We start from the raw sequence: 91,198 nt of genomic DNA, 5'->3' as shown, positions 1-91,198 counted from the left end.
CGCGCGCTTTACGCCCAATAATTCCGGACAACGCTTGCCACCTACGTATTACCGCGGCTGCTGGCACGTAGTTAGCCGTGGCTTTCTGGTTAGGTACCGTCAAGGTACCGCCCTATTCGAACGGTACTTGTTCTTCCCTAACAACAGAGCTTTACGATCCGAAAACCTTCATCACTCACGCGGCGTTGCTCCGTCAGACTTTCGTCCATTGCGGAAGATTCCCTACTGCTGCCTCCCGTAGGAGTCTGGGCCGTGTCTCAGTCCCAGTGTGGCCGATCACCCTCTCAGGTCGGCTACGCATCGTTGCCTTGGTGAGCCGTTACCTCACCAACTAGCTAATGCGCCGCGGGTCCATCTGTAAGTGATAGCTAGAAGCCATCTTTCAACATTTCCTCATGCGAGGAAATGAGTTATCCGGTATTAGCCCCGGTTTCCCGGAGTTATCCCAGTCTTACAGGCAGGTTACCCACGTGTTACTCACCCGTCCGCCGCTGATATCAGGGAGCAAGCTCCCATCAATCCGCTCGACTTGCATGTATTAGGCACGCCGCCAGCGTTCGTCCTGAGCCAGGATCAAACTCTCCGATAAAAGTTTGAATAGCTCTTTAAAAATAAATCTAGAATTAACGTTGACGTATTGTCTTGTTTTGTTCAGTTTTCAAGGTTCAATGTGTAAGTGCTTCGTTTAAGCGACTTTATCATCTTATCAAGTTGCTTCCATATTGTCAACAACTTTTTTGTTTCTTTTTAAGTCGCCACTGACCGCTCGTTGCCGTCGTTCAGCAGCGACATTTACTAATATAACAAGGTTTCAGACTGAAGTCAACGGAAAAATAGTATTTCACTATAATTATTTTGTAGCACGGTAATAACGATGATACACCCCTTGCCCCTTGGTCTCTATGTCTATGATTTCAACAAACCCTTTTTCCGTTAAATATTCGATGAGCATACTTAGATCCACTGAGTAATGTCTGGCCTCTGAATGATTAAGAAGATCTTGGAACGTCCAGTGTTCTTTTTGACCAAGGATGTCTAATAGATGTTCAGTAGAAACCTTTGTTCTTGAGTGGATAAGAAACTCGCTTGCCAAGAAAAGCAGCTCCAGTCGTTTATCGATTTCTTCATCACTGGTAACCAACTCTTCATACAATTTATAAATCTCAGGCTCTATTTGCTTGACCTGGTTCCAAACGGTTACCTCTGGATGGAAACCATTTTCAATTACCGCAAGTCTCGCTAAATGGTGCAATGAATGGACAATGTGATTGTAAGCATCTAAATAATGTTTACTTTCAAAGAATTCTTTACCGTCCATATAACGGCGAATCAATTTGGCAAATTCCATCCCCATCTTGATCTTTCTTCCATAGAAAGGGAAATCCCTTAACTCTGTTTTAAGATTATGGATAAATTCATTGCGGTCAAACAGGACTTTTCCATTGAACAGCCAATCGATCACTTTACGGTTGGATCCAAGTAAAATCCACTCGTTCAGTTTGGCTTCTGTCACGATATGTAACGCTGCCTTTTGTTCTTTATAAGAATAGTGTTTGATGAATACAGGCTCTTCCGCTTCCTTCACAACCAGGAAGAGCACAATATCAAAGGTATCTGTCAACGGACTTGATTTCTTGCTTTGTTCTATTAAAAGCGCTCCTAAAGTATTGGGGTGACTTGTACGCTCCTGGTATATCGGTCGTAATATGTCTTCCATTTCATATTCCTCCACATCACTCATTGGTTGGTTACTATTTCGACATTAAAAGGGGATTTCCTTCTCAGAATATAGTCATTTTTCGACAAAACGGTTTCGTATCCCTCTTCTTACAACAAATATGGTATAGTATTTTTTTAGGAGGGACAAACAAATGGCTAAATATTCAAGTAAGATCAATAAAATCCGTACGTTTGCCTTAAGTTTAGTTTTCATCGGATTTATCATTATGTACATCGGTATATATTTTAGAGAACATCCATGGGTTATGACAACATTTATGCTGCTGGGTTTTCTGGGAATCATCGGAAGTACGGTTGTCTACTTTTGGATCGGGATGCTGTCCACCAAGGCCGTGCAGGTAACATGCCCCAATTGCGGAAAAGTCACCAAGGTCCTGGGGCGTGTAGATATGTGCATGTATTGTAACGAGCCTCTTACACTTGATCCGAATCTAGAGGGTGAAGAATTTGATGAGGACTATAATAAAAAGAAGAGATAAACTGCATGAGAAGAGACCTTCCTTTGAAGGTCTTTTTTTGAGGCAAAAATAAAAGAATGGTTCTAATTTAGAACCATTCTAACCTAATGTGTTTCCTTAACAGAACAATCAGTGCATGTTCCGTAGATTTCCATGCGGTGGTTGTTCACTTTGAACCCCGTTACATGGGAAGCAAGTTGCTCCACTTCATCGAGTCCCGGGTAATGAAAGTCAACGATTTTGCCGCAGCCATCGCAGATGACATGGTAATGATCGGTTGTCACAAAGTCAAAGCGACTGGAGGCATCACCATAAGTCAACTCTTTCACTAAGCCAACTTCACGGAATACGCGTAAATTATTATATACAGTAGCTACACTCATATTAGGGAATTTCCCTTCGAGTGCTTTATATATGTCATCGGCAGTTGGATGGGCCATTGAATCAATGAGATACTCTAATATCGCATGACGCTGAGGAGTGATACGGACTCCCGTTTCCTTCAATGTCGAAATTGCTTCTTTTAATTGTCCTTCTTCAGACATCGCCATGCACCTCTTTTCATAAGAATTATTATTTTATAATCTTTATAAATAGTGTACTAATCAACAGTCCCATTTGTCAATCTTTCTCCCTGTTACTCGTGGAGGTTTTTCTCCTTTTCCCCCAGCTGCTGGTTGATATAGCGGCCTGCAACGAAAAGGTAGTCAGAGAGTCGATTCAGATACGATAGAACCAATGGATTCATCGCTTCATCAATTCCAACTGCTTCTCTTTCGGCCCTTCTCACGATTGTTCTTGCAGTATGAAGGGAGGCACCTCCGGGGTGACCGCCTGGGAGAATGAAATTGCTAAGTGGAGCAAGTGTTCCTTCCAGAAAATCGATTTGCTCTTCCAATTCATTAATATGCGAATTTTCAAGTTTCCACTTTACCTCTTTCCCTGCAGGAGTCGCAAGTTCCGCACCCACATGAAAGAGAATGGTCTGCACTTTATGAAAGAACTCCTCAAATTGTTCTTTTCCTTCAAAATATTCAGCTTTAATGTAGCTTAGACCTAAACCAATCATCGAATTCGCTTCATCACATGTTCCATACGCTTCTACTCGCTGATCTTTTTTTGAAACGCGCGTTCCGTATACTAAGGATGTGGTTCCTTTATCTCCCGTTTTCGTGTAGATTTTCATACTAGTATCCCCTCTCTGTATCAATCAAGTTAATATAGTTATCCATATTATTACTATATGTAAATAAATTCTTTTTAAAGATTTCTAATGCTCTTGGCATGTATTTTTTTGTAATGCTTGATAAGTGAGGTGTCACGGTGATGCTTGCCGCCTTCCAAAACGGATGATTTTCAGGTAATGGCTCCTGATCAAATACATCCAGGTACATATGACGGATCAAATTCTTTTCCTGCACTTCAAGAAGGACAGATTCTTCCACGAGGTCACCGCGGCCAATATTGATGAATACGGCCGAATCTTTCATTTGCTCAAAATGATCCACCTCCAGAATTCCTTTGGTTTCACTTGTGCTTGGTAAAACGGATACAATGTAATCAGCTTTCGGCAGCTGATCCCTGAAAGTTTGCAACGTGAACATGTCGTCAAAATGATCTCCTGTTAATCCAGTAGAATTCACACCGCTTACGTTCATATGAAATGCCTTTGCCAAACGGGCGATTTCTCCTCCGATGGCCCCGGCTCCAAGAATAAGAAGTGACGATTCACAAAGTTCAGACGTGGGTAACCTTCTACTCCACACGGCATCTTTCTCCTGTTCCCAAACCGCTTGAAGCTGTTTCGCATGCTGAAGCATCAACCCAATCGTAAACTCCGCCATCGGAATTTTATGGATCCCCCTGGCATTGGTTACTAGGATCCCCCTTTTTTTGATGGCTTCAAATGGCATTTTTTCCAAGCCCGCTGAAGTGACCATGATCCATTTGCATTGCTTACTTCTTTCAATGTGATCGTCTGTTAAATCTTCCCCCATCGTGACAATCACTTCTGCATTTGGAAGTTCATCTTCCGCTTCTTTAATTTTTTTATAAAAAAGAAACTCAACCTCAGGAAAGTTGTTCTTCAAATCTGTGATGAATTCTTCCTTCGGTTGAAATGTAACGATGATTTTCATGTAGCTGCCTCCCATCCCTATTGCCCATTATTTTACCATATAGAAGTGGAATAGCCCTAGTTATTTAGCATCCGTAAGGGCACAAAAAAAGAGGATCGACCTGGTCGATCCTTCTACACGGATGAGACTGACTTATTTGAGGAGGTTGCCCTACTCTTACTATATGTCCTTACCGCTTTTGTGAATGGACAAAAGCCACAGGCCCGTGAAAATAGGCTTTAAATTAGGCTAATGAAAGATTCTCTTGAATATATTGAAGAGCTTCCTCAACGTGGCCTTTCACTTTCACTTTTCTCCATTCCTTCGTAAGGTTTCCTTCTTTATCGATGATGAAAGTGGAACGCTCGATTCCCATGTATTCTTTTCCGAAGTTTTTCTTTAATTTCCATACTCCGTATTCCTCTGCGACTTTATGATCTTCATCTACAAGAAGGAGGAAAGGAAGTCCATGCTTGTCTACAAATTTTTCATGTTTATCGACGGGATCCGGACTAACACCAAGTATAACGGCATCAAGATCTTCAAAGTTCTCATACTGATCCCTGAAATCGCATGCTTCTGTCGTACATCCTGGTGTCATGTCCTTTGGATAAAAATAAAGGACCACGTTTTTCCCTTGATAATCGGAAAGCTTTACTTTTTCTCCATTGCTTGCAAGTAATTCAAACTCGGGTGCTTTTTGACCAACTGTCATACATATCCCCTCCTATTGGAAATAATTCTGACTTTAGCGTACCCAATAGGAGAAAAAAACTCAAACCATATGCTACTTGTTTTCATAGTTCAGGAAAGATTTCACAACAAAGGCTGCAGGGATCGTATATCCAAGCCACGACTCAACAAGAGCGATACCTCTCCCGATCCCCACAGGAGTCACATCCCCATAGCCTACAGAGAAAAGGGTGATGCCGCTGAAATACATCGTTGTGAAAAAATGATCGAGGAAGTCTCCCGATATAGGGCGCCCCCCTTCAACAAGAATCGGAATCCCCTCAAGCTCCAGGAGTGCGAATAACAAACCGAATCCAATCATAATCGTGATGTAGCTCATCCCTAAAAAGAGAAAATGATGAAGGGATACATGGTGCTCTTTCCATCTTGATGGGTAAAATAATGCCCTGAGGCTCATGACCATACAGAACAGAATAAAAAATCCAATGATATAAAGCATGTACATACCCTCTTTTTTCTGCTTGTCTTAGTATATGTACGCTTATCTTCCTTGAAAAATTCTAGTTACCTGCTCCTCTGTACCGTTTCACACCTTCATTCCATAATACAATAGAGAAAATGAAAAATCCGATTCCGACAAATGGTGTGAGAAAAGAATACGGGTACCATTCAGTCTTTTCAAGAAAAAAGGCAGAAGGGTATACACCAACGAACGCAAAGGGTAGGATCCAGGTTAGTACAAATCGTATCACGTTATTGTAAATATCGACCGGATATCTCCCATAGTTCCCGATATTGTACATCATCGGCATAATGGACGTTTTTGCATCAGACCAGAAGGCAATACTTGCAAGAGCAATGAAGATGCCTGCATACACCAGTGCCCCTCCGAAGACAAAGATGATGAAAAGGACGGGCTCATACCATTCAAACGTGATATCAAGCCTGCCACCTGCGTAGAACATGACTCCCATTCCTGTCACCACTCCAAAAAGGGACTCCAGTTCCATCCGTTCTAATATCACCTGAAACAAGCTGTGGATCGGTCTTGTCAGTATCCGGTCGAATTCCCCCTTCACCACATACCGGTCGTTAAAATCCCATATATTGAAGAAGGAGCTGAATAACGCAAATGGAACCAGGAAAAATCCGTAGATAAAAATAATTTCATCCCTCGTCCATCCACTCAAAAGCTGGGTGTGGCCGAAGACAACGAGGATGAATATGAGATTAACAGCTTGAAATAGTAAATCAGACAAAATCTCCACGATCAGGTCGGCTCGATATTGAAGTCTGATCTTCATGTATTGGGCGACGTATTGAAAAAACATCTTCACATAAAACATCGGTCACCCTCCTTGAATGATCATTTGTTTTTTCGCCATGACCCACAGCACTTTGATCGGTATAAGAAGAAGTAATGACCAAAGGCCCTGCATTAGAATCGCTTGGAAGGATTCAGAAATCGAAAAGCCGTTGGTGAAAATCATGCTCGGGACATAACTGATACTCTGAAACGGCAGGTACTCCATCACATTTTGCGCCCACAGGGGGAAAAAGTGAATAGGGAGCAATAATCCTGAGAACAAATCAATGACAACCCGTTTTGCACGGATGAGACCATCGTTATTAAACAAGAAAAAGGTCGTGATGCCCGTCAGCAGATTGATTTGTGTATTGATGATGAAACTGAAAAGGATCGAAACCGCAAACAAGCCTACTGTGTCAAAACCTGTACCGATTTGAAGCGGGAAGATCAAGCTAACGATGATCATCCCCGGAAAAGAGAAAAACACCAATCGGAATATCCCCTCACCAAGTCCCTGCATCGTCTTCATACCAAGATAGTTATACGGCCTGATGAATTCAACGGCAACTTTCCCTTCCTTAATTTCCTGCGCAATTTCACGATCGATATTATTAAAGTAAAATGCCCTGGCCATCCATGATACAGCTACATATGTAGTCATTTGAATGATCGATAATCCTTCAATATCTTGTTTTCCCCCGTAAATGGCCTGCCATAGGAAATAGTAAGCACCGATATTGATACTGTAAATCAAGATTCCACTGTAGTAATTCGTTCGATAGGCAAGCATCATAAGAAATCGGATGCGAATCATTTCAATATACTTAGCCATAATACATCACCCTGCACCCGGGCAGACGATCGAAAGGATTCACAGCTTCTATTCCACTACTCATCTTGTCACCGCCCCTTTTTCATAGATGTTTCGGATGATCTCCTCAGTGGTCGTTTCTTCTATTTTCATGTCTTTCACTTTGAAATTCGCCACAACATTCGTGATGAGCTGTGAGATGACTTCATCATCAGCCTCCGTTACGGCAGCATAGCCTTGCTTCTTTTCATCAAAAGTCCAGGAGATAGGTTGGTTCTTAGTCAGTTCGGATAAAGCGGACAATGATAGTTCATCGAGGAACTGAAAGACGACTTCTTTCTGATCTCCCCAGTTTTCTTTCAGTTGCCTCAGCTCACCATCGTAAATGATTTTCCCTTCATCTAACATCACGACCCGTTCACATAAGGCTTCTATATCCGATAAATCATGGGTCGTAAGTAAAATGGTTGTATTGTACTTCTCATTGATTTCCTTTAAAAACTGACGGATCTTCAATTTCACCAAAACATCTAACCCGATCGTAGGTTCATCCAGAAACAGCAGAGGCGGATTATGAACCAGTGCGGCGGCGAGTTCACACCTCATTCGCTGTCCCAGGGATAGTTTACGGACAGGTTTGTCGAGAAGCGGTGCGATATCCAGCGTATCAATCACATGATCCATATGCTCCTTGTATTGTTGATCCGATACTTTATACACCTTTTTTAGCAGCTGAAAGGATTCTTGAACCGCTATATCCCACCAAAGCTGTGAACGCTGACCGAATACGACCCCGATTGTCTGGACAAATCTTTCCCGATCCCTATGAGGGTTCATCCCGTTGACGGTTAATTCCCCCCCAGTCGGAGTCAAGATACCCGTCAGCATTTTGATAGTGGTGGACTTCCCTGCTCCATTTTCACCAATGTAGCCAACCATTTCCCCTTGCTTCACATGGAATGAAATATCATTCACCGCAGGAACGACTTTATAATTACGCGTAAACAAATCCCTGAAGGCACCCTTCAGTCCAGAACGACTGGAAAAAGCCTTGAATTCCTTACGCAGATGATTCACTTCAATCGCATTCATCTTGCGCCCTCCTAGATCCAATAAAATAGGTTTCTCTTTTACAAACAAGGAATAGTGTACCACAGAGAGCTGTGTCTCTTTGAACAGTCTGCTTGAAAATTAGGATACCCAATTGATTCCGTATTTGCTAAAGTGGAAAAGGCCGTACTACAATAGAAGAGTACAATTGGGAAAAATACGCTTTAACAAGGAGGAAAACATGAAATTCACTGAATCAGAAACTTTACATACAGAAGCACTGGAACATATAGTCGGAGGCGTGAACAGCCCATCCCGCTCATATAAAGCGGTAGGTGGCGGCTCACCTGTTGCCATGGAAAGAGGGCAAGGCGCATACTTCTGGGATGTGGATGGAAACAAATATATCGACTATCTGGCAGCATACGGTCCGATCATTACCGGCCATGCTCACCCGCATATTACAGCAGCAATCACCAAAGCAGCAGAAAACGGGGTCCTTTATGGTACACCTACCCGTCACGAAGTGAAATTCGCCAAAATGATTAAAGAAGCCATGCCATACATGGACAAGGTACGCTTTGTCAACTCGGGTACTGAAGCCGTGATGACCACAATCCGTGTGGCGAGAGCATATACGGGTAAAGACAAAGTCATCAAATTTGCAGGCTGTTACCACGGACACTCGGATCTGGTGCTCGTTGCAGCAGGCTCCGGCCCCTCAACCCTTGGAACGCCGGATTCTGCGGGTGTTCCAAAAAGCATCGCACAGGAAGTCATCACCGTTCCGTTCAATGACATCGAACCATTCAAGGAAGCGATGGAGAAATGGGGAGATCAAATCGCGGCGGTCCTTGTAGAACCGATCGTTGGAAACTTCGGGATCGTGGAACCGAAGGAGGGTTTCCTCCAGCAGGTGAACGACATCGCCCACGCATCAAATTCCCTTGTTATTTATGATGAAGTCATCACGGCATTTCGCTTCATGTATGGCGGGGCGCAGGACATGTTAAAGGTGAAGCCGGACTTGACGGCCCTTGGAAAAATCATCGGCGGCGGACTTCCAATCGGGGCTTACGGCGGAAAGAAAGAAATCATGGAACAGGTCGCACCGTTAGGACCTGCCTACCAGGCAGGAACGATGGCCGGGAACCCTGCCTCCATCCTTTCTGGCATTGCCTGCCTTGAAGTGCTGAAAGAAGAAGGTATATACGAGAAATTAGATCAACTTGGAGAAATGCTCGAGAAAGGGATTCTGGCTGCGGCTGAAAAGCATAGCACACCGATATCCATCAACAGATTGAAAGGTGCCCTCACCCTCTACTTCACGACAGAAAAAGTAGAAAATTATGAGCAGGCGGAAGCTACAAATGGAGAGATGTTTGCAAAGTTCTTCAAGCTTATGCTCAACCAGGGAATCAATCTTGCCCCTTCAAAATATGAGGCCTGGTTCCTGACGACTGCTCATACTGAACAGGATATCCAAGAAACTCTCGAAGCCGTCGATCGTGCATTTGCACAACTATAATAGAAAGATATAGACGAAAAGACTGCTCACCCTGGTTTTCTTCCATGGGGAGCAGTCTTTTTTTCATCGACGAGGCAGAATAATTTTTCATCTTATCACATAACTATGAATTCTGTGGATATCGGTTGTTTATTTCTCTCTCTTAATAGGTACACATTTTGTAAAAACTTATTTAATTTTGCCTATTGATATTACTTGTAAGTACATGTATAGTACAGTATTGTTTATAAATACGTTACACAAGAAAGGATTCTAATTCCATGAAACTTGGTGCTCGCATCCTCAAAACGGGAATTGCGATTGTATTAGCTTTACTTGTATCCCAGCTCCTTGGCATACCTTCTCCGGTGTTTGCGGGAATTGCAGCGGTCTTTGCCGTCCAGCCCACCATTTATCGTTCTTACCTATCCATTATTGAACAAATTCAAGGAAATCTGATCGGTGCAGGAATTGCAGTCATATTTGTTTTATTATTCGGAAGTAATCCATTGATCGTTGGATTGGCTGCTGTTATCGCCATTGCTATCATTCTAAAATTAAAGTTGCAGAACACGATCGGTCTCGCACTGGTAACGATGATTGCAATCATGGAAGTGACGGATCAGGATTTCATCCAATTTGCTTTCATCCGCTTCTCAACCATCATGATTGGAGTCTTCTCATCGTTTCTTGTGAACCTGGTCTTCCTTCCGCCAAAATATGAAACAAAGCTTTATCATAAAATATCTGATTCAACAGAGGAAATCCTGAAGTGGATCAGGTTAAGCATGAGACATGCAACGGAATTCCACCTTTTGAAAAAAGACCTGGAACGCATTAAAGAAAAGTTGATAAAGGTCGATCAACTGTACCTTCTTTACAAAGAGGAACGGGATTATTTTAAGAAAAATTCAATTGTAAAAAGTCGTAAGCTCGTCATTTTCAGACAGATGATCTCTTCAACCAATCGGAGCTTTGAAATATTGAAGCGTTTAAATCGATATGAAAACGAAATCTTTCAATTGCCCGACGAATTACGTGGCGTTATCAAAAACCAGCTTGATTGTTTACTGACCTATCATGAACAGCTCCTGTTGAAGTTCCTTGGAAAAATGCATCCCCATGCGGAATCAGAAGCTCAGCAGGATGTATGCCTTCACCGTAAAGAGCTTATGAAGATCATGCTTGAGGAGGTCAATCACCACACAAAGGACGACAACATTCACAATTTCCATCTGCTTCATATTTTCTCTGCTATCTTTGAATACGACGAACATTTGGAACACCTGGAAAAGCTTATTACAAGCTTCCAGTCGTATCATAAAGAAGATAATGAAGTGATGATCGGGGAAGAAGAAGAATAAATAGAAAAACGGAGCAAGGGATGATATCCCGGCTCCGTTTTTTGTTTAGTTTTTCATTTTAGGATCAAGAGCATCCCTTAGCCCGTCACCCATAAGGTTAAATCCTAATACAGTCAGCATGATTGCAAGTCCCGGGAAAATCATCGTCCATGGGGCCTGAAGCATATACTGTCTTGCATCGGATAACATTTTTCCCCATTCGGGTTCAGGAGCCTGAGCTCCAAGTCCAAGGAAGCCAAGTGCTGCTGCTTCAATGATGGCAGTCGCAATGGCCAGAGTTCCCTGAACAATAATTGGAGCCATACTATTTGGCAGCACATGACTGAAGAGAATTCGAACGTCGCTCATCCCGATGGCTTTTGCAGCCATGACATACTCTTCCTGCTTTACACTCAGCACCCTTGATCGGATGAGTCGTCCGAAATTCGGGATATTTATGATAGCGATGGCAATCAGAGCGTTTCGGAGCGATGGTCCAAGAGCTGCTACAACAGCAATCGCTAACAGAATACTAGGAAATGCAAGCATGATGTCAAAAACACGGGAGATGATCGTATCGACCCATCTGCCGTAATAACCCGCTACGATTCCCAGCAAACTTCCGATCACGGACGAACCAATGACGGCGAAGAAGCCGACCCATAAGGAGATGCGCGCTCCATGGATGATTCTTGATAAAATATCCCGGCCGAAGTCATCTGTTCCTAACCAATGCTCAGAGGACGGAGCCTGCAGCCTTTTGGATAAGTCCTGATCATTGATTCCCTGCGGTGCGATGAGTGGTGCTGCAATGGCCAGGATGACAAAGAAAAGGACGATACAAAAGCCGACTAAAGCAATTTTATTTTTTGTGAAGCTTTTCCATGCTTCCTTCCAGGGAGAGACGGTTTGTTCTTCCATAGAAGGATGAAGCTCCTTTTGCGGTTCTGCTAATTCTGCCATGAGAGTTCACCTCTTTCTTCTATTGATGTTAGTTGTATTTAATACGAGGATCCACAGCAGCATACAATAAGTCGACAATTAAGTTAATCGTGACAAAAATCGTAGCTACAACTAAAATCCCGGATTGAACGACTGGATAATCCCTGTAACTGATCGCTTCATAAATATAGCGACCGATTCCCGGCCAGCCAAAGATGGTCTCAGTTAAGATCGCTCCCCCGAGGAGGAGACCCATCTGCAATCCAATGACGGTTAAGACCGGAATGATGGCATTTTTCAAAGAGTGCTTGTACACAACCCAGAACATTTTCAGACCTTTCGCACGAGCTGTACGAATATAATCCGAACGCATAACCTCTAACATACTCGAACGCGTCATACGGGCTATGATCGCCATTGGGATGGTCGCCAATGCGATCCCCGGCAGGATGATGTGTTTCAGAACATCACCAAGCTGATCAAATCGCCCTTGCAAAAGTGTATCGAGAATATAGAAATTGGTGATGGAATCAACAGGGTTTCGAATATTCTCTCTTCCTGTTGTAGGAAGAATGTCAAGCAGAATACCAAATGACCATTGCTCCATCAGCCCTAACCAGAAGATTGGTACGGAAACACCGATAAGTGCCAGGATCATGGCTGTATAATCGAACCATGAATTTTGGAACCAGGCACTGATGATTCCTGCATTCACACCAATGACAACGGCAATGATGATGGCCACGATCGCAAGCTCTGCTGTAGCTGCCAGGTATGGCCAGATTTCAGTTGAAACTTCGGTCTTCGTTCTAAGGGAACTGCCTAAATCCCCTGTCAATATTCCTTTAAGATAATCAATATATTGTATGTACCAGGCATTATCGAGCCCGAGCTGATCCCGTAACGCAGCAACTGCTTCTTTCGTTGCCTGCTGCCCAAGGATGACCTGGGCTGGATCTCCTGGAATGGCACGGATGATCGAAAAAACGATAAGTGTCATTCCGAGTAAAACTGGAATGAGCTGCAGTAATCGACGAATGGTGTATTGGAACATCATGTTCACCTCTCTGAGTGGAGATTCTGATTTCTTGTGATTTTGATAAATTAAGAAACATGCTTATTTGGTTTTAGTATTCTTCGTTATCTGCTTGAAAGTGCTTGTCGGGACTGTTCATCGGCTCCGCTTTTCTTCTTGTCCAACTTCAGGGCTTAGAAGCTCGAGGTCATTTCTAAGCAATCAGCTGAGGGCAAAGGGCGCCCTCTTCTGATTGAACAGAAATGCTTGTCGCCTCTGGGCAAGCCGCTTCCGCTTTTCTTTCTGTCCAGCTGCAGCGGCTAGAGGCTCGAGGTCATTTCTTTTCAATCAGCTGAGGGCAAAGGGCGCCCTCTTCTGATTGAACAGAAATGCTTGTCGCCTCTGGGCAAGCCGCTTCCGCTTTTCTATGTACAAAGGGGAGAAATCGTAGATGTCTCCCCTTTGGTTTGTTTCTTATTACTCCATGTCCACTGCGCCTAACCAGTCGGAACCGGTTGGATGCGGTTTGAAGTTTTTAAGAGCTGCGCTTCCTGCAAGTAATGGTGTAGAGTGAGCAAGTGGTACCCACGGAGCATCTTCATGGATGATTTCCTGGGCTTTCTTGTACAGCTCTTCACGTTTTGCAGGATCTACTTCTGTTTGAGCATCAATTAAGAGTTTGTGTACTTCATCGTTACTGTAGTAAGAGTAGTTGTTGCTTCCGATATTGTCTTCATCAAGAAGAACATACAGGAAGTTATCTGCGTCTCCATTGTCCCCTGTCCAGCCGAGTAAGAATGCGTCAGCTTCTCCGTTTTTCGCCTTTTCAAGATAAGTCGCCCACTCGTAAGATACGATTTTGGCTTTTATTCCTACTTCAGCCAGATCCGCTTGAATCGCTTCTGCTACCTTTTGGCCATCCGGCATATATGGACGTGGTACAGGCATAGCCCATAGTTCCATTTCAAAACCGTCTTTATGACCCGCTTCCGCAAGAAGCTCCTTCGCTTTTTCAGGGTTGTATTCATAAGGCTCAATGTCTTCATTGTATCCACCGATTACTGGAGGCATCGGATTTTTCGCCATTTCTGCTTTTCCTTCGAAGAAAGCGTCAATGATCTCCTGCTTGTTGATTGCATAATTGATCGCCTGACGTACTTTAGGATCATTGAAAGGCTCGCGAGTAGATGTTAAACCCAGGTATCCGACGTTCATGGATGGACGTTCGAATAATTGCAGGTTGTTATCTCCTTCTACTTTACTTGCATCACTTGGATTCACACCATCAGCAAGATCGATTTCACCGGAAATCAGCGCATTCAGTCGAGCTGAGTTCTCAGGAATTGATTTAAATACGACTTGATCTAATTTCGGTAAATCTTTGTTCCAGTAGTCTTCATTTTTCTCAATGACGATTTTGTCATTACGCTTCCACTCAACAAATTTGAAAGGACCAGTCCCCGCATCTGTCGGTGTTTCAGATAGCTTGTCTCCCAGTTCATCAATTGCTTTAGGACTGACGATTGCAAAGGGGCTCATGGCAACATTCTTTAAGAATGGTGCTTGAGGACGTTTTAATACGAACTCCACTGTCATGTCGTCAGCAGCTTTCACTTCTTTAATGACATGACCTTCATCACCTTTGAAACCGCCAAACATAGAACCGTAATATGGGAATTGATCTGCATTACCGTTCATCCAGCGATCAAAGTTTTTCACAACGGCATCTGCGTTGAAATCAGTGCCGTCCTGGAATTTCACTCCGTCACGCAGCATGAATGTATACGTTAAACCATCATCGGATACTTTCCATTCTTCTGCTAATCCCGGATTTACTTCTGTATCCTGCTCTCCGAATTTAACAAGCGTTTCGAAGATGTTTTTCGTTACTTTAAATGATTCTCCATCAGTGACTGTTCCTGGATCAAGCCCTACAGAGTCCCCTCCGCGACCAAAGATCAATACTTTAGGATCTCCCTTATCTCCGCTGTCACCGCCATCGCCTGAAGAACTTTCATTTCCTCCACATCCGTATAGTACAGATGATACGAGTAGGATGAGCAGCATTAAAATTGACCAGCCTTTTTTCCTCAACTAAATCCCCTCCTGAATAATGTTTATATACTTATGAGACTTGTCTTCTAGTAAAGATGACAAGCTACATAATGCCCTGGTTGGTGTTCCTTGAATTCCGGCACTTTCTGTTTACAAACCTCAGTCGCGTGTGGACATCTGGTATGAAATGTACAGCCGCTTGGTGGATTCGATGGACTAGGGATGTCCCCCTGTAAGAGAATGGTCTCCCTTTTGAAATCCGGATCCGGTACCGGAACCGCTGATAGGAGTGCCTGGGTGTATGGATGAAGCGGCTTTTCATAGAGATTCTCACTATTGCTGAGCTCTACCATTTTCCCGAGATACATCACGCCTACACGGTCACTTATATGTCTGACTACACCCAGATCATGCGCGATGAAGATGTAAGTGAGTCCAAACTCTTTTTGTAAATCCTGCATTAAATTCAGTACCTGGGACTGAATGGATACGTCAAGGGCCGATACGGGTTCGTCGGCTATGATAAGCTTCGGCTTCGTCATAAGAGCCCTTGCAATCCCGATCCGCTGCCTTTGCCCACCACTGAATTGATGGGGATAGCGTTTGGCATGGTAGCTGCTTAAGCCAACGATATTGAGAAGTTCATGAACTCTCTCTTTTCTCTCCTTAGCAGAACCCATTCCATGAACCTTCAGTGGTTCTTCGAGAATCTTTTCTACCGTATGTCTTGGATTCAAGGATGCAAAGGGATCCTGAAAGACCATCTGCATTTCCCTGCGTATCTTCCTCATTTCCGAGTTTGATAGACTTGTAAGCTCCCGATCCTCAAATGTAACTCTTCCTTCGGATGGATCGATAAGTCTCATGAGCATCCGGCCCGTCGTCGACTTTCCACAACCACTTTCCCCTACGATACCAAGGGTTTCTCCTTTATTTACGGTAAAGGAAACTCCGTCCACCGCCTTTACAGCACTGACTGGTCGTCCAAGGATTCCCCCCGTAATCGGGAAATGCTTCTTAAGATTCTCAACCTTTAGCAACGGTTCCGTCATAAACTCCCTCCTCCACTTCATCGAACAGGAAGCATCGTGTGCAATGTCCTTGTGATGTTTCATATAATTCCGGTGTTTCTACTAAACAGCGATCAAAGGCAGAATCACAACGTGCTGCAAAACGGCAACCGGTCTTAATGGAGCCCGGTTTCGGAACGTTACCCTGAATCGAGTGAAGTCGCTGCTGCTTGATGCGCATATCGGGTACAGACTGTATCAATCCTTTTGTGTAAGGATGCTGAGGGTTCTTGAAAATTTCTTCTACGGTCCCCTCTTCCACCACCTTGCCTGAGTACATCACGACCACCCGTTCACATGTTTCAGCGACTACCCCTAAATCATGTGTGATCAGGAGGACGGCTGTGTTCAATTCCTTATTTAATCGCTTCATCAATTTTAAAATTTGAGCCTGGATGGTCACGTCCAGTGCCGTTGTCGGCTCATCTGCAATTAACACTCGGGGATCGCACACCATCGCCATGGCGATCATGACCCTTTGTCTCATCCCACCGGATAATTGATGAGGGTATTCCTTGATCAATTCTTCCGATCTCGGCAAACCTACCATATTCATGATGTCCACGGCTTTATCCCTTGCTTGCTTCTTTCCTACTTTCGTATGTATGCGTATTGCTTCGGTTAATTGATCACCTATGGTAAAAACAGGGTTTAACGATGTCATCGGTTCCTGGAAGATCATCGCTATATCATTGCCCCGGATATCTCTCATTCTTTTTTCAGTTGCCAGAGTCAGATCTTCATCTCTATAAAGAATCTTTCCTCCAACTATTTTCCCGGGGGGTTTTGGTACGAGACCCATGATGGATAAGGATGTAACACTTTTTCCACATCCACTTTCTCCAACGACCCCGAGCACCTCCCCTTCATTCACGTGAAAACTGACTCCATCGACTGCAGGAACTTCTCCATCATCAGTAAAAAAGGAGGTCCTTAAATCTTCCACTTTTAGTAAAGGACGCTGTTCGCTCATTCAAATCCTCCTCTTCGGAACTATCTCTCTTTTCTTAATAGTGCATATTTTCTAAATTTTAATATGATTCTTATTATACAAGATGTTACAAATGTTGCAATCCATTTTCAGAATTTTTCTACACAAAGTCGATATTCCTAATTCAATTCAATATATGTCCAATTAACCTGTTCATTCCTTCCAAATAAAGTTATTTAGCCCTACTTTATTCATCACACGCCTGAAATAAGTTTGATATATTTTATTACAAGACAAAAAAAGTCATGACTTTTATCACAGCATTCGTGATTGTCATGACTTTCAGTATTATTGGTCAAGCTGTTGTACCTGGAAGAGTTTGTAGTAGTGGCCTTGTTTCGCCATCAGCTCTTCATGTGTTCCCATTTCAACCACTTCTCCGTGCTCCATGTGAATGATTCGATCAGCATGAGTGATCGTTGATAGACGATGGGCCACGATGAAGGTCGTACGTTCTTTTGCCAGGATCTCAAGGGATTCCTGAATGAGGTGTTCACTTTCTAAATCAAGGGCAGATGTTGCTTCATCCAGTATGAGTATCGGCGGATTCTTCAGGAATACCCTAGCAATCGCCACCCTTTGCTTCTGGCCTCCGGATAGCTTCACTCCACGTTCCCCTACACGGGTATCGTAGCCTTGTGGTAATTTCATAATGAAATCGTGGGCATTCGCAGCCTTCGCTGCTTCCATGACCTCTTCATCTGTAGCTTCCGGATTACCGAACTTAATATTCATTTTGACGGATTCACTAAAGAGAATATTGTCCTGAAGGACCATCCCGATATTGTCCCGTAAGGATCTGACTTGAAATCTTCTGATATCCGTGCCGTCTAAACGGATTTCACCTTCTGTTACATCATAGAAACGGGGGATAAGACTGACGAAGGAGGATTTCCCTCCACCGCTCATCCCGACTAACGCGACGGTTTCTCCTGTTTTAATATCCAGATTGAGGTTGTGAAGGACCCTCTCTTCATCTGATTCATATTGGAAAGAAACACCTTTAAACTGAATATCCCCGCGCACATCCTTACACTGAATCGCTCCAGGTTCATCATCAATATCATATTTTTCATCCATGAACTCAAACACACGGTCCATAGAAGCAATCGATTGGGTCAAGGTTGTAGATGAGTTCACCAGTCGTCTGAGGGGACCATATAGTCGGTCGATATACGCGATAAAGGCAGCCATTGTTCCAATCGTGAGATCTCCACCGATGACTTGCAGCCCCGCATAGCCAATAATGATCAGGGGAGAAATATCCGTGATTGTATTTACGACCGCGAACGCTTTTGCATTCCAGCTGGTTTGCCTTAAAGCTTTCGTTAAGAAATTATTATTCTGATCCTGGAATTGCTTTTGTTCATAATCTTCAACAGCGAAGCTTTTGATGACAGCCATCCCCTGTACCCGTTCGTGCAGATGGCTTTGCACTTCTGCAAGTGCCTGGGAACGGTCTCTCGTCAAGCCCCTTAGCCTGCCGAAGAAATAGCGGACAGAGAAAGCATAAAATGGAAATGCAATGAGTGATACCAAGGTCAGTGATACATCCATCGTGAACATGATGGCAAGCGCAATCACGATTGTGGCCGCATCCAGCCATAGATTCATCAAGCCGGTGATAACGAAATTCTTCGTTTGCTCTACGTCATTAATGACTCTTGAAATGACTTCCCCCGCCCTTGTATTCGAATAATACTTAAAGCTGAGTCGCTGAATATGAGAGAATAAATAATCTCTCAAGTCATACAGGATCTTGTTTCCAGTCCACTGGGCAAAGTACTGTCGATAGTACTCTACCGGCGGCCTTACGAGCAAGAACAGGACGAGCATGATCCCCATGATCATGAGCAATTGGTTGGTCTTCTCATCTGCAGATAACCCTGGAGCCCCTACAATATCATCAATGACATATTTAATTAAAATGGGAATCAACAAGGGAATCGTAAATTTAATGATACCTATGATTAATGTACCTATGATTTGCCACCGGTAGGGTTTGACAAACTGAAGGTACCTTTTGATACTATCCAAATGATTACTCCTTTCTAAGGTGTATGCGATTATTTTGTCCCAACAAAAAGGGATGACCCTGTATGGAACGCAGCACTGTCCCTCCTCAAGTCCAAACACAGCCGGAAATGAGAAGGTTGCTCCTTACTGGGTCAGCCCTTTGAAACCTATACAATTTATAAAGCCCTGTTACCCCCTGTGGGTCAGATAACGCTCGTACCAAATATCAATAAAGTCCGGGGCAAACGGCCCTTTTCTTTGTCGGATCCAGCGTACAAGCTTGTCAACATTCCGCTTAAGGATGTGATCAATCACATCCGGGTAACCGTATAGTTTCCGATGAGCTTCATACTCATCTTCATCGAGTAGTGTATATGTCATATCAGGAAACACTTTTATATCCAAGTCGTAATCGATATACTTGATTGCCTCATGATCATATACAAAAGGTGAGCTTAAATTACAATAATAATAAATACCGTCCTCACGAATCATACAAATAATGTTGAACCATAGCTCAGAATGAAAATAGCAAATGGCCGGCTCCCGGGTCATCCACGTCCTTCCGTCTGACTCCGTCACCATTGTCCGGTCATTTCCGCCTATAATCTGATTCGTTGTTCCTTTAAGGACCGTCGTCTCATTCCATATGCGGTGAATGTTTCCATCATGCTTAAAGCTATGTATTTGTACAGATTTTCCTTCAGTGGGAACCGCCATCGTATCCCCTTCTTTCATTTCAAAATTACCTTTATATATGCTTGTCTATTTTATCATTATAACGTTTCCTCAGAAAATTTAAAACAAAAGGGCTATTCTTAAAGAAAATATCCTTTAAGAATGGCCCTTTTCAGTTGAAAAATGAGATTTTATATTGAATTTACTGCCTAGTGTGGCATTTCAAATGTTTCAAGCGATTTGTGAAGTGCCTTACAACATTATTTCATTTTACGATGTGACACTACTTTGTTCCTTCTGATAAGAAAGGATGACTTGATCTGTTTTCCTTTGGAAAATCTGTTGAATCTCCCTAAGCTCTTTTTTCTTTGAACGGATTTCCTTTTGAAGCGATTCAACCTTTGTCATTTCCTGAAGCTCAATCAATTCTCCCTCCAACTCCTGACAACGTTCTATCTCAGACTGAAGAAATAACAACTTATCCATTGTCTCTAATTGCTCTGTAACCAACTCATTAAAACGCTGCTGCATCACTTCAACCAACTCCTCTAAACAAGCTCTCCTAAAACATTCTCCCTTCTGATCACAAACCCTTTGACTATTTCTGTCATAATCGTGAAAGTTTTGTCGAGGTGTATTTTGAAAGCTGAGGTTCCGGTTCGAAAAAGACTATTCCAATATTTGTTAAATGACGCAATTCTCACCTAGAATGACGCAATAAAACAGAAAATGACGCAATTATTTTAAAAACGACGCAATCAACATCCAAAACGACGCAATCCCCTCACTCTAGTGCATCTTTACAAGGGTATTTTAGTCACTAGAAGGTACTAATAATCCCCTGAGCAAGCTTTCATAATCCTTAAATGAAGCAAAATGAAAAAGCACCCAACTGAATGGGTGCTTTCTCTGTCAAGAACAATGAAATTATTGTTGTTGACCGTATTTACCAGAAGCTTTCGCTTTGTTAGCTTCTGCTTGTTGGTTTTGTTTCTTCACTTGTTGTGCAGATGTTTCTGAAGCGAACTCAGTACCGAATTGTTGCTGTGCACCTGCAGATTGAGCGTTTTGTTGTTTCACGTGTTGAACACTTGTACCAGATTGAGTTTTGTTTGGTTGTTTTGCCATTGTAATCACCTCCACGCTTATTAAGATAACCAAGCGTGGATTTCTCTATTCTACAATTTTAAGGAAATACATTCCATTAAACAAGTAGGGAACGACCACCATCAACGATGATGGTTTGACCTCTGATCATGGAAGAATCGTCTGAAACGAGGAACATGACTGACTTTACAAGATCATCAATTTCCACCATGCGTCCCGCAGGTGTTTTACTGCGTGCATCTTCCAGAAGCTCTTCACGGTTAGGGAAATGCTTCAGTGCATCGGTATCGATTGCACCACCGGAAACGGCGTTTACAATAATGTCACGAGGTGCAAGTTCAACCGCAAGATAACGAGTCAATGCTTCCACGGCAGCCTTTGAAACACCCACTGTCGTGTAATTATCCAAATAACGGATGGATCCCAAAGAGCTGATGCTTACAATACGTCCACCGTTATCCATCAATTTAGCTGCTTCCTGTGCGCAGAATAATAATGCTTTACTGTTAATATTCATCGTCCAATCCCAATGAGATTCCTCAAGCTCCATGACTGGACGCAAGACACCGGAAGCCGCGTTGCTTACTAATACATCTAACCTGCCGAACTCTTCCTTGATCTGTTCAAACATGGATTTGATCTTATCGACGTCACCGACATTCGCACGGACTACAAATGCTTTACGGCCAAGCTTTTCTACTTGTTCAGCCGTCTCAAGGGCACCTTTTTTACTACGGGCATAGTTGACGACGATATCGTATCCTTTTTCTGCAAGCTGGATGGCGATTTCCCTTCCAAGACCGCGGCTGCTTCCTGTTACTAATGCTACTTTTTGACTCATGTTTCTTCATCCTTTCAATTTCATTTTCCAATTGGTCCAAAGTATAATGAGACCCCGAACATGCAAACTAATAAAAGCATCTCAGTTTAAATGGAGGAATGAGTAATGTATGTAGGCAGAGATATGACCGAGCTTTCAATGATTCCGAAAGATGAATGGAAGAAAAGCGAACTTGCATTCTTTCATCATTCACTACAACAAATAGTACCTTATTTGAATGCAGAAGGACAATCGATTCATCGGGAAATTGTCGAAGAAATTGAAAACCGTGGTGGATTGAAGCGTGGCGAAGCCGATTATACTCATGGTACCAAGATTAGTTACGACTGAAGTGATGATGAAAGGAGCAGCGTGTCCCGCTGCTCCTTTCTACTTCAGTAAAATCCCTTCTCCTGTTTCCTGCCAGATTTTTTGGTGTGAAACTGGGAAAGCATACTTCTCCATTTCTTCAATGGTAACAGCTATCAGACCGCTTCCCTCTATTGTGATACTGTCCACAGATCCAACATACACCTCTATATCCCAAACGATATGAGAAAATATATGCTGAATTTTTGTCACAACCCCAGCCTTTAATGCGCAATCCACATTGTATTCTTCTTCCATGAGATGAAGCAATTGCTTCCTTCCACTGCTTGTATTCCCCACTTCAAAATTAGGGAATTCCCACAAATTAGCAAGCAGACCTTTACTAGGGCGTTTGTGGATCACGACCCGATCATCTTCGGTGAACAAAACTGCAGCTCCCATATTAAGTTTACGGGCCGATTTTTTCTTCGATTTAATGGGAAGTTCAGTTTGTACACCTTCTTCAAAAGCCTGGCAGTGCTCACGTACAGGACAAAGCAGGCAGGAGGGTGATGTCGGTGTACAGATCAAGGCACCAAGTTCCATTAATGCCTGATTGAAAAAAGAAGGATTTTCCATTGAAATCAGGTTCCTTACTGCTTCTTCAAACACTTTTCTAGATGAAGGCTTTGCTATATCAAGCCATATGGATAGGATGCGTGAAAATACCCTCATCACATTTCCGTCCACAGCAGGCTCAGGTTTACTGTAAGCAATACTTAATATTGCCCCCGCGGTGTAGGGACCCACTCCTTTTAAAGAAGAAATTTCTTTCGGAGTATCCGGTACAATTCCCTCATACTTTTCGTTTACTTCTTTCACGGCAGTCTGCAGATTTCTGACTCTGGAATAATAGCCGAGGCCTTCCCATGCCTTCAGAACATCTTCTTCGTCTGCAGTAGCCAGAGCATCTATGGTAGGAAATTTCTCGATAAATCGGTTAAAATAAGGTATAACCGTGTCCACTCTCGTTTGTTGGAGCATGATCTCCGACACCCACACTTTGTATGGATCTTGATCCTTCCTCCACGGCAGATTGCGTTGTTCTCTTGAAAACCATGAAATTAAATCTTTTTGAAATTCCTCACGGTTAATGGTCTGTAGGTGTTTCAATGGTTCTTCTTTCAATTTTGTACCTCCAGGATGTTAAATGTTACATTGAATAGGGAATAAATAATTAAAGCTCTGTTTTTAGGCAAACAAGGTTTATATCTTGTAATCCACCACAAATACATTCGTCCAATAATCCGAATAATAAATGACGACGGGACATTCTCAAACGTTTTAACACATGAAAATGGGATTCGGTCGGGACCAGAAAGGATTCGATATAGCGGTTCGAATCGTCTTCAGCTTTTTCCCAATTGATATTGAAGGCACCATAATGTGGTAATGTCTCTCTGATATTGGTCATAATTTGCTTATATTGAGGCTTAAAATTCTGCTTTATTTCATATTCCATGTAAATGTGAACATTGTTTTTCATTGAAATAATCTCCTTTTAACCATATCATGTTTACCAATGATTAGTCATAAACAAACCTTAGAAATTCGAGCCAAGGGAGGACTACTTTTGGATACAGGCACTCATATCGTCATGGGCTTCGCTCTTGGGGGCTTAGCTACATTGGATCCCGTTGTTGCTGAAAGTGCTGCCACTTCTCAAAGTGTGTTAGTTGCAGCAGTTATCGGCTCTCAGATACCTGACATCGATACCGTATTGAAATTACGTAGTAATGCGGTTTATATTCGTCATCACCGTGGGATTACCCATAGTCTGCCTGCGGTTGTTCTCTGGCCGCTATTAATTGTCGCTTGTCTTTTTCCGTTTTTCCCCGGGGCAGATTTACTACACTTATGGATTTGGACATTTGTAGCCGTATTCCTCCATGTATTTGTCGACATTTTCAACGCATACGGGACACAGGCCATCAGGCCAATCTCGTCGAAATGGGTCGCTTTAGGAGTTATTAACACATTTGATACGATTATATTCGGTATACATGTAATTGGATTGCTTTTGTGGGGTCTTGGATTACCTCCAGGAAAAACCTTTTTGGTCATGTACATTGTGATATTTGCCTATTATGTATTGAGGTTTCAGGTTCAAAATGCCGTAAAAAATGCTGTGAAGCGACGAATACCGCAAGCGGAGAAAATCATCATCTCCCCGACGATCCGATTTTTCCAGTGGCGTCTGGCGATCGTGACGAAAGAGCATTATTATGTCGCTCGGGCATTTAGACGTTCGATTACCATTTTTGATAAATTCCAACGGGTGGAGATACCGGAAAATCCGGTCATCCATGCCGCCAGGAAAGATAAAAACCTGGCCGCCTTTCTCTCCTTTTCCCCGGTTTACCGTTGGGAACTGGATGAATATGATGATCATTATGAAGTACGCTTCATCGATCTCCGTTATCGAAATAATGGACACTACCCATTCGTCGCCCTGGTACAGCTGGATAAAGATCTCAACATTGTCAGCTCCTACACAGGGTGGGTCTTCAGCGAAGAAAAACTTCGCACAAAAGTCGACATCGACATATTAATCGATTAACGATAGTGAGGGACGGACCTTTGGAAGGTCCGTCCCTCATTTTTTAATGGAGCAAATCATTTTTATTTTCTTCAATCAGATGCTTGTATTTTGGATTTTGTGCAGCAAATTCATGAATTTGTTCACCATATGTATTGACCCATTGGCGAACGACTTTTTCGGTTACTACTTTTCCTTTGTAATCGTAACCCGCCTTCGCGTATGTTGCTTCAAAGTCCTCCCAGACAAGTTCGATCCAGGTTCTCGCTTTTTCATACGAAAGCTTATTATTTTTTTCAATTAACAATTGTGTTAATTCGTGGAATGTTGACTCCATTTTGTCTCCTCCTTTTCCATATATTTAGTCCGTGCTTTTATGATAATGTCGGTCATTTCACCCATACTATAGGTACGTGGTTAAGCTTAGTTGTGAGCCTTTGCTTCTTCACGGTATGAGTCAGTAAATTTCACCTTTTAGGAGGCACATTATGCGAAATAAATCGACAGGGTTCCCCAATATGAACAACAATAAATTCGAAGGTGAACCGAGAGCAAAAGCGGAATATGCATCTAAAAGGGCTAACGGCACCATCAATACCCATCCTCAAGAACGAATGAAATCTTCTGGACAAAGAAATCACGACTCACTTTAATACAGTGAAATTTGATTAGGGGGTAGTCACGATGGCAAACATGAAAAACAACTTCTACCGAAATAAGTACAACAGTCCATTTAACAAGGCATTCTACAACCCGAAGCATGCCCATTCACAGGCAAATGGACAAACCACACAAACTCAAGACTTAATCATTCTAGAGAACCAAACACGTAAGCGTTCCTAGACCTTCCGAGGTCCGTCCCTTTTGACGGACCTCTTCCTTATTTCTTTTCTCCGGCTAAAAGGGAGATAGGAAGGGCTTCTTCTTTTCCATCGCCACCCAAGCGATATCCCCAAGCGAATACTCCATTTAAGTAGTCCACTTTGAAATATGTACCCGGATCCCCTTCTATCGCGTAGATCCCACCAGGCTTATAGCTATCAGGATCCATTAAATATGACTGTGCCATAAGAGCTTTCCGCTCCAATACGGCAAACTCATTTACAATCCCCAGCTGTTCGGCTTTCCTGGCTTTCTCCTTTAACGAAGCAATCTCCTGCTTCAACTCATGCTTCGTCATCTCACTATATCTTCTCTCTTGTTCCATTCCTCATCACCTCTACTAATAGTAGTATAGAGAAAATGATACAATAAGAAAAGCGGAGGGGCTTTGCCCAGAGGCGACAAGCATAAGGCAAGTCCACCGGAAAGGCGCTCTTTGCCTTTTTGGTGGGCTTGCCTTATGACCTCGAGCCTCTAAGCCCCGCAGCTGGACAAAGAAAAGCGGAGACGACTGGTCAGGCCCGACAAGCACTTTTGGAGAATCCCAAAAGGCGCTCTTTGCCTTATGGGATTCTTCAAAAGTGACCTCGAGGGACTAGGAGTCGCAGCTGGACAAACAAAAGCGGAAGCGGCTGGTCAGCCCCGACAAGCATAAGACGGGATGGCCGGAAAGGCGCTCTTTGCCTTTTTGGCCATCACGGCTTATGACCTCGAGGGGCTAGCCGCTGGAGCTGGACAAACAAAAGCGAAAGCGGCTTGGTCAGACCCGACAAGCATAAGAAAGGATGGATTCAATATGAAAACAGCCATAATCACAGGCGGAGGCTCTGGCCTCGGGAAAGAATTAGGCAAACTTCTCAGCAAACAAGGCTTTCATATCTTCCTGCTTGGACGTACGGAAGACACGTTAAAAGAAGCAGCAGTTGAAATTGAAAATACAGGTGGCGAAGCATCCTTTACCACTTTGGACATACGTTCAAAGGATGACATTGAGCATCTTGGTGAACATTATCTCCACAACCGTAACATTCAACTACTCATACATAACGCAGGTGTCGGCCACTTTGGTCCGTTCAATGAGTCAAATGACGATGAATTAGTAAGCATGTTCGAAACAAATGCACTTGGGCCAATCCGGCTTACAAAGGTACTTCTGCCTAAACTGCAGCAGGACAGCACCATCATTAACATCATTTCTACGGCCGGTCTAAGAGGCAAGAAAAATGAATCACTGTACGTAGCAAGCAAGTTCGCTCTGAGAGGGTTTGGGGAAAGCCTCCAAAAAGAATTTGAAGACTCCAACCTTCGTATTGTTAACGCCTATATGGGTGGGATGAATACTCCATTCTGGGATAATAGTGACCATGTTAACGATCGTTCACGACTTCGTTCTCCCAGAGAAGTGGCGGAGATGATCGTATCTGAATATCAGAAAAAAGATGAAATCGTTATCGAATCAAAATAATAAACCTCAAAAGGCAGTCTTCGGTAAACGAAGACTGCCTTTTGATTTAAGGAGCAAACGGAAAAAACATAAAGGCCACAAAAAATAAAAGCATAGGAACTAAAAACAATGCAAACACATCTATGACCACTACAAAAGCAATCCAGACCCAACGGATGCCATCCTTTCGTTTTAGAAACTGCTGTATCATTCTGATATTGACAAGCACCATGAAGATTGCCGCTCCCAAAAGAAAAAAGGGAACGACCCATTTCCCCATAACCTCAGCATATCCCTGATTGTTCCACTCCTGCCTGTCTAATGAAAAGAAGTCCGTTTGCATTTTAATAATCAATTCACCGATGAGAAATAAAAGGGCAGTACCAATTACTATTCCACCAGCATAGAGCTTGAATTTTCTACTAGTTCTAATGATAAGTGGCAACGTAATAACAACGAACAAAAGAACAAATATCTCCACTGAATTCCCCCATTACACATTATCACTCTTCGTTTTCTTTTAATTCTTCCAATAACCTTTCGATGTCTTCAATGGAAAAACCTTTTCGATATAAGGTTTGTTTCATCTTCTGGATATACTCATATCCATCATGCTTTGCACTCAGCTTTCTATGAGCCTTTAAACCCTGGTGGTAAACGGCATCCCACCTCTCATCGTCATCCCTATCAGATTCAACGGTTTCCCATACGATTTTCATGACAGAACCCGGATACCCTTTCCTCACCAGGTTCTGTTCAATCTTTTGCTTGGCGATCATCTTTGAATCTTTACGATACTTATGAAGGAGCTTTTCTGTCAAAGCGACCGCTTTGTCTACCTGCTTTTCTTGTGTAAAAGCGGTAAGTGCCTCTTCTATATGAGAATCCCCTACACCCTTTCTTCTTAATTCGCCGCGAATCCAGGTCGGTCCCTTGTCAGCGGTATTCATTTGAGTACCGACAAACGCATGTGCGAATTCTAGATCATTGATGTATTTGATTTCATTCAATTTATGAATCACTTCCTGGATGACTCCATCCTCCGGGTCCCCTTCTTGTAAATGATCACGTATTTCCTTTTCCGTTCTCATCCGATAAGCTAAATACTGAATGGCTTTGTTGAAAGCTTTTTTTACATCATCTTCATATTGAAGCTCTGAAATTTCAAGTTCATCCACCTCTAGCCCTTTTCTGAGCTGAAACTTAGCAAGAACCGCTTCATCGACACTGAAGGAATATTTCCCATCTATAAATAAGTTATAACGCTCATCGTTCTTCACTTGCTTCGTTATTTTCGTAATCTTACCCATATTTTCCACCTCACCTTAATCCTAACACATTCAACATATGTTTTTTATTCTGAAGATAGGTAAAATAATAAGTATAACTGGAGGGGATGATGATGAAGATTGCCATAACAGGCGGAACAGGTTTTGTCGGTCAGGCACTGACAGAGGAACTGCTAGAACACCAGCATGAAGTAATAATCCTTACGCGAAATCCGGATAAATACGGGGCACGACAAGGTGTAACATATGTGAAATGGCTGTCAGATGGTGCAAGACCCGAAGCGAAGCTCGAAGGAATACACGCTGTTATTAATCTTGCAGGTGAATCCATCAATAGCGGACGCTGGACTGACGAACGTAAGAAACGCATCATCAATAGCCGGATCAACTCAACTGGGGAAGTCATCAATATCATAAAGGTACTGAAAGAGAAACCAACAACCCTAATCAACGCGAGTGCAATCGGCTATTACCCTTCTTCCAAAACAAATACGTATACGGAAGCATCTACGGAAATGGCCGATAATTTCTTAGGGGAAACCGTTCAAATATGGGAAAAGGAAGCGGAAAAAGCCAGCCAGTTAGGCATACGTGTAGCGTACTCCCGCTTCGGAATCATACTCGGCCAAGAAGAGGGCGCACTTCCCAAAATTGCACTCCCATATAAAATGTTTGTCGGGGGAACAGTTGGTTCAGGTGAACAATGGATGTCTTGGGTCCATATAAAAGATATTGCCAGAGCCGTGAAATTCATTGCAGAAACAGAAGGCATTTCAGGACCCGTGAATGTCACAGCCCCGTCACCCGTCACTATGAAAGAATTCGGGAAATCTCTCGGGGCCGTCCTTGGAAGACCGCACTGGATACCAGTCCCTTCACTCGCTTTAAAAGTAGCAATGGGTGAAATGAGTACCCTTGTGTTGGAAGGACAAAAAGTTTTACCGAGTGTGCTGTCTGAGCATGGATTTCAATTCGAATACCCTGAATTACGAAGTGCTTTGATCGACATCTATCATTAATTCACAGGTATGTCCCTCCCTTTTCAAGGCAAAAATAGAACTATTCTTAAATAGAAGGGATGTACATACGAATGGATAGTAAGAAAAAGAAAGACAAAACTAAGTCGGTTCTCTCAAGCGCTCAGGAAGTAACGTATTCAAGGGAGTTCAAAGCAGCCGACCGTGCAGGCGGCTTCAGTTCAAAATCCCATAGATAGTCAATTATTGCCGGACTAAAATTGCTTACTTTGAAGCAAGATAAAGGTACAGGTTCCAACCGGAATCTGTACCTTTACTTTTTAACCAAAAGGGGATGTTTATATTGGGAAGATCACGCGGCCATAGTAAAAGAGGAAATAAAAACAGTCTGCCACAAACACCCGCTCAGCTCAAATCTGATGGTGTTGACGAAGAGTTCTCAACAGAACTTGCCGACCAGGCTGACATGGAAGCACAAGCTCGTGCAAATGCTGCAAACCAACGCACAAGAGTGAAGAAAAACCAATAGTACAAACCCGTCAGTTAAAAAATAGGCCCTGAGGAATTCAGCTTTAGAAAAGCCCCTTGCTGTGGTAGCAAGGGGCTTTTACTTATCCCAATAATTTCATTTACACAACAATTTCATTTTTATGCTTCTTACCATGTTGAGTGATGATCTGCTTCACGTACGGAATCATCCAATGGTCAGCTCCCCAATAGTAAGCACCTCTTCCTGCAACAAGAAGGATGATGGCTACTGTGTAAAGGACAGGATTTGTGCTGACAGTTCCTGCCAATAAGAAATTCAGGTTCATAAAAGCACCTGCAAGGAGCGTCGGTATTGTCATGAAACCAACTATTAAGCCAGCTCCCACCAAAATTTCACCCCATGGTATCATTGCATTGAACAGTTCTACGTTCGGCAAAGCAAATCCTTTCAGAAATTCTGCGTACCAACCTTGTACAGCTGGATGATCACCTGTCGCTTTAACCAATGCCCCTTGCAAAAAGCCGCTTGCATCAAAACCATCGTTTATCTTATGCCACCCTGCCTCGAGCCACTGAGCGCCCAACCAAATTCTCAACACTGTCCAGATTACGCTCACCTTTTGATTTTCCCACCATCTCATGATGGATCAGCTCCTTTTAGATGTATATTTGTGAAACTTTTCACAAATAATGGTGTGTAAGGGACTTTGTGTGTAAGATATAGAACCGGGATGTTTGTGAAATGCTTCACATGTTCTTTACACTTATAATATACCTCTTCTCCACGCTTAATACAATAGGCTATCAAGCCGTTCACAAAGATGTCAAAATCGTTGTATTCTCGTTAAATAAGCTGCTGAGTGTAAAACGAAAATCAGCAGCTGAATTTTTCGTTCATTTCAACTGCTGATTTCAGGGGTATTTCTTTAAATGGCCACCCTTAACCTATCAGGTTCATTTATTAACTAATGATCCCTTTCCTCATGCTAAAATTTAAATACCGTACATCCCTCTGAGATATCCTTTTCCTTTTGTGATATTGCTAAAAACAGAAACTTTCTTATTTCTCACTCGTATTACATAATAGAGATAGATATCCGTTTACGGGGGATGAAACAATGAAGTCAGAAAACAAGCTGTGGAGAATGTGGAAAGTATTATCATTGGCCTTATCGATTGTCGTGAGGGTCTATTGGTACCGACTGCGTGGTAAGTCCCATTGGGAGAAGGAAAAGCTTTGGGAACAAATCGGAAAAGAATTCAAAGACACTCTTTTTGAATTAAATGGGGTGTTGATCAAGGTTGGACAACTATTAAGTATACGTGAGGATCTGCTTCCGAAAGGATTCATTAATCAAATTCAAGATTTAGTTGATCATGTTCCTCCTTCACCATGGGAGAAGATTGAAGCGGTTCTTGAACGGGAGTGGGATGGCTCCGTTTCTTCCAAGGTTAAAGACATTGATCATGAGGCCATCGCTTCCGCTTCCATTGGGGAAGTGTACAAAGCGACACTGCTGGATGGGACACAGTTGGCCATTAAGGTACAACGCCCGGAAATTCCTTCACTCGTTAAGACGGATTTCCGAACTTTGTCCATCATTATCTGGTTTGCCCGGCATTTCGCACCCATGCCAAAAGGGTTCATTGATTTTAAGATGCTATATAAGGAATTGAAGCAGGTCATTGAACAGGAGCTCGACTTTTCAAAGGAAATGAGCACAGCCATTTCATTTAAACAGCGGTTTGAAGATCATACTAATGTGAAAATCCCCGCTATGTACCCTGAACTCTGTACAGATAAAGTATTGGTCATGGAGTGGGTTGATGGTGTTCGACTGAATGACAGGGAAGCGTTAAATTTGTATGGACTGGACGGGCAGAAGCTGGCACAAGAATTATTCCGTCTCTTCCTCCCCCAGTGGCTTGAGCCGGGAATCTTCCATGCCGACCCGCATGCAGGAAATATCCTTCTTCAGCCGAATGGCACCTTCGTTCTTTTGGACTACGGTATGATCGGGGAAATTTCGAAAAGAGATTCTGCACATTTTCAAGATCTTCTAGAAGGAGTCCTTTTAAAGAATTTCCGAAAAGCATCGGAGGCTTTGGCTGAATTAGGGTTCCTGCTTCCAGACGCAAGTCCGAAAACGATTGAGCCTGTGTTGAAGGAATTTATCACTCTCGATATGGAGCAGTTCAAACAAATGGATCTGATTTCTGTAAAGAAAGAAATCAACGATATGGTGAAATCACTTCCCGTGCAGGTTCCGACCCGCTTTATCTTTTTGGGACGCTCATTTGCGACCATCGAAGGACTTGTCCATACCCTCAGTCCAGATGAAGAAACCCTAGATGCCGTAAAGCCCGCCTTTTTGGATTGGGTGAAGGATAGTAACACGAACAAATGGGAGCTTCTTATGAAATGGGTCAGCGCCCAACCACTCTTTCAGACCGTTCAAAAAGCACGACAACTGCTTGATATGCCAGAAAGATCACTTGAACAAAAGGATATTCATCAACAAAATGAGTTTCAATTTGAGATTTTCGAGACTCAAAAGAAACAGGCATTTACCATCCTGCTATTAGGGTGCGTTGGCGGGTTTACAGGACTCGGATTCAGCATGACGTTCATTTGGCAAGGAAGTGTTGGACTTGGGGTGTTTGGTTTATTCGTGTATTGGATTATTTCCACAAAACAAAAAAGCTGGTTGAAGAAATTGAAGAATGGCCAGCTGCTTTAATTGTAAAAAGGTAACCCATGAAAAGGTTACCTTTTTTATAGTAGAATTTAAATAGGAGGGATACTATGACAAATCGTAAAGAACCGTTTAATGATGTGACCGAACATATGTCAAAAATCGAAGGAGCACCCATGATTAAACCCGAAATGGGCAGTCTCCCATTGGGGATACGGATCATTGGTTATGTAATTATTGGATTCACGGCCCTAATGTTTTTATTTTCCATTGTTTTTGGCTTTTTTGATTGAAACTTCAATATATTCCCATCCCGATTCAACCTCATATTGATATTCCCCCAGATCAATGCGGTTTTCATCAATAAAATGAACCCCTTCCGCTTCCAAGAAAAGCCTTTGCGTCAACATCTGCTCCTCATCCCGAAAGCCGATTTCACCCCTACTGTTCAATACCCTGTACCACGGCAAACTGTACTTCTCACTCATGGAATGAAGAATCCGCACGACCTGCCTTGCCGCCCTTGGACTACCTGCTAGCCCAGCGATTTGACCGTACGTCATGACCTTTCCAGGAGGGATATGCTTTATGATCTTTACTGCTCGTTCGGTAAACGGCTTCATGGATGTTCACCTTCCCTTTTTCCTCTCAATTGTGTACTACCCCTATTGTAATACGAAGTCCCGAGCATAGGAATTAATACCTTCATCAAGTCGGGTTCCTAGAAGATTTGCTCCCGATATATTAAACTGTATATGAATGAATAGAAGGACGTGATAGGAAAATGGATATTAAACTGATTGCACTGGATATGGATGGGACTCTCGTCAACCATGAAGGAGAAGTATCACCGGAAAACGCTCAAGCCATTCAACGAGCAAAGGAAAAAGGGATTCATGTCGTGTTAAGTACCGGCCGCTCCCTTTTCACATGCCGGGACATCTCAGATGAGCTCGGCCGTTCATCTTATCTTATTACCGTGAATGGCGGGGAGATCTACGATCAAGAATACAATCTCGTAGACAGTCTCCCTCTGGATATTGACCTTGTGAAGCAGCTTTGGGCATTGAAGGAAGAACATGAAGTATACTTCTGGTCTTCCACTTCCCAAGGATTATTCAATAGCAAAAAACCTTTTGATCAGGACATCGAAACCTATAATTGGCTGAAGTTCGGCTTCGATATCCAGGATGATGAGGTCCGCAAAGTCATGATGGACGAACTGGTGAAGAATGAAGCATTTGAAATTACCAATTCATCACCGACCAACATCGAAATCAATCCTGCCGGGGTCAATAAAGCCGCTGCATTAGTGAAGGTGTGTAAATGGCTGGACCTGTCAATGAATCAAGTCATGGCAGTCGGGGACAGTATGAATGACATCGCCATGATCCGTGAAGCAGGTTTCGGTGTGGCCATGGGCAACGCTCAAGAAGCAGTAAAAGAAGCAGCTGATTGGGTAACAGGGATTAATACTGATCATGGAGTCGCTCAAGCAATCGATAAAGTTCTGAAGGAAATGAACTAAACAGTTGATAAGTGCCTGATTCGTTAGAGAATCAGGCACTTTCTCCATTATTGGGTCTATTCCTTTTCCGTTACGTCTATACTAAGGAAAAAATAAGGATTGTAACCCAATATGTATCTATTTCTAGTAATCGTAGTTTATTTACTTTTCGCAAAGTTCTTTATTGATTGGAAACGGTGGAAAGACTATTACCCAACCGTTCAATATTATATTATCTGCAACCTTTCCTATAACGTAATTTTTTATAATCATACATTATGGGAGTATAAAGCGGTGACAGTGGATTGGTTGAATCATACATTAATTGACCTTGTTTTCACCTTTTTCATCATTCCTGTCGTGATTATGATCTATCTTCGCTATTTTCCCTACCGGAAAAAGAAATTTCTTTATGTTTCGAGCTGGATTGCCTACTTTACGTTTCTGGAATACTTATTTCATAAAAAGGGGCTGTTTCTATACGAAAATGGCTGGAACTTAGGCTGGTCTGCCATATTTAATATCATCATGTTTTCCATTTTGGGGTTACATCATAAAAAACCGCTCCTTGCCCTGATCATATCTGTTCCCATCATTGGCATCCTGTTATTACTTTTCCATCCATCTTTCCATGATTTAAAGTGAGGGTGTTTCGATGACTTCTTTTTCTACACCAGTTTTTATTATTCTGGTTCTGGGCGTTTATATAATAATGGCCATTTATATCGCCTTTTTGAAGCGCAAAGAGTAGGAAAAGAAGCACCCAACAGGATGCTTCTTTTCCATTTATTTCACGATAATTTCATCATTTTCAACAGACACGATTAATTCCTTTACATCTTCTTCATCCAGGAGAATATCGGCGATCTTATCTTCCACTCTTTCCTGGATCACACGGCGTAATGGACGTGCACCAAATTCAGGATGGTATCCCAGTTCAACGAGCTTATGCTTTGCTTTTCCGTCGATTGTTACGCTAAACCCCTGTTCTTTCAGTTCTACCTGCAACTCATCCAGCATCAGGTCAAGAATTTGCAACAGCTCTTCTTTTTCAAGAGATTCGAATTCAATGATACTGTCAAAGCGATTCAGGAATTCCGGTTTAAAGTAAGCACCCAGTGATTGAAGAATATTCGTTTCTTTAATTGCATCTGTTCCGCCGGTGTCAAAACCGACCACGGCTTCTTTCTTGTCCGCCACTGCTGCATTACTTGTCATAATGATCACAGTCTCTTTGAAGCTGACCGTCCTACCCTGACTATCGGTAAGACGACCGTCTTCAAGGATTTGCAGGAACATATGCTGAACATCAGGATGAGCTTTTTCGATTTCATCCAAGAGTATGATGGAATATGGGTTTCTTCTCACTTTTTCCGTAAGTTGTCCGGAATCTTCATGCCCTACATAGCCAGGAGGGGAACCGATCAGTTTAGACACAGAGTGTTTTTCCATATACTCACTCATATCCAATCGAAGCATGGAATCTTTGGATCCAAACAACTCTTCTGCCAGTGTTTTCGTTAGTTCTGTTTTCCCTACTCCCGTTGGACCTACGAATAGGAATGTACCAATCGGACGATGTTTCGCCTTTAACCCTGCGCGGCTGCGTCGAATTGCTTTCGCCACTTTTTTTACTGCTTCTCCCTGGCCAATCACTTTATGAGAAAGGTTTTCTTCAAGTAACTTCATCCGCTTACGATCATCACTATGAAGCTTCCCAACCGGGATACCTGTTTTGCCTTCTATGATTGTCTGAATCAATTCTTTTTCTACGAGGGCTTTCGATTCAGAGGAATCCTGTCCGAGCATTTTCTCCAAGTCCGCTTCCTGATCCCGGAGTATCGCTGCCTGCTCATAGTCCTCTTCCTTAGTTGCCTGTTCTTTCTTCAATCGCACAGCATTCAATTTTTGATGGATGGAAGTGTTATCATTGCCTTCTGACAAAAGGTTCACTTTTGAACCTGCCTCATCCATCAGATCAATCGCTTTATCCGGCAGGAATCGGTCCTGGATATAACGGTGGGACAACTTCACACAAGCCTCGATGGCCCCCTCCGTATATTCCACCCCATGATAATCTTCATATCGATCTTTTAAGCCTATGAGGATTTCAACAGCTTCTTCCGGTGTAGGTTCATTGACCATCACCGGTTGAAAACGACGTTCAAGTGCCGCGTCTTTTTCAATTTGACGATACTCCTTAAGTGTGGTTGCCCCAATCACTTGAAGTTCACCACGGGCGAGGGCAGGTTTTAGTATATTCCCGGCATCCATGGAACCTTCTGCAGAACCGGCTCCCACTAATTGATGGATCTCATCAATGAACAACATTACGTTCTCACGCCGCTCTAACTCATTGATGATGCCTTTCAACCGCTCTTCGAATGATCCACGCACTCCTGTACCAGCTGTTAAAGACGCAACATCCAATACATATACTTCTTTATTTAATAATTTTGATGGCACATCGCCGGATACGATTTTCCGTGCCAGTCCTTCCGCAATGGCTGTTTTCCCTACACCGGGCTCACCAATCAGTACCGGATTGTTTTTATTGCGTCGATTTAAGATCTCAATGACCCGCTCCACTTCCTTTTCCCGTCCGATGACGGGGTCGATCAATCCTGCTTTGGCAGCTCCTGTGATATTTCGACCGAATTGATCAATCATGCCATTACCTGCATTTCCGTCCTTCGTTTCAGGAGAAGGCGGTTGATTGGGATGTTGTGTGCCTCCACTCATATTCATGCCTTTAAACAATTCATCAAATGGGAATCCTCCCTGTATACCAGAAGGCGTTTGCTGCTTTTGAAAGCAAGCTGAACACATCTTCAAACTGGACTTATGACCATTCACTTGCGTATACACTTCAACCGTTGCTTGATTATGTTGACATACTTGGCATTTCATTAAACATGACCTCCTATTGTCCTGTTATATATACTTTGGTTTGATATTTGCTATTTTATGAAGGTCAAATTTAACTTTGACTATGTTTGACTTTGACTTTATTTGACCTTATGAACATAGTATACTTTGACCTTTTTTGACTTTCAACATTTTTGCTTATGGGAATTTTTACTATAGGGGAGTTCATGATTCCCTGTTGATTGAAGAATATAGGAGGAATAGGAGGGACAAATCAAGCAATTGATTTATTGAATTCTTCAGACACAAATAAAAAAGCCGGCTTTACGCCAGCTTCCCTCTATTAATACAAGTGCTCCCAGTAATCATTGTAACAACCATGCTTCTTTTTATGGCATGTACATTTTTTAATCTCTTTTAATTCTTCCAGAATATCTTCTAATAGTTCTTTGATGTCATGATGATTGTCTTTTTTACAGCCATCATTCTTAGATTTATTCATACGCTGATTCACCACCTTCTCAACCATAGGCAATGCATTCATCATGTTTGCCATCGAACCTAAGTTTCCAAGTGAACCAAGTGCATCCAGGGATGTATTCCCTTGAGATTTTAATAGCTCCTTTAAGCGATCCTCATTTAATAAAGAACTTAATGCATCCTTTGCTGATTCCAGGTTTAGTTTACTCGCATCTTCTTTTGTGTATTGGTTGATTAAATCCATAAGTCCTTCTAGTGGATTATTTTTTTCACTCATTGATTTCCCCTCCATCTCTTCGCAAATGTCAATGTAATGGTATTCCTTGAAAACGAGATTCTACTCATCTTCAAGGAATGATCAATCTTTCAAGCACCTTTTAGCTAATAGCATCAACGGCAAGTAGAACCAGAATAGCAATTCCTACAATCAATGCTGCTAGAGGATTAATTGCAAGCAAAACTAGAAATGCTACAATTAATAGAACTAATAGCAAGCTAAAAAAATCAAAGTCGTCATGAGAATGACTGGCACCCATCCATAATCACCTCACTTATTCAGTACTTGTAAAGCACTTTACATGGTATCTTATGTACGTATTACTAGTTTCGAATGATACAATCGTCTATTTGCTAGTAAAAAGGGCTTTTTATCCCATAAAAAATGCTAGACCCGAATGAACGGGTCTAGCATTTTCTTCCTTAAAAGAACAATCCTTATTCTTATTACTTATACCAACTCACGATCCCAATGGCGATGTGCAGCGATGGCTGTTGCGAATTCCTGGGCAAATGACCTCATGTCTTTTCCCGTTACAATACCGGGACCGGTCACTCCTTCATCTTCCAGCCAATTGATCCCTTCATGTGTGGCACCTATCGGCTTAAAGTGAGAATATGCTTCTTTCACAAAATAGGCCGTATCTTGAGAGAACTTTCTGTCTGTATTCTTCCCACCAACAACATAAAGGCTGTCGAATAAGACCGATTCTCCTGTTAAGAATGTATGGTCAACTTCAAATTCTACACCGTCAACTCCTTTACGCATCCCAAGTTTGTCACTGATGATTTCTGGCTTGATGCCTTCTTCTTTAAGAGCAGAAAGAACACTGTTCACTTCTTCCCCCTTAAAGCCGTGTCCAATGATGACGCCCACTTTACGGGTGGCGGGTTCTTTAATTGTGTTTTCCTGACTTAGGGCTTTTGAGGATTTGGTTACCTTCGACCCTTTCCCCTCAGGTACTTCTATATTTATCGCTTCCGCAAATCCTTTCGCCAGGTCCATGCTGACGTGTGAAAACATCTCAACAACCTGCTTCTGCACCGATTTGCTCTTTACTTTCCCCAGTTCGAAGCTGAAAGCTTGAACGATATGCTCTTTCTCAGGCTCACTCATGCTATTCCAGAACATGGTCGCTTGTGAGAAATGATCTTTGAAACTTTCACTTCTTGCCCGTACCTTGCGCCCTTCCATTTTCTCCTGAAAATGAGTGTATCCCCCTTCTTCCTGGTTCGCAGGAGCAGGTGTATTGTGAGCAAGCGAGTTGTTATGATAGCTAACCTGCCCCTTATTGATTGTATGCCTGCTGTGTCCATCACGCTGATTATTATGGAATGGACACACCGGTCTATTTATCGGAAGTTCATGGAAGTTCGGACCTCCGAGACGAATCAATTGTGTATCTGTATATGAGAATAATCTGCCTTGTAATAACGGATCATTAGAGAAGTCAATTCCAGGCACTACGGACCCCGGGTGGAAAGCAGCTTGCTCCGTTTCGGCAAATACATTGTCCACATTCCGATTCAAGGTCATTTTCCCAACAATCTTCACCGGGACTTCTTCTTCCGGCCATAGTTTGGTTGGATCAAGAACATCAAAGTCAAAATTAAACTCATCCTCTTCTTTAATGAGCTGGATTCCCAACTCATACTCAGGAAATTCACCATTTTCTATGGATTCGTATAAGTCACGACGGTGGAAATCAGGGTCTTTCCCGTTGATCTTCTGGGCCTCATCCCAAACGAGGGAATGTGTGCCCAGTACCGGTTTCCAGTGGAATTTCACAAAATGGGCTTTACCCTCTTCATTCACCAGTCGGAATGTATGGACACCAAAGCCTTCCATCATACGGAAGCTGCGAGGAATCGCCCGATCGGACATGGCCCACATGACCATATGAGCCGACTCCTGATTGTTCGCTACAAAATCCCAGAACGTGTCGTGGGCTGAAGCGGCCTGAGGCATTTCATTATGTGGTTCAGGTTTAAGCGCATGAACAAGATCCGGGAATTTAATCGCATCCTGAATGAAGAAAACAGGGATATTGTTTCCCACAAGATCATAATTGCCTTCTTCCGTATAGAATTTCGTAGCAAATCCACGTGCATCACGTACCGTCTCACCTGAACCCTTTGATCCAGCTACAGTGGAGAAACGGACAAAAACGGGGGTCTTCTTTGATGTGTCCTGAAGAAATCCCGCCCTGGTATATTCTTTCATAGAGTCATAGAGTTCGAACTCCCCATGGGCCGCGAAACCGCGTGCATGGACAATCCGTTCAGGAATCCGTTCATGGTCGAAGTGAGTCATCTTCTCACGGAAGTGGAAATCCTCCATTAACGTAGGGCCACGCTCTCCCGCTTTCAACGAAAACTCATCCTCTGATACCTTCAACCCCTGATTGGTTGTAAGATGCTTCCCTTCGTCTTTCACTCTATATTGTTCAAGCTGTTCATCTTTGCTTTTCCCATTAACCTTCGTGCGACGATCGTCTCCCATTATTTCATCCCTCTCTATAGTTATTAATGTTTCTATGTAAAACATTCTGTTTCAATAGTACCCGTAATGGATTGTTCTAAACATTTATTGGAAAGTTTAAAGAGTGTCCATTTGAAGAATTCTTTAAAAACAACTTTACTGCGTAACATTGTTCTGTTAAACTGAACCTAAAGTAACGTAACAATGTTTTGTTACGAAAAAGGTGATCCCTGAATGGAAACAAATCTTATTTCAAAAAAAGAAGTATTGGAACTGAGCGGCATATCCTACGGGCAGCTTTACAGGTGGAAACGAAAGAATATTATACCCGAAAGCTGGTTTATCAAGAAATCCAGCTACACCGGTCAGGAAACATTCTTCCCCAGGGAAAAGATGCTTGCCCGCATCGATACGATCAAAGAGATGAAAGATGGATATTCCCTGGATGAGCTTTCGGATTTCTTTTCACCAAACCCCACCAAGATCGAATTCACAGACAAAGAATTATGCTCACTCAATATTCTTTCAGAACAGACCATAACTTTCTGTACATCGCTTTTTGCAATGAAAAACACTTATGAATTCCAGGATATCTTAAATATGGTGATTATCGAAAGGTCACACAGGTTAGAGATTCCTAAAGAAGCTAAGCAAACCCTGTTTCTTTTTCTTCATCAGAAGTTTACTCCATTGAAGGAGTCTTCCCTTGAACTTATCGGTATTCGAAAAGGGGAAGCGTATATATGGATGCTCCTGCCCCTCCCTTCAGAATTCAGGGTGGACCATATGGCTCAAGTCGCATTGAGATTCGATTTACAACAAATGTTGGAAGAATTGAAAATAACATTAACGAAAACAAAAGGGATCTGACATCCCTGAATTGGAGGAAAATAGGATGAATACAGTGGAAAAGAAAAAGTTGCATGACTTGAAGATAAGTGGATCCGGAACCTCAGGGGGAGGACAATTTGATGAAGTAAAAATCAGTGGAAGCGGAAAAATCGCAGGTGATATTGACTGCCGTGAGATGAAAATTTCTGGATCAGGTACAGTGGCGGGTGATGTAAAAGCAGGTGTCATCAAAACAAGCGGTTCTTCCACCATCGAAGGAGATACCAAAGCCGAAATAATTTCAACGAGTGGCAGTTCTAAGTACGACGGCTCCGTTATGGCGGCTGAAATGAACATAAGTGGATCCAGTAAAGTGAGCGGGGATCTTATCATTAAGAAATTCAAGGTAAGCGGTTCATGCAAGGTGGGTGGAAAGATTCAAGGCGGACAGATCAAAGCGAGCGGCTCTCTAAAGGTAGGGCAGGATTGCGAAGTCGAAACCTTCTCTTCTTCCGGCTCTGTTCACATTGATGGATTGCTCAATGCCGACAACGTTCAGATTGAAATCAACCATGAATCGTCCATTAAAGAAATTGGCGGCGAGAAAATATCAGTAACACACCATAACTCGAACAAACTGATTAAGCAAGTGGTCAACTTTTTCCTTCAAAAGGAAGATTATTTATATTCGGACTTAATCGAGGGTGACGAAATCTACCTTGAGAATACGAAAGCGAAACTCGTTCGCGGTAAAAATGTCGTGATTAGTGAGAACTGTGATATCGTTACGGTAGAATACTCCGACTCTATTGATGTACACAAGGACAGCCGTATCGGAAAAAAAGTAAAAATCTAATATTATGGTGACAGGGAGGGGTTCTGCCTTCCCTGTTTTTTTAACATTCCCCCACTCTGTTTACATCCCCTTAACTTCCACATAATCGAAATTTCATATTTTTATTCTGAATGTTCTGCTATATTAATAGGTATATAGTACATTCCTACGAATATTGGAGGACTTTATGAAACGTTTGACCGATCACCTGATAGTCATCTCTTTCGATTGTTTGTCTGCCTTGGATTATCCCATACTAAAAGGTCTTCCCCACTTCCAGGAATTACTTGCACATGGATCCTTTTGCAAAAAGGTTGAATCGATTTACCCTTCTGTCACCTATCCCTGTCATGCAACGATTGTCACCGGCAAGTACCCTAACCGCCATGGTGTTGTGAATAATACACTCCTTCAACCGGGATGGAAGTCCCCTGACTGGCACTGGTACCGGAAATCCATCAACGGGACGACCCTGTATGATGAAGCAAGAAGAGCCGGGATGACAACCGCTGCCCTGCTCTGGCCGGTGACAGCCAAAGCGGATATCGACTATAACATGCCGGAAATTTTCGCCAATCGTCCCTGGCATAATCAAATCCTTGTTTCTCTGTTGAACGGCAGTCCTCTTTATCAATTAAAAATGAATCGCCTTTTTGGCCATATGCGCAACGGCCTGGCTCAGCCTGAGCTTGATGATTTCGTCCTCGAGTCGACGGTTGAAACGATAAAAATGAAACCTGACTTACTTCTTGTGCACTTTACGGACCTTGATACCGAGCGGCATTACCACGGTTTTTCTTCTGACAAAGCACATGAGGCCCTACGCCGCCACGATGACCGGTTGGGAAGAATCATAAAAGCATTGAAGGAAAACGGCATATATGATAAATCGACAATTATCGCCCTAGGGGATCATAGTGCCCTCGATGAATCGATGGCTGTTCAACTTAATATCCTATTAAAGGAAAGAGGATTTATCACTGTAACCGGAGAGAAGGTCTCTAATTGGAAAGCGTATTGCAAAGGGTGTGATGGTTCTGCCTACGTGTATACAAAAGATCGGGAAACCACTCAAGAAATAAAGTTACTTTTGGAACGGGTACAACCTGACCCTTCCAATGGAATTGAAACAATCTTCACTGGGGAAGAAGCCGCCAAAATGGGAGCCGATGAACATTGTGCTTTTATGCTTGAGGCTCGTTTAGGTTTTTATTTTAAAGATGCACTGAACGGATCCTACATTCATACAATCACCCCGGAAGATGTGAAGGAAAAACGTTATACGTATGGCTCTCACGGCTATTCTCCAAAAAAAGACAACTACTCGACGATCCTTATGGCGGCCGGAAAAGGAATTCGTTCAAACATTGAGATTCCTTCTATGCGTCTCATTGATGAAGGACCAACTTTTGCGAAATTGCTCGGCCTCAGCTTAAAAGATATAGACGGAACACCGATTGAAGAATTATTGGATAATTAAAGAAGATTTTGTTTCCTTAGGGGGAAAAACAATGAAGCGATTTTCGAAAGAAGAAAGCAGCTGGATTTATTATGATTGGGCGAATTCTGCGTATTCCATCATCATTTCTACTGCCGTCTTTCCACTTTTTTATAAAGCTGCCGCTACAAATGCCGGGGTCAGTGCAGCTAATTCAACGGCCTATTTGGGTTATACCATTGCCATTGCGACCTTTATCCTCGCCATGATCGGTCCCATACTTGGTACCATCGCCGATTATGAGGGGTATAAGAAGAAGTTCTTTTCCTTCTTCTTTGCATTAGGGGTGACATTCACCGCCCTACTCGCTTTTGTCCCGAGTGATCAATGGCTGCTCTTATTGATCTTTTATACAGTGGCTGCCGTGGGGTCGGCCGGTTCGAACGTATTTTATGATGCTTTCTTGACCGACGTTACGACGGAAGACAGGATGAATCGTGTTTCGTCCCGGGGGTTCGGATTTGGATATATCGGAAGCACGATTCCGTTCATCATAAGCATCGCCATCATCATCTTGTCACAGAATGGGACACTGCCCTTCTCCGTCACCGTCGCAAGTAAGATCGCATTTGTAATCACGGCATTATGGTGGGGGATCTTCTCCATACCACTGTTAAAAAATGTACACCAGCGCTATTTTATCCAGCGTGAACCAAGCCCTGTTGCGAATAGCTTTAAACGGCTTGGTAAAACGATGAAAGAAATCAGGAAATACCGGGCATTATTTTTGTTTCTTCTCGCTTATTTCTTTTATATTGACGGAGTCGGAACCATTATTACTATGTCTACTGCCTACGGATCGGATCTTGGGATCACGGCCACGAACCTTTTGATCATTCTATTTGTAACTCAGGTAGTGGCTGGGCCATTTGCCATTCTATATGGAAGACTGGCAGAACGATTCACTGGGAAAAAGATGTTGTATGTGGGAATATCCGTGTATATCATCGTTTGTATTTACGCCTATTTCTTAGAAACAACCATGGACTTCTGGATTCTCGCCATGCTCGTTGCCTCATCTCAAGGAGGCATCCAGGCACTCAGCAGGGCCTATTTTGCTAAACTGATCCCGAAGAAAAATGCCAACGAATTTTTTGGCTTCTATAATATTTTTGGGAAATTCGCATCGATTCTCGGCCCTTTACTAGTGGCCGTCACTGCGCAAGTGACAGGGGAGTCCAATAGTGGGGTGTTCAGCCTTGTTATTCTCTTCATCATCGGTATTGTCATTCTCGCTTTCGTTCCCGAGCCAAAAGAAAATAAAATCGATAAGCCTGCGATTCTATAATAAGAAAGAAAAATCCGAACGAGTGATTTGATAAAAATCTAACTCGTTCGGATTTTAAATGGGAAAAGCGGAATAGGTTAGCCCCCGCAGGAGCGAAAGCGGGGCCACTGAAAAAGTTCAGAATTTTAGAGATAAAAAATGATGTTCTAAAATCCAGGCTCCAGATTCGCTTCTAAGCGAAGAAAAACTGGTAGAGAGAGCCTTGCAAAGAATCGGGCAGCGGTGTAACCCGTGATCTTATTGTTCGTCTTTAGAATGTATAGATTTAGTTATATCCCAGTCTCTTCCTTCTGCTTCAAGATGATTAAAAAGTATGCGCTGCATCTTTCGCACGTACAATGGCATTTTCCTTGATTTCCTGCGCTTTATCAGGCATTGCCGCATGCCCCTCCACAAATACACCATCAAAGGAAGGTACGCCAAAAAATTGCATGATAAGGTTTAAATAGCGATGCCCCATCTCCATGCCCTCAGCAGGTCCTTCAGAGTAAATACCGCCCCTGGCCTGGATATGGATCGCTTTCTTGTCCGTCAATAATCCGACCGGACCATGCTCCGTGTACTTGAACGACTTTCCTGCCACTGCAACAGAATCAATATATGCTTTCATGACAGGCGGAAATAAGAAATTCCAAAATGGTGTAACAAATACATACTTATCTGCTCCGATGAACTGGTCGGATAATTCATTCAGACGATTCACTTTGTTTTGCTCTTCCGAAGTAAGTTCCTCAAACCCTTTACCTGATTGAAGCTTCCCCCAGCCGCTGAAGACATCTGCATCTATATGGGGAATATGTTCCCGATATAAATCTAGGTGAATCACTTGATCGTCTGGGTTTACTTCCTTATACGTTTCCATGAATGCTTTCGCTACAGCCATGCTGTACGATTGAGTATCGTCATGGGGATGCGCTGTTATATATAATACTTTTGCCATTCATCATCCATCCTTTGCTTCATATTATTCACAATCGTATTTTGTGAAGATATGGATGTAATTATCCTCAATACCCAGATAAAAAAAAGAATGCCGACTGTTTAGGTCAACATTCCACCCGAGAAATTCCTTACTCTTCCTCACTCGGTACTTCAAAAGGATTTCCCCCAATATTTTTTCTCATTTCGTCTGTTAGTTCAAATGGAGTGTTTTCTTCTGTTTCACCTGCCATAAAATGGTGACTGCCATCAAAGTGAAATGGTTTAAATTCCAATGTCGACACCTCCGTCTTACTGTAGTATGACCATTCTGATCATACCTATTCAGTCCATTATGAGCATACAGGAAACAGACTTTGTGCCCAGTATCATATACTCATTATATATATTCTTCACTTTTGTAAGATATCCTTTTTCCCCCTCTATATTGATACTTTTTATTTTCTAGTACAACCACCTGCTCATGGGAGGCTGCAGCTACCTGCTTGGTTTCCTCTACGAGATGCTGAATGAGGCAATGGCATTGCTGCGCACCTTTAACAAGAAGAGGAACACCGATCCAATCCATTCTTAGCTCCCTGGAGAAGAAACCTCCCGCTGTCATTAAGGGCGGTACTGTGGGTGAAGTGTTGGAAATGATGATCTTCTCTCTTTGCCCGTATCTATTAAGCAGAATTTCACTTAAATCTGTTAAGGCAGGGACAACATACTTGGAATTCCTGCGCCCAATTGTATAAACCGGGTTATCTTCTTCATCCATTCCATGATAAAAAATGTGGCCCGTGTCCTTTTTTGTAAGTTGGTTAAAGAAAGGAACAGAAAGAATATCCTTCTTTGTTAAGTTCCCCCGCTTTAATAGATGTAAGTGATATGCAGCAGCCAGGGACGTCGTATGTGTCCCGCCGAAATCGTTATAAATATAAATCATTCGATCACCCTTTATAAAGTTCTGTTTCTTTAAGTATGAACTAAAATGGTCAGAGTGTATCCGTTCAGATACGATTCGACAAAAATCCTGCTTCCTTGAAAGGGAAAGCAGGATTTTTTGTTTACCTATCGTCATCTACATTTTATGATGTTGCTTTCCCTCCAGGAACCGTCTTTGTTTCCTTTTCACCACAAATTCTTCAAGTGTCCCTGAACCGCATACGACTCCAAGTACGATGAATACCAGTCCGATCAGATGATAAAACGTTACGGTTTCATTAAGAAACATGGCTGCACCAACAAGGGAGAAAAAGGTATTAAGGTTCAGGAAAATCGATGTTTCCGCAGCACCTAACTTCCCTATGGAGTGGTTATAGATCATATGTCCCACAGCGGTCGCCACTATAGCAGAGGCAAAGAATAGAACCCATATCGAAACCGAAGCATCACCTAATTGTTTAAGTCCCCCCGGTTCGGTGATCAGACTGATAACAAATAGAATAATGGAACCGAATACTAGCATATATCCTGTCAGTAAACGGGGATCCAATGTTTTTGCAGCACGGCTGATGACGATGAAACTAAGGGCTTGTGAGAAAATGGAGATGAAAATGAACAAATCCCCCATTTTCAAGCCACCCAATCCTTCCCCGCCTGACAATACAATGATTGACACTCCTATACTGCCCGAAAGAAAACCGATGATTTTAATCACCGTAGGCCGGTTTCGAAGGATGATCGTCGCCATTAAAGCTGTTAACAGCGGTCCCGTTCCAAGGATCAGTCCACCGTTTGTAGACGACGTTCCCGTTAACCCGACTGATAAAAAATAATGGTGACTGACCACGTTCAACAGGCCGCCGGTAATGATAAACAGGAATTCCTTCCTTGTAGGTTTTCTGATCTTACCCATAAAACCAAGGACAATAAAGACGGTGATTCCTGCAGTGAAAATTCGAAGTGATGTAATTGTAACAGGTGTAAATTCACTTACGAGGGTTTTCAGAGCAGGGACATTAAAGCCCCAAACCAACATGATTAAAACAAGAATCAAATACGTTTGCCACTTTTTCAATACTCCCGAAGCCTTCTTTCTATATCTGATATTTCATCCAATCATAGCATCCAATAACCTTCTCCGCTAGAAAAAGAAATTCACTTTTGTAACCAATGGGGGGGTTATAGGGCGGGACAAGAAACATCCACATGCTGTACAATCCCTGAGTATGCTATAGTAAAGGTCGAAAGGGGTTTTTCAAAAATGACAAATCAAGAACTGCCAGCGAAAACATGCACCATCGAGCGTTTGGTCACTAAAGCTGAAGATGTTGAAAAGGTGCTTCAAGGAACGAAAACAGCTACTCGCCGAAATGGAAGATATGCTGATATCGGCGAAATCATGGAGCTACAGGGAAAAAAATACATAGTGAACAACGTCTATTCACAATCACTTGGTGAGCTGACGGACGAGCATGCCTTGCAAGAAGGTTTTCAAACTGTGGAGGAATATAAACAAACCATCCTCTCCTACCATCCCGGAATGCCTTGGCATCCAGGGATGAAAGTATGGGTTCACGAATTCAGTTTAGTGACGGAATAGAGTTCTTCACATGGTGCATCTACTATACAAAACAGTGATCTATCTACATGTGATTAGTGTTGTCGCCTCCATCGGGCCATTCTTTATACTATTGCCGATGACTCAGAAGCTACGTACCGCTTCTGAGTCCATCCTGCCTTCATACCTGGACACGTTCCGCTTTTCCGTGCGACTTTCCAAGCATTCCGGACACGTCCTTGTTGGAACAGGAATCCTCCTTGTCCTTCTCGGACCATGGACATGGACGACGCCGTGGATCATTATGACCCTTGTCATCATGTTCTGCTCCCTTTTTTTTCTCGCACGTGCATTCTCGCCGACACTGCGGAAATTCGGAGAGGATGATGCAGACAGGGATAGGCTGGTTGGAAAGTTACATCGAACCGTTTGGATTTATCTCATTCTCCTCCTGGCGATGCTATGGTTTATGGTAGTAAAGCCGGGGATGTGGGTGTAAAGTACGTGAACCCGGTTGATGATTGTACCGGGTTCACGCTTTTTTTATGGATGTGAATGATTGAGTCATCTTCATTACAATGGTGATCGAACGATCCCCACCTTGTATTAAGCAACCGTTTGATAAACTTGTGCCAAATTAAGCACTGTTTGGATACCAAGATAACCTATTCATCTTCCTTCCTCCCTTTTGACTCCAATACCTTCATAAAATAGGCAGTCGGAAGTAACAGTCCGATTGCTGCTTCCAGCAACGCAAAGAACCTGAGATGTCCCGTTGGAATATAGTCCCCGTACCCGACTGACAGTATGGTCACTCCGCTATAATAAAGATAATTGAGGAATGAATGCTCCACCGGCTTTCCACTCGGCGAGCTTACCCGAAGCATCGGATTATCATACGACAGTGCAAAATAGAGTACAGCAAATGCAATCATGAGACTGAGAAGTACAAAGAACAACTTATAAAAGAGCGCTGTACTGAAGTAGCTGTATTTGAAATGCTTATCCTTAAAGAAATAGATTAGGTTTACCAAGATAAATAGAATAGCTCCTATTGTAACGATGGTTGCCAAAACGTTGTAGATCCTCCTCTGAAAATAGACTATGTTTCCTATACCACATTTTGTTTGTTTCAAACACTTCACTTCCTGATTTTCTTCTTCTCTTGTACAAACCCTCCAACTCTTTTATTCTAGTAATAATAGAATTTTCTAAAAAAGAAGGAACCCATGATGAAAAAGTTTTCACTTCAGTCAAAGATTATCGTCATTGTATTAGCACTTCTGTCCGTTTTGATATTATCCCTTTCAGTCATTTTTTTTCGAATGTTAACAGATACTCTGACAGACTTGAAAGGAAAGCAGGCACTTGCAGTGGCACAATCTGTCTCTAAGATGCCTGCTGTCACCGAAGCATTCAGTCAAAAACAACCGGAAGATATCATCCAACCTTTAGTAGAAGACATCCGTAAAGAAACCGGTGCCACTTTCATTGTAGTCGGCAACAAAGAGTCTGTCCGCTATTCCCATCCTTTGAGTGAACGGCTTGGAAAAAAGATGGTCGGTGGAGATAATGATAGGGCTTTGATGAAGGGGAAGTCCTATGTTTCTCATGCGACGGGATCTTTGGGTCCTTCTGTCAGAGGAAAGGTTCCGATCAGAAACGAGCAAAATGAAATCATCGGTGTCGTGTCAGTCGGATTTCTTGAGGATAGTATCCACGACATTGTCATTCCTTACCGTACAAAGGTGTTAACTCTCGTCGCCATCATCCTATTAATCGGAATCGTCGGATCCTTTTTCATTGGAAAAGGAATCAAGAAAGCAATCTTCGGGTTGGAGCCTAAGGAAATTGCCATGCAGTTCAAAGAAAAGCGCGCGATCATCGAATCGGTCCGGGAAGGGATCATCGCCATCGATCAGCATGGATTGATAACTGAAATTAACGCTAATGCCCACAGTATTCTGGCACTTCATCATCAATATTCAAATAGGGGCAGGCATATTTTAGATGTCATCCCTGATACGAAAATGGTGGATGTGCTGGAAACGAGAGAAAGTCAGCTTGACGATGAAATCTCATTGAATCATCATGACCTCATCGTCAATCGCCTTCCGATTTTAGAAGAAGGAACTATTGTAGGCGTAGTGGCCAGTTTTAGAAGAAAGGATGAAATCGATCAACTTACGAAGGAGTTATCACAAGTTCAAGAATATGCAGGTATACTAAGGTCTCAGACCCATGAGTATCGAAATAAATTGAATACGATTGCCGGTCTGATCCAGCTTCAGCATCATGAAGAAGCTTTGACTCTCATTCAGGAAGAGTCCTCAGGGTATGAGGACCTGATCCAATTTTTATTAAAAGCAGTCCCCGATCCGGTCCTGGCAGGTCTGATCATTGGAAAATATAATCGGTCTCATGAACTGAAGGTATCATTCTCGATACATCCTGACAGTTTAATCACCACATGGCTTACGGATATCCAAAGGGAAAAATTGATTACGATCATTGGAAATATTCTCGATAACGCCTTTGAAGAAGTATTATCCTATCCTCAACACAACAGGCATGTTCAATTATTCATGACGGATCTCGGAAATGATTTCATCTTTGAAATAGAGGACAGCGGCGGTGGAATTCAGCGTATAGAATCCATATTTGAAAAGGGGTATTCCACTAAAGCAGGGAAGGACCGGGGAATCGGCCTTCACCTTGTCCAGAAAAGCGTGGAGCATCTGCAAGGGTATTTGACAGTGGAAGAAAGTGAGCTTGGGGGAGCCCTATTTACAGTCAGTGTTCCAAAGCAGCATTAGGGGGGATTGATTTGCGTAAGTGGAATGTATTTATTATAGAAGATGACATCAAAACAGCTGAAATCAACAGTCAGTATATCGCTCAACTGGAACGATTTCAGGTGGGGGGGATCGCCACCACCATAACAGAAGCCAAAAAAGTGTTACCTGTCGTCAATCCGGACTTGATACTCCTTGATGTTTACTTCCCGGATGGAACCGGCAGTGAATTTCTATGGGAAATCAGAAAGGGTTACCGTAACACGGATGTCATTCTCGTTACGGCGGCGAAAGAGACCGAGCATATCGCCAATGCAATCCGCGGCGGTGCATTTGATTATATCCTAAAGCCGATCATCTTTAACCGATTTGAAGATACTCTCCTCAAATATCAGCAATACAAGGAGAGAATGAATGAGTCTCAAGTAGAGAATCAATATGAAGTAGATAATCTGTTTAACCGAAAGAAACGTACAGGAGGGGTCGAGACGTCCCCTGAGCCTCCGAAAGGAATCGATACGATTACATTGGATTCCATCATTAAGACCATTGATATCGGTGACAATCAGGGATATACGGCAGAAGAAATGGCTGGAGAGGTCGGGGTCACCAGGACAACGGCCAGACGTTATCTAGAGTACCTGGTCTCACAGAAGAAAATCAGGGTGGAGCTGACTTATGGTGGTGTCGGCAGACCACAACGGAGATATTTTTTTCAAGAATAGAGGAAAGCAGCGAGGCGTTGAACGCCTCACTGCTTTTCCATGCTCAGGCTTGTTTCTTTACCTTATCAAACTGTGCATTCTTCTCTTTCTTCCTTAGCCCCAATATAGATGGAAGGACAAGGGAGATGAATGATACGATCAATAATCCAATGGTAATGTTGCTCTGAAAGAACACACCATACGACCCGTTCGATATCGTCATCGCCTGCCTGAATGATTGCTCCATCATCCCTCCCAATATAAACGCAAGAATAAAGGGCGGTGCTGGGAATTTAAACATCTTCAAAACATATCCCAATACACCGAATCCAACCAGAAGGTATAAATGAAATGCGTTAAAGCTTACTGCGTAAACCCCGATCATGCAGAAGACAATAATCAATGCAATCAACAACTGCTTTGGGATATAGAGGATTTTTGCCAAAATGGGAATTAGGGGCAGGTTGAGAACTAAAAGAAATAGATTCCCTATATACATGCTGGCAATCACACCCCAGAAAACGTCAGGATGATCCTGAAGCATCAATGGCCCCGGCTGTACCCCTACTACCAATAAGGCTCCAAGAAGAACTGCTGTCGTCCCTGAGCCGGGTATCCCCAATGTCAACAAAGGTACGAATGCGCCGCTTGTTGCAGCGTTATTCGAGGTCTCAGGTGCAGCTAACCCTTTAATATTCCCTTTTCCGAATGAAGAGGGATCTTTCGATAATCGCTTCTCTGAAATATAGGATAGGAAAGAGGCAATCGTGGCACCAGCCCCGGGAAGAACCCCCAGAATAAAGCCAAGGACGGAGTGACGACTGATCGGACCAGCCATTTCCTTTAATTCGTGTTTTTCAAGCTTTAAACTACCAACTGCTTCCTTTCCTTTCAACGTATTTTCATTCCGAGAAATAATCAGCTGACATACTTCGGATAGAGCAAATAAACCCAGTGCGATAATGAGAAAATCGATTCCTTCTAGTAAACCGGGATTTCCGAATGTGAACCGCTGCGTACCTGTTTGCTGGTCGATCCCTACTGTCGCGACCATCAATCCAATCGTCGCTGAAATCAGTGCTTTATTTGTCGATCCCTCAGATAAACTGGATATTGCCGTAAGGCCGAGAAGCATGAGGGCGAAATACTCCGTAGGACCGAATGTGATGGCAAGCTTCGCCATATAAGGCGCCACAAGCATGAGAGCAACGACGCTGATTGTCCCCCCTGCAAAGGAGGAGATAGCGGCAATAGCAAGGGCTTTCCCTGCCTTCCCCTGCTTCGCCATGGGATACCCGTCAAACGCTGTGGCTACCGTACCGGAAATCCCTGGAGCATTTAGTAGTATCGAAGAAGTGGAACCGCCAAATACGGCACCATAATATACCCCTGCCATCAGGATCAACGCGGAAGCCGGGGACATCCCGTAACTGAGTGGAATCATGATCGCTATAGCGCTGATGGGACCAAGTCCCGGAAGCATACCAATGATGGTTCCGGCCAGTACACCGATAAAGGCGAAGAACAGGTTTTCCGGCGTGAAAGCTACTTGAAACCCATATAAGATACTTTCAATCATGCTGGTCACCTCCTAAAAGGGTAGAATCCCCTGTGGTAATGTTATATTGAGAAGATAGTTAAATGAGTAATACATGACTCCTGAAAAAAGAAAGGCCACCAGAACAGTCGTCACTTTCTTTTTGAATCCCAATACGAACGGGATCACGAGCAAAAACAAAATAGTAGATAGTAAAAACCCCACCGATTCTAATAGAAAAATATAAACAAGCAGGGATGCAAGCACGGAAAACAAAATGACGACATCTTCTTTTTTTACATAACGTCTCTTTTTATCTTCGTCCGTATCATCTTTCGCCTGTAAAAACAGGACAATGGCTAAAATGATCAGCAGGTATCCAAGCCCCTTAGGAAGAACGTCGCTGTCGATGATCGCATATGGGAATGCAGGAAGCCGGTAGCTAAGAGCTAGATAGACCCCGGCAAACACTAGTAGTATAAGTGAGATGATTCGATCTGGTTTGGTTCTCATATGATTCACTCCTTATCAAGAAAGGGGGAACAGAAAATCCTGCTCCCGGTTCTCTATTTTTTCAAACCGATTTCCTCCATCAGTTCCTCGATTTCTTCGTATTCCTCATCCAGGAATTGACCGAACTCTTCTGAAGACATATAGTTGTCCGTCCAGCCGAATTTATCACGCATTTCCTTCCATTGATCTGTTTCGATCATTTCCTTGAACGCTTTTTCATAATAAAGAACGGCTTCGGGATCCATATCCTTAGGGCCTAAGAACCCACGCCATACAACGAATTCATCATCAATCCCCTGTTCTTTTAACGTAGGGAACTCCGATACGGTATCTCCCTCCAACCGCTCCGGAGCGGTAATTGCGAGAACCTTCACCTTACCGGCCCTGGCTTGTTCGGATGCTTCTGCAAGACCTGTGGAGTAGACATCCACCTTCCCTCCAAGGAGCATGCTCATACCGGATCCGTCCTGAGCGGAAACATATTTCAGTTTTTTCACATCCACACCTGCTGCTTTTACTGCTTTAACGAACTGCATATGATCCATGCTTCCCGGTGAAGAGACCCCGACTATCGAAACAGATGTCGGATCCTTTTTCAACGCATCCACGAGATCATTCATCGTATCATACGGGGAATCAGCATCTACGACAAACGCAGCATAGTCGGCGATCACCCCTGCTATCGGTGTAAAATCCTTGTGGGAAAGGGTCGATTGCCCATTGAGGGGCACGAAGAATATCGGTGGTGAGGTGACAAACATGGTATGATTGTCCCCTTCTTTCCCATTGATATAGGACCAGCCAACAGAGCCTCCTCCTCCCGGCTTATTGACGACCGCCATGCGCTGATCAATGATTTTCTGTTCTTCCATTACCTTTGATACCGTCCTTGCCGTAGTGTCCCAGCCTCCTCCTGCACCAGCCGGAGCCACAACTTCAATCGGCTTCGACGGAGTCCATTCCCCATCACTTTCAGAGTTGCTGGCCGAGTCCGAACTTCCACATGCAGTAGTTACGACTAATAAACTTGATAAAATAAGAGCCATAATACCTTGTTTCTTCATCTTGATTTCCCCCTTCAATCATTTCTGATAACGCTTTCATTATAGGAAATTCAAAAAGGAATGAGAATAAATCGATAATAAACTCCAAAAGAATCCTTTTGGCTATTTTGTTTATAAAGTTCACGGTATGTCCGTATTCCCCTTCTACAAACTCCACATATGATGTAACCACTCCTCTATTTTATGAAAGGTGGGAATGACATTGGATCTACCACACAATATGTATAGACCTGCTCACGGCGGTGGAGGGCATGCAAGTTGGGGAAATGGACACGGTCACGCGGCTTGGGGACACGGAACAAACTGGAACCAGGGAGGAAATGGGAATCACGGAGGGAACTGGAGTCATGGCTGGGGATACCCCGGTTTTGCTGCCGGGACAGTGACAGGCTTAGCCGTCGGAGCGGCTGCAGCACCCGGCCCCTACCCGGTACCAGTGCCGGCATATCCCTATCCCTACCCCTATCCCTATCCCTACCCTTATTCCTATCCACCTTATGCGCCATATTAATGAAATCGGAAAATCCCCGCCTCTTAAATGGAGGCGGGGATTTCCTTTTGCTTTTTTAATAAAACAACGGGAAATTTCTATCTATTTCACGTTTCCTCTATTAACCATGAATTTCCTCCCTTGGGAGCGAGATAACCAATCATTTAAAATGATAGAAGTATTTCTATCAAAAAAATGTGGTATACTAGATTAGTTAGTATTTTATTCATAGATTCATATACACAAGGAGGAAGCAAAATGGACTTCTTATTTTCACTTGGACTTGCCATTTCCACCGGTGCAATCATTGCCCTTTTAAAAATTGTAGCCATCGATATCATTCTATCTGGAGATAATGCGATTGTCATTGCCATGGCAACGAGAAGATTGCCGAAAGACCTTCAAAACAAAGCGATTTTTTGGGGAACGGCTGGTGCCGTCATCCTGCGTGTTTTCTTTGCTGCCATCATCGTTTACTTACTTCAGATTCCTTATGTACATCTTATAGGAGGCGTTCTGTTACTATGGATTGCCTATCAGGTACTCGTTGAAAATGAAGAGGAAGCCAATATCAAATCACATACCGGACTTAGACAAGCCATCACGACCATCATCATTGCCGATGCCGCAATGAGTCTTGATAACGTCGTTGCTGTCGCAGGTGCTGCACATGGACATATCGGCATGATCGCCCTTGGCGTATTCATTTCGATCCCGATTATGATTTTCGGCTCGAAAGCCATTGTGAAAATCCTTGAAAGATTCCGCTGGATTGCTTACCTTGGAGCAGGGATCCTTGCCTACACTGCAGGTGAAATGATCGTTTCAGATGAAAAGTTCTTAGACCTGATCAATATTGAACATGGTGTCATTACTACAATTATTACAATTGTTCTGACGGCCGCTATTCTTCTTGGTGGTTTCCTTTCAAATAAGCGTTCTCAATCACATCATAAAAATGTTGAACAATATAATGCATAACCATGATAGATGCTTACTTCAGTAGGCATCTTTTTGTTTTGGGAAAGTGCTTTTTGGAGAGACTAAATGGCAGTTAATTAAGAAGGAGGACGTGTGTATTGGATTTCTTCATGAGTCAGGAATCACTAACTGCCGTCGAATGGATCTTCCGTGCTGCTTTAGGTTTCATTTTTTTACTTCTCATAGCCAAATTAATGGGACAACGGTCCATTTCTCAGCTACGATTCCTTGATTTTGTTATGGCACTTTTAATAGGGAATATAATGGCTCACCCCTTGTCCGACGAAGGGTTAGGAATGAAAGGGTCTATGCTCACTATGGGTACATTGGTTTTCCTCTATCTAGTGGGGGTTTACCTCAGTCTGCATTCAACTTTCATACGAAAGGTACTCGACCCTTCCCCTATCTCAATCATAAATAATGGAGAAATCTTATATAAAAATCTCAAGAAAGCAAGAATTCCCTTAGAAAGTCTGTTATCTGAATTAAGGAAACAGCAGATCGAAGAAGTTCATAAAGTTGCGATAGCTCTGTGGGAGCCGGGAGGAGAGATTTCATTTTTTCTCAAGCCACAGTATCAACCTGTTACGCATCAGGAGCTCTCACTCCCATTTAAACCATTTGACCTCCCCGCCCCTGTTATTGAAGATGGCCGAATCAATCTTTCAGAATTACAGAAGCTGAACCAAAACGAATTCTGGCTGCATGAACAGTTGAAAAAATCTTATAATGTAACAGTACATGAGGTCTTGCTGGCAACGATGGATAAGCAAGCTCAAATAAGAATCTATTTGTATAAATGAAACTCCCTCCACAATCGGAGGGAGTTTTCACATTATGATTTCATCATCTGTTTAACCAATTCCTTATTCCTTTTCTTGAATACATCGTTATGGGAAGATACCATGGCGAATTCATTTGCTTCGGGCTGAATGAATTGCTTCGCTTTGTTAACCGCGTTCGCAGCATCCTGGAAAGCCCCGGCAATCAGATTCACTTTTCCTTCATGTTTCAAGATATCTCCTGCCGCATAAAGCCCTGGGATTGATGATTCGCTCGTTGTCGTACCTGCTATATAATACTGATCGATCATGTCGATATTTAAGGAGCTATTCTTAAGTAAGGATGTATCTATTTCATATCCATGATTGATGATTACTTCATCAATTGACAAATAGGATACTTCATTAGTCTGGTGATTCGTCAACTCTACCTTTTCGATGGAATCATGATCTGCACCTGCAATCAACTTGGAAATGGACGTGTTCAGCAGGCAAGTGGCCGAGCTGTTCATTAACTGGTTACATTGTGCTTCGTGTCCTTTTAGGGCGTCCTTTCGATAGGCAACGTACACCTTCTTGGCTACGGCTTCTAATTCATTTGCCCAGTCAATCGCAGAGTTTCCTCCTCCTGAAATAATGACCGTCTTCCCTTTAAATCTTTTTAATGATTTCACAGTGTAATTTAAATTGGAAACTTCAAATCGTTCTGCACCCTCGATGTCAAGCTTTTGAGGATTAATAATTCCACTTCCCACTGCAACGATAACCGTTTTTGAATAATGCTTTTCACCCGAAGTCCCCTCCAGAGTAAATATTCCTTCTTCATTGCATGTGATTGATTCAACTTTTTCATTTAGAACGACAGTGGGATCGAATGTTAATCCTTGTTGAACGAGTTGTTGGATGAGTGTTGCCCCTGGCACCGGAGTAAGCCCTCCTACATCCCAGATCATCTTCTCGGGATAAACATGTATTTTCCCCCCTAGGGTTGGCTGAAATTCAATAATCTTCGTTTTCATTTCCCTAAGACCGCTATAAAATGCTGAGTAAAGGCCAGCCGGCCCCCCGCCAATGATTGTTACATCGAATAATTCTTTCTCCATATCCGTTCACTCCCCGGTAACCAAATATAATTGATTATCATTCTCAATTACATCCTACATCTTTTTTTCCCCCATGACAATACAAATTTCTATTGACATTAGGAAAAAAGGATTATAGTATGGAAATTGTTCGAGACTGATAATCATTATCATCATATTATTCACTTACTATACTAAATTTGGAGGTCATATTATGGTACGCCTCTACACGAATGATTTAAATATTGGCTATGGAGAACGGTTAATTGTAAAGGATCTCAGTGTCGTGATTCCAGATAAAAAAATCACAACGATTATCGGATCCAATGGATGTGGAAAGTCCACTTTACTGAAAGCGATTACCCGGATCATTTCTCATCAATCCGGTAACGTGGTGTTAGACGGTCAAAATATTTCTAAAGGCGATACGAAGGAATTGGCTAAAAAGATGGCGATTCTCCCCCAAACACCTGAAAGCGCAAGCGGATTGACGGTTGGTGAATTGGTATCTTACGGACGTTTCCCCCACCAAAAAGGAATGGGACGTCTGACGAAAAAAGACTTTGACGTGATTAATTGGGCCCTTGAAGTGACAGGGACTCTAGAATTTAAGTACAGAGAAGTCGATGCCTTATCAGGTGGTCAGCGTCAACGTGTCTGGATAGCGATGGCTCTTGCCCAGGAAACGGACATCATCTTCCTCGATGAACCTACTACTTATTTAGACATGGCTCACCAGCTCGAAGTACTTGAACTGTTGCAAAAGCTGAACCTGGAACAAGAACGTACCATTGTGATGGTTCTGCACGATTTAAACCAGGCAGCCCGGTTTGCGGATTATATCGTAGCCTTAAAAGAAGGTGAAATTGTTAAATCCGGAAGTTGCGAAGAAGTCATCACTCACGACGTATTGAAGAAGGTATTCCAAATTGATGCCGAAATTGGAAGAGATCCTCGAACAAATAAGCCAATGTGTATCACATATAATTTACTCAAAGGAGAAGATCAACATGAAAAAATGGCTCATCCCATTTACTCTGCTATTGGTGTTACTGGTTAGCGCCTGCAGCAATGGTTCAACAAAAGAAGAAGGTTCAGAAACAAAAGAAAAGGATAGTAAATCAGATACCATCACCTACCAATCGGAAAATGGTCCCGTTGAAGTACCCAGAGACCCACAGCGTGTAGTCGTTCTATCCTCATTTGCCGGAAATGTAATGGCTTTGGATGTAAATCTGGTGGGTGTTGATTCCTGGTCCAAACTGAATCCACAATGGGATAAAGAGCTTGAAGGCGTAGAAGAAGTAACAGATGAAAGTCTTGAAAAGATCATCGAACTTAACCCTGATTTAATCATCGGTTTATCCAATATTAAAAATGTGGATAAATTAAATGAAATCGCTCCAACCGTTACATACACATATGGAAAAGTTGATTACTTAACACAACACATCGAAATCGGGAAACTGTTAAACAAGGAAGAAGAAGCTCAAAAATGGGTGGATGATTTCAAGAAACGTGCACAAGCTGCCGGTGATGATATCAAAGCAAAAATCGGTGAAGATACGACCGTTTCGGTAATTGAAAGCTTTAATAAACAATTATACGTATACGGTAACAACTGGGGGCGCGGGACTGAAATCCTTTATCAGGAAATGGATTTAAAAATGCCTGATAAAGTAAAAGAACAAGCCTTGGAACCTGGATATTTTGCCCTTTCCACTGAAGTGATGCCCGAGTTTGCAGGAGATTATCTGATCTTAAGTAAAGATCCTAAAGCAGATAACTCCTTTATGGAAACCGAAACATACAAAAACATCCCTGCAGTGAAGAACAATCAAGTATTTGAAGTGAATATGATGGAATTTTACTTTAATGATCCACTTACACTGGATTACCAGTTGGACTTCTTCAAAGAGAAATTTCTAGGCAACTAATTCTTAAAGGGGAATTCTTATGATAAGAATTCCCCTTTTCTATACTCTAAAAAGAAAAGATGATTGATGATGAAAACTCAAAATCAACGACTTCCATTTATTTATACATTGATTGGAGCAACCCTCCTATTTGTGGCTGTCTTTCTGGTATCTGTTATATATGGAGCTGCTGAGACAACAGTGAGGGATGTCTGGAATGCCCTGACTTTCTCCGCTGTAGGTGACAAGATCAATATTCTTCAAGAAATTCGATTTCCCCGGGAGGTTGCCGCCATCGTAGTTGGGGCATCTCTCGCCGTGTCAGGTGCCATCATGCAAGGAATGACCCGGAATCCCCTGGCTGATCCCGGTTTACTCGGTCTCACAGCTGGTGCGAATGCTGCCTTGGCAATCGCCCTCGCATTCATCCCCTCTATCAGCTATTACGGGATCATGATTGCCTGCTTTCTAGGTTCTGCTGCCGGTGCCCTTATGGTATTTGGTATCAGTTCCTTGAAAAGAGGCGGTTTTTCTCCTTTTAGAATTGTGCTGGCAGGAGCTGCTGTATCTGCCTTTTTATTTGCAATTGCAGAAGGCATCGGCTTATTTTTCAAGCTTTCTAAAGATGTCTCCATGTGGACAGCAGGTGGAATGATCGGAACAACCTGGTCTCAGCTGCAAGTGATCGTTCCGTTCATTATGATTGGTATATTAGTATCCTTACTATTATCCAGACAGCTGACGATCTTGAGTTTAAATGAGGAAGTGGCGGTAGGTTTGGGACAACGAACGGCGTTTGTCAAAAGTATTCTTTTCATCGTGATTGTCCTGCTCGCAGGTGCAGCCGTTGCACTTGTTGGGAATATGGTGTTCATTGGCCTGATGATTCCTCATATGGTCCGGGCAGTTGTGGGGACAGATTACCGATTCATCATTCCCATCTCCTCCCTGTTTGGAGCTTCATTCATGCTTCTCGCCGATACACTTGGACGCACGATCAACGCCCCATACGAAACACCTGTGGCAGCGATCGTCGCGATGCTGGGACTGCCCTTCTTCCTGTTCATCGTACATAAAGGAGGGAAAGGCTTCTCATGATACATCCAGATTTGATAAAAAAACAACGATGGCTTCTTATAGCTTTATTCATACTAATGGGGGCAACAGCCTTTATCAGCATTGGAATGGGTTATTCTTCTGTATCATACAGCAGGCTCATCCCCACTCTATTGGGTGATGGATCATTCAAAGAAGAGTTCATCCTCTTTTCAATACGCTTACCGAGAATCATCATCACAATTCTGGCAGGAATGGCCCTTGCCTTGTCCGGTTCGATTCTGCAGGGGATGACACGGAATGACCTTGCTGACCCTGGAATCATTGGTATCAACTCTGGAGCAGGTGTAGCGATTGCCGTCTTCTTTTTATTCTTCCCCATCGATGCGGGGTCATTTGCATATATGCTGCCGATTGTCGCTTTCGCGGGGGCTCTTCTTACAGCCTGCTTGATCTACTTATTTTCGTATAGTAAGCGATATGGGATCCAGCCAGTCCGGTTGGTCTTAGTGGGAGTAGGATTCTCCATGGCCTTGTCAGGCCTCATGATCATTCTGATTTCCAGTGCAGAAAGGGCAAAGGTTGACTTCATCGCCAAATGGCTGGCAGGGAACATATGGGGTGCAGATTGGCCGTTTATTTGGGCTATTCTCCCTTGGCTTGTCATTCTCATTCCGTTTGCACTCTATAAATCTCAGATGCTTAACTTACTGGGATTGAGTGAACCTGTTTCAATAGGAGTAGGAATTTCGATTAACCGTGAGCGATTCATGATGCTGATTGTTGCTGTTGCCTTAGCCGCCTCTGCCGTTTCAGTCACAGGCGGAATCGCCTTTATCGGCTTAATGGCTCCCCACATGGCGAAAGCACTGGTAGGACCGCGCAATCAACTGTTCATACCAATCGCCATATTACTGGGAGGATGGCTTCTGCTCCTTGCAGATACCATCGGCCGAAACATCCTTGAACCCGACGGAATCCCCGCCGGTATCATGATCGCCATCATCGGCGCCCCCTACTTTATGTACCTGTTGCTGAAGAAGTAGATTTGAGGGACGGACCTCATTTTTCACCAAAGAATGTTGTATTGATGGTATTTATGAGTCAAATTAGTAGGTCCGTCCCTCAAAAAGGGAAGACAAAAAGGGCTGATCCTCGCTTGAATGTGAGGGTCAGCCCTTTTTTGTTAGGTATGTGTGGTAATCAATTGATCGAGTTTTTCTCAGAGTCCCACATGGAGTTCGGCCTTTCATAATTCTATTATTAGTCACAACCGCTAGGCTTCTGAAGGTTTTATAGGGGCTTCTACATTTCTCATTCGATCACCATGGTCTATATTCTTAGGATACTTCGACTTTTTTGAACAAAGGGAGTCTCATCGTTTTCTCTACTTCTGCCATGTTCATGCCGCCCTGGCAAACTTAAATCTCCCTTCAAGGTATAGCAGATTCAATATCCATATCCAGTTTCAGGTGAGACGATACGCATGTAATACGTTCACCATTTCCCGCCTCTCCCTATTTTCTTTATCTCACCGTCGGGCTGACCGCTCCACTACTATATTCCTCCTCTACATCAACATCCACAGGCTTCTTACTCCAAAATGTAGCAAGGATCGGTCCTGAAATATTATGCCATACAGCTGCAATGACACTTGGCAGGGCAGCAAGAGGGCCAAAGTGAGCAGTGGCCAGGGCCACACCGAGTCCGGAGTTCTGCATCCCCACTTCAATGGAAATGGCCCGTCTCGTCCCTTCATCCAGTTTCATCAGGACACCTGTGCCATATCCAAGGCCAAGTCCAAATAGATTATGAAGGATCACAGCCGTGAAAATGATGGCTCCTGATGAAGCGATATTTTCAACATTTGCTGAAACAACAGCTGAAACGATGATGATGATTGCCAGAACTGAAATGAGTGGGATGACATTCAAACTTTTTTCCACAGCTCTCGGAAATAATTTCCGTATGATCAATCCGAACGTAATCGGGAGGATGATCACCTGCACGATTGATAGGAACATTGCCGCCGGATCGACGGGAAGCCATTGGCCAGCCAATCCCAGAAGGATCAGGGGTGTTGCGATAGGTGCCAAAAGCGTCGACAGTGAGGTCATGGCGACGGACAATGCCAGATTTCCTTTTGCCAAATATACCATGACGTTGGATGCCGTACCACCGGGAACAGAACCTAATAGAACCAACCCGGCTGCCAGTTCAGCCGGCAGACCAAGTATGTATGCAATCAAAAAGGCACCAATTGGCATAATGAGAAATTGTGCCATGACCCCAGTGATGACAGGAAGTGGTTTCTTTAGCACCAGTTGAAAATCCACAGGCTTTAAAGTGAGCCCCATCCCGAACATCACCACACCTAACAGAATCGTAATATAAGCGCCCAAGGGCAGAAATGGGGCTGGAATAAAGAAAGCGACAGCCGCTACCAGGATAACCCATACCGCAAAGTACTTCCCTGCTAGATTGCTGATGGTTTCAAGTAGTTTCATTTTCGTTCCTCCTTCTTTTTATGTACTAGTTTATGAGGATTGAAGATTTCATCCGGATCAAGTGCAAGTTTGATTTTCTCCATGACTCTCAAGGCACCGCCGTGCTCACGCTCTTGATACTTCATCTTCCCTACACCAACGCCATGTTCTCCCGTACATGTCCCGTTCCGTTCAAGGGCATATTCCACAATCAATTCGTTATATATTCCAGCCCTCTTCATTTCATCGGGATCACTCAAATCAATCATGAGTGAGGTATGATAATTCCCATCTCCCACATGTCCAAGGATTCCTCCTATGAGCTCTAATTCTTCAAGTTTCTTTCGAGCATGTTGAACCGCACCGGATAATTCTGAAATAGGTACGCAAACATCTGTCACCATGAGTTTCCTTCCTGGATGTCCATGCACATATGCATAGGCAAGATTATGTCTCGCCTCCCACAGTTTATTCCGGGATGCTGTATCTTCTTCAAAGACAATGCCTTCACATTTATGGTCTGCCACGATCTCTTTTGTAAATTCAACATCTTGATTCAGACCTGCTTCATTACCATGAAACTCAAGGAATAGAGTAGGTTTTTCTTGATAATCCGTTTCACTAAATCGGTTTACTTGTACCATCGAAGGTTCATCCACCAGCTCGCACCTGGCAATCGGAATGCCCGCCTGCAAAATGGATACGACCGCTTCCACCGCTTCATCAATTTGATTGAATGTGGCTCTTGCGGCTACTATATGTTCTGGTATCCCATATACGCGAAGAGTTAATTCCGTGATACATCCCAACGTCCCCTCAGATCCTACAAATAAACTGTTCAAGTGATACCCTGAGGAGGATTTCTGCGCCATGTTCCCCGTGTGGATTATTTCCCCATCAGGGAGTACCACTTCCAGATCACGCACTTGATCACGCATGACACCATATTTCACAGAAGTCGTCCCGCTGGCATTGGTCGCCGCCATTCCACCGAGAGTCGCATCTGCACCTGGATCCACCGAGAAAAAGAGGCCATATTTTTTTAATTCTTTATTCAGCTGAGAACGTGTCACACCTGGTTGAACCTTCACGAGGAAATCTTTCTCCCTCACCTCAAGAATTTTATTCATTTGAGAAAAATCAATCGTGATCCCTTTATCATATGGGATCACATGTCCCTCAAGACTGGTGCCGAGTCCAAATGGAATGATAGGTATACGGTGAGCAGATGCCACTTTCACAACCGCACTCACGTCCTCACTGCTCTGGGGAAACACTACCACATCCGGCGGACTTGGAAAGTGATAAGATTCATCCTTTCCGTGCTGATCCAGTATCGTTTCATTCACCGTCACCTGCCCATTGCCCACAACCTCCCTTAACTCGTCCAACAAACGACTAACCTTCACACTCATTCGCCCTCTCCCCTTCAATAAATGTATAATGTATCGAATTATACCCAATAATCAGAATATTTCAATAGTAAAATATAATTCTTTTGAGGGACGGACCTCCAAAACCGCCGTTTTTAGAGGGAAATCCTTATAATGCCGGCATTTTGCAAAGGTCCGTCCCTGATCTCAATAAGCTAAAAAAAGTGGTATCGGGATATGTCCGATACCACTTTTTTTTATTTATTTGCTTGTTTTAGTTTTTCATTCAATAGGGTGAACGTTGTTTTTAATTTTTCTTTGGGTATACTTTCGAATTGATCCCCTGTGCTTACTTCGTAGGCACACTCATCTTCACTGACCTCTTTCACGTAGCCTGTTAAGCCAACTCCTGTTTCTTTATATACATCGATTAAAATCGATTCTACCATTGTTTTGGGATAGTGGAAGAAGACGTGAAACATATTGGAAACCGGCTTTTCCGGCAGGGTCGATATCCCCTCGCATCCATTGAAATGAGCCGCCAGTTCCTTGGCTCCTTCATAATACCGATCCATCTTATTGACGCGTTGATCGAAATAGTAGTCGGCACTGATGATATATGGATAAAGACTGATCAAATCACCGCCGTGCCGCCTTTTCCATACTTTGGATTCTTCCGTGAAAGCCTCGCCGCCTGCCAGGATCGCCCCAGCAATTCCACCGATCCCTTTATAAAAAGATATATAGACACTATCAAATAAATCGCATATTTCTGCAGCCGATTTCCCGTAATAAGGGAGCACTTCATAAAGTCTTGCCCCATCCAGATGGAGCTTGATCCCTTTATCACGGCAAAAACGCGAGATGGCTTCAAGGGTTTCATACTCAGGCAGCTGTCCTCCTATTTCCCTTTGAGGCAGTTCCAATAATAAGCATGCAATATCATCCTTCAGACCAACGACGTCACCTAGACCAATTACACGGTCCTTATTCGCCACTAAAATGGGCTCGATCCCGTGTAATTTCTTCAGTCCATCCTCTTCATGAATTTCCAGATGACATAAAGGATGATACGCCACTCTCGGAACCTCTTTATGATCACACCAAATACGGAGGGCGATTTGCTGGGCCATCGTTCCACTGGGAAAGAACACAGCCCGTTCCTTACCAAGACTGCCCGCAACCTTCTGTTGAAAATCTTCTATAATCTTTCCGGATCCATACATATCGCTTTCCATTTCACCATCCAGCTGAGCGAATGCCTCTTTCAGAACATCAAGATTCCTTTTTCCATGCCCCTGTATAGAATATAGAGCATCTTTGTACGCCTCTAATAACCTATTTTCTCCCATCACTATTCACCTCTTCTATGATTTCATCGCCTCGGCCATGAACCCCTTGATCCGTCTCTTGTATTCTTCTTCTTGCACTGTGAACCCTTCCGTGTGACCGGCACCGGGAACAATCCATAATTCTGTCACACCGCCCGCTGCCTTATACAAGCGTTGGGCCATCTCCGTAGGGACAAGCTCATCCTTATCGCCGTGTATGATGAATAGCGGCAGACGGTTCTTCTTTACCTGCTCCAGTGCAGATGCCTCTTTAAATGTATAACCCGCTCTTACCTTTGTCACTACACCCGTAATATCCATAATCGGAAATGCAGGTAAGCGATAAAGGTACTTCAATTGGTGGGCAAGTTCTTCATCGACAGATGTATACCCGCTGTCCGCAATGATCCCCTTCACCTCATCCGGTAGCTTTTCACCACTTGTCATCAACACCGTAGCAGCACCCATTGAAAAGCCATGTAGAAAGATGGTGTCCTGTCCTTTTTCATTGATCAGGAGTTGGACCCACTTTATCACATCCAGCCTGTCATCCCAGCCATACCCGATATAGTCCCCTTCACTTTTTCCATGACCTCTTGCATCCGGTTTAAGTATATTGTATCCCTCTTCATAATAGAATCTTGTGATCTCAGGCATTTGCTCACTGTTTCCCTTATATCCATGAGCAAGGAGCACCGTCTTCCCATTTGGTGACTCGTTCTCAAGGTATTGGGCTCTAAGGGTCAACCCATCCTCCGATTCTACCTCCACCGTTTGGAAATTCCGTTTACTTGTCCAGGTTCGCAACTCTTCTAATCTCTCTTGTTCTTCCTCCAAAGCGCTGACTGCTTCTACCGCTTCTTCTGTCCCACCGTAAAGCTCCACGGCTTCATTGCTGCGATTAATCGCCACATCATAAAAGTAGTTGCCGGCGACTGTCAAAACAATCAGGACCAACACGAGCAAACTGCTCACAATCCACACAATTTTCTTTTTCATGGCATGTTCCCCTTCGTACAAATCGTTACCTCTAGTTTACTTGAAAAAGAGGGAAGATTCATAGAAAAACACATGCTCATATGTCCTATCTTATCTTTCTCTCTCCACCTTAAATAACGCTCAGGTCCACTGAGCGTTTAAATTGAAGCCTAAACCATGACACTACTGCTTTCTCTCCACCTTTTCACCTGGGCGCGTTCAGTGCATTCAGCCCGTTTTCCATACATCCTGATCACATCGCGTATTTCATCAGGTAAGTATTTTTCATTTCGGCCATGCCCGAGGGATTCATAACCTGATCCCCTCTGTAAATAATCAGACGAAGCAACGGAATACCATTTCTCGTCTTCTATAGGTGCGCCCCCAATGATAATGCCAGATATTGATTGGCCATCGTAAATAATTTCGGCCCCGGAAACATGAAGTCTCCCAACGAATTTCCCCCTAAAGCCCGGACCTCTTCCATCGGCCAGGCAAACCTGGGGATCCAGGGACTCCCCGATCGCCTTTCGAATATGCTTTCCCTGGATTTCATATGAAGTCGGGTTTAATGGGGAGGGACAGATTTCTATGAGTTTTTTATGACTGATGTTCTGAAAAGCCCCGGCGTTGACAATCCCACTATTGATCAAACCGAGATCGCATTTCAGCATGTCCTGCAGTCCATCGGCAATCAAATTTGTCATCGGATTCTCTTCTATAACATCATGCCAAAGGGATCGATCAAGTGTGTAAAGCGGTCTGCTTAACACCTCAATAGCGATTTCTTTATTTTTCTTCAGTATATCTGCAACTTTTTGATCCACAGGAGACGATTTAGTCGAAATGGTTTCTCCCCGGATCAGTTCAATTCCGTCACTCGTAACGTTCACTTCAAGTAAGCCGATGTATTCTCCATAGCAGCCGGCACTGTTCATTATGGTCCCATTCACAACCTTCCATGGGTAAATAGCCGATGATCATGAGCAGATAGAATGATATCCACTTCATCCAGTTCATTTGCGAGTTCCTCATCAGAAACAGTCCCCACATGATTGAGGAGTATACAGACGTCATATGTCCCACGGTGACGTTCGAGTTCCTTTCTGATGGCATTTTTGTAATCCGTAATATGTACCCCGAGACCATCGTTGAAACCTTGTAAATCAGGGGAAGCACCCGTAATGAAAATCCGCAGGCCACTTTTTTCCAGAATCACACTTGTTTTCACTCCGCTGATTAGCTCTTTGTCTTTTCTGTAAAGATTATTGCTGATAAAAGGTACGGGACTATTTTCAGCCATATATTCAAGGGTATCGAATCCGTTGAACATTTCGTTGTTCCCGATGGTTAACGCATCATACTCGACAGATTGAAGCAATTCAACCGCCGCCATCCCCCTCGTTCCTTGAAGCTCGATACTTTTGAAATCGGCAAAATCACCCCCATCCAGGATGATCGTGTTCTCATCTTTATACTCTTTTATCAGGGAAGCTGCTCTTTTAAATGCTCCAAAATGGCTATGTACATCATTTGTATGTATTATTTTTAGTTTCATCTTAACCTCCATGCATTTTTTTCAGAAAACTCTCTCTATTAATAGTAAAGGAAATGGCAAATGGGTGAAAGATTTTTCTGGAAAAAAATTCATATCATTAAGTCTTCTTGGTGTCACTCTGATTAAAGATATTATTCAAACATTGATACACCAGGTTCCCTGTCCAAACAATGAACCAGCATTGCATGGAGCTGCCCCCTATGATGATAAAGATGGACTGCGATTTCCACCAGCCATTCAAACCGGGCATACGTCACTCCCCAATAAGAGGTAGTTTCTTCTATCAGCATATCGTCAGTCCATGCCGCAACCTGTTCTTTCAAAAAATGAAAATGATGGAGTAATTCTTTTCTCATCTCACCGAGGGTACGGAAGGTATGACTGGAATAAAATTCGTTCATATCTTCTTGCCCGGCTCCCTCAGCAATGAGATAATCCGCCCTGCAAATAAGAGCAATATGCGAAATCAACTCTCCAATGGAATGCTTCTGAGGGGTAGGTCTCCTTGTTAAGTCTTCATCTGTTAGTTCATCCATGATTTCAATGATCGAATTAACGGCTACCTCGATTTGATGCAGCGTCTTTTGACAGTATACATTCATATTCATTCTCCTAATGACCGTTTACCACTCATTATACATGGAGATTACCATTGCCACATTCCATTCGTTTTATAGAAATTTTACTTTTTTTTCGTTTGCTGAATCCCCCAATATCAAAAGGTGCCAGGCACAGAATGACCGTTCCGTGCCTGGCACCTCTTTCAATCTCAGAAAAAGAGAGATGCTCCCTCCCCGGAAACATCTCTTTTTTCACTTTTTATTTCCTTTCCTGCACCGCTTCTTCGATCTCTTTTTCATTCGAAGCTTCCACTTCCTGATCTGCTGACTCGGAAATTGCCGGCTGATAAGGCCTCTCCTGGCTTCTGTTTGCATACGACTTCAATAATTCACCTACATCAATACCTGTCATCTCACGCAATGGCTCCTGCATGTCAAGCATCGTTCTTGTGATGCTTTTACCAAAGGATGGAACCCCTTGGCCATTACCGGAATCGATGATCTTAACCGAATCAATATTGTTAAGAGGCTGAGCGATTTTCTCGGCAAATACCGGAAGCATTTCGATGAGTTTCTCTGTGATGATGACATCTCCGTGCTTCTCCATAGCTTCGGCAAGAAGTTTACGGGATTCGGCTTCCGCTTTACCGCGTTCTCTGATGACATCGGCTTCGGCAGACCCTTCTTCCCTGCGGATCTTCGCTTTTGCTTCCCCGTCAATTTCGGACTTCCTGGCTTCGGCTTCTGCTTTACGAGTCGTTTCGTAGTAATCTGCATCGGCTTTGGTTTTACGGACTTTGGATTCTTCCGCTTCAAGTTTAACTGCGCGCTCACGTTCAAGGAATTGAAGGGTCAACTCTTCTTCTTTTACTTCCTTGGCAAGTTTCGCTCTTTCAAGCTCGTAGGACTGTTCGGACTTTGCTCTTGCACGCTCTGTTTCTTCTTTAAAGGCAGCATCTTTAATATCTTTTTCTTTTTTCGATTCTGCAATCGTAATTTGGCGTTTGTATTCTTCTTCTTTGGCTTCCTGATCGGTTTGGGCGCGGTGAATTCGTGTTTCACGTTCTGTGTTCGCTTCCGCAATTTCAGCTTGTTTGCGCACCTCTGCGATACGTGGACGTCCTAGATTTTCTAAGTATCCATTTTGTTCGTCAGCATCCCGAATGTCCGTCAATCCGAGTGACGTGATTTTAAAGCCCATTAAATCAAGCTGTTTTTGGGCAATTTCTGACACATCGGCATTGAATTTTTCACGGTTACTGTTTATGTCCTCAACGGTCATTTTTGAAAGAATGGCGCGAAGATTACTTCCCAGCACTTCAATGATTTCATCCTCTATTTCTTTCTGATCCTTCCCCAGGAACTGCTCCGCATAGTTGGCAATCCCGTTCAAGGTATCCGCAACCTTCACCATGGCCACAGCATCAGCGACAATCGGAACCCCGCCATTTGTGTATACCCTCGGGGTGGATAGCTTTAATTGGAAAGATGTAAGATTAACAGGTGTAGATGTTTGGAACCGTCTTAATCTGTATCCTCCACCACGAATGATTTTCATGGAACGGCCTTCCTGGTCGGTGAAGATATTCGATTCCTTTTCAGGATCCCCCAGTTTCGGTCCGGTAATAATCAACGCCTGATTGGATCTCGCCGTTCGATAGCGGAACCTCATCCAGAAATAATACGCGATTCCTACAATTGCTGCTATAACCAGTACAGGAATCAAGAAAATGAAAAAGCCAACGACACTCAATGATTCTAGCATTCTGACAACCCCTCTCAACGTTTTTTAAATCAGCATTTCACCTGACTTAAATATAAATAAAAGTGCTAGCTACACTACTATATACGGCTCTGAAGCAACAAAAGTTTCAATAAATTAGGCGAATCTCCTATTTTTATATAAAAAAAACCTGAACCTGGAGAAGTTCAAGCTTTCATACTATAAAAACCATCCGTGTAAAGCTCCCAGCAACGTAAAGACAACAAGATGATCGCCGATGGCAATAAGGAACATCTGTTTAGTCATGAGTCCAAATAAAGCATTTTTTAAATAGACGATGGAAATAAGAATTCCAATAAGTCCACCAACGAATGCCCCAGAAGTGAATCCGCCGGATCCCGTCGCTTGAACGAGAATCCCAACCAGGGCTGAACAGATAAACGCTACCAGGACAGCTGCTACATATTTACCCGGTCCCCCATCTTCCTGATCCTTCTTCCTGAGAAGAATTGAATAATAAACCCCTCCGTATATCATATACAATACGGCCCCCGCCAAAAACGCGGGAAAATTCACATCTAATGTCATGCCAATTCCTCCATTAATTTGGTTCAATGGCTAAAGCAATCGCTTTAATGCCGCACCTTATAGCGAGGGATCCTTGCATACCCTCTACATCAACAAGTTCAACCGGGTTCCCCAGATACCTGTAACCACTTTGAGGCAGCCAATAACTATAAAGCTCAGAGTAACATTCAATCAGCATTCCTCTCTCCCTGTAGTCGACCGGCTCTGGAAACTCATATATCACATGCTTCCCTCCGGAAAAATGATCGAGTTCTATATCCTCTTCACTCAGTTCCTTGATGGCAAGACGGCATTCATACCTGCTTTTTTCAGCAGGGGTAATGTATGGATTACTCTTCGGAACCCCGAATATCAAAGGGCTCTCCCCAATGAGGTTTCTAGCATTCCCCCAATGATAAAGGTCCAGCCATGTCTCGGGGATCCCTTCGATATAGGATCCCATATGATATCTGTTGACAGTGGAGCACCCGGGTAAATGTGCAACCTTCACTTTGGAAAGATCCAGCCATTTAAACTCATTATAGGGTTCTCTATCCCCTGATGCTTGCAGATTTGTGCTGGAAAGTTTAGATTTCTTGCTATTAAGATATTCCCTTGGAAATCTTTCTAAATAAGCACCTTCCCTCCAGCTTTTCGGATTAGTCTTGAAATAGGTGTTAAATGAATGGGTGAAATAAGATAAAGAAGAAAACCCACATCTCAAGGCAACTTCTGTAACGGGAATACGTGGTTCATAAATTAACATATGTGCTGCATATTCCAAACGAATCCGTTTCACGTATCCTGCCGGCGTTTCTCCAATAAACCCTTTGAACAATCGTTGAAAGTGATAAGGTGAATAAGTGGATACTTTGGCCAGCTGCTCCAGAGATAAATCCTCAGTAAGATATTGGTCTATGTATTGTACAACCCTATTAATCTGTTTTTGTTGATCACTATATGTCATGTCATTTCCTCGCTTAAATCTATTAGAATCCCTGTTTCATTCCCCCGTTCAAGATTGTGGATATGATCCACAACCACGTCAGATAGAATGGAAGGAGTTCCCATCTCCATGCATTTATTCTTCATTTTACCATAGAGAGCGCTCATTCAATGAAGGTCTATGATAAAATATAAGCGTTCACAATTTAATCATTGCTCATTGGTGAAAATGATTGAAAGTCATTTTCTTAAAAGGGAAGTTGGTGAAAATCCAACGCGGTCCCGCCACTGTAAGGTTGAGATTTCATATGCATCCACTGTTTCACATTGAAATGGGAAGGAATATGTAGTCAATGATGCTGAGCCAGGAGACCTGCCAAACTGAGAAGAACACGAGAGTTCCTACGGGAGATAGGAGGGTGTTTTCACAAGTGGAACGTCACATGGAGAATCACAGGATTCTGGACGCTCTGTTGGAATAGCTGCATCTTCTTTAGAAAAGGAAGATGCTTTTTGTTTCTTATTAAAATATCAGGGAGATGAGAAAAATGGAACAAGCCTATTCAGTAGAACGTTCACGAACTGTACAAACTAGATTGGTGCTCCCGCCGGATACCAATCACATGCAAACCATCTTTGGAGGGAAAGTCCTCTCCTATATTGATGAAATCGCGGCACTATCAGCCATGAAGCATTCAAATTCCGTCGTTGTAACAGCTTCGATCGACTCTGTCGATTTTTTATCATCAGCAACGGTCGGAGATGCATTAAGCCTTGAAGCATATGTCACTTCGACGGGCAGAACGTCTATGGAGGTATATGTGAAAGTATACTCAACCAATCTGCTGACGAGTGTTAAAACGTTAACGACGGAATCATTTCTGACGATGGTCGCCGTAGATGAAGAAGGGAAGCCCAAACCGGTTCCAAAGGTCATCCCACATTCGCCAGAAGAAAAGAGACTGTTCAAAACAGCACCACTGCGCAAAGAGCACAGAAAGAACCGCGCACTGATTTTATAAAGAAAGAGGATGGGGCGTAACTAAATCGATCCAATCTAAAGACGAACCATTCATACAAAATAGTCTTTAGAATCATTTGTTACACCGCTGCCCGATTCCGTGCAAGACTTCGCTTTCCTCGGGCTGAAGGCGAGCCTCTTCCTGTCCTCAAGATATCCAGCTACTTGCCTTAGGGGCTCGAGTTCATAAGTCAAGCCTACCCAAAAGGCAAAAACGCCTTTCCGGTAGACTCGTCTTATGCTTGTCGCCCCTGGTCAAAGCCCTTTCGCTTTTTGACTTTCCCAGAGGAGTCTTCGTCTTGCACTCCAATCAACAGCTGGAACCAGCTATATTCACTTAGTATACTTTATTAAAAATAATAAAAATCCGAACGATTTCGAATTTCACAAGAGAATTTCGAATGATCGTTCGGATTTTTCTTTGACTAAAACACTTTTGTCTCAGTCTTCTATAGTAAATTCGGAATGATGATGTATATCAGGGTCGAGACGGAAATCAAACTAAAGCCAAATGTATAATAGCGACGGCCCTCTTTAATGTTTATGAATACATATATCACGTTGGTGGCGAGGAATATAAGCGAAAACCAGATGGAAATAGATTCGTATGGTTGAAATCCACTGTAAACGGTGATTCCCCCCATCAAGATAAATAAAAATATGGTTATAATTAGAAAAACCTTTCCCCCTTGTTTATCCTTCATCCACTCTCCTCCTACTGTTTCAAGGTAAAAAGATCTTTTGATACGGAGACCGACTTTTCAAGACTTTCTTCTTTCACCTTTTCCTTCACCCTGCTCCCTTCCCCTTCGATCAGTGATCTCCTCAGGATGGCACTGATCGAGTTTACACACATGATCAAGATGGCGAATAAGGTCAGTGGAACCACCACTAGCATCGGACGCAGGAAGATCTGTTGAATATTGATAGCGATCGTCGCTGCCCATTCGTTCGTTTCAGAGAAATAAACCGGAATGCTTTCCATGATACCGAAGTTGGCGATTTTCAGCCCTCCAAGACACATATGCAGAATACCGAGTTGAATGAGCAGGGCCAGCGTCTGGGAAACCTGCTCTGAAAATAACACGATTGAGTGCCTTCTGAACTGGGGGAGAAGATGCTGTTTGAACAGATGGAATCTCCCTGCCCCCATCGTCCGTGACACCTGGATGAATTCACTTTGCATAAAGAGCTTCATCTCTTCTCCTAAATAGATTCCCAGAGATGGGATCGTCACGGCAGCAATCGCAATCACTTGAATGAAGAAATATCGGTTTGAAGGAAGCACTTCTGAATGAAAGGCTCCTTCGAGGGGAACGAGTAACGCAAACACGATAATGACGAGGGGGATGTATTGAAATGACTCTCCCAGCCCTTTAATGAATCTTCCCACATATGCGGGGAGGAATGTATACATGACAGCAAAGAAAAATCCTGCCACCATTCGTAATAACGCGATGGCCAGTGCTGCAAAAATGGTATATTTCGCTCCGACTAATAACAGCAGCAGAAAGTTCCTCCCCAGTTTATCACTCCCGAGAGGAGGCATTTCACCGGGGGTGAACGGAGGAGCCGCTATCACTCTTCCATTTTCGTCAGAGAGATAATCCACCACCTCATCATAGGCAGGATTCATCACGGGAACTAGAAAGCTGACGGCAATGAAGGCGATTAGTATCAGGATCGGGAGTGCCAATCGTTTGGACATCCAGCTATTCATCTTTTTCCCCTCCTTTTAACCATTTTTCCAGGATGTGAGAACCTATTGTAAATACGATAAAGAAAGGAACAAAGATAAGAAGCATCCCCAGAAAGAATGCTGCAGGTGAACTGGTAGCCGTACGCAGCAACGTTTGCATAAACCCATTGATGTTAAAAAGAAGTTCAATGATTAATAGATTGGACAGCATGAGCAAAAAGATCGGCTTCAAATGAAAGAAGAAGTGGACCCAGACGTTTCTAAACAGGTGATGCCAGACCGTATAAGACTTCCTGAATCCCTTCGAATAAGAAAACTCGACATATGGCTTGCCTTCTTCTTCTTTGAGCTGAAACAGGAACTGTTTTAATAGAAACACTACAGGCAACACCGACAAACACAGAATCGGCAAAAAGTAAATCCGTTCCTCGCCAAGGGCATAAATATCGAATACCAACAAGTTCGTCCTCTTAAATAACCAGATGATGAAAAGCTGAAATAAAACGACAATGAATACATCCGGTAAGGCATCCAGGACATTGACGATCTTAATAGAGAAACGGTACGCTTTCCGGGGTAATAACATGAGGGAATAACTAAAGAGTACAGCCAGGCAAATCGCTAAGAAGAAAGAACTGATAAGAATCAGAAAAGAATACGAATAGGTATTGGAAAAGACTTCGGTGATGCTGTATTGTTTATTCCCCTCTCCCCAATAAATATAAATCGACGATGGATGCAAGATTTCAATCCAAGTCTGTTGTAATCGATCCCCATATGCTGCCAGATTAATCAAGAGCTCTGTATCGTATGCAAGCAGCGAGCCGATCCCGCTAAGTAAATACAACCCTAACACGACAACCAGAAAATGAAAGGGAGTCTCAAGCACCCTTCTCATACAATCCCTCCAAACTATTTCCAAATTGATACATTTTTTCTATGTTCATGTTACAATAATGTAATATAATTGTAAACACAATTCTGAAAACAGATGCAGGAGGGAGTCCATGAGAAAAACAAAATTCCTTATTATATGTGTATGCATCATAACTGTACTTAGCTTACTGTCCGGTTGTCGTGTGATTTTGACCCGGGAAGCTTCTAAAGAGAAGCCGGTAAAGCCTCAAATGGTAAAGATCGATGCAAGGGTCAATTTAAAATCCCAAAAAATTATCATACGGGGAAATTCAACTCTCCCGGCTGGAGCACGTCTTGATGTGAATCTGAAGCCTTATAGTGAGGATGCACCCAGGGAGGAAATCGAACCTTATCTGGTTGAACCTGAAGAAACTGTACTGGCATCCGCCACCACAAAGGTGAATGATGATGGTTCCATTGAATTAACGGTCTTGAAACGGCCAGATCCCGGGAAGAGGTACCGACTGGACCTTCTATTCATTCCAAGCAGACAACCGGAAGATATTGTTTTCGAGGAGAATATTGAAGACAGTGATGGGTTTACAGCGCTTACATTCGCCGGAGAGACCATGTCGGGGCTGCTCATGCATGTGAATATCTTCAAGGAGGATGAATTATTCGGTGATAATATTACGATGGATTTCATTCCGATGCAGAAACAACCAGAATAGTATGAGCTTAAAGGACATGTTCCGGTGCTTTGTCTATCATGATTAGTGAGACTGAAACTTCATCCTCTCCCAAACGTATCCATAGTATTATGTAAAAAGAAAGGCTGTGGAAAATGAAGAAAAACGTTGTACTGTTAGACCTGTTAATATATGCTGCCCTGCCTCTTTTTGTATGGAATATCATACGGGATTACACCGGCGATTATTATGCCATGCTCCTATCATCTGTGCCGGGTATTATTTATACAGTCTACCGCTTTATTGAGATGAAGAAAGTAAACACATTCGGACTGTTTATTTTAGGCACCTTGATCGTCGGGACTCTGATTGACGTACTGGCCGGTTCATCGCTGCAGCTTCTATGGAATAACGTTTATTACGCCGCTGTACTAAGTTTATTTTTCTTACTGACCATGATCATGGGGAAACCCCTCCCCCTTTACTTTGGCCTTGATTTCGCTGAGCTTCAGGGGTTTGACCGTAACTTCACTAAACGACTCTATAATAAAAAGCCTGTATTTCAAATTTTTCAATTAATCACTCTATGCTTCGCCATGAGAAGTGGAGTCCTCGCTATCGTAAAAGCTTGGCTCATCATGGAATACGGTGTAGAAGCCTTTGATAAAGGAATCATTCTGCGACAGGCGTTCAGCTGGATCATGAGCGGTATCACCGTTGCAGGATTCTTCTATATTGGCAAAATCATCAAGGATTCCCCTCATTTGGTTAAGGAAGTGCAGGATGAACTTCAGAATGACAGGACGAATGTCATCTAGATATATACCTTCTGGATGTTTCTGCCTTCAGACCTCTGTCTTGTTCCGGCCCTCTGGAACATTGAGAATTTTTTTCCTATAATGGATAATAAATCGTTTCAGATGGGGTGTACTATGATTGATGGTAAATTAATTAAATTTCATCGTGAAGATTCGGGATTGACTCAAGAGCAGCTTGCACAGGGTATCTGTTCTACCACCCATCTAAGTAAAATCGAAAGAGGAATCACAGAGTATTCCAGAGAAATTACTGATTTACTTGCTAAGAGGCTCAGAATCAACATGGAGGCAGAACGTGCACGTTATCAATCCCTGCAGCTTAAACTGGCAGACTGGAACGATGCGGTCATTATGATCCGGAGCTGTGAGATCCATCAACTAAAATCAGAAATTGAAAAAGAACCTTTACGATTTTTATCCGATTTCTTTGTGCAGTACCAGTTATTATTAGCTCGATATTATTTATTCCTGGATCAACCCGAAAAAGCAAAGGACATCCTGGACATGTTGGAGAAAAAAAATGACGTTTCTTCCCCTTTCGAACAAAACTTATTGTTGCATGTGAAGGGAATCTACTTTTTTTCAACCAGGAAATTCAACTCCTGCATTCAAGCATTGAATCAGATTGATGATGAATACCCGAACTCTGAATATTATTTCCATTTAGCATTAGCGTATCATTCCATTCACTCAAACACTTTCGCTTATTATTATGGACAAAGAGCCCTGCAATTTTTCCAAAAAACATTAAATATTCTCAGGGTCATCGATTCAGAGACCTTGATATTAATTCAATTGAATGCCAAAGAACCGTTCGATATGGAACAAAACAAACAACAATATGATAAACTTCTCAGACTCTGTGAATCTGTTAACTCGAAGGAAAGGGCACATAAAATCCATAACAATCTGGGATTCGAATACTTCCGTAGAAAACGATATCCGGAATCAAAAGAATCGTATGAAAAAGCATTGGCGCTTATTACAGAGAAAACGCCTGCTTCCTATTATTTAGTCACACTCAGCGGATATATCCTTTCCTGTATGAAAGGATACCTGCTATCTAAGGAAGAACTCCACCATCTATCGGTAAAGGGGCTGACGAGGGCAAAGGAGCATCAGGATCCAAGTCTCGTATTCTTTGAGATCTATCTGCTCTCCCTGAAAGAAGATGAAGAAGAACTTTATACATATATTGAAAAAACTGCCCTACCCCATTTCAAATGCACGGGGAGTCAATTAATGTACCAGCATTATGAAAGAAAACTATTTCTATATTACGTCAAAACCGGACAAACGGAAAAAGGGTTCCAACTGGCATCGGAAAAGATGTCCAACGAAATCAGTTATTATGAATTAGAATAACTCGTTAGGTTAGTCAAATCCTATGTCGGAACCCTCAGAAAAAAGGGAATGGGCCTCGGCTCATTCCTTTTCCTTTCATTACCACTAAAAAATATTGGGTTCAACTTCCCGTTCCCTCCTACATATAATAGCCCGAGAGGAGGCATAACAAAATGGATCGTTTTATTCTTTTGTTAGTAGCAGGGATTCTTTCTGGTTTCGCATTATTGAAAGTTCCTTTAGCAGGTACGTTCTTAGAAAGTGTATCCCCCGTAACAGACATCATTGGCATTCTAGCTATACTCATATTCTCACTTTTCTTAATCTACAAAGGGATCATGGCAATTATTGGCAAGTAGATAAGGAGACCCGGATTATTCCGGGTCTTTTTGATGTTGCCGGGTACAGAACCAGGTATCCAGGAAGTCCTTATACCCTTCTGCATCTATTTCCCTTTTCGTTACCCTTCCACCTTTCCACTGGGTAATGGCTGTGTCTGTTAATGTGACACCTCCGTTGTCCGTCCGCTTTGTCAGTAAAGGGTGTTTGTTGAATGGGGAATCGTCGTGCTCTTCAATGATGACCCGGACTTCGTCCAACATGCTTACGTCCTTAATGGTTTCCTCTGGGTCAAACGCGTATCCGATTTTCCACTCGGAATGCTTATGCTTCAATTTCATTTCTAAAATATATTCACCATGGGGAGTTTTAACTTCCCTCATTCTGAACTCTCCATTTTTCGATGATATGACCTCCCCCGATAACGGGACCGGCTTCAATGGAATGTTCCCCCCAAAGCCGCCATCGATGATGTAGGCTTGATTCTCAAAACGGACTAATATCGCCACATGGGTCTTTCCCATAGACTGGTACATCCCAGAAGCACCATCATAGACCGATCCCCTGACAAGAGCGGCTTCACATCCATTTTCTATTAAAAATAAATAGAGAAGTCCATTAAGTTCATAGCAAAGCCCACCCTCATTTTTAACAAGCATCTTATCCACTAAATTCCCCTTCGTAATAGCTTGTGACCTTTTCTCAATAATACATATATTTTCAAATGGAATATGTTTGGACATTGCTTCTAAAATGGTCTCCAAATCTTGAAAGGCAATGGGATTAGCCTTTGAATAATGAATCCTTTCACGGAATAACATGTTCAGATTGTTAATGTTGATCGCATCCTTTCTCTCTGATATTCTATCCCAGAGAGGGACGGACCTCAACCGAATTTCTCCTTGTACCGGCTGAGTGTCACCAACGGCCATATCCATTGATAGCTATGGTAATGAATATAGAAGTTTCCTGGCAGACCGGCTCCTGTGGGGTAGTTCCCCCTAGAGGCGTCTGCTGTTCCATTCAATAATTCGAGAAGCGCCATGATACCGAGATCAATCGCAGGGGTTGGTTTGTCTTCCATGCAGATGAGTGATTCCAGCGCCCACGCTGTTTGTGAGGGTGTACTAAAGGATAGGGGGACGTATGTCTTTTCCTGATCGCTGTAACAGGACTCCCCCCAGCCACCGTCTTTTTGTTGAATGCTTTCCAACCAGAATTTTGCCCTTTCGAGATGTTTATTAGATGATGAGATTCCCACTGCTTTCATACCCGTGATTGCCGCCCATGTTCCATAGATATAGCAAACCCCCCAGCGACCATACCAGGAGCCATCGTCCTTTTGCATCAATTTCAGCCACTCAACACCCTTTTTAACCTGAGGATGATCCTTGGTCAATCCTGCCTGTCTGCCTAGAAACTCCAACGCTCTTCCTGTTAAATCAGGCGTCGAAGGGTCGATTGCCGCAGCCTCTGCCCCGTCCATTGGAAAAGAAGTCAGAATACCTTTTGTCTTGTTTTTTTCAAAGGCCGGCCAGCCACCATCCCGGTTTTGCGTGTCTATAACCCATTCAATCCCGCGGTCCCATGATTGTCGGATAAGCGGATTCATTGCAGCTGAATACGTAATCGCCCTGAGAGCCGCTGTTGTATCGTCCACATCAGGGTGAAGACTGTTGCTCTCTGAAAAGCCCCATCCCCCAGGGTTCACCCGGCTATCCATCGCCCAATCTCCATACCTGAAGTGTTGTTTCCTGACAAGGTACTCCACCGCTTTCTCTATGGAGCGGTCTCCCGCATCCATCCCCGCTTCCTGGAGAGCATGGCTGATCAGGGCTGTATCCCACACAGTAGAGGGAGAATTTTGGATGTGAATGCCTCTTTTCGTTTCACATGCCATTTTTTTAAGTCCCTTTATTGCCTTTAAAATGATGGGGTCCTTTTTCTCATACCCCATAGCCAACAGAGCATAAATCATATAAAAAGTCGCACTGAAATAACTTAAATAAGTCCCATCTGATTCCGTCCGGTGCAACATGTATTCCAGCGCAAACTGCCGGGCTTGTTGATGAAGATGGGATGGAATGCTCACCAGTGACTGTAAGCCCTCATTGATTTTCGAAAATAATCTCAACTCCCGTTCGTTGTATCTCACTTCGTTTGGAGCACGGGAAAGATACTGTATCTGTGGTGTACCGCTTGTTTTTATAGTGAATCTCTGATCTTTAAGCAACATCAACGGTGCCAAGTGCCCTCGCGCATAACTGCTTAGATCCCAAAAATTAAGGGGAAATGTCCTCGGAATCAATAGGAATTCAATGGGGATCGGCATGAGATGTTTCCAGTCATATTGCCCATGCACGGCAAGCATGAATTTCGTGATGGAATGGGCCTTGTGAAACCCGCCATTTTTCTCTATGAACTGTTTGGCTTTTAGAAGTCTCTTATCATCCTCTCCTACCACTCCACTGAAACTAAGGGCAAAGTAAGCTTCGATCGTTGAAGACAAATTCCCTTCCCGCTCATCCTCAAAGAGCTTCCATGTTCCATCCTTTGATTGCAGTTTCCATAATCTGTTCACAAGCTGTGCCACGAGTTCTTTCTCACCTGCTTCCAATGAACGTAGAAGAATGATCATATACGCATCGGTCATCACGCTATTTTCAAAACAAAAGGACCAGCTCCCATCTCCACTTTGCATACGCTGAAGATCATTTGCCATATTCCGGATCGTGCTTTCTATCATTTTTTTCATCATTCTGCCTCCCGGGTACCATCTCTGTATTTATGTATATGTGAAGAAGGCGGGTACTAGTAGTGGGAAGCAAAGAAGAGCCTGCTGTCGGTTTCCCGAGAGCAGGCTCTTACTAATATTCTTCTATTTTCTGTGAATAATAGCTTACAAGCTCGGGATATTTTTGAAGCTCTTCCCTGCCAAGATCCGTGATTTGATACACACCCCGTTTCACCCTCTCGAACCATCGGTAATAATTTTTCTGGAGGATGGATGGGGTTTTGGCTCCGGTTCCCATCTTGGCCAGATTCTTTGGAGACATCGGTCCATATGTTTCCAGACAGCAGGCGATGTGAATGCAACTCTCCTTATAAGCAGTCATGATTTTCGTTTTATTGCTGCCCCCTATATTGTAATCCGCACTTCGCCCTTCGATTTCCTTCACAAGGGCCGCACGTTTACGCTTACTATTCTTCATACTCTTCTTCCGGTCGAAGGCTTCCGGATGTATGACAAAATCAAGCTTGGGGTTCTTTGCAGTAAATGAAACGGTAATCAATCCAAGTTCCAGTCTCCTGATTAAATGGCGTACATCATTCCACCGCTTTAACCGTGGACGCTTCGGTTTCGGAATCGCGATGTACACAAAATCTGTCAGCCGCTGACGCTTTGTCGCCTGAATCAGAAGCTCGACATTCAAGGTAAGTTTCAGCTCAACAATCACAAGTTCATCCTCTTTCATTGCCGTCAGATCACAGTCATTCACTTCACCGTTCACCTGATATCCCTGTTTATAAAAATGTTTCTGGATCGGTTGATATAAATCCGATTCTTTCAGTTTCGTCATGGGTAAAAAACCTTTCCGGGAAAAATTCTATAATATAAAGTATAGACTATTGGAGAGATTTTTGCAGTTTGGGAGAAAAAGAGTTCCCATCATGCATGGATGCTGGGGAGATCGAATTGGTATATCATCTTTACCCTGCTATTACAGAACCTCCACTCCCCTAAAAGCAGATAACACATCTACCCCCGAATCCTCTCTATCTCATCCGCCACAAACTGTACCGATGTCCCGACAATCACTTGAATACTATTTTCACCCACCACATGAATACCCGGAACCCCCGTGGCTTTGATCCGGTCCTGATCCACAGCATCCATGTCCTTCACTTCCACTCTCAATCTGGTAATACAATTATCCACGGACGTAACATTTTCATCTCCACCGAGTCCGGCGAATATTTCAGCAGCCATCACAGCAAACCTTTCGCCTTGAGGAAGTACCTCTCCACCCTCCCCTACTGCTTCCTCCATGTCTTCCTCACGCCCGGGTGTCATAAGATTGAATTTCGAAATCATAAAACGGAACAAGAAATAATAGAGAAGACCGAATACTATACCTTGAATCAGAAGCATATACGGCAGATTCGCCAATGGGAGCCTTGAGCTCAGTACAAAATCCACGAAGCCCGCACTGAAGCCGAATCCTGCCGTCCAATGGAAGAAGGATGCAATTGCAAGGGATAACCCTGTCAACACAGCATGAACTACATATAATGCTGGAGCCACGAACATGAAGGCAAATTCAAGGGGCTCCGTCACCCCCGTGAAAAAGGATGCAAAACCGGCCGCAAGCATCAGTGAGGCCACTTGTTTTTTCTTACCTGGTCTCGCTGCATGGTAGATTGCTAAACCGGCTGCAGGTAGACCAAACATCATCACCGGGAAAAATCCCGCCTGGTACATCCCCGTCACGCCTTTTTCTCCATTTCCAGACCAGAAATTCCCAATATCATCGATTCCGGCAACATCAAACCAAAACACGGAATTCAACGCATGGTGTAAACCTGTGGGAATTAATAAGCGATTGAAGAATCCATATAAACCGGCGCCTGTAAATCCGAGCCCGCTGATTTCCTTCCCGAAGGAAACAAGCGCTGTATAGATGAACGGCCAAACAAAAAGCATCACACCTGAAACGACCAGCATAGCGATGGCCGACATGATCGGAACTAATCGTTTCCCGCTGAAAAAAGCGAGTGCGTCCGGCAGCTTTACATGACTGAAGCGATTGTACATGCCTGCCGCAACGATCCCTGACAGAATCCCGACAAATTGATTTCCGATCTTTTCAAAAGCAGGATTCACGGAGACTTTTTCAATTCCTTGTAACAAAGCAACAGAATCCGTCGACAGCAATGTGGTAATGACGAGATAGGCGACCAATCCGCTCAGTGCCGCCGATCCATCCTTCGCCTTTGCCATTCCGAGTGCGACCCCTACTGCAAACAGAATCGCCATATTATCAATGATCGATGCCCCCGCCTTGATCAGGAAAGCAGCTACCGGATTATCGGCTCCCCAGCCGGAAGGGTCAATCCAATACCCTATGCCCATCAGGATCGCCGCAGCCGGTAACACAGCAACAGGAAGCATCAACGAACGACCAATGCGCTGCATATATTTCATCATTTTGTTTTCCCCCTATCAGTCTATTTTCCACTTAAAGATGTCCTGTCCAGCAAAGCGGACAAAACCTCTTCCGTAAAAAATATTCCGCCTTATGCCCCTTTAGAAGAAAATGCACATAAATATACAGAACTATTGATAGAAATTTTCAAGAGGGTGGAAAATGAGTGAATAGGAGGGACGGACCTCCAGAATCGATATCGGAGGGGAAGGAAAGTTGGTTTTGAAGGTCCGTCCCTCTAACAACAAAAACCCCTGTCAGGCATCAAGCCTGACAGGGGTTTTTCCCTGTGACGAGTTTTCTATTAAGGTAATTCAGTTGTGCCCATGAGGTAGCGGTCGCATTCGCGGGCTGCTTCACGGCCTTCGTTGATGGCCCAGACGATGAGACTTTGGCCCCGGCGCATATCGCCTGCGGCAAAGACACCATCGACGTTGGTCATGTAATTTCCGTAATCTGCTTTCACAGTGGAGTTGCTGTTGGTTTCAACTTCAAGCTCTTTGATCAGTTCTTGTTCCGGACCACTGAAACCAATGGCCAGAAGGACAAGATCCGCCGGCCATACCTTTTCCGTTCCCGGGATTTCATCACGGACTTTGTTTCCATCTTCATCATAACGAAGCTTCACATTGACCGTATGCACTTCTTTAATATGGCCATGTTCATCACCGACAAATTTCTTCGTCATGACGGCATAAGCACGAGGATCATCACCAAGAATCTCTGCCGCTTCCTTTTGACCGTACTCCACCCGGTGAATGACCGGATATTGCGGCCACGGATTACCGACTTCATCCCGCATGGCACCTTTTTTATCGTAAATATCAAATTGAGTCAAGCTTTTGCAGTTATGCCTCACGGAAGTGGCCAGGCAGTCTGTACCCGTATCCCCTCCACCGATGACGATAACGTTTTTTCCTTCTGCGGTAATATATTCACCATCTTGTAAGTTCGAATCCAATAAACTTTTTGTATTCGAATGAAGGAAATCCATTGCGTAATGCACGCCATTCAGATTACGTCCATCCACTTGAATGTCACGGTGAACGGCGGCCCCTCCGCACAGGATGACGGCATCAAAATTCCCCCGCAGATTCTCGACTGTATAGTCTTTCCCTACCTCAGTATTCGTCACGAATTCAATGCCCTCTTCTTCTAAAATATCGACACGGCGCTTAACGACTGAGTATGGAAGTTTCATTTCAGGAATACCATATGTTAATAGACCGCCTACTCGATCGTTTTTTTCAAAGACGGTGACAAGATGGCCGGCTTTATTCAGTTGTGCAGCAGAAGCCAAGCCTGCAGGACCTGATCCCACTACAGCGACTCGTTTACCCGTGCGGTGCTCAGGCGGCTCCGGAATGACCCACCCTTCTTCAAAACCTTTTTCAATAATTGAACGTTCCACGGTTCTGATCGCAACCGGCGGTTCATTAATCCCGAGGACACAAGCCCCTTCACAAGGCGCCGGACAAGCAAAGCCCGTGAATTCGGGAAAGTTATTCATCTGATGCTCCCGTCTCAGTGCTTCCTTCCACTGTCCCTGATACACTAAGTCATTCCATTCCGGTATTAAATGATACACGGGGCAGCCCGAGGTAGCCCCATTGATCTCCATTCCCGACTGACAAGTAGGAACGCCGCAGTCCATGCAGCGCGCCCCCTGTTTCTTGACTTCTTCTTCCGAAAGAGGAGTGGTGTAATCGTTCCAATCTTTCGTTCGTTCCGATGGATGCCTTTCGGCTGTTGTCTGTCTGGTATATTCCATGAATCCAGTTGGTTTGCCCATCATATCCCCCTCCCTCTTTATTTAGCGGGTTCCAATACTTTTTTTTCTTCTTTTGTACCTTCTTCAAATGCGGCCATTTCAGCATCGAATTTTTCTAAACCGCTATTTTCAAGCTCACTGATCCGCTCTCTCATCTTGAGATAGGATTTCGGAATTACACGTACAAATTTAGACACGTAAGAATCCCAGTTCGCTAATATTTTCTTACCATTATTACTACCTGTATAATGCACGTAACTCTCAATCATCTCGTACACGTCTTTCATCTCTTCCGGATCAAATAATGGCTGTACGAGGACAAGTTCCTGGTTACATCTTGAACGGAAGTTTTCATCTTCATCCAGGACATACGCGACGCCCCCCGACATACCGGCAGCGAAGTTCCGTCCAGTCAAGCCTAGGACAACGACTTTTCCTCCAGTCATATATTCACATCCGTGATCCCCGACGCTCTCAACGACTACCTGTGCTCCACTATTACGGACACAGAAACGCTCGCCTGCCACTCCGTAAATATAAGCTTCTCCACCGGACGCCCCATAGAAGGAAACGTTCCCGATGATCGTGTTCCGTTCAGGGATGAACGTAGCGGTCGGATCCGGATGGACGACGATCTTACCGCCTGATAATCCTTTTCCGACGAAGTCGTTGGAATCCCCGACAAGTCTTAAGGTCAACCCTTTAGGGATATACGCACCGAAGCTTTGACCTGCGGACCCCTTGAATGTCAGGCGGATTGTATCTTCCGGTAAGCCTTCCGCTCCATACCTCTTCGTAATTTCACTTCCAAGCATCGTCCCGGTCACACGATGAATGTTACGGATGGCTGTCGTCCATTCAACAGGTTCTCCTGTTTCAATCGCATTGCGGCAGCGGGGAATGAGCTCTTGATAATCCAATGTCTTCTCAAGTTCGTGGTCCTGCTTACGAGTAGCGTATCTGCCAACCTTCTCAGGTACATCAGGTTGATATAGAAGAGCTGACAGATCAATCCCTTTGCCTTTCCAATGATCGATTGCTTTGTTCGCTTCGAGGATATCCGTTCTTCCGATCATTTCATTGATTGTTCTGAAACCAAGTTGAGCCATCAGCTCCCTTGTTTCCTGGGCAACAAAACGCATGAAGTTCGCTACATGTTCCGGATCACCTGTGTACTTTTTACGTAACTCAGGGTCCTGAGTCGCAATACCTACTGGGCATGTATTCATATGACATACTCGCATCATGACACAGCCGAGAACAACAAGTGGTGCAGTCGAGAAACCGTACTCTTCCGCTCCCAGAAGTGATGCGACCACAACATCCCGGCCGGTCATCATCTTTCCATCTGTCTCAACGACAATCCGGTCACGCAGGCGATTTAAGAGTAAAGTCTGATGAGCTTCCGCCAACCCGATTTCCCACGGCAGTCCTGTATGTTTCAGACTGGTTCGCGGGGCAGCTCCGGTTCCACCGTCATAGCCACTGATCAACACAACATCCGCTCTGCCTTTTGCCACACCAGCCGCAATCGTTCCCACGCCTACAGCTGATACGAGCTTAACGCTGATGCGAGCCTGCGGGTTCGCATTCTTCAAGTTGTAGATCAATTCTGCCAGGTCTTCAATCGAATAGATATCATGATGAGGTGGTGGTGAAATCAACTCCACTCCCGGTGTCGATCCCCTTACCTCTGCAACCCAAGGGTAAACCTTTTTCCCAGGGAGATGTCCCCCTTCTCCAGGTTTTGCCCCTTGGGCGACCTTGATTTGAATTTCGTCGGCGTTTACAAGATAATGACTTGTTACCCCGAATCGTCCTGATGCTACTTGTTTGATCGAGCTGCGCCTGGAATCTCCATTTTCATCTGGAATGAAACGGCTTGGATGTTCCCCGCCTTCACCTGAGTTGCTCCGGCCCCCGATCTTATTCATGGCAATTGCCAAAGCTTCGTGGGCTTCCTGACTGATGGAGCCAAATGACATGGCACCGGTCTTGAAACGGCGACAGATTTCTTCAACTGATTCCACTTCTTCAATCGGGATTGGCCTCGCTTCTTTAAAGGAAAGGAGGCCCCTCAATGATTGCAGATTCTGCTTTTCATCTGTCAGCATTTTGGAATATTTCTTGAATAGCTCATAATTATTCGTACGGCATGCATGTTGAAGAGTGTGTATTGTACTTGGATTGTACGCATGGTCCTCTCCATTTTTACGGTATTGAAATTCGTCTCCGGATTCCAGGGTTCGTTGATGATCTTTCCGGTCATTGAATGCTTTTCTATGTCTTAAGAGCACTTCTTTTTCAATGATATCCATCCCGATTCCACCGAGTCTTGAGGCAGTACGGGTGAAATATTTATCGATGACATCCTTATGGATCCCCACCGCTTCAAAGATCTGGGCACCCCGGTAACTTTGGATCGTTGAAATCCCCATTTTGGATAGGACCTTGATGACGCCGTCCGTTCCCGATTTCACAAAGCTTTTCACCGCTTCTTCATACGTTTTGTCTTGAATCTCACCCTTTTTAATCAAATCGCGCAGTGTTTCATAGGCTAAATATGGATTGATTGCTTCAGCACCGTATCCAAGCAGTGTTGCAAAATGATGGACTTCACGCGGTTCTCCTGATTCCAAGAGGATGCTGACGGTTGTACGCGTCCCCTGTCGAATTAAATGATGGTGCAGTCCTGAAACAGCAAGGAGGGATGGTATGGCAGCCCTTTCCTTCTTCACGCCTCTGTCGGATAATATTAGGAGTGTAGCACCGTCTGCAACTGCCCTGTCAGCTTTCTCATAAAGATCATCCAGGGTACGTTCAAGCTGATTTTCGTCATCGGTAACATCAAATAAAATCGATAACGTCACTGCCTTGAAGCCCGTTTCCTTTTGATGACGAAGCTTCTCAAGTTCTTCCCCGGTAATGATCGGCGTCTTTAAATGAATATGTCTGCAGCTTTCCGGACCCGGATTCACGAGATTTCCTTCTGCACCAATCGTTGTTCCGACAGAAGTAATGATCTGCTCCCTAATTGCATCGATCGGTGGATTGGTCACTTGAGCAAACAATTGTTTAAAGTAGTTATACAGCAACTGAGGCTTTTTTGATAAAACCGCAAGAGGTGAGTCATATCCCATGGAACCGACAGGATCCTTTCCATCAGTCACCATCGGCTTGATGATTTTGTTCAGTTCCTCTGTCGTGTAGCCGAATGCCTGCTGTTGCAGGAGTACTTCATCAGAATCCAGTCGTACCACTTCCTGGGTCGTTTCCGGAAGATCTTCCAGCTCAAACTTATTATTATCAAGCCAGTGTCTATAGGGTTGCTCAGAAGCAACACGCAACTTGATCTCTTCATCTGGAATGATTCTCCCTTTTTCCAGATCGACGAGCAGCATCTTTCCTGGCTGCAGACGATCTTTATACACAATGTCATCGGCAAATATATCAAGGGCCCCTACTTCTGAACCAAGAACGATCATGCCACCCTTTGTCACATAATAACGGGCCGGGCGCAGCCCATTCCTATCCAGGCAGGCTCCAATTTGCTTTCCATCGGTAAACACCAGGGCTGCAGGTCCATCCCATGGCTCCATCAGGCAACTGTGATATTCATAAAAATCTTTCTTCTTAGGATGAATCGTCTCGTCATTTTCCCAAGGTTCAGGCACCATCATCATAGCCGTATGGGCAAGGGATCTGCCTGATAAATGAAGGAATTCAAAACAGTTGTCAAACATGGAGGAGTCACTGCCTGTCTCATCAATGACGGGTAGGATCTTTTTCAGGTCCTCTTCTTTGAATGCACTTGAATGGCACAACTTCTCACGGGCGCGCATCCAGTTCACATTGCCTCGCAATGTATTGAATTCTCCATTATGAATCGTATATCGGTTTGGGTGAGACCGCTGCCAGCTTGGGAAAGTATTTGTGCTAAAGCGGGAATGTACAAGTGCTAAAGCTGACCGGAACTCAGGATGATTGAGGTCAATATAAAAAGAATCGAGCTGTTCCGGAATGAGCATTCCTTTGTACACGATGGTCGTGGAAGACAAACTGCAAAGGTATACATCCTCCTGCCCATCGACGGTTGCAACTTCTTGTTCAATTCGCTTCCGTATCACATATAGCTTTCGTTCGAAATCCATCCGGGATTGGATGTCATCCGATACGCCAATGAAAACTTGGCGGATGAAAGGTTTAGACTTCGATGCTACTTTCCCTACAAAGGAATCATTGAGTGGAACAGGTCTCCAGCCCAGGGTCTTCTGACCTTCTTCTTCAATGATACGTTCGAAGATTTCTTTACTCTTCATGCGCTTCTCATAATTTTCAGGAAGGAACACCATCCCAATTCCATATTCTCCTTTTCGTGGAAGGATGATGTCTTCTTTCTCACATTGCTTTTTGAAGAAATGATGAGGGATTTGAGTGAGGATACCTGCACCGTCACCAGTACTTGTATCTGCTGATTGTCCTCCGCGGTGTTCTAAGTTACATAGAATGTTAATGGCATTCTGGACGATGTTATGACTCTTTGTCCCATCAATATTTGCAATCATTCCAATTCCACATGCTTCATGTTCTTGCGCAGGATCATACATACCCTGTGCTACAGGAAGATTCGTTTTCATCCAATGTCCTCCTCTACCAAACTTGTATATTTTTTGAATAATTAACCGGTTAATTAAATTTTCTTAATTTTCGTTAGTATATCATGAAATTTAGAAAAAACGAAAAATTAAGTTAATCGTTAACCTGTATATTTTCCAAATATATATGTAATATCCAGAAGGAATCTTGATTTTTAAACGTCTACTTTAACTTAATATTCAGAATCTTTAAAAGCTTGATACAAACATAAAGAAATCGCTTACAATAATTCGAGCTTCAAAGCATATTCCCTCAAAATTCTACATGAATTTTCATGCAAAACCATCACTAAAAAAAATTTTTACAATCTAGAAATTGACGTGATTTCGTTGGAGGGACGGACCTCTTAAATAGAGGGAGGACTGGCCGTTCAGTTGCTGAAACTCTTCTTCTATTCCCCCTATTCAACGTTTCAAACCACATGAAAGAGGGACGGACCTCCGAAAAATATCGGAGGTC

94 protein-coding genes, 1 rRNA gene and 1 riboswitch are annotated in these 91,198 nt (G+C 43.3%); of the genes, 35 read left to right on the top strand and 60 right to left on the bottom strand.

Annotated features, from left to right (window positions below):
* Together BAA9072_RS18270 and BAA9072_RS18265 are read right to left on the bottom strand one after the other, a co-directional pair.
* Positions 1-589: ribosomal RNA gene (locus tag BAA9072_RS18270) — 16S ribosomal RNA — on the bottom strand; the annotation flags it as partial.
* 261 nt (positions 590-850) lie between these two features.
* Entirely contained in the window at positions 851-1,717 is an 867-nt protein-coding gene (locus tag BAA9072_RS18265) for a nucleotidyltransferase-like protein (protein WP_201716115.1), read from the bottom strand.
* A gap of 154 nt (positions 1,718-1,871) precedes the next feature.
* On the opposite strand from BAA9072_RS18265, the gene BAA9072_RS18260 reads away from it, so the two are divergent.
* Positions 1,872-2,219: a YgzB family protein gene (locus BAA9072_RS18260; protein ID WP_201716114.1), complete on the top strand. Its 348-nt coding sequence runs from the start codon at positions 1,872-1,874 to the stop codon at positions 2,217-2,219.
* Between the two features lie 83 nt (positions 2,220-2,302).
* On the opposite strand, the gene perR is transcribed toward BAA9072_RS18260, so the two are convergent.
* From perR to BAA9072_RS18220, 8 genes are all read right to left on the bottom strand, one after another.
* Positions 2,303-2,743 carry a peroxide-responsive transcriptional repressor PerR gene (perR, locus tag BAA9072_RS18255; RefSeq protein WP_408015249.1) on the bottom strand — a complete coding sequence of 147 codons (441 nt, stop codon included), beginning with the start codon at positions 2,741-2,743 and terminating at the stop codon, positions 2,303-2,305.
* Positions 2,744-2,835: 92 nt separating this feature from the next.
* Entirely contained in the window at positions 2,836-3,384 is a 549-nt protein-coding gene (locus BAA9072_RS18250; protein ID WP_201716112.1) for a cob(I)yrinic acid a,c-diamide adenosyltransferase, read from the bottom strand.
* A 1-nt stretch (position 3,385) separates the two neighbouring features.
* Positions 3,386-4,336: a D-2-hydroxyacid dehydrogenase gene (locus tag BAA9072_RS18245; protein WP_201716111.1), complete on the bottom strand. Its 951-nt coding sequence runs from the start codon at positions 4,334-4,336 to the stop codon at positions 3,386-3,388.
* 223 nt (positions 4,337-4,559) lie between these two features.
* Positions 4,560-5,030 carry a thioredoxin-dependent thiol peroxidase gene (gene bcp, locus BAA9072_RS18240; protein ID WP_408015248.1) on the bottom strand — a complete coding sequence of 157 codons (471 nt, stop codon included), beginning with the start codon at positions 5,028-5,030 and terminating at the stop codon, positions 4,560-4,562.
* Between the two features lie 72 nt (positions 5,031-5,102).
* On the bottom strand, positions 5,103-5,507 hold the full coding sequence (locus BAA9072_RS18235) for a two pore domain potassium channel family protein (RefSeq protein WP_201716110.1): 405 nt from the start codon (positions 5,505-5,507) through the stop codon (positions 5,103-5,105).
* A 61-nt stretch (positions 5,508-5,568) separates the two neighbouring features.
* Entirely contained in the window at positions 5,569-6,354 is a 786-nt protein-coding gene (locus BAA9072_RS18230) for an ABC transporter permease (protein WP_201716109.1), read from the bottom strand.
* A 3-nt stretch (positions 6,355-6,357) separates the two neighbouring features.
* Complete coding sequence (locus BAA9072_RS18225; protein ID WP_201716108.1) at positions 6,358-7,149, bottom strand: ABC transporter permease; 792 nt, start codon at positions 7,147-7,149, stop codon at positions 6,358-6,360.
* 60 nt (positions 7,150-7,209) lie between these two features.
* A complete protein-coding gene (locus tag BAA9072_RS18220; protein ID WP_201716107.1) occupies positions 7,210-8,220 on the bottom strand; it encodes an ABC transporter ATP-binding protein in 1,011 nt (336 codons plus the stop codon).
* Between the two features lie 199 nt (positions 8,221-8,419).
* Here BAA9072_RS18220 and BAA9072_RS18215 point away from each other — a divergent pair, with 199 nt between their 5' ends.
* Positions 8,420-9,706: a glutamate-1-semialdehyde 2,1-aminomutase gene (locus BAA9072_RS18215; protein ID WP_201716106.1), complete on the top strand. Its 1,287-nt coding sequence runs from the start codon at positions 8,420-8,422 to the stop codon at positions 9,704-9,706.
* 260 nt (positions 9,707-9,966) lie between these two features.
* The gene (locus BAA9072_RS18210; protein ID WP_201716105.1) at positions 9,967-11,049 is read left to right on the top strand and encodes an FUSC family protein; all 1,083 of its coding nucleotides are present in this window, start codon (positions 9,967-9,969) and stop codon (positions 11,047-11,049) included.
* A gap of 45 nt (positions 11,050-11,094) precedes the next feature.
* Here the strand turns inward: BAA9072_RS18210 and nikC are convergent, their stop codons facing one another.
* From nikC to fabL, 10 genes are all read right to left on the bottom strand, one after another.
* Positions 11,095-11,991 (bottom strand): nickel transporter permease, encoded by an 897-nt coding sequence (gene nikC / locus BAA9072_RS18205; protein WP_201716104.1) that lies wholly within the window; start codon positions 11,989-11,991, stop codon positions 11,095-11,097.
* 28 nt (positions 11,992-12,019) lie between these two features.
* Entirely contained in the window at positions 12,020-13,024 is a 1,005-nt protein-coding gene (locus tag BAA9072_RS18200) for an ABC transporter permease (RefSeq protein ID WP_201716125.1), read from the bottom strand.
* A 438-nt stretch (positions 13,025-13,462) separates the two neighbouring features.
* The gene (locus BAA9072_RS18195; RefSeq protein WP_201716124.1) at positions 13,463-15,052 is read right to left on the bottom strand and encodes an ABC transporter substrate-binding protein; all 1,590 of its coding nucleotides are present in this window, start codon (positions 15,050-15,052) and stop codon (positions 13,463-13,465) included.
* Positions 15,053-15,126: 74 nt separating this feature from the next.
* Positions 15,127-16,092, bottom strand: a complete 966-nt coding sequence (locus tag BAA9072_RS18190; protein ID WP_201716103.1) for an ABC transporter ATP-binding protein — start codon at positions 16,090-16,092, stop codon at positions 15,127-15,129.
* The gene (locus tag BAA9072_RS18185; RefSeq protein ID WP_201716102.1) at positions 16,067-17,083 is read right to left on the bottom strand and encodes an ABC transporter ATP-binding protein; all 1,017 of its coding nucleotides are present in this window, start codon (positions 17,081-17,083) and stop codon (positions 16,067-16,069) included. Before BAA9072_RS18185 ends, BAA9072_RS18190 begins: the two co-directional genes overlap by 26 nt.
* 306 nt (positions 17,084-17,389) lie before the next feature.
* Positions 17,390-19,138 (bottom strand): ABC transporter ATP-binding protein, encoded by a 1,749-nt coding sequence (locus BAA9072_RS18180; protein WP_201716101.1) that lies wholly within the window; start codon positions 19,136-19,138, stop codon positions 17,390-17,392.
* Positions 19,139-19,306: 168 nt separating this feature from the next.
* A complete protein-coding gene (gene ntdP, locus BAA9072_RS18175) occupies positions 19,307-19,837 on the bottom strand; it encodes a nucleoside tri-diphosphate phosphatase (RefSeq protein ID WP_034762875.1) in 531 nt (176 codons plus the stop codon).
* A 228-nt stretch (positions 19,838-20,065) separates the two neighbouring features.
* The gene (locus tag BAA9072_RS18170) at positions 20,066-20,326 is read right to left on the bottom strand and encodes a YgaB family protein (protein ID WP_201716123.1); all 261 of its coding nucleotides are present in this window, start codon (positions 20,324-20,326) and stop codon (positions 20,066-20,068) included.
* A 396-nt stretch (positions 20,327-20,722) separates the two neighbouring features.
* Positions 20,723-20,923 (bottom strand): gamma-type small acid-soluble spore protein, encoded by a 201-nt coding sequence (locus BAA9072_RS18165; protein WP_201716100.1) that lies wholly within the window; start codon positions 20,921-20,923, stop codon positions 20,723-20,725.
* Positions 20,924-20,999: 76 nt separating this feature from the next.
* Positions 21,000-21,743: an enoyl-[acyl-carrier-protein] reductase FabL gene (fabL, locus tag BAA9072_RS18160; RefSeq protein WP_201716099.1), complete on the bottom strand. Its 744-nt coding sequence runs from the start codon at positions 21,741-21,743 to the stop codon at positions 21,000-21,002.
* A gap of 105 nt (positions 21,744-21,848) precedes the next feature.
* Here fabL and BAA9072_RS18155 point away from each other — a divergent pair, with 105 nt between their 5' ends.
* Positions 21,849-22,073: a hypothetical protein gene (locus BAA9072_RS18155; protein WP_034762579.1), complete on the top strand. Its 225-nt coding sequence runs from the start codon at positions 21,849-21,851 to the stop codon at positions 22,071-22,073.
* Positions 22,074-22,112: 39 nt separating this feature from the next.
* Here BAA9072_RS18155 and mutY read toward each other — a convergent pair whose 3' ends face one another.
* Together mutY and BAA9072_RS18145 are read right to left on the bottom strand one after the other, a co-directional pair.
* Positions 22,113-23,219: an A/G-specific adenine glycosylase gene (gene mutY, locus BAA9072_RS18150; RefSeq protein WP_201716098.1), complete on the bottom strand. Its 1,107-nt coding sequence runs from the start codon at positions 23,217-23,219 to the stop codon at positions 22,113-22,115.
* Between the two features lie 49 nt (positions 23,220-23,268).
* Positions 23,269-23,577: a hypothetical protein gene (locus tag BAA9072_RS18145; protein ID WP_201716097.1), complete on the bottom strand. Its 309-nt coding sequence runs from the start codon at positions 23,575-23,577 to the stop codon at positions 23,269-23,271.
* Between the two features lie 87 nt (positions 23,578-23,664).
* Between BAA9072_RS18145 and BAA9072_RS18140 the strand changes: the two genes are divergently transcribed.
* Positions 23,665-24,651: a metal-dependent hydrolase gene (locus BAA9072_RS18140; RefSeq protein ID WP_201716096.1), complete on the top strand. Its 987-nt coding sequence runs from the start codon at positions 23,665-23,667 to the stop codon at positions 24,649-24,651.
* Positions 24,652-24,694: 43 nt separating this feature from the next.
* Here the strand turns inward: BAA9072_RS18140 and BAA9072_RS18135 are convergent, their stop codons facing one another.
* Positions 24,695-24,967 (bottom strand): YfhJ family protein, encoded by a 273-nt coding sequence (locus tag BAA9072_RS18135; protein ID WP_201716095.1) that lies wholly within the window; start codon positions 24,965-24,967, stop codon positions 24,695-24,697.
* A gap of 151 nt (positions 24,968-25,118) precedes the next feature.
* Here BAA9072_RS18135 and BAA9072_RS18130 point away from each other — a divergent pair, with 151 nt between their 5' ends.
* A complete protein-coding gene (locus BAA9072_RS18130) occupies positions 25,119-25,283 on the top strand; it encodes a small, acid-soluble spore protein K (RefSeq protein WP_201716094.1) in 165 nt (54 codons plus the stop codon).
* Positions 25,284-25,314: 31 nt separating this feature from the next.
* Complete coding sequence (locus tag BAA9072_RS18125; protein WP_201716093.1) at positions 25,315-25,473, top strand: YpzG family protein; 159 nt, start codon at positions 25,315-25,317, stop codon at positions 25,471-25,473.
* 37 nt (positions 25,474-25,510) lie between these two features.
* On the opposite strand, the gene BAA9072_RS18120 is transcribed toward BAA9072_RS18125, so the two are convergent.
* Positions 25,511-25,837 (bottom strand): YfhH family protein, encoded by a 327-nt coding sequence (locus BAA9072_RS18120; RefSeq protein ID WP_201716092.1) that lies wholly within the window; start codon positions 25,835-25,837, stop codon positions 25,511-25,513.
* A 336-nt stretch (positions 25,838-26,173) separates the two neighbouring features.
* On the opposite strand from BAA9072_RS18120, the gene BAA9072_RS18115 reads away from it, so the two are divergent.
* On the top strand, positions 26,174-26,977 hold the full coding sequence (locus BAA9072_RS18115; protein ID WP_230980933.1) for an SDR family NAD(P)-dependent oxidoreductase: 804 nt from the start codon (positions 26,174-26,176) through the stop codon (positions 26,975-26,977).
* A 46-nt stretch (positions 26,978-27,023) separates the two neighbouring features.
* On the opposite strand, the gene BAA9072_RS18110 is transcribed toward BAA9072_RS18115, so the two are convergent.
* A complete protein-coding gene (locus BAA9072_RS18110; protein WP_201716091.1) occupies positions 27,024-27,437 on the bottom strand; it encodes a hypothetical protein in 414 nt (137 codons plus the stop codon).
* A gap of 22 nt (positions 27,438-27,459) precedes the next feature.
* The gene (gene recX / locus BAA9072_RS18105) at positions 27,460-28,266 is read right to left on the bottom strand and encodes a recombination regulator RecX (protein ID WP_201716090.1); all 807 of its coding nucleotides are present in this window, start codon (positions 28,264-28,266) and stop codon (positions 27,460-27,462) included.
* A 92-nt stretch (positions 28,267-28,358) separates the two neighbouring features.
* Here recX and BAA9072_RS18100 point away from each other — a divergent pair, with 92 nt between their 5' ends.
* From BAA9072_RS18100 to BAA9072_RS18090, 3 genes are all read left to right on the top strand, one after another.
* Positions 28,359-29,264 (top strand): TIGR01777 family oxidoreductase, encoded by a 906-nt coding sequence (locus tag BAA9072_RS18100; protein WP_201716121.1) that lies wholly within the window; start codon positions 28,359-28,361, stop codon positions 29,262-29,264.
* A gap of 71 nt (positions 29,265-29,335) precedes the next feature.
* The gene (locus tag BAA9072_RS18095) at positions 29,336-29,461 is read left to right on the top strand and encodes a YfhE family protein (protein WP_201716089.1); all 126 of its coding nucleotides are present in this window, start codon (positions 29,336-29,338) and stop codon (positions 29,459-29,461) included.
* A gap of 104 nt (positions 29,462-29,565) precedes the next feature.
* The gene (locus tag BAA9072_RS18090; RefSeq protein ID WP_201716088.1) at positions 29,566-29,751 is read left to right on the top strand and encodes a YfhD family protein; all 186 of its coding nucleotides are present in this window, start codon (positions 29,566-29,568) and stop codon (positions 29,749-29,751) included.
* 100 nt (positions 29,752-29,851) lie between these two features.
* Here the strand turns inward: BAA9072_RS18090 and BAA9072_RS18085 are convergent, their stop codons facing one another.
* The gene (locus BAA9072_RS18085) at positions 29,852-30,352 is read right to left on the bottom strand and encodes a DoxX family protein (protein WP_201716087.1); all 501 of its coding nucleotides are present in this window, start codon (positions 30,350-30,352) and stop codon (positions 29,852-29,854) included.
* Between the two features lie 477 nt (positions 30,353-30,829).
* Here BAA9072_RS18085 and BAA9072_RS18080 point away from each other — a divergent pair, with 477 nt between their 5' ends.
* Both BAA9072_RS18080 and BAA9072_RS18075 read left to right on the top strand, forming a co-directional pair.
* A complete protein-coding gene (locus BAA9072_RS18080; protein WP_201716086.1) occupies positions 30,830-32,452 on the top strand; it encodes an ABC1 kinase family protein in 1,623 nt (540 codons plus the stop codon).
* Between the two features lie 65 nt (positions 32,453-32,517).
* Positions 32,518-32,700 (top strand): hypothetical protein, encoded by a 183-nt coding sequence (locus tag BAA9072_RS18075; RefSeq protein WP_201716085.1) that lies wholly within the window; start codon positions 32,518-32,520, stop codon positions 32,698-32,700.
* Here the strand turns inward: BAA9072_RS18075 and BAA9072_RS18070 are convergent.
* Complete coding sequence (locus BAA9072_RS18070) at positions 32,668-33,030, bottom strand: MGMT family protein (RefSeq protein ID WP_201716084.1); 363 nt, start codon at positions 33,028-33,030, stop codon at positions 32,668-32,670. The genes BAA9072_RS18075 and BAA9072_RS18070 overlap by 33 nt on opposite strands.
* 161 nt (positions 33,031-33,191) lie before the next feature.
* On the opposite strand from BAA9072_RS18070, the gene BAA9072_RS18065 reads away from it, so the two are divergent.
* Together BAA9072_RS18065 and BAA9072_RS18060 are read left to right on the top strand one after the other, a co-directional pair.
* Positions 33,192-33,935, top strand: coding sequence for a Cof-type HAD-IIB family hydrolase (locus BAA9072_RS18065; RefSeq protein ID WP_201716083.1), 744 nt, complete (start codon positions 33,192-33,194; stop codon positions 33,933-33,935).
* A gap of 111 nt (positions 33,936-34,046) precedes the next feature.
* Positions 34,047-34,559 carry a CBO0543 family protein gene (locus BAA9072_RS18060; protein WP_201716082.1) on the top strand — a complete coding sequence of 171 codons (513 nt, stop codon included), beginning with the start codon at positions 34,047-34,049 and terminating at the stop codon, positions 34,557-34,559.
* 141 nt (positions 34,560-34,700) lie between these two features.
* Here the strand turns inward: BAA9072_RS18060 and BAA9072_RS18055 are convergent, their stop codons facing one another.
* The 4 genes from BAA9072_RS18055 to BAA9072_RS18040 form a co-directional block, all read right to left on the bottom strand.
* A complete protein-coding gene (locus BAA9072_RS18055; protein WP_201716081.1) occupies positions 34,701-36,824 on the bottom strand; it encodes an ATP-dependent Clp protease ATP-binding subunit in 2,124 nt (707 codons plus the stop codon).
* Between the two features lie 301 nt (positions 36,825-37,125).
* Positions 37,126-37,539 (bottom strand): hypothetical protein, encoded by a 414-nt coding sequence (locus tag BAA9072_RS18050; protein ID WP_201716080.1) that lies wholly within the window; start codon positions 37,537-37,539, stop codon positions 37,126-37,128.
* Positions 37,540-37,639: 100 nt separating this feature from the next.
* Positions 37,640-37,798, bottom strand: a complete 159-nt coding sequence (locus BAA9072_RS18045) for a hypothetical protein (protein ID WP_201716079.1) — start codon at positions 37,796-37,798, stop codon at positions 37,640-37,642.
* A 191-nt stretch (positions 37,799-37,989) separates the two neighbouring features.
* On the bottom strand, positions 37,990-40,041 hold the full coding sequence (locus BAA9072_RS18040; RefSeq protein WP_201716078.1) for a catalase: 2,052 nt from the start codon (positions 40,039-40,041) through the stop codon (positions 37,990-37,992).
* A gap of 213 nt (positions 40,042-40,254) precedes the next feature.
* On the opposite strand from BAA9072_RS18040, the gene BAA9072_RS18035 reads away from it, so the two are divergent.
* From BAA9072_RS18035 to BAA9072_RS18020, 4 genes are all read left to right on the top strand, one after another.
* The gene (locus tag BAA9072_RS18035; RefSeq protein WP_201716077.1) at positions 40,255-40,890 is read left to right on the top strand and encodes a DUF4004 family protein; all 636 of its coding nucleotides are present in this window, start codon (positions 40,255-40,257) and stop codon (positions 40,888-40,890) included.
* 25 nt (positions 40,891-40,915) lie between these two features.
* Entirely contained in the window at positions 40,916-41,707 is a 792-nt protein-coding gene (locus BAA9072_RS18030) for a polymer-forming cytoskeletal protein (protein ID WP_201716076.1), read from the top strand.
* A 166-nt stretch (positions 41,708-41,873) separates the two neighbouring features.
* Entirely contained in the window at positions 41,874-43,166 is a 1,293-nt protein-coding gene (locus BAA9072_RS18025; protein WP_201716075.1) for an alkaline phosphatase family protein, read from the top strand.
* A gap of 31 nt (positions 43,167-43,197) precedes the next feature.
* Entirely contained in the window at positions 43,198-44,472 is a 1,275-nt protein-coding gene (locus tag BAA9072_RS18020; protein ID WP_201716074.1) for an MFS transporter, read from the top strand.
* Between the two features lie 304 nt (positions 44,473-44,776).
* Here BAA9072_RS18020 and BAA9072_RS18015 read toward each other — a convergent pair whose 3' ends face one another.
* From BAA9072_RS18015 to BAA9072_RS18000, 4 genes are all read right to left on the bottom strand, one after another.
* Positions 44,777-45,412 carry an FMN-dependent NADH-azoreductase gene (locus tag BAA9072_RS18015; RefSeq protein ID WP_201716073.1) on the bottom strand — a complete coding sequence of 212 codons (636 nt, stop codon included), beginning with the start codon at positions 45,410-45,412 and terminating at the stop codon, positions 44,777-44,779.
* A 130-nt stretch (positions 45,413-45,542) separates the two neighbouring features.
* A complete protein-coding gene (locus BAA9072_RS18010) occupies positions 45,543-45,686 on the bottom strand; it encodes a hypothetical protein (RefSeq protein ID WP_201716072.1) in 144 nt (47 codons plus the stop codon).
* Positions 45,687-45,790: 104 nt separating this feature from the next.
* The gene (locus tag BAA9072_RS18005; protein WP_201716071.1) at positions 45,791-46,339 is read right to left on the bottom strand and encodes a DUF3189 family protein; all 549 of its coding nucleotides are present in this window, start codon (positions 46,337-46,339) and stop codon (positions 45,791-45,793) included.
* Between the two features lie 135 nt (positions 46,340-46,474).
* Positions 46,475-47,413, bottom strand: coding sequence for a DMT family transporter (locus tag BAA9072_RS18000; protein ID WP_201716070.1), 939 nt, complete (start codon positions 47,411-47,413; stop codon positions 46,475-46,477).
* Between the two features lie 186 nt (positions 47,414-47,599).
* On the opposite strand from BAA9072_RS18000, the gene BAA9072_RS17995 reads away from it, so the two are divergent.
* Entirely contained in the window at positions 47,600-47,938 is a 339-nt protein-coding gene (locus tag BAA9072_RS17995; protein WP_201716069.1) for an ASCH domain-containing protein, read from the top strand.
* 10 nt (positions 47,939-47,948) lie between these two features.
* Positions 47,949-48,395 (top strand): hypothetical protein, encoded by a 447-nt coding sequence (locus BAA9072_RS17990; RefSeq protein ID WP_201716068.1) that lies wholly within the window; start codon positions 47,949-47,951, stop codon positions 48,393-48,395.
* A gap of 166 nt (positions 48,396-48,561) precedes the next feature.
* On the opposite strand, the gene BAA9072_RS17985 is transcribed toward BAA9072_RS17990, so the two are convergent.
* The gene (locus BAA9072_RS17985; protein WP_201716067.1) at positions 48,562-48,969 is read right to left on the bottom strand and encodes a potassium channel family protein; all 408 of its coding nucleotides are present in this window, start codon (positions 48,967-48,969) and stop codon (positions 48,562-48,564) included.
* Between the two features lie 156 nt (positions 48,970-49,125).
* Between BAA9072_RS17985 and BAA9072_RS17980 the strand changes: the two genes are divergently transcribed.
* Together BAA9072_RS17980 and BAA9072_RS17975 are read left to right on the top strand one after the other, a co-directional pair.
* Complete coding sequence (locus BAA9072_RS17980) at positions 49,126-50,712, top strand: ATP-binding protein (RefSeq protein ID WP_201716066.1); 1,587 nt, start codon at positions 49,126-49,128, stop codon at positions 50,710-50,712.
* A gap of 11 nt (positions 50,713-50,723) precedes the next feature.
* On the top strand, positions 50,724-51,416 hold the full coding sequence (locus tag BAA9072_RS17975) for a response regulator (RefSeq protein ID WP_201716065.1): 693 nt from the start codon (positions 50,724-50,726) through the stop codon (positions 51,414-51,416).
* Between the two features lie 43 nt (positions 51,417-51,459).
* Here the strand turns inward: BAA9072_RS17975 and BAA9072_RS17970 are convergent, their stop codons facing one another.
* The 3 genes from BAA9072_RS17970 to BAA9072_RS17960 are packed head-to-tail and all read right to left on the bottom strand — an operon-like array spanning position 51,460 to position 54,509.
* Positions 51,460-52,974: a tripartite tricarboxylate transporter permease gene (locus BAA9072_RS17970; protein ID WP_201716064.1), complete on the bottom strand. Its 1,515-nt coding sequence runs from the start codon at positions 52,972-52,974 to the stop codon at positions 51,460-51,462.
* 12 nt (positions 52,975-52,986) lie between these two features.
* On the bottom strand, positions 52,987-53,445 hold the full coding sequence (locus BAA9072_RS17965; RefSeq protein WP_201716063.1) for a tripartite tricarboxylate transporter TctB family protein: 459 nt from the start codon (positions 53,443-53,445) through the stop codon (positions 52,987-52,989).
* A 53-nt stretch (positions 53,446-53,498) separates the two neighbouring features.
* Positions 53,499-54,509, bottom strand: a complete 1,011-nt coding sequence (locus tag BAA9072_RS17960) for a tripartite tricarboxylate transporter substrate binding protein (protein ID WP_201716062.1) — start codon at positions 54,507-54,509, stop codon at positions 53,499-53,501.
* 202 nt (positions 54,510-54,711) lie between these two features.
* Between BAA9072_RS17960 and BAA9072_RS17955 the strand changes: the two genes are divergently transcribed.
* From BAA9072_RS17955 to BAA9072_RS17945, 3 genes are all read left to right on the top strand, one after another.
* A complete protein-coding gene (locus tag BAA9072_RS17955; RefSeq protein ID WP_230980932.1) occupies positions 54,712-55,020 on the top strand; it encodes a hypothetical protein in 309 nt (102 codons plus the stop codon).
* Between the two features lie 237 nt (positions 55,021-55,257).
* Positions 55,258-55,980: a TerC family protein gene (locus BAA9072_RS17950; protein WP_201716061.1), complete on the top strand. Its 723-nt coding sequence runs from the start codon at positions 55,258-55,260 to the stop codon at positions 55,978-55,980.
* A gap of 98 nt (positions 55,981-56,078) precedes the next feature.
* A complete protein-coding gene (locus tag BAA9072_RS17945) occupies positions 56,079-56,783 on the top strand; it encodes a DUF421 domain-containing protein (RefSeq protein WP_201716060.1) in 705 nt (234 codons plus the stop codon).
* Between the two features lie 32 nt (positions 56,784-56,815).
* On the opposite strand, the gene BAA9072_RS17940 is transcribed toward BAA9072_RS17945, so the two are convergent.
* On the bottom strand, positions 56,816-57,865 hold the full coding sequence (locus tag BAA9072_RS17940) for an NAD(P)/FAD-dependent oxidoreductase (protein ID WP_201716059.1): 1,050 nt from the start codon (positions 57,863-57,865) through the stop codon (positions 56,816-56,818).
* A gap of 193 nt (positions 57,866-58,058) precedes the next feature.
* Between BAA9072_RS17940 and BAA9072_RS17935 the strand changes: the two genes are divergently transcribed.
* The 4 genes from BAA9072_RS17935 to BAA9072_RS17920 all read left to right on the top strand — a co-directional run bounded on the left by BAA9072_RS17935 (position 58,059) and on the right by BAA9072_RS17920 (position 61,862).
* Positions 58,059-58,904 carry an ABC transporter ATP-binding protein gene (locus tag BAA9072_RS17935; protein WP_201716058.1) on the top strand — a complete coding sequence of 282 codons (846 nt, stop codon included), beginning with the start codon at positions 58,059-58,061 and terminating at the stop codon, positions 58,902-58,904.
* The gene (locus tag BAA9072_RS17930) at positions 58,855-59,781 is read left to right on the top strand and encodes an iron-hydroxamate ABC transporter substrate-binding protein (protein ID WP_201716057.1); all 927 of its coding nucleotides are present in this window, start codon (positions 58,855-58,857) and stop codon (positions 59,779-59,781) included. Before BAA9072_RS17935 ends, BAA9072_RS17930 begins: the two co-directional genes overlap by 50 nt.
* 69 nt (positions 59,782-59,850) lie before the next feature.
* Positions 59,851-60,858 carry a FecCD family ABC transporter permease gene (locus tag BAA9072_RS17925; protein ID WP_201716119.1) on the top strand — a complete coding sequence of 336 codons (1,008 nt, stop codon included), beginning with the start codon at positions 59,851-59,853 and terminating at the stop codon, positions 60,856-60,858.
* Positions 60,855-61,862 (top strand): FecCD family ABC transporter permease, encoded by a 1,008-nt coding sequence (locus tag BAA9072_RS17920; RefSeq protein WP_201716056.1) that lies wholly within the window; start codon positions 60,855-60,857, stop codon positions 61,860-61,862. Before BAA9072_RS17925 ends, BAA9072_RS17920 begins: the two co-directional genes overlap by 4 nt.
* 480 nt (positions 61,863-62,342) lie before the next feature.
* Here the strand turns inward: BAA9072_RS17920 and BAA9072_RS17915 are convergent, their stop codons facing one another.
* The 10 genes from BAA9072_RS17915 to BAA9072_RS17875 all read right to left on the bottom strand — a co-directional run bounded on the left by BAA9072_RS17915 (position 62,343) and on the right by BAA9072_RS17875 (position 72,359).
* The gene (locus tag BAA9072_RS17915; protein WP_201716055.1) at positions 62,343-63,323 is read right to left on the bottom strand and encodes a bile acid:sodium symporter family protein; all 981 of its coding nucleotides are present in this window, start codon (positions 63,321-63,323) and stop codon (positions 62,343-62,345) included.
* Positions 63,320-64,717 carry an FAD-binding oxidoreductase gene (locus BAA9072_RS17910; protein WP_201716054.1) on the bottom strand — a complete coding sequence of 466 codons (1,398 nt, stop codon included), beginning with the start codon at positions 64,715-64,717 and terminating at the stop codon, positions 63,320-63,322. The genes BAA9072_RS17915 and BAA9072_RS17910 overlap by 4 nt, the downstream gene beginning before the upstream one ends.
* A gap of 215 nt (positions 64,718-64,932) precedes the next feature.
* Positions 64,933-66,027 carry a threonine aldolase family protein gene (locus BAA9072_RS17905; protein ID WP_201716053.1) on the bottom strand — a complete coding sequence of 365 codons (1,095 nt, stop codon included), beginning with the start codon at positions 66,025-66,027 and terminating at the stop codon, positions 64,933-64,935.
* A 15-nt stretch (positions 66,028-66,042) separates the two neighbouring features.
* On the bottom strand, positions 66,043-67,005 hold the full coding sequence (locus BAA9072_RS17900) for an alpha/beta hydrolase (RefSeq protein WP_201716052.1): 963 nt from the start codon (positions 67,003-67,005) through the stop codon (positions 66,043-66,045).
* A gap of 149 nt (positions 67,006-67,154) precedes the next feature.
* Complete coding sequence (locus BAA9072_RS24350; RefSeq protein ID WP_230980931.1) at positions 67,155-67,937, bottom strand: 5'-nucleotidase C-terminal domain-containing protein; 783 nt, start codon at positions 67,935-67,937, stop codon at positions 67,155-67,157.
* Positions 67,934-68,542 carry a metallophosphoesterase gene (locus tag BAA9072_RS24345; RefSeq protein WP_230980930.1) on the bottom strand — a complete coding sequence of 203 codons (609 nt, stop codon included), beginning with the start codon at positions 68,540-68,542 and terminating at the stop codon, positions 67,934-67,936. The genes BAA9072_RS24350 and BAA9072_RS24345 overlap by 4 nt, the downstream gene beginning before the upstream one ends.
* 131 nt (positions 68,543-68,673) lie before the next feature.
* Positions 68,674-69,144, bottom strand: a complete 471-nt coding sequence (locus tag BAA9072_RS17890) for a DinB family protein (RefSeq protein WP_201716051.1) — start codon at positions 69,142-69,144, stop codon at positions 68,674-68,676.
* Between the two features lie 217 nt (positions 69,145-69,361).
* Positions 69,362-70,867 carry a flotillin family protein gene (locus tag BAA9072_RS17885; protein ID WP_201716050.1) on the bottom strand — a complete coding sequence of 502 codons (1,506 nt, stop codon included), beginning with the start codon at positions 70,865-70,867 and terminating at the stop codon, positions 69,362-69,364.
* Between the two features lie 177 nt (positions 70,868-71,044).
* On the bottom strand, positions 71,045-71,413 hold the full coding sequence (locus BAA9072_RS17880) for a DUF1761 domain-containing protein (RefSeq protein WP_201716049.1): 369 nt from the start codon (positions 71,411-71,413) through the stop codon (positions 71,045-71,047).
* 13 nt (positions 71,414-71,426) lie between these two features.
* Positions 71,427-72,359, bottom strand: coding sequence for an AraC family transcriptional regulator (locus BAA9072_RS17875; protein WP_201716048.1), 933 nt, complete (start codon positions 72,357-72,359; stop codon positions 71,427-71,429).
* 182 nt (positions 72,360-72,541) lie between these two features.
* A riboswitch (cobalamin riboswitch) is annotated at positions 72,542-72,732 on the top strand.
* A 153-nt stretch (positions 72,733-72,885) separates the two neighbouring features.
* On the opposite strand from BAA9072_RS17875, the gene BAA9072_RS17870 reads away from it, so the two are divergent.
* Positions 72,886-73,359 (top strand): acyl-CoA thioesterase, encoded by a 474-nt coding sequence (locus BAA9072_RS17870; RefSeq protein ID WP_201716047.1) that lies wholly within the window; start codon positions 72,886-72,888, stop codon positions 73,357-73,359.
* 448 nt (positions 73,360-73,807) lie between these two features.
* Here BAA9072_RS17870 and BAA9072_RS17865 read toward each other — a convergent pair whose 3' ends face one another.
* Genes BAA9072_RS17865 through BAA9072_RS17855 form a run of 3 tightly spaced genes read right to left on the bottom strand, consistent with a single transcriptional unit; the run spans position 73,808 to position 75,955 of the window.
* Positions 73,808-74,062, bottom strand: a complete 255-nt coding sequence (locus BAA9072_RS17865) for a hypothetical protein (protein WP_201716046.1) — start codon at positions 74,060-74,062, stop codon at positions 73,808-73,810.
* An 11-nt stretch (positions 74,063-74,073) separates the two neighbouring features.
* Positions 74,074-75,078 carry a hypothetical protein gene (locus BAA9072_RS17860; protein ID WP_201716045.1) on the bottom strand — a complete coding sequence of 335 codons (1,005 nt, stop codon included), beginning with the start codon at positions 75,076-75,078 and terminating at the stop codon, positions 74,074-74,076.
* Positions 75,071-75,955, bottom strand: coding sequence for an ABC transporter permease subunit (locus BAA9072_RS17855; protein WP_201716044.1), 885 nt, complete (start codon positions 75,953-75,955; stop codon positions 75,071-75,073). The genes BAA9072_RS17860 and BAA9072_RS17855 overlap by 8 nt, the downstream gene beginning before the upstream one ends.
* A 109-nt stretch (positions 75,956-76,064) precedes the next feature.
* Between BAA9072_RS17855 and BAA9072_RS17850 the strand changes: the two genes are divergently transcribed.
* From BAA9072_RS17850 to BAA9072_RS17835, 4 genes are all read left to right on the top strand, one after another.
* Positions 76,065-76,646 (top strand): hypothetical protein, encoded by a 582-nt coding sequence (locus BAA9072_RS17850; protein ID WP_201716043.1) that lies wholly within the window; start codon positions 76,065-76,067, stop codon positions 76,644-76,646.
* A gap of 113 nt (positions 76,647-76,759) precedes the next feature.
* On the top strand, positions 76,760-77,422 hold the full coding sequence (locus BAA9072_RS17845; protein ID WP_201716042.1) for a VC0807 family protein: 663 nt from the start codon (positions 76,760-76,762) through the stop codon (positions 77,420-77,422).
* Between the two features lie 114 nt (positions 77,423-77,536).
* Positions 77,537-78,787, top strand: coding sequence for a helix-turn-helix domain-containing protein (locus BAA9072_RS17840; protein ID WP_201716041.1), 1,251 nt, complete (start codon positions 77,537-77,539; stop codon positions 78,785-78,787).
* A gap of 152 nt (positions 78,788-78,939) precedes the next feature.
* Positions 78,940-79,125: a hypothetical protein gene (locus BAA9072_RS17835; RefSeq protein ID WP_201716040.1), complete on the top strand. Its 186-nt coding sequence runs from the start codon at positions 78,940-78,942 to the stop codon at positions 79,123-79,125.
* A gap of 15 nt (positions 79,126-79,140) precedes the next feature.
* Here the strand turns inward: BAA9072_RS17835 and BAA9072_RS17830 are convergent, their stop codons facing one another.
* The 6 genes from BAA9072_RS17830 to gltB all read right to left on the bottom strand — a co-directional run bounded on the left by BAA9072_RS17830 (position 79,141) and on the right by gltB (position 90,720).
* Positions 79,141-79,995, bottom strand: coding sequence for an arylamine N-acetyltransferase family protein (locus BAA9072_RS17830; RefSeq protein ID WP_330999310.1), 855 nt, complete (start codon positions 79,993-79,995; stop codon positions 79,141-79,143).
* Positions 79,992-81,863 carry a squalene--hopene cyclase gene (gene shc, locus BAA9072_RS17825; protein WP_230980929.1) on the bottom strand — a complete coding sequence of 624 codons (1,872 nt, stop codon included), beginning with the start codon at positions 81,861-81,863 and terminating at the stop codon, positions 79,992-79,994. The genes BAA9072_RS17830 and shc overlap by 4 nt, the downstream gene beginning before the upstream one ends.
* A 109-nt stretch (positions 81,864-81,972) precedes the next feature.
* Entirely contained in the window at positions 81,973-82,686 is a 714-nt protein-coding gene (locus BAA9072_RS17820) for a DUF2161 domain-containing phosphodiesterase (RefSeq protein ID WP_201716039.1), read from the bottom strand.
* Between the two features lie 179 nt (positions 82,687-82,865).
* Positions 82,866-84,314, bottom strand: a complete 1,449-nt coding sequence (nagE, locus tag BAA9072_RS17815) for an N-acetylglucosamine-specific PTS transporter subunit IIBC (protein WP_201716038.1) — start codon at positions 84,312-84,314, stop codon at positions 82,866-82,868.
* Positions 84,315-84,616: 302 nt separating this feature from the next.
* Positions 84,617-86,104, bottom strand: coding sequence for a glutamate synthase subunit beta (locus BAA9072_RS17810; protein WP_201716116.1), 1,488 nt, complete (start codon positions 86,102-86,104; stop codon positions 84,617-84,619).
* A 17-nt stretch (positions 86,105-86,121) separates the two neighbouring features.
* Positions 86,122-90,720, bottom strand: coding sequence for a glutamate synthase large subunit (gltB, locus tag BAA9072_RS17805; RefSeq protein ID WP_201716037.1), 4,599 nt, complete (start codon positions 90,718-90,720; stop codon positions 86,122-86,124).
* Positions 90,721-91,198: the final 478 nt, after the last annotated feature.

Source organism: Rossellomorea arthrocnemi (genome assembly GCF_904424705.1).
Classification (GTDB): Bacteria; Bacillota; Bacilli; order Bacillales; family Bacillaceae_B; genus Rossellomorea; species Rossellomorea arthrocnemi.
This window is presented reverse-complemented; position numbering and strand designations above follow the sequence as displayed.

What these genes read in the sequence shown, in the direction of transcription:
- BAA9072_RS18015 (WP_201716073.1), bottom strand. Translation starts at nt 45,412, where the DNA reads ATGGCAAAAGTATTATATATAACAGCGCATCCCCATGACGATACTCAA.
- BAA9072_RS18085 (WP_201716087.1), bottom strand. Translation starts at nt 30,352, where the DNA reads ATGAGATGGTGGGAAAATCAAAAGGTGAGCGTAATCTGGACAGTGTTG.
- BAA9072_RS18190 (WP_201716103.1), bottom strand. Translation starts at nt 16,092, where the DNA reads ATGACGGAACCGTTGCTAAAGGTTGAGAATCTTAAGAAGCATTTCCCG.
- BAA9072_RS18030 (WP_201716076.1), top strand. Translation starts at nt 40,916, where the DNA reads ATGAATACAGTGGAAAAGAAAAAGTTGCATGACTTGAAGATAAGTGGA.
- BAA9072_RS18020 (WP_201716074.1), top strand. Translation starts at nt 43,198, where the DNA reads ATGAAGCGATTTTCGAAAGAAGAAAGCAGCTGGATTTATTATGATTGG.
- BAA9072_RS17990 (WP_201716068.1), top strand. Translation starts at nt 47,949, where the DNA reads ATGGTGCATCTACTATACAAAACAGTGATCTATCTACATGTGATTAGT.
- BAA9072_RS18225 (WP_201716108.1), bottom strand. Translation starts at nt 7,149, where the DNA reads ATGGCTAAGTATATTGAAATGATTCGCATCCGATTTCTTATGATGCTT.
- BAA9072_RS17925 (WP_201716119.1), top strand. Translation starts at nt 59,851, where the DNA reads ATGAAAACTCAAAATCAACGACTTCCATTTATTTATACATTGATTGGA.
- BAA9072_RS17915 (WP_201716055.1), bottom strand. Translation starts at nt 63,323, where the DNA reads ATGAAACTACTTGAAACCATCAGCAATCTAGCAGGGAAGTACTTTGCG.
- BAA9072_RS18035 (WP_201716077.1), top strand. Translation starts at nt 40,255, where the DNA reads ATGGAAACAAATCTTATTTCAAAAAAAGAAGTATTGGAACTGAGCGGC.
- BAA9072_RS18195 (WP_201716124.1), bottom strand. Translation starts at nt 15,052, where the DNA reads ATGCTGCTCATCCTACTCGTATCATCTGTACTATACGGATGTGGAGGA.
- BAA9072_RS17875 (WP_201716048.1), bottom strand. Translation starts at nt 72,359, where the DNA reads ATGACATATAGTGATCAACAAAAACAGATTAATAGGGTTGTACAATAC.
- gltB (WP_201716037.1), bottom strand. Translation starts at nt 90,720, where the DNA reads ATGAAAACGAATCTTCCTGTAGCACAGGGTATGTATGATCCTGCGCAA.
- BAA9072_RS18045 (WP_201716079.1), bottom strand. Translation starts at nt 37,798, where the DNA reads ATGGGTGCCAGTCATTCTCATGACGACTTTGATTTTTTTAGCTTGCTA.
- perR (WP_408015249.1), bottom strand. Translation starts at nt 2,743, where the DNA reads ATGTCTGAAGAAGGACAATTAAAAGAAGCAATTTCGACATTGAAGGAA.
- BAA9072_RS17820 (WP_201716039.1), bottom strand. Translation starts at nt 82,686, where the DNA reads ATGACGAAACTGAAAGAATCGGATTTATATCAACCGATCCAGAAACAT.
- BAA9072_RS17870 (WP_201716047.1), top strand. Translation starts at nt 72,886, where the DNA reads ATGGAACAAGCCTATTCAGTAGAACGTTCACGAACTGTACAAACTAGA.
- BAA9072_RS17860 (WP_201716045.1), bottom strand. Translation starts at nt 75,078, where the DNA reads ATGAATAGCTGGATGTCCAAACGATTGGCACTCCCGATCCTGATACTA.
- BAA9072_RS17845 (WP_201716042.1), top strand. Translation starts at nt 76,760, where the DNA reads ATGAAGAAAAACGTTGTACTGTTAGACCTGTTAATATATGCTGCCCTG.
- BAA9072_RS18260 (WP_201716114.1), top strand. Translation starts at nt 1,872, where the DNA reads ATGGCTAAATATTCAAGTAAGATCAATAAAATCCGTACGTTTGCCTTA.
- BAA9072_RS18100 (WP_201716121.1), top strand. Translation starts at nt 28,359, where the DNA reads ATGAAGATTGCCATAACAGGCGGAACAGGTTTTGTCGGTCAGGCACTG.
- BAA9072_RS18155 (WP_034762579.1), top strand. Translation starts at nt 21,849, where the DNA reads ATGTATGTAGGCAGAGATATGACCGAGCTTTCAATGATTCCGAAAGAT.
- BAA9072_RS24345 (WP_230980930.1), bottom strand. Translation starts at nt 68,542, where the DNA reads ATGAAACTAAAAATAATACATACAAATGATGTACATAGCCATTTTGGA.
- BAA9072_RS17855 (WP_201716044.1), bottom strand. Translation starts at nt 75,955, where the DNA reads ATGAGAAGGGTGCTTGAGACTCCCTTTCATTTTCTGGTTGTCGTGTTA.
- bcp (WP_408015248.1), bottom strand. Translation starts at nt 5,030, where the DNA reads ATGACAGTTGGTCAAAAAGCACCCGAGTTTGAATTACTTGCAAGCAAT.
- ntdP (WP_034762875.1), bottom strand. Translation starts at nt 19,837, where the DNA reads ATGGCGGTTCCCACTGAAGGAAAATCTGTACAAATACATAGCTTTAAG.
- BAA9072_RS18065 (WP_201716083.1), top strand. Translation starts at nt 33,192, where the DNA reads ATGGATATTAAACTGATTGCACTGGATATGGATGGGACTCTCGTCAAC.
- BAA9072_RS18245 (WP_201716111.1), bottom strand. Translation starts at nt 4,336, where the DNA reads ATGAAAATCATCGTTACATTTCAACCGAAGGAAGAATTCATCACAGAT.
- BAA9072_RS18185 (WP_201716102.1), bottom strand. Translation starts at nt 17,083, where the DNA reads ATGAGCGAACAGCGTCCTTTACTAAAAGTGGAAGATTTAAGGACCTCC.
- BAA9072_RS18215 (WP_201716106.1), top strand. Translation starts at nt 8,420, where the DNA reads ATGAAATTCACTGAATCAGAAACTTTACATACAGAAGCACTGGAACAT.
- shc (WP_230980929.1), bottom strand. Translation starts at nt 81,863, where the DNA reads ATGATGAAAAAAATGATAGAAAGCACGATCCGGAATATGGCAAATGAT.
- BAA9072_RS17965 (WP_201716063.1), bottom strand. Translation starts at nt 53,445, where the DNA reads ATGAGAACCAAACCAGATCGAATCATCTCACTTATACTACTAGTGTTT.
- BAA9072_RS18060 (WP_201716082.1), top strand. Translation starts at nt 34,047, where the DNA reads ATGTATCTATTTCTAGTAATCGTAGTTTATTTACTTTTCGCAAAGTTC.
- BAA9072_RS18005 (WP_201716071.1), bottom strand. Translation starts at nt 46,339, where the DNA reads ATGATTTATATTTATAACGATTTCGGCGGGACACATACGACGTCCCTG.
- BAA9072_RS17900 (WP_201716052.1), bottom strand. Translation starts at nt 67,005, where the DNA reads ATGAAAAAGAAAATTGTGTGGATTGTGAGCAGTTTGCTCGTGTTGGTC.
- BAA9072_RS17840 (WP_201716041.1), top strand. Translation starts at nt 77,537, where the DNA reads ATGATTGATGGTAAATTAATTAAATTTCATCGTGAAGATTCGGGATTG.
- BAA9072_RS17910 (WP_201716054.1), bottom strand. Translation starts at nt 64,717, where the DNA reads ATGAGTGTGAAGGTTAGTCGTTTGTTGGACGAGTTAAGGGAGGTTGTG.
- BAA9072_RS18170 (WP_201716123.1), bottom strand. Translation starts at nt 20,326, where the DNA reads ATGCAGCAGCGTTTTAATGAGTTGGTTACAGAGCAATTAGAGACAATG.
- BAA9072_RS17865 (WP_201716046.1), bottom strand. Translation starts at nt 74,062, where the DNA reads ATGAAGGATAAACAAGGGGGAAAGGTTTTTCTAATTATAACCATATTT.
- BAA9072_RS18135 (WP_201716095.1), bottom strand. Translation starts at nt 24,967, where the DNA reads ATGGAGTCAACATTCCACGAATTAACACAATTGTTAATTGAAAAAAAT.
- BAA9072_RS18130 (WP_201716094.1), top strand. Translation starts at nt 25,119, where the DNA reads ATGCGAAATAAATCGACAGGGTTCCCCAATATGAACAACAATAAATTC.
- BAA9072_RS18165 (WP_201716100.1), bottom strand. Translation starts at nt 20,923, where the DNA reads ATGGCAAAACAACCAAACAAAACTCAATCTGGTACAAGTGTTCAACAC.
- BAA9072_RS18120 (WP_201716092.1), bottom strand. Translation starts at nt 25,837, where the DNA reads ATGGAACAAGAGAGAAGATATAGTGAGATGACGAAGCATGAGTTGAAG.
- BAA9072_RS17850 (WP_201716043.1), top strand. Translation starts at nt 76,065, where the DNA reads ATGAGAAAAACAAAATTCCTTATTATATGTGTATGCATCATAACTGTA.
- BAA9072_RS17920 (WP_201716056.1), top strand. Translation starts at nt 60,855, where the DNA reads ATGATACATCCAGATTTGATAAAAAAACAACGATGGCTTCTTATAGCT.
- BAA9072_RS17880 (WP_201716049.1), bottom strand. Translation starts at nt 71,413, where the DNA reads ATGACATTAGATGTGAATTTTCCCGCGTTTTTGGCGGGGGCCGTATTG.
- BAA9072_RS18080 (WP_201716086.1), top strand. Translation starts at nt 30,830, where the DNA reads ATGAAGTCAGAAAACAAGCTGTGGAGAATGTGGAAAGTATTATCATTG.
- nikC (WP_201716104.1), bottom strand. Translation starts at nt 11,991, where the DNA reads ATGGCAGAATTAGCAGAACCGCAAAAGGAGCTTCATCCTTCTATGGAA.
- BAA9072_RS18200 (WP_201716125.1), bottom strand. Translation starts at nt 13,024, where the DNA reads ATGTTCCAATACACCATTCGTCGATTACTGCAGCTCATTCCAGTTTTA.
- BAA9072_RS17835 (WP_201716040.1), top strand. Translation starts at nt 78,940, where the DNA reads ATGGATCGTTTTATTCTTTTGTTAGTAGCAGGGATTCTTTCTGGTTTC.
- BAA9072_RS18040 (WP_201716078.1), bottom strand. Translation starts at nt 40,041, where the DNA reads ATGGGAGACGATCGTCGCACGAAGGTTAATGGGAAAAGCAAAGATGAA.
- BAA9072_RS18055 (WP_201716081.1), bottom strand. Translation starts at nt 36,824, where the DNA reads ATGAAATGCCAAGTATGTCAACATAATCAAGCAACGGTTGAAGTGTAT.
- fabL (WP_201716099.1), bottom strand. Translation starts at nt 21,743, where the DNA reads ATGAGTCAAAAAGTAGCATTAGTAACAGGAAGCAGCCGCGGTCTTGGA.
- BAA9072_RS18115 (WP_230980933.1), top strand. Translation starts at nt 26,174, where the DNA reads ATGGCCGGAAAGGCGCTCTTTGCCTTTTTGGCCATCACGGCTTATGAC.
- BAA9072_RS17980 (WP_201716066.1), top strand. Translation starts at nt 49,126, where the DNA reads ATGATGAAAAAGTTTTCACTTCAGTCAAAGATTATCGTCATTGTATTA.
- BAA9072_RS18210 (WP_201716105.1), top strand. Translation starts at nt 9,967, where the DNA reads ATGAAACTTGGTGCTCGCATCCTCAAAACGGGAATTGCGATTGTATTA.
- BAA9072_RS18230 (WP_201716109.1), bottom strand. Translation starts at nt 6,354, where the DNA reads ATGTTTTATGTGAAGATGTTTTTTCAATACGTCGCCCAATACATGAAG.
- BAA9072_RS17885 (WP_201716050.1), bottom strand. Translation starts at nt 70,867, where the DNA reads ATGCTAGAATCATTGAGTGTCGTTGGCTTTTTCATTTTCTTGATTCCT.
- BAA9072_RS17970 (WP_201716064.1), bottom strand. Translation starts at nt 52,974, where the DNA reads ATGATTGAAAGTATCTTATATGGGTTTCAAGTAGCTTTCACGCCGGAA.
- nagE (WP_201716038.1), bottom strand. Translation starts at nt 84,314, where the DNA reads ATGATGAAATATATGCAGCGCATTGGTCGTTCGTTGATGCTTCCTGTT.
- BAA9072_RS17950 (WP_201716061.1), top strand. Translation starts at nt 55,258, where the DNA reads ATGGACTTCTTATTTTCACTTGGACTTGCCATTTCCACCGGTGCAATC.
- BAA9072_RS18265 (WP_201716115.1), bottom strand. Translation starts at nt 1,717, where the DNA reads ATGGAAGACATATTACGACCGATATACCAGGAGCGTACAAGTCACCCC.
- BAA9072_RS17905 (WP_201716053.1), bottom strand. Translation starts at nt 66,027, where the DNA reads ATGGGAGAAAATAGGTTATTAGAGGCGTACAAAGATGCTCTATATTCT.
- BAA9072_RS18125 (WP_201716093.1), top strand. Translation starts at nt 25,315, where the DNA reads ATGGCAAACATGAAAAACAACTTCTACCGAAATAAGTACAACAGTCCA.
- BAA9072_RS18220 (WP_201716107.1), bottom strand. Translation starts at nt 8,220, where the DNA reads ATGAATGCGATTGAAGTGAATCATCTGCGTAAGGAATTCAAGGCTTTT.
- BAA9072_RS17810 (WP_201716116.1), bottom strand. Translation starts at nt 86,104, where the DNA reads ATGGGCAAACCAACTGGATTCATGGAATATACCAGACAGACAACAGCC.
- BAA9072_RS18145 (WP_201716097.1), bottom strand. Translation starts at nt 23,577, where the DNA reads ATGAAAAACAATGTTCACATTTACATGGAATATGAAATAAAGCAGAAT.
- BAA9072_RS18050 (WP_201716080.1), bottom strand. Translation starts at nt 37,539, where the DNA reads ATGAGTGAAAAAAATAATCCACTAGAAGGACTTATGGATTTAATCAAC.
- BAA9072_RS17960 (WP_201716062.1), bottom strand. Translation starts at nt 54,509, where the DNA reads ATGAAGAAACAAGGTATTATGGCTCTTATTTTATCAAGTTTATTAGTC.
- BAA9072_RS18095 (WP_201716089.1), top strand. Translation starts at nt 29,336, where the DNA reads ATGGATAGTAAGAAAAAGAAAGACAAAACTAAGTCGGTTCTCTCAAGC.
- BAA9072_RS18075 (WP_201716085.1), top strand. Translation starts at nt 32,518, where the DNA reads ATGACAAATCGTAAAGAACCGTTTAATGATGTGACCGAACATATGTCA.
- BAA9072_RS18250 (WP_201716112.1), bottom strand. Translation starts at nt 3,384, where the DNA reads ATGAAAATCTACACGAAAACGGGAGATAAAGGAACCACATCCTTAGTA.
- BAA9072_RS17995 (WP_201716069.1), top strand. Translation starts at nt 47,600, where the DNA reads ATGACAAATCAAGAACTGCCAGCGAAAACATGCACCATCGAGCGTTTG.
- BAA9072_RS17935 (WP_201716058.1), top strand. Translation starts at nt 58,059, where the DNA reads ATGGTACGCCTCTACACGAATGATTTAAATATTGGCTATGGAGAACGG.
- BAA9072_RS18025 (WP_201716075.1), top strand. Translation starts at nt 41,874, where the DNA reads ATGAAACGTTTGACCGATCACCTGATAGTCATCTCTTTCGATTGTTTG.
- BAA9072_RS18235 (WP_201716110.1), bottom strand. Translation starts at nt 5,507, where the DNA reads ATGCTTTATATCATTGGATTTTTTATTCTGTTCTGTATGGTCATGAGC.
- BAA9072_RS17930 (WP_201716057.1), top strand. Translation starts at nt 58,855, where the DNA reads ATGAAAAAATGGCTCATCCCATTTACTCTGCTATTGGTGTTACTGGTT.
- recX (WP_201716090.1), bottom strand. Translation starts at nt 28,266, where the DNA reads ATGGGTAAGATTACGAAAATAACGAAGCAAGTGAAGAACGATGAGCGT.
- BAA9072_RS17890 (WP_201716051.1), bottom strand. Translation starts at nt 69,144, where the DNA reads ATGAATGTATACTGTCAAAAGACGCTGCATCAAATCGAGGTAGCCGTT.
- BAA9072_RS18070 (WP_201716084.1), bottom strand. Translation starts at nt 33,030, where the DNA reads ATGAAGCCGTTTACCGAACGAGCAGTAAAGATCATAAAGCATATCCCT.
- BAA9072_RS17940 (WP_201716059.1), bottom strand. Translation starts at nt 57,865, where the DNA reads ATGGAGAAAGAATTATTCGATGTAACAATCATTGGCGGGGGGCCGGCT.